This is a genomic window from Streptomyces sp. NPDC107546, from assembly GCF_055639175.1.
The window spans coordinates 226,173-340,011 of the sequence record NZ_JBVKBA010000006.1 but is presented as its reverse complement, the minus strand read 5'-3'; the positions used below and the strand labels follow the sequence as shown (position 1 = coordinate 340,011).

Annotated in this window: 97 protein-coding genes and 3 pseudogenes (1 of these 100 running past the window's edge); 61 read left to right on the top strand and 39 right to left on the bottom strand. The window is 71.9% G+C overall.

Annotated features, from left to right (window positions below; all coding sequences use genetic code 11):
* The first annotated feature begins 359 nt into the window (after positions 1 to 359).
* From ACZ7L1_RS11980 to ACZ7L1_RS11915, 14 genes are all read left to right on the top strand, one after another.
* Positions 360 to 761: a MarR family winged helix-turn-helix transcriptional regulator gene (locus ACZ7L1_RS11980; protein ID WP_471436356.1), complete on the top strand. Its 402-nt coding sequence runs from the start codon at positions 360 to 362 to the stop codon at positions 759 to 761.
* 451 nt (positions 762 to 1,212) lie between these two features.
* Positions 1,213 to 2,691, top strand: coding sequence for an AMP-binding protein (locus ACZ7L1_RS11975; RefSeq protein WP_471436355.1), 1,479 nt, complete (start codon positions 1,213 to 1,215; stop codon positions 2,689 to 2,691).
* The gene (locus ACZ7L1_RS11970; protein WP_471436354.1) at positions 2,688 to 2,945 is read left to right on the top strand and encodes an acyl carrier protein; all 258 of its coding nucleotides are present in this window, start codon (positions 2,688 to 2,690) and stop codon (positions 2,943 to 2,945) included. The genes ACZ7L1_RS11975 and ACZ7L1_RS11970 overlap by 4 nt, the downstream gene beginning before the upstream one ends.
* 55 nt (positions 2,946 to 3,000) lie before the next feature.
* Positions 3,001 to 3,375 (top strand): ectoine synthase, encoded by a 375-nt coding sequence (locus ACZ7L1_RS11965; protein ID WP_471436352.1) that lies wholly within the window; start codon positions 3,001 to 3,003, stop codon positions 3,373 to 3,375.
* 140 nt (positions 3,376 to 3,515) lie between these two features.
* Positions 3,516 to 4,613: an acyl-CoA dehydrogenase family protein gene (locus ACZ7L1_RS11960; RefSeq protein ID WP_471436418.1), complete on the top strand. Its 1,098-nt coding sequence runs from the start codon at positions 3,516 to 3,518 to the stop codon at positions 4,611 to 4,613.
* A gap of 27 nt (positions 4,614 to 4,640) precedes the next feature.
* On the top strand, positions 4,641 to 5,327 hold the full coding sequence (locus ACZ7L1_RS11955) for a transglutaminase-like domain-containing protein (RefSeq protein WP_471436351.1): 687 nt from the start codon (positions 4,641 to 4,643) through the stop codon (positions 5,325 to 5,327).
* Between the two features lie 20 nt (positions 5,328 to 5,347).
* The gene (locus ACZ7L1_RS11950) at positions 5,348 to 6,157 is read left to right on the top strand and encodes a maleate cis-trans isomerase family protein (protein ID WP_389001620.1); all 810 of its coding nucleotides are present in this window, start codon (positions 5,348 to 5,350) and stop codon (positions 6,155 to 6,157) included.
* Complete coding sequence (locus ACZ7L1_RS11945) at positions 6,154 to 6,399, top strand: DUF6253 family protein (RefSeq protein WP_471436349.1); 246 nt, start codon at positions 6,154 to 6,156, stop codon at positions 6,397 to 6,399. Before ACZ7L1_RS11950 ends, ACZ7L1_RS11945 begins: the two co-directional genes overlap by 4 nt.
* 92 nt (positions 6,400 to 6,491) lie before the next feature.
* Positions 6,492 to 7,517 (top strand): FkbO/Hyg5 family chorismatase, encoded by a 1,026-nt coding sequence (locus tag ACZ7L1_RS11940; protein WP_471436347.1) that lies wholly within the window; start codon positions 6,492 to 6,494, stop codon positions 7,515 to 7,517.
* A complete protein-coding gene (locus ACZ7L1_RS11935; protein WP_471436345.1) occupies positions 7,514 to 8,704 on the top strand; it encodes a 3-deoxy-7-phosphoheptulonate synthase in 1,191 nt (396 codons plus the stop codon). Before ACZ7L1_RS11940 ends, ACZ7L1_RS11935 begins: the two co-directional genes overlap by 4 nt.
* Positions 8,705 to 8,787: 83 nt before the next feature.
* Positions 8,788 to 9,774, top strand: coding sequence for an LLM class flavin-dependent oxidoreductase (locus ACZ7L1_RS11930; RefSeq protein WP_471436343.1), 987 nt, complete (start codon positions 8,788 to 8,790; stop codon positions 9,772 to 9,774).
* A complete protein-coding gene (locus tag ACZ7L1_RS11925) occupies positions 9,774 to 11,015 on the top strand; it encodes an MFS transporter (protein WP_471436416.1) in 1,242 nt (413 codons plus the stop codon). Before ACZ7L1_RS11930 ends, ACZ7L1_RS11925 begins: the two co-directional genes overlap by 1 nt.
* A 206-nt stretch (positions 11,016 to 11,221) precedes the next feature.
* On the top strand, positions 11,222 to 11,542 hold the full coding sequence (locus ACZ7L1_RS11920; protein ID WP_471436342.1) for a DMT family transporter: 321 nt from the start codon (positions 11,222 to 11,224) through the stop codon (positions 11,540 to 11,542).
* Positions 11,543 to 11,588: 46 nt separating this feature from the next.
* Positions 11,589 to 12,020, top strand: a complete 432-nt coding sequence (locus ACZ7L1_RS11915; protein WP_471436341.1) for a DMT family transporter — start codon at positions 11,589 to 11,591, stop codon at positions 12,018 to 12,020.
* Between the two features lie 206 nt (positions 12,021 to 12,226).
* Here the strand turns inward: ACZ7L1_RS11915 and ACZ7L1_RS11910 are convergent.
* Positions 12,227 to 12,404 (bottom strand): annotated as a pseudogene (locus ACZ7L1_RS11910) (cytochrome P450); the annotation flags it as partial.
* A 177-nt stretch (positions 12,405 to 12,581) separates the two neighbouring features.
* On the opposite strand from ACZ7L1_RS11910, the gene ACZ7L1_RS11905 reads away from it, so the two are divergent.
* The gene (locus tag ACZ7L1_RS11905) at positions 12,582 to 15,449 is read left to right on the top strand and encodes an FAD-binding and (Fe-S)-binding domain-containing protein (protein WP_471436340.1); all 2,868 of its coding nucleotides are present in this window, start codon (positions 12,582 to 12,584) and stop codon (positions 15,447 to 15,449) included.
* Entirely contained in the window at positions 15,450 to 16,208 is a 759-nt protein-coding gene (locus tag ACZ7L1_RS11900) for a metallophosphoesterase family protein (protein WP_471436338.1), read from the top strand. It abuts the gene before it with no gap.
* A gap of 272 nt (positions 16,209 to 16,480) precedes the next feature.
* Here the strand turns inward: ACZ7L1_RS11900 and ACZ7L1_RS11895 are convergent, their stop codons facing one another.
* From ACZ7L1_RS11895 to ACZ7L1_RS11885, 3 genes are all read right to left on the bottom strand, one after another.
* Positions 16,481 to 16,768 (bottom strand): hypothetical protein, encoded by a 288-nt coding sequence (locus ACZ7L1_RS11895; RefSeq protein ID WP_389000442.1) that lies wholly within the window; start codon positions 16,766 to 16,768, stop codon positions 16,481 to 16,483.
* 131 nt (positions 16,769 to 16,899) lie between these two features.
* Positions 16,900 to 17,355, bottom strand: coding sequence for a thioredoxin domain-containing protein (locus ACZ7L1_RS11890; protein WP_471436337.1), 456 nt, complete (start codon positions 17,353 to 17,355; stop codon positions 16,900 to 16,902).
* A 371-nt stretch (positions 17,356 to 17,726) separates the two neighbouring features.
* Positions 17,727 to 18,683 (bottom strand): EamA family transporter, encoded by a 957-nt coding sequence (locus tag ACZ7L1_RS11885; RefSeq protein ID WP_471436335.1) that lies wholly within the window; start codon positions 18,681 to 18,683, stop codon positions 17,727 to 17,729.
* Positions 18,684 to 19,218: 535 nt separating this feature from the next.
* On the opposite strand from ACZ7L1_RS11885, the gene ACZ7L1_RS11880 reads away from it, so the two are divergent.
* From ACZ7L1_RS11880 to ACZ7L1_RS11845, 8 genes are all read left to right on the top strand, one after another.
* Entirely contained in the window at positions 19,219 to 20,013 is a 795-nt protein-coding gene (locus ACZ7L1_RS11880; RefSeq protein ID WP_471436333.1) for a TIGR03084 family metal-binding protein, read from the top strand.
* Positions 20,014 to 20,018: 5 nt separating this feature from the next.
* Positions 20,019 to 21,710 carry an acyclic terpene utilization AtuA family protein gene (locus tag ACZ7L1_RS11875; protein WP_471436414.1) on the top strand — a complete coding sequence of 564 codons (1,692 nt, stop codon included), beginning with the start codon at positions 20,019 to 20,021 and terminating at the stop codon, positions 21,708 to 21,710.
* Positions 21,707 to 23,305, top strand: coding sequence for an acyl-CoA carboxylase subunit beta (locus ACZ7L1_RS11870; RefSeq protein WP_471436331.1), 1,599 nt, complete (start codon positions 21,707 to 21,709; stop codon positions 23,303 to 23,305). Before ACZ7L1_RS11875 ends, ACZ7L1_RS11870 begins: the two co-directional genes overlap by 4 nt.
* A 50-nt stretch (positions 23,306 to 23,355) precedes the next feature.
* Positions 23,356 to 25,197: an acetyl/propionyl/methylcrotonyl-CoA carboxylase subunit alpha gene (locus ACZ7L1_RS11865; protein WP_471436412.1), complete on the top strand. Its 1,842-nt coding sequence runs from the start codon at positions 23,356 to 23,358 to the stop codon at positions 25,195 to 25,197.
* A gap of 96 nt (positions 25,198 to 25,293) precedes the next feature.
* Positions 25,294 to 26,427 carry an acyl-CoA dehydrogenase family protein gene (locus tag ACZ7L1_RS11860; RefSeq protein ID WP_471436330.1) on the top strand — a complete coding sequence of 378 codons (1,134 nt, stop codon included), beginning with the start codon at positions 25,294 to 25,296 and terminating at the stop codon, positions 26,425 to 26,427.
* 29 nt (positions 26,428 to 26,456) lie between these two features.
* A complete protein-coding gene (locus ACZ7L1_RS11855) occupies positions 26,457 to 28,022 on the top strand; it encodes a 4-coumarate--CoA ligase family protein (RefSeq protein WP_471436328.1) in 1,566 nt (521 codons plus the stop codon).
* Positions 28,019 to 28,756, top strand: a complete 738-nt coding sequence (locus ACZ7L1_RS11850) for an enoyl-CoA hydratase family protein (protein ID WP_471436326.1) — start codon at positions 28,019 to 28,021, stop codon at positions 28,754 to 28,756. Before ACZ7L1_RS11855 ends, ACZ7L1_RS11850 begins: the two co-directional genes overlap by 4 nt.
* Positions 28,744 to 29,349, top strand: coding sequence for a TetR/AcrR family transcriptional regulator (locus ACZ7L1_RS11845; protein ID WP_471436324.1), 606 nt, complete (start codon positions 28,744 to 28,746; stop codon positions 29,347 to 29,349). Before ACZ7L1_RS11850 ends, ACZ7L1_RS11845 begins: the two co-directional genes overlap by 13 nt.
* A gap of 36 nt (positions 29,350 to 29,385) precedes the next feature.
* Here ACZ7L1_RS11845 and ACZ7L1_RS11840 read toward each other — a convergent pair whose 3' ends face one another.
* On the bottom strand, positions 29,386 to 30,486 hold the full coding sequence (locus tag ACZ7L1_RS11840; RefSeq protein ID WP_388571752.1) for a citrate synthase 2: 1,101 nt from the start codon (positions 30,484 to 30,486) through the stop codon (positions 29,386 to 29,388).
* 430 nt (positions 30,487 to 30,916) lie between these two features.
* Here ACZ7L1_RS11840 and pdxH point away from each other — a divergent pair, with 430 nt between their 5' ends.
* Positions 30,917 to 31,555, top strand: a complete 639-nt coding sequence (gene pdxH / locus ACZ7L1_RS11835) for a pyridoxamine 5'-phosphate oxidase (RefSeq protein WP_471436410.1) — start codon at positions 30,917 to 30,919, stop codon at positions 31,553 to 31,555.
* Between the two features lie 248 nt (positions 31,556 to 31,803).
* Here pdxH and iscB read toward each other — a convergent pair.
* The 3 genes and pseudogenes from iscB to ACZ7L1_RS11820 form a co-directional block, all read right to left on the bottom strand.
* A pseudogene (gene iscB, locus ACZ7L1_RS11830) lies at positions 31,804 to 32,523 on the bottom strand (RNA-guided endonuclease IscB); the annotation flags it as partial.
* Positions 32,524 to 32,689: 166 nt separating this feature from the next.
* Entirely contained in the window at positions 32,690 to 33,544 is an 855-nt protein-coding gene (locus ACZ7L1_RS11825) for an alpha/beta fold hydrolase (protein ID WP_471436322.1), read from the bottom strand.
* 766 nt (positions 33,545 to 34,310) lie between these two features.
* Complete coding sequence (locus tag ACZ7L1_RS11820) at positions 34,311 to 35,003, bottom strand: metal-dependent transcriptional regulator (RefSeq protein ID WP_103837795.1); 693 nt, start codon at positions 35,001 to 35,003, stop codon at positions 34,311 to 34,313.
* Between the two features lie 275 nt (positions 35,004 to 35,278).
* On the opposite strand from ACZ7L1_RS11820, the gene ACZ7L1_RS11815 reads away from it, so the two are divergent.
* The gene (locus ACZ7L1_RS11815; protein WP_471436320.1) at positions 35,279 to 36,067 is read left to right on the top strand and encodes an SIS domain-containing protein; all 789 of its coding nucleotides are present in this window, start codon (positions 35,279 to 35,281) and stop codon (positions 36,065 to 36,067) included.
* A 15-nt stretch (positions 36,068 to 36,082) separates the two neighbouring features.
* On the opposite strand, the gene ACZ7L1_RS11810 is transcribed toward ACZ7L1_RS11815, so the two are convergent.
* The 4 genes from ACZ7L1_RS11810 to ACZ7L1_RS11795 all read right to left on the bottom strand — a co-directional run bounded on the left by ACZ7L1_RS11810 (position 36,083) and on the right by ACZ7L1_RS11795 (position 40,968).
* Positions 36,083 to 37,474 (bottom strand): PAS domain-containing protein, encoded by a 1,392-nt coding sequence (locus ACZ7L1_RS11810; protein ID WP_471436319.1) that lies wholly within the window; start codon positions 37,472 to 37,474, stop codon positions 36,083 to 36,085.
* A 287-nt stretch (positions 37,475 to 37,761) separates the two neighbouring features.
* Complete coding sequence (locus ACZ7L1_RS11805; RefSeq protein ID WP_471436317.1) at positions 37,762 to 39,348, bottom strand: transporter; 1,587 nt, start codon at positions 39,346 to 39,348, stop codon at positions 37,762 to 37,764.
* Entirely contained in the window at positions 39,345 to 40,136 is a 792-nt protein-coding gene (locus tag ACZ7L1_RS11800) for an ABC transporter ATP-binding protein (RefSeq protein WP_471436315.1), read from the bottom strand. Before ACZ7L1_RS11800 ends, ACZ7L1_RS11805 begins: the two co-directional genes overlap by 4 nt.
* Positions 40,137 to 40,314: 178 nt before the next feature.
* A complete protein-coding gene (locus ACZ7L1_RS11795; protein ID WP_471436314.1) occupies positions 40,315 to 40,968 on the bottom strand; it encodes a bifunctional DNA primase/polymerase in 654 nt (217 codons plus the stop codon).
* 341 nt (positions 40,969 to 41,309) lie between these two features.
* Here ACZ7L1_RS11795 and ACZ7L1_RS11790 point away from each other — a divergent pair, with 341 nt between their 5' ends.
* Together ACZ7L1_RS11790 and ACZ7L1_RS11785 are read left to right on the top strand one after the other, a co-directional pair.
* A complete protein-coding gene (locus tag ACZ7L1_RS11790; RefSeq protein ID WP_471436312.1) occupies positions 41,310 to 42,692 on the top strand; it encodes a transcriptional regulator in 1,383 nt (460 codons plus the stop codon).
* A gap of 396 nt (positions 42,693 to 43,088) precedes the next feature.
* Positions 43,089 to 44,504 carry a hypothetical protein gene (locus tag ACZ7L1_RS11785; RefSeq protein ID WP_471436310.1) on the top strand — a complete coding sequence of 472 codons (1,416 nt, stop codon included), beginning with the start codon at positions 43,089 to 43,091 and terminating at the stop codon, positions 44,502 to 44,504.
* 52 nt (positions 44,505 to 44,556) lie between these two features.
* Here the strand turns inward: ACZ7L1_RS11785 and ACZ7L1_RS11780 are convergent, their stop codons facing one another.
* On the bottom strand, positions 44,557 to 45,891 hold the full coding sequence (locus ACZ7L1_RS11780; protein WP_471436308.1) for an ABC transporter substrate-binding protein: 1,335 nt from the start codon (positions 45,889 to 45,891) through the stop codon (positions 44,557 to 44,559).
* A gap of 117 nt (positions 45,892 to 46,008) precedes the next feature.
* On the opposite strand from ACZ7L1_RS11780, the gene ACZ7L1_RS11775 reads away from it, so the two are divergent.
* Entirely contained in the window at positions 46,009 to 46,509 is a 501-nt protein-coding gene (locus ACZ7L1_RS11775; RefSeq protein ID WP_471436306.1) for an SCO4402 family protein, read from the top strand.
* 146 nt (positions 46,510 to 46,655) lie between these two features.
* Positions 46,656 to 47,537 carry a formyltetrahydrofolate deformylase gene (gene purU / locus ACZ7L1_RS11770; RefSeq protein ID WP_471436305.1) on the top strand — a complete coding sequence of 294 codons (882 nt, stop codon included), beginning with the start codon at positions 46,656 to 46,658 and terminating at the stop codon, positions 47,535 to 47,537.
* Positions 47,538 to 47,568: 31 nt separating this feature from the next.
* Here the strand turns inward: purU and ACZ7L1_RS11765 are convergent, their stop codons facing one another.
* Positions 47,569 to 48,843 carry a maleylpyruvate isomerase N-terminal domain-containing protein gene (locus ACZ7L1_RS11765; RefSeq protein ID WP_471436304.1) on the bottom strand — a complete coding sequence of 425 codons (1,275 nt, stop codon included), beginning with the start codon at positions 48,841 to 48,843 and terminating at the stop codon, positions 47,569 to 47,571.
* Complete coding sequence (locus ACZ7L1_RS11760) at positions 48,840 to 49,421, bottom strand: sigma-70 family RNA polymerase sigma factor (protein WP_471436303.1); 582 nt, start codon at positions 49,419 to 49,421, stop codon at positions 48,840 to 48,842. The genes ACZ7L1_RS11765 and ACZ7L1_RS11760 overlap by 4 nt, the downstream gene beginning before the upstream one ends.
* 369 nt (positions 49,422 to 49,790) lie before the next feature.
* Here ACZ7L1_RS11760 and ACZ7L1_RS11755 point away from each other — a divergent pair, with 369 nt between their 5' ends.
* Both ACZ7L1_RS11755 and ACZ7L1_RS11750 read left to right on the top strand, forming a co-directional pair.
* Positions 49,791 to 50,171, top strand: coding sequence for an STAS domain-containing protein (locus ACZ7L1_RS11755; protein ID WP_471436301.1), 381 nt, complete (start codon positions 49,791 to 49,793; stop codon positions 50,169 to 50,171).
* A gap of 242 nt (positions 50,172 to 50,413) precedes the next feature.
* Positions 50,414 to 50,926, top strand: coding sequence for an EF-hand domain-containing protein (locus ACZ7L1_RS11750; protein ID WP_471436300.1), 513 nt, complete (start codon positions 50,414 to 50,416; stop codon positions 50,924 to 50,926).
* Here ACZ7L1_RS11750 and ACZ7L1_RS11745 read toward each other — a convergent pair.
* On the bottom strand, positions 50,910 to 52,439 hold the full coding sequence (locus ACZ7L1_RS11745; RefSeq protein WP_471436298.1) for a class I adenylate-forming enzyme family protein: 1,530 nt from the start codon (positions 52,437 to 52,439) through the stop codon (positions 50,910 to 50,912). The genes ACZ7L1_RS11750 and ACZ7L1_RS11745 overlap by 17 nt on opposite strands.
* A gap of 89 nt (positions 52,440 to 52,528) precedes the next feature.
* Here ACZ7L1_RS11745 and ACZ7L1_RS11740 point away from each other — a divergent pair, with 89 nt between their 5' ends.
* The 4 genes and pseudogenes from ACZ7L1_RS11740 (at position 52,529) to ACZ7L1_RS11725 (ending at position 56,726) form a co-directional block, all read left to right on the top strand.
* Positions 52,529 to 53,734, top strand: coding sequence for an amidohydrolase family protein (locus ACZ7L1_RS11740; RefSeq protein WP_471436296.1), 1,206 nt, complete (start codon positions 52,529 to 52,531; stop codon positions 53,732 to 53,734).
* Positions 53,734 to 54,867 carry an acyl-CoA dehydrogenase gene (locus ACZ7L1_RS11735; protein ID WP_471436294.1) on the top strand — a complete coding sequence of 378 codons (1,134 nt, stop codon included), beginning with the start codon at positions 53,734 to 53,736 and terminating at the stop codon, positions 54,865 to 54,867. Before ACZ7L1_RS11740 ends, ACZ7L1_RS11735 begins: the two co-directional genes overlap by 1 nt.
* 7 nt (positions 54,868 to 54,874) lie before the next feature.
* Positions 54,875 to 55,747 (top strand): annotated as a pseudogene (locus tag ACZ7L1_RS11730) (acyl-CoA dehydrogenase family protein); the annotation flags it as partial.
* 490 nt (positions 55,748 to 56,237) lie between these two features.
* Entirely contained in the window at positions 56,238 to 56,726 is a 489-nt protein-coding gene (locus ACZ7L1_RS11725; protein WP_471436293.1) for an ATP-binding protein, read from the top strand.
* Positions 56,727 to 57,136: 410 nt separating this feature from the next.
* On the opposite strand, the gene ACZ7L1_RS11720 is transcribed toward ACZ7L1_RS11725, so the two are convergent.
* The gene (locus ACZ7L1_RS11720; protein ID WP_471436291.1) at positions 57,137 to 58,063 is read right to left on the bottom strand and encodes a cyclase family protein; all 927 of its coding nucleotides are present in this window, start codon (positions 58,061 to 58,063) and stop codon (positions 57,137 to 57,139) included.
* Positions 58,064 to 58,173: 110 nt separating this feature from the next.
* Here ACZ7L1_RS11720 and ACZ7L1_RS11715 point away from each other — a divergent pair, with 110 nt between their 5' ends.
* The 3 genes from ACZ7L1_RS11715 (at position 58,174) to ACZ7L1_RS11705 (ending at position 61,545) form a co-directional block, all read left to right on the top strand.
* Positions 58,174 to 59,073, top strand: a complete 900-nt coding sequence (locus ACZ7L1_RS11715) for an SDR family oxidoreductase (protein ID WP_471436289.1) — start codon at positions 58,174 to 58,176, stop codon at positions 59,071 to 59,073.
* Between the two features lie 257 nt (positions 59,074 to 59,330).
* Complete coding sequence (locus ACZ7L1_RS11710) at positions 59,331 to 60,485, top strand: acyl-CoA dehydrogenase family protein (protein WP_471436288.1); 1,155 nt, start codon at positions 59,331 to 59,333, stop codon at positions 60,483 to 60,485.
* A 10-nt stretch (positions 60,486 to 60,495) separates the two neighbouring features.
* Positions 60,496 to 61,545: a Zn-dependent alcohol dehydrogenase gene (locus ACZ7L1_RS11705; RefSeq protein ID WP_471436286.1), complete on the top strand. Its 1,050-nt coding sequence runs from the start codon at positions 60,496 to 60,498 to the stop codon at positions 61,543 to 61,545.
* Between the two features lie 156 nt (positions 61,546 to 61,701).
* On the opposite strand, the gene ACZ7L1_RS11700 is transcribed toward ACZ7L1_RS11705, so the two are convergent.
* On the bottom strand, positions 61,702 to 62,712 hold the full coding sequence (locus tag ACZ7L1_RS11700) for a GlxA family transcriptional regulator (RefSeq protein WP_471436284.1): 1,011 nt from the start codon (positions 62,710 to 62,712) through the stop codon (positions 61,702 to 61,704).
* A gap of 71 nt (positions 62,713 to 62,783) precedes the next feature.
* On the opposite strand from ACZ7L1_RS11700, the gene ACZ7L1_RS11695 reads away from it, so the two are divergent.
* Positions 62,784 to 64,088: an MFS transporter gene (locus tag ACZ7L1_RS11695; protein ID WP_471436283.1), complete on the top strand. Its 1,305-nt coding sequence runs from the start codon at positions 62,784 to 62,786 to the stop codon at positions 64,086 to 64,088.
* A 30-nt stretch (positions 64,089 to 64,118) separates the two neighbouring features.
* On the opposite strand, the gene ACZ7L1_RS11690 is transcribed toward ACZ7L1_RS11695, so the two are convergent.
* The 4 genes from ACZ7L1_RS11690 to ACZ7L1_RS11675 form a co-directional block, all read right to left on the bottom strand.
* Positions 64,119 to 64,724, bottom strand: a complete 606-nt coding sequence (locus ACZ7L1_RS11690; RefSeq protein WP_471436281.1) for a flavin reductase family protein — start codon at positions 64,722 to 64,724, stop codon at positions 64,119 to 64,121.
* Between the two features lie 65 nt (positions 64,725 to 64,789).
* Positions 64,790 to 65,674 carry an enoyl-CoA hydratase/isomerase family protein gene (locus ACZ7L1_RS11685; RefSeq protein ID WP_471436280.1) on the bottom strand — a complete coding sequence of 295 codons (885 nt, stop codon included), beginning with the start codon at positions 65,672 to 65,674 and terminating at the stop codon, positions 64,790 to 64,792.
* 46 nt (positions 65,675 to 65,720) lie between these two features.
* Positions 65,721 to 67,946, bottom strand: a complete 2,226-nt coding sequence (locus ACZ7L1_RS11680; protein WP_471436278.1) for an acetate--CoA ligase family protein — start codon at positions 67,944 to 67,946, stop codon at positions 65,721 to 65,723.
* 255 nt (positions 67,947 to 68,201) lie between these two features.
* Entirely contained in the window at positions 68,202 to 69,401 is a 1,200-nt protein-coding gene (locus ACZ7L1_RS11675) for a flavin-containing monooxygenase (protein ID WP_471436277.1), read from the bottom strand.
* A 208-nt stretch (positions 69,402 to 69,609) separates the two neighbouring features.
* Between ACZ7L1_RS11675 and ACZ7L1_RS11670 the strand changes: the two genes are divergently transcribed.
* The 4 genes from ACZ7L1_RS11670 to ACZ7L1_RS11655 are packed head-to-tail and all read left to right on the top strand — an operon-like array spanning position 69,610 to position 72,016.
* Complete coding sequence (locus ACZ7L1_RS11670) at positions 69,610 to 70,062, top strand: DoxX family protein (RefSeq protein WP_471436275.1); 453 nt, start codon at positions 69,610 to 69,612, stop codon at positions 70,060 to 70,062.
* The gene (locus ACZ7L1_RS11665) at positions 70,059 to 70,457 is read left to right on the top strand and encodes a Zn-ribbon domain-containing OB-fold protein (RefSeq protein WP_471436273.1); all 399 of its coding nucleotides are present in this window, start codon (positions 70,059 to 70,061) and stop codon (positions 70,455 to 70,457) included. The genes ACZ7L1_RS11670 and ACZ7L1_RS11665 overlap by 4 nt, the downstream gene beginning before the upstream one ends.
* 32 nt (positions 70,458 to 70,489) lie before the next feature.
* The gene (locus ACZ7L1_RS11660; protein WP_471436271.1) at positions 70,490 to 71,104 is read left to right on the top strand and encodes a GNAT family N-acetyltransferase; all 615 of its coding nucleotides are present in this window, start codon (positions 70,490 to 70,492) and stop codon (positions 71,102 to 71,104) included.
* Positions 71,105 to 71,143: 39 nt separating this feature from the next.
* A complete protein-coding gene (locus ACZ7L1_RS11655; protein ID WP_471436269.1) occupies positions 71,144 to 72,016 on the top strand; it encodes a GNAT family N-acetyltransferase in 873 nt (290 codons plus the stop codon).
* 7 nt (positions 72,017 to 72,023) lie between these two features.
* Here ACZ7L1_RS11655 and ACZ7L1_RS11650 read toward each other — a convergent pair whose 3' ends face one another.
* The gene (locus tag ACZ7L1_RS11650) at positions 72,024 to 72,689 is read right to left on the bottom strand and encodes a pyridoxine/pyridoxamine 5'-phosphate oxidase (protein ID WP_471436267.1); all 666 of its coding nucleotides are present in this window, start codon (positions 72,687 to 72,689) and stop codon (positions 72,024 to 72,026) included.
* A gap of 113 nt (positions 72,690 to 72,802) precedes the next feature.
* Positions 72,803 to 73,978, bottom strand: coding sequence for a thiolase C-terminal domain-containing protein (locus ACZ7L1_RS11645; protein WP_471436265.1), 1,176 nt, complete (start codon positions 73,976 to 73,978; stop codon positions 72,803 to 72,805).
* A gap of 102 nt (positions 73,979 to 74,080) precedes the next feature.
* Here ACZ7L1_RS11645 and ACZ7L1_RS11640 point away from each other — a divergent pair, with 102 nt between their 5' ends.
* Together ACZ7L1_RS11640 and ACZ7L1_RS11635 are read left to right on the top strand one after the other, a co-directional pair.
* On the top strand, positions 74,081 to 75,298 hold the full coding sequence (locus ACZ7L1_RS11640) for an acyl-CoA dehydrogenase family protein (protein ID WP_471436263.1): 1,218 nt from the start codon (positions 74,081 to 74,083) through the stop codon (positions 75,296 to 75,298).
* On the top strand, positions 75,295 to 75,768 hold the full coding sequence (locus tag ACZ7L1_RS11635) for a nitroreductase/quinone reductase family protein (RefSeq protein ID WP_471436261.1): 474 nt from the start codon (positions 75,295 to 75,297) through the stop codon (positions 75,766 to 75,768). Before ACZ7L1_RS11640 ends, ACZ7L1_RS11635 begins: the two co-directional genes overlap by 4 nt.
* A gap of 127 nt (positions 75,769 to 75,895) precedes the next feature.
* Here the strand turns inward: ACZ7L1_RS11635 and ACZ7L1_RS11630 are convergent, their stop codons facing one another.
* Positions 75,896 to 76,531: a TetR family transcriptional regulator gene (locus ACZ7L1_RS11630; protein ID WP_471436408.1), complete on the bottom strand. Its 636-nt coding sequence runs from the start codon at positions 76,529 to 76,531 to the stop codon at positions 75,896 to 75,898.
* Between the two features lie 155 nt (positions 76,532 to 76,686).
* On the opposite strand from ACZ7L1_RS11630, the gene kbpA reads away from it, so the two are divergent.
* Entirely contained in the window at positions 76,687 to 77,424 is a 738-nt protein-coding gene (kbpA, locus tag ACZ7L1_RS11625; RefSeq protein ID WP_471436259.1) for an AfsK-binding protein KbpA, read from the top strand.
* Positions 77,425 to 77,665: 241 nt separating this feature from the next.
* Positions 77,666 to 80,011 carry an outer membrane protein assembly factor BamB family protein gene (locus ACZ7L1_RS11620; protein ID WP_471436258.1) on the top strand — a complete coding sequence of 782 codons (2,346 nt, stop codon included), beginning with the start codon at positions 77,666 to 77,668 and terminating at the stop codon, positions 80,009 to 80,011.
* 137 nt (positions 80,012 to 80,148) lie between these two features.
* Here ACZ7L1_RS11620 and ACZ7L1_RS11615 read toward each other — a convergent pair whose 3' ends face one another.
* From ACZ7L1_RS11615 to ACZ7L1_RS11605, 3 genes are read right to left on the bottom strand one after another with little or no spacing between them, the layout of a single operon-like run.
* Entirely contained in the window at positions 80,149 to 80,928 is a 780-nt protein-coding gene (locus ACZ7L1_RS11615) for an enoyl-CoA hydratase/isomerase family protein (protein WP_471436256.1), read from the bottom strand.
* Positions 80,925 to 81,365, bottom strand: a complete 441-nt coding sequence (locus ACZ7L1_RS11610; RefSeq protein WP_471436254.1) for a Zn-ribbon domain-containing OB-fold protein — start codon at positions 81,363 to 81,365, stop codon at positions 80,925 to 80,927. Before ACZ7L1_RS11610 ends, ACZ7L1_RS11615 begins: the two co-directional genes overlap by 4 nt.
* 36 nt (positions 81,366 to 81,401) lie before the next feature.
* Positions 81,402 to 82,550 carry a lipid-transfer protein gene (locus tag ACZ7L1_RS11605; RefSeq protein ID WP_471436252.1) on the bottom strand — a complete coding sequence of 383 codons (1,149 nt, stop codon included), beginning with the start codon at positions 82,548 to 82,550 and terminating at the stop codon, positions 81,402 to 81,404.
* A 107-nt stretch (positions 82,551 to 82,657) separates the two neighbouring features.
* On the opposite strand from ACZ7L1_RS11605, the gene ACZ7L1_RS11600 reads away from it, so the two are divergent.
* Together ACZ7L1_RS11600 and ACZ7L1_RS11595 are read left to right on the top strand one after the other, a co-directional pair.
* Entirely contained in the window at positions 82,658 to 84,280 is a 1,623-nt protein-coding gene (locus ACZ7L1_RS11600) for a FadD3 family acyl-CoA ligase (RefSeq protein WP_471436251.1), read from the top strand.
* 72 nt (positions 84,281 to 84,352) lie between these two features.
* Positions 84,353 to 85,390 carry a questin oxidase family protein gene (locus ACZ7L1_RS11595; protein WP_471436249.1) on the top strand — a complete coding sequence of 346 codons (1,038 nt, stop codon included), beginning with the start codon at positions 84,353 to 84,355 and terminating at the stop codon, positions 85,388 to 85,390.
* Positions 85,391 to 85,550: 160 nt separating this feature from the next.
* On the opposite strand, the gene ACZ7L1_RS11590 is transcribed toward ACZ7L1_RS11595, so the two are convergent.
* Positions 85,551 to 85,715 (bottom strand): hypothetical protein, encoded by a 165-nt coding sequence (locus ACZ7L1_RS11590; protein WP_471436247.1) that lies wholly within the window; start codon positions 85,713 to 85,715, stop codon positions 85,551 to 85,553.
* Positions 85,716 to 85,926: 211 nt separating this feature from the next.
* Complete coding sequence (gene afsR, locus ACZ7L1_RS11585) at positions 85,927 to 88,869, bottom strand: SARP-family global regulator AfsR (protein WP_471436246.1); 2,943 nt, start codon at positions 88,867 to 88,869, stop codon at positions 85,927 to 85,929.
* A 253-nt stretch (positions 88,870 to 89,122) separates the two neighbouring features.
* Between afsR and ACZ7L1_RS11580 the strand changes: the two genes are divergently transcribed.
* The 6 genes from ACZ7L1_RS11580 to ACZ7L1_RS11555 all read left to right on the top strand — a co-directional run bounded on the left by ACZ7L1_RS11580 (position 89,123) and on the right by ACZ7L1_RS11555 (position 96,535).
* On the top strand, positions 89,123 to 90,367 hold the full coding sequence (locus tag ACZ7L1_RS11580) for an amidohydrolase family protein (protein WP_471436244.1): 1,245 nt from the start codon (positions 89,123 to 89,125) through the stop codon (positions 90,365 to 90,367).
* Between the two features lie 50 nt (positions 90,368 to 90,417).
* The gene (locus ACZ7L1_RS11575; RefSeq protein WP_471436406.1) at positions 90,418 to 91,323 is read left to right on the top strand and encodes a TIGR03619 family F420-dependent LLM class oxidoreductase; all 906 of its coding nucleotides are present in this window, start codon (positions 90,418 to 90,420) and stop codon (positions 91,321 to 91,323) included.
* A 12-nt stretch (positions 91,324 to 91,335) separates the two neighbouring features.
* Positions 91,336 to 92,112, top strand: coding sequence for an SDR family NAD(P)-dependent oxidoreductase (locus tag ACZ7L1_RS11570; RefSeq protein ID WP_471436243.1), 777 nt, complete (start codon positions 91,336 to 91,338; stop codon positions 92,110 to 92,112).
* A gap of 113 nt (positions 92,113 to 92,225) precedes the next feature.
* Positions 92,226 to 93,344: an LLM class flavin-dependent oxidoreductase gene (locus ACZ7L1_RS11565; RefSeq protein WP_471436241.1), complete on the top strand. Its 1,119-nt coding sequence runs from the start codon at positions 92,226 to 92,228 to the stop codon at positions 93,342 to 93,344.
* 12 nt (positions 93,345 to 93,356) lie between these two features.
* The gene (locus tag ACZ7L1_RS11560; RefSeq protein ID WP_471436239.1) at positions 93,357 to 95,087 is read left to right on the top strand and encodes an N-acyl-D-amino-acid deacylase family protein; all 1,731 of its coding nucleotides are present in this window, start codon (positions 93,357 to 93,359) and stop codon (positions 95,085 to 95,087) included.
* Positions 95,084 to 96,535 (top strand): aldehyde dehydrogenase family protein, encoded by a 1,452-nt coding sequence (locus tag ACZ7L1_RS11555; RefSeq protein ID WP_471436238.1) that lies wholly within the window; start codon positions 95,084 to 95,086, stop codon positions 96,533 to 96,535. Before ACZ7L1_RS11560 ends, ACZ7L1_RS11555 begins: the two co-directional genes overlap by 4 nt.
* 6 nt (positions 96,536 to 96,541) lie before the next feature.
* Here the strand turns inward: ACZ7L1_RS11555 and ACZ7L1_RS11550 are convergent, their stop codons facing one another.
* A complete protein-coding gene (locus ACZ7L1_RS11550) occupies positions 96,542 to 96,685 on the bottom strand; it encodes a hypothetical protein (RefSeq protein ID WP_471436237.1) in 144 nt (47 codons plus the stop codon).
* A gap of 7 nt (positions 96,686 to 96,692) precedes the next feature.
* Positions 96,693 to 98,231, bottom strand: coding sequence for a CehA/McbA family metallohydrolase (locus ACZ7L1_RS11545; RefSeq protein WP_471436235.1), 1,539 nt, complete (start codon positions 98,229 to 98,231; stop codon positions 96,693 to 96,695).
* A 224-nt stretch (positions 98,232 to 98,455) separates the two neighbouring features.
* Between ACZ7L1_RS11545 and ACZ7L1_RS11540 the strand changes: the two genes are divergently transcribed.
* A complete protein-coding gene (locus tag ACZ7L1_RS11540; RefSeq protein WP_471436233.1) occupies positions 98,456 to 101,044 on the top strand; it encodes a bifunctional FO biosynthesis protein CofGH in 2,589 nt (862 codons plus the stop codon).
* 43 nt (positions 101,045 to 101,087) lie between these two features.
* Here ACZ7L1_RS11540 and ACZ7L1_RS11535 read toward each other — a convergent pair whose 3' ends face one another.
* Complete coding sequence (locus ACZ7L1_RS11535; RefSeq protein WP_471436231.1) at positions 101,088 to 101,600, bottom strand: DUF2165 domain-containing protein; 513 nt, start codon at positions 101,598 to 101,600, stop codon at positions 101,088 to 101,090.
* A gap of 160 nt (positions 101,601 to 101,760) precedes the next feature.
* Here ACZ7L1_RS11535 and ACZ7L1_RS11530 point away from each other — a divergent pair, with 160 nt between their 5' ends.
* Positions 101,761 to 102,876 (top strand): ADP-ribosylglycohydrolase family protein, encoded by a 1,116-nt coding sequence (locus ACZ7L1_RS11530; protein WP_471436230.1) that lies wholly within the window; start codon positions 101,761 to 101,763, stop codon positions 102,874 to 102,876.
* 68 nt (positions 102,877 to 102,944) lie between these two features.
* On the opposite strand, the gene ACZ7L1_RS11525 is transcribed toward ACZ7L1_RS11530, so the two are convergent.
* Both ACZ7L1_RS11525 and ACZ7L1_RS11520 read right to left on the bottom strand, forming a co-directional pair.
* The gene (locus ACZ7L1_RS11525; protein WP_471436228.1) at positions 102,945 to 104,495 is read right to left on the bottom strand and encodes a sodium:solute symporter family protein; all 1,551 of its coding nucleotides are present in this window, start codon (positions 104,493 to 104,495) and stop codon (positions 102,945 to 102,947) included.
* 190 nt (positions 104,496 to 104,685) lie between these two features.
* A complete protein-coding gene (locus ACZ7L1_RS11520; protein WP_471436226.1) occupies positions 104,686 to 105,471 on the bottom strand; it encodes an SDR family oxidoreductase in 786 nt (261 codons plus the stop codon).
* An 89-nt stretch (positions 105,472 to 105,560) separates the two neighbouring features.
* On the opposite strand from ACZ7L1_RS11520, the gene ACZ7L1_RS11515 reads away from it, so the two are divergent.
* Complete coding sequence (locus ACZ7L1_RS11515) at positions 105,561 to 106,418, top strand: hypothetical protein (RefSeq protein WP_471436224.1); 858 nt, start codon at positions 105,561 to 105,563, stop codon at positions 106,416 to 106,418.
* 108 nt (positions 106,419 to 106,526) lie between these two features.
* Here ACZ7L1_RS11515 and ACZ7L1_RS11510 read toward each other — a convergent pair whose 3' ends face one another.
* The 3 genes from ACZ7L1_RS11510 to ACZ7L1_RS11500 all read right to left on the bottom strand — a co-directional run bounded on the left by ACZ7L1_RS11510 (position 106,527) and on the right by ACZ7L1_RS11500 (position 108,894).
* Entirely contained in the window at positions 106,527 to 106,715 is a 189-nt protein-coding gene (locus tag ACZ7L1_RS11510; protein ID WP_200420833.1) for a DUF397 domain-containing protein, read from the bottom strand.
* A gap of 225 nt (positions 106,716 to 106,940) precedes the next feature.
* Complete coding sequence (locus tag ACZ7L1_RS11505; protein WP_389000238.1) at positions 106,941 to 107,798, bottom strand: helix-turn-helix domain-containing protein; 858 nt, start codon at positions 107,796 to 107,798, stop codon at positions 106,941 to 106,943.
* A 361-nt stretch (positions 107,799 to 108,159) separates the two neighbouring features.
* Positions 108,160 to 108,894 carry a GOLPH3/VPS74 family protein gene (locus ACZ7L1_RS11500; RefSeq protein WP_471436223.1) on the bottom strand — a complete coding sequence of 245 codons (735 nt, stop codon included), beginning with the start codon at positions 108,892 to 108,894 and terminating at the stop codon, positions 108,160 to 108,162.
* Positions 108,895 to 109,122: 228 nt separating this feature from the next.
* On the opposite strand from ACZ7L1_RS11500, the gene ACZ7L1_RS11495 reads away from it, so the two are divergent.
* Complete coding sequence (locus ACZ7L1_RS11495; RefSeq protein WP_471436221.1) at positions 109,123 to 111,525, top strand: D-alanyl-D-alanine carboxypeptidase; 2,403 nt, start codon at positions 109,123 to 109,125, stop codon at positions 111,523 to 111,525.
* A gap of 190 nt (positions 111,526 to 111,715) precedes the next feature.
* A complete protein-coding gene (locus tag ACZ7L1_RS11490; protein WP_471436220.1) occupies positions 111,716 to 113,689 on the top strand; it encodes an MFS transporter in 1,974 nt (657 codons plus the stop codon).
* Between the two features lie 116 nt (positions 113,690 to 113,805).
* Here ACZ7L1_RS11490 and ACZ7L1_RS11485 read toward each other — a convergent pair whose 3' ends face one another.
* A protein-coding gene (locus ACZ7L1_RS11485; RefSeq protein WP_471436218.1) for a glutathione peroxidase crosses the window boundary here: on the bottom strand, positions 113,806 to 113,839 show its end. It continues 479 nt past the right edge of the window; only the last 34 of its 513 coding nucleotides appear in the window; the start codon falls outside the window, past its right edge; the stop codon is at positions 113,806 to 113,808.

Sequence of the window (113,839 nt, the reverse complement as noted above, 5' to 3'; positions counted from 1 at the left end):
GCCGCCGGTGATCGAGGCGAAGGAGAGCAGCCGGGCCGAGGCGATCCTCTGGGCGCAGCTCTCCGCGGTGCGGGTGCTCAGCGCGGACATGATCTCCAAGAGCGAGGGCCACGGCAGCCGGGCGGCCTCGGCGGAGGGAACCGCCTGCGGGGTTCTGCGCGTTGTCCGGCACAGGTGCGCCCCTATCTGCTTGCTTGTGCGTGCAAGTAATCCCTCCGTGAGGCGACCCCTTGAGGGATCGAAGGGATGGAGCAGAAGATTGCATGAACATGTATGTTGTTGTCAACGCCGCTTGGGAGGAGCCAGTACCCCAGATGACAGCCATCCCTCACGCGCCCACTGCGTCCTCTGACCAAGCCATGTGGAACAGGGTGCTCACCCTGTTTGCGCATGTCGAGCGCCAGCTGACCCAGGTGCTGCAGCGCAAGCACGGCATCGGCCTGTCCGAATTTCGCGCCCTGGAATGCCTGGCCCAGGCCGCCGACGGCGAGCTGCGCATGCAGGATCTGGCGGACAAGGTCGGTCTCGGCCAGAGTTCGGTGACGCGCCTGGTCGGCCGCCTGAGCACGGCCGGATTCGCCTTCCGGGACCTGTGTCCCGACGACAAGCGCGGGGTGTACGCGGTGATCACCGACGAGGGCCGGCAGCGCTATGCCGCCGCCCGCGGCACCTACGGCGAGGTGCTGAGCGCGGCACTGAACACCGCGGGAGCCGTCCCCGAGCTCGCCCGCATCGTCCAGGCGCTGCGCAGCGGCGTCTGACCTGCGCTTCGTCGGCTTCCGCCGACACTCCCTCCTGTGTGGCCCTATCGAGAGCCGCCCGGTTCCCCGGGGCGGCTCTCGGCGTTTCCGGGCGCCGGGGCGGCAGCCGACGGCGAACGCTCTCTTTCTGAGGTGGAGTGACCCGTGACGCCTTTGATGCTTCGGTAGCGCGTTGTTAATCCCTTTGAAATGAATATTTCATGAAGCAAGGGCGATACACGGTCCGACGTGACTTCTGTCACGCCGGTCGCGGCAGATACATGCTTGACTCTGCATGCATTGTCGCTACGGTGAATGATCGAACGACCACGGGGGACGTGGCCGGAGCCGGCTCGGCCTGATGTGCGCCGGGCTTCGGGCGCGGCATTTCGGCGCGCCTCATGCGCCGTCACCCCCCCTTTGCAGCGGAGATCACTGTTCCCGTCGAAGCCGGGACGAACGAGGGGGAACCATGCCATCCTTATGCCTCTGCGACGCATTGGCGGCGCATGCGCGGCACCGGCCCGAGGCCGTGGCCCTGGTGTGGCGCGGGCGGCGTACGACGTATCGCCGGCTCGTCGACCTCGCCGGGGAGCTGGCCGCCGCGCTGGACCGCCTGGGCCTCGACCCCAGCCGCCCGCTGTGCGTACCCGCACACAAGACGCCGGAGACCATCGCCCTGCTCATCGGGGCCTTCCGGGCCGGCTACGCCGTCCTCACCCCTTCGCCCGGGCTGGGCGCCGCGGTCCTGGAAACGCTCACCGTGCAGGCCCGGTGCTCCGCGGTCCTCACCGTGGACGACCAGGGTGCGCTCCACCACGACGACGTCCCGCAGGACGAGGCGGCCGCCCGCGGATTCGACGCCGTCGACCCCACCGCCGCCCGCCTGCTGCTCACCACCTCCGGATCCACCGGAACGCCCAAGATCGTGCCCATCGCGGCCGACGGCTTCGACCGGTTCGCCGCATGGGCCACCGAACGCTTCCACCTCACCGAGCGGGACACGCTGCTCAGTTACGCCCCGCTCAACTTCGACCTCTCGCTGCTCGACGTCTGGACCGGGCTCCGGCTCGGCGCCGCCGTCGTGCTCGTCGAGCAGGACTCCAGCACCGACGCCCGCCACCTGCGGGACCTGGTCGCGGAGCACGAGGTCACCTTCGTGCAGGGCGTCCCCATGCTGTACCGGCTGCTCACCCAGGACGACGCCCGGCACCCGCACGTCCGTACCGTGATCTTCACCGGAGACGCGATGCCGCCTCCGCTGCTGGCCCGGCTGGGCGCGGCCTTCCCCGGTGCCCGCTTCCACAACGTCTTCGGCTGCACCGAGACCAACGACAGCTTCCTCCACGACGTCGACCCCGCCGCAGCGGAGGAGAAGACCCCGATCGGCCGTCCGCTGCCGGGCGTGCGGGCCCTGCTGCTCGACGACGAGGGGAAGGTCCTCGACGGGCCCGGCAAGGGTGAACTCTTCGTGTCGACCCCGTTCCAGACCGCGGGCTACCTGCAACGCGAGCGCAACGAAGGCGTGTTCGTCCCGGCGCCCGACGGCGGACCCGAGGTGTTCTACCGCACCGGCGACGTCGTCTCCCGGGACTCCGAGGGCCTGCACTGGCTCGACGGGCGGACTGACTTCCAGGTCAAGGTCCGCGGTGTGCGCACCAACGTCCAGGAGGTCGAGAACGTCCTGGCCGCCCATCCGGACGTCGCCGAGGCCGCCGTGGTGGCCCTCCCCGACCCGGAGGCCGGCTACCGGCTGCACGCCCAGGTGACCCGGCGGCCCGGCACCACGCTCACCTCCCTGCGTCTGCGCACCCACAGCGCCGCGCACCTGCCCCGGCACGCCATCCCCTCCTCGGTCCAGGTGGGCGACACACCCCTGCCGCGCACCGCGACCGGAAAACCCGACCGCAACCTCATCAAGGCGCTGCGCCAGAAGGGAAACCACGCATGAGCACGCTGACGGACGAGATCCGTGGCTATGTCGTCACCGAATTCCTCGACGGAGAGGACACCTCCGACCTGACCACCGAATTCGACCTGATCGACAGCGGAGTCGTCGACAGTCTCGGACTGGTCAGGATCGTCTCGCACCTCTCCAGTGCCTACGCGATTCCCGTCGACGACATCCCGCTGAAGCCGGAGCACTTCCGCAGCATCGGCGCCATTGTCGCCTTCGTCGAGAACGCGAACCGGGCTGCCGCCTGATCTCCCGGGAGAACCCCGGAGAAGCGAAACCCACACATCGAGAAGGAGTCTTGTCATGATCGTTCGGAGCATCAGTGACGTCGTCCCCGTGGAGTGGGGCAACGGTACCAGCCACCGTCTGCTGACCGAGGCCGACGGCATGGGCTTCACCGTGTGCGAGACCCTGGTCCGCAAGGGCACCTCGAGTGCACTGCAGTACCGCCGGCACCTGGAGGCCTGCTACTGCACCGGTGGTTCCGGCGAAGTCATAACCAAGGACGGGACGCGCTTCAAGATAACGGAGGGCACCATCTACGCCCTCAACGAGCACGACGCGCACCACCTCGTGGCTTCCGACTACGAGGACCTGCGGCTGATATCCATCTTCAATCCGGCCCTGCGCGGCGACGAGAAGCACACGCTGTCCCCCGACGGCTTCTCCCAGTACTGAGTCACGTGTTTCCGGGGCCCGCTCGCCGACGGGCCCCGGCCCCTCAGCTCACCACGTACCGGAAGGCCGGCACAGCCATGACATCCGCATTCGCGCAGTCCGCTCCACAGACCCCCCACCCCGCCCCCGATCCCTATGAAATGGCCGCCCCCTGGGCAGAGGAACTCAACCGTGACGTCGAGGAGTTCGACGCCCGCGGCGAATTCCCTTGGGAGAAGTGGAAGACCATCCGTCGCTCGGGCATCCTGGCGGTCCCCTTCGAGACGCGTTACGGCGGCAGCGGCGGCACCCTGACCGAGACGATGCGCGCCCTGGAGGGACTCGGCCACACCTGCCGGGACGCAGGCCTCGGCTTCTCCACCTCCACCCAGATCGTCAGCGTCGGCGTACCCCTCCAGGCGTTCGCCGGCGAGGAGCTCAAGTCCCGTTTCCTGCCACGGATCATCTCCGGCGAGTTGATCACGGCACATGCCATCACCGAGCCGGAACACGGCTCGGACGCCATGAACATCACCACCACCGCGCGACGTGACGGCGACGACTACGTCATCGACGGCGGCAAGATGTTCATCACCAACGCGCCGATCGCCGACCTGTTCCTCCTGTACGTGCGTACCGGCGACCCCGGCCCCTTCGGCCTGAGCGTCTTTCTTGTCGAGCGGGACATCCCCGGCCTCAGGGTCGGTGAACCGCTGGCCAAGATGGGACTGCGCACCTCCCCGCTGAGCGAGGTGACCTTCGAGGGCCTGCGGGTGCCCGCCACCCGTCGCATCGGCCAGGAGGGCGCCGGCTTCCTGATCCTCGACCACGTGATGAAGAGGGAGATCCTGTTCTCCTTCTCCCTCACGCTCGGAGAGATGACCCACCGCCTGGAGCGGGTGATCCGCCACGCCCGGACACGCCGCCAGTTCGACCAGCCGATCGGCCGGTTCCAGGGCGTCTCACACCGGATCGCCGACATGAAGATCGCGGTGGAGACCTCACGCAAGTGGCTCACCGACACCGGCGCCAAGGTCGAGGCCGGCCAGGACGCGGCGATCGACATCGCCGCGACCAAGACCGTGGTCAGCGAGGCCAACAAGAACACCGCTCTGGACGCGGTGCAGATCTTCGGCGGCCAGGGCTATCTGACCGGCACCGGCATCGAACGCGACGTGCGCAACGCCGTCGGCGGAACCATCTACTCCGGCACCAGCGAGATCCAGCGCAACCGCATCGCCGCCCTGCTGGGCCTGTGAGCGGGCAGCGCTGACGAAAGGGTGACCATGAACGCCATCACGAGTGCCGAGCACGCCCGGCTCACCGCGCCCACCGCATTCCTGGACCACGAGACGGACGCCGTCCAGGCCTTCGTCGACCACGCGGTCGCCGACCGGGCCGCCGACAAGCGCCGGCTCGCCGTCGAGCTGTACTACGCGGTCCGCGACGACGTCTTCTACGAGGTGTACGGGGCCGATCTGTCCCCGGAGGGACTGCGGGCCAGCCACATCGCGACCACGAAGAAGGGCTTCTGCCTGCACAAGTCCGTGCTGTACGCGGCGGCCTGCCGGGCCGTGGGCATCCCCGCCCGTCTGCACTACGGCGACGTGCGCAACCACCTCGCCTCCGACCGGCTGCGCGCCCACATCGGCGGAGACGTCTTCTTCCACGGCCTCAACACCGTCTACCTGGACGACAGATGGGTGAAGGCCACCCCGGTCTTCAACAAGATCCTTTGCCGTCTGTACGGGATGACGCCGCTGGAGTTCGACGGCACCGCCGACAGCGTGCACCACCCCTTCGACGACCAGGGCGAGAAGAACATGGAGTTCGTCGCCGATCACGGCGACTTCGACGACGTGCCGTACGAGTTCGTCATGTCCCAGATGCGCCGCAAGCACCCCCGCTTCCTGGACGGCAGCGGTACCGGCACGGTCCGCGGCGGCTCGCTGGCCGCCGAGGCGACGGCCTGACCCCGGAAGGAGTGACCAACATGAGCAACGTCCAGGCCGAGAAGGACGGCTGGGAGGCCCGGGCCCGGGTCGGCGTGGTCGTACCGCACGCGGACGTCGGCCCGGAGTCGGAGTTCCAGGCCATCGCCCCCGACGACGTCTTCGTCCACGGCTCACGCGTGCACTTCGCGGCGATGCGCCCCGGCGGCGAGATGGACCCGAAGATCCCGCACGACCCCGTGCGCGCCTTCGTGGAGCCGCCGCTCATCGACGACGCGGTGGAACTGCTCGCGGCGTCCCCGCTCGACGTGATCGCGCTCGGCTTCACCAGCTCCGCCTATGTGCTCGGCGCGAGCGGTGAGAAAGAGCTGTTCGACCGGCTGGCGCGCCGTACCCGGGGGATCCCGCTCACCGGCACCACCGCGGCCGCCGTCACCGGCTTCACCGCGCTCGGTGCCCGCAAGGTGGCGATCGTCAACCCGCCGTGGTTCGACGACCGGCTCTCCGGGCTCGGCGCCGACTACTTCACCGAGCAGGGCTTCACGGTCGTCCACCACGGCCCGTGCGGCCTGCCCAGCAACCAGAAGCTGATCACGCCCGAGGCCCTGTCCGACTGGATCCGCACCACCGTCGCCCGCCACCGGCCCGACGCCGTCCTGGTCGCCGGCAACGGCATCCGCGCGGTCGGCGTCATCAACGCCCTGGAGAAGGAGCTGGACTTCGCCGTCCTGACCGCCAACCAGGTGCTGTTCTGGCACGCCCTGCACCTGGCCGGCGCGGGTGAGGCCGCAGCCCGGATCACCGGCTACGGGCGGCTGTTCGACACGGCACCCGGGAGCGGTGCGTCATGAGCCTGCTGGCGGCCGACGGCCACATCGCCCTGTTCGGCACCCCCGAGGGAGACACCTACGGCCTGCCGCTGGTCTGCTGGCGCGACGACGGCGCCACCGTCCACGGCCTGGTCCTGTACCGCGGCGCGCTGCGCCAGGCCGAGCTCGTACCGGGCTTCCGCCGCTACGCGCACGGCAGCGAGACCGCCCCCTCGTTCGCGCCCGAGGAACCGCGGCCGCGTTACGCCGGCGCGGCCGGCTGAACCACCCGGGCCCGTGCGGCACCCCTCGCACGGGCCCGTCACCGGCGGCCTCCGGGCCGCCCGGCCCCCCCACGCACGGAAAGGCATGAGCCATGTCCCAGCACCCCGGTTTACAGGCCTACTTCGCCCTCCTCGACGGCACCCCCCAGCCGGTCCTCGGCCGCCACGTCCTCGCCACGGTGGCCTTCGGCGAGCACTCCGGCCTCGCCCTCACCCCCCAGGGCCACCCCGAGCTGGCCATCCCCATGTCCGCGCCCGGCTTCGACGCCTTCCGCGAGGTGTGGACCACCACCGCCGAACCGGTCTTCGGCACCCGCGACGGCCTGGCCTTCGCCCACGACGGCGAACACCTCTTCGTCTCCGGCACCATCGACCCGCTGCCGGTCTACGCGCCCACCGTCCGCGCCACCTACGAGGCCGCCTTCGCACTCGTCTCCGACCTCGGCTACCCGCACATCTTCCGGATGTGGAACTTCGTCGGCGACATCATCGGCACCAACGCCGAGGGCATGGAGATCTACCGGGACTTCGTGGCAGGCCGTGCCGAGGCCTTCGCCTCCTACGGCGACGGCACCGGCCACATGCCGGCCGCCACTGGCATCGGCACCCGCGGCGAGGGCATCTCCTTCACTCTGATCGCCTGCCGCGACGGCCGCCCCCGGCACGTGGAGAACCAGCGGCAGACGCCCGCCTACCACTACCCCGAGCAGTACGGACCGAAGCCGCCGAGCTTCGCCCGCGCCACCCTGCTGGAACCGGCCGACGCATCCACGGGCGGCACGCTGTTCGTCTCCGGCACCGCGAGCATCCTCGGCCACGAGACCGTGCACCGCGGCGACGTCGCCCGGCAGACCGAGGTGGTCCTCGAGAACATCGCCGAGCTGATCAGCGGCCCCAACCTGGCCGCGGCCGGCCTGCAAAGCGGCCACGAGCTGAAGGACCTGCGCCTGGTGAAGGTGTACGTCCGCCACGAGGAGGACCTCGCGGTGGTGCGCGCCCGCTGCCGGGAGGCGCTCGGCCCCGACGCGGAGACCGTGTACCTGAACGTGGCCGTGTGCCGCGACGACCTGCTCGTGGAGATCGAAGGCCTGGTCCCCGGACCGGAGTGGACCCGATGAGCGAGTCTCCCTCGCTGTCCGCGCCGGAGACCACCACCCCCGCGGTGTGGGACCTGCTCCCCGCCGAACAACAGCCCCACTGGGGCGCCCACCCCGACCTGCCCCGGGTGCGCGCGGAGCTGCGCGGCGCGCCCGCGCTCACGACGGCGCGGGACGTGCGGACCCTGCGCGGGCAGCTCGCCGAGGTGGCGCTGGGCCGGGCCGGGCTGTTGCAGACCGGCGACTGCGCCGAGGACATCCGTGAGTGCGCCCCGCACCACACCGAGCGCAAGGCCGGACTGCTCGCCGACCTCGCCGACCGGATCGCCGCGCGCACCGGCCGGCCGGTGGTCCGCATCGGCCGGATGGGCGGCCAGTTCGCCAAGCCGCGCAGCCGTCCCACGGAGCGGACCGACGGCATGGACCTGCCCGTCTTCCGCGGGCACCTGGTCAACTCCCACGAGCCGACCGCGCCCGCCCGCCGCCACGACCCGGTCCGGATGCTGCGGGCCTACGAGGCGAGCGAGCGCGTCATCGGCGCCCTCGACCTGCTGCGCACGGACTCCACCGGGCCGTGGGCGAGCCATGAGGCGCTCGTGCTGGACTACGAGGGCGCGTTGGTGCGCCGGGACGTGGCGACCGGTATGCCGTACCTGGCCTCCACGCACTTCCCGTGGATCGGCGAGCGCACCCGTCAGCTCGGCCTGGCGCACGTGGAACTGCTCGCCGCGTTGGCCAACCCCGTCGGCTGCAAGATCGGCCCCTCCGCCACGCCCGACGAGGTGGTGCGGCTGTGCGGGGTCCTCGATCCGCACCGGCTGCCCGGCCGGCTCACCCTGATCCTGCGCATGGGCGCACAGGCCGCGGCCACCGCCACCGGACCGATCGCCGAGGCGGTGCGCCGCTCGGGTCACCCCGTGGTGTGGCTCAGCGACCCGCTGCACGGCAACACCGTGACGGCCACGGCCGGGATCAAGACCCGTCACCTCGATGACGCCGTCGCCGAGGCCGTGACCGTCCGGCGGGAGCTGCACCGGCACGGACAGCGTCTCGGCGGGCTCCACCTGGAGACCACCCCGGACGACGTCACCGAGTGCGTCGGCGGCCCCGTCGCCGAACACCTGCTGTCCGAGCGCTACCTGACCCTGTGCGACCCGCGCCTCAACCCGCGCCAGGCACACGAGCTGATCGACGCCGTCTTCGCCTGACCCGGGCCCGTGCGACCGGGCCGAGACCCCACCCAGCAGCGGCGCCGAGCACCGGCCCTGCGGACCGCCCGAGAGGAACTCCCATGCCCAAGCCCCCCTCCGACCTGCGTATCGGCGTCGTCCTGCCCGGACGCGAATCCGTCGTCGACCGCGGCGACTACCCGAGCCACCTCGGCGAACTCGCCGCGAAGATCGAGGCGTCGGGTTACGACTCCATCTGGGCGGGCGAGTCCCCGCTGGCCCGCTCCCGGATGAACCCGCTGCTGGCCCTGACCGCCGCGGCCACCACCACCGAGCGGGTCGGCCTCGGTACCGCCGTCCTGCTGCCGCTGCGCCCGCCGGTGCACCTGGCCCACGAACTGGCCTGCCTGGACCGGATCTCCGGCGGCCGCCTGATCGCCGGCCTGGGCTCCGGCTTCTCCTCGCCCGCCACCCAGGCCGAGTTCGCGGCGTACGGCGTCCCGTTCCAGGAGCGGGTGGGCCGGATGCGGGAGACCATCGAGATCTGCCGGGCACTGTGGGCCGCCGAGGGCGGCCCCGTGTCGTACGAGGGCACCTACCACCGCCTCGACGACGTGGCGCTGCTGCCCGTGCCCGGCCGGCCGGGCGGGCCGCCGGTGTGGATGGCCCACTCCGGCGAGAAGATGCTGGAGCGCACGGGGCGGATCTACGACGGCTGGATGCCCACCAGCACCACCGCCGCGAACTACGAGAAGGGCTGGCTGCGGGTGCGGGAGGCCGCCGGGACCGCAGGGCGTCCCGAGAGCGACGTCACCGCCGCCGTCTACCTGTCTGTCGCCGTCGACGACAGCCGGGAGAAGGCCGAGCAGACCCTTGAGGCCTACTTCCGCGCCTACTACCGGCTCGACCTGCCCACCATGCGCACCACCCAGGGGATCTTCGGCGGCACCGCCGAACAGGTCGCCGAATGGCTCGACGGCTACATCGAGGCCGGTGCCCGCCACCTCGTGCTTCGGTTGCCCACCGCCAACCTCGAAGAGCCCCGTTACCGGGCGGCCCTGGAGCGCACCGCAGAGGAACTGCTGCCCCTGCTGCGCTCCGCCGCGTGATGGGAACCACCCGTACGCCACGGGCGGGTCGGCATGTCGCGTCGCCGACCGGGACGAGCCGGGCGGGCCAGGGGGACATCTGGCGCGCTGCCTGGCCGCTGACCGCGGTGTTCATGCTGTCGAACGCGCCGACCCCGCTGTTCGTGCTGTGGCAGCACCGGATCGGTTTCGCCACGGGCACCCTGACCGTGGTCTTCGCGATGTACATCGGCGGACTGCTGCTCGCCCTGCCGGTCGCGGGCGCCCTTTCGGACCGCTGCGGCCGGCGGACCGTGCTGCTGCCGAGCGTGCTGTGCGCGCTGCTCGCGTGTCTGTTCTACGCGACCGCGACGAGCGTCGCCGCGCTGCTGGCCGCCCGGTTGCTGACCGGTCTCGCGGTGGGCGGCACGGTGGCCGCGGGCATGGCGGCGGTGGTGGACGTCGGCGGACCCGAGCGGCGTCGGCAGGCCTCGCTCGCCGGGTCGGTGGCCATGGGCACGGGCCTGGCCACCGGCCCGCTGCTGGCGGGCTGTGTGGCCCAGACGCTGCCGGCGCCCACGGTGACGGTGTTCGACGTCGAGGCCGTGCTGCTGCTGTCGGCGCTCCTGGTGGTACGCCACGCGCCGAACGTCCGCCGCCCCGCCACGGGGCCGTGGCTGCGCCTGCCGTCCGTGCCGCGCCGCAACAGGCGCGATCTCCTGCTGGGGCTGGCCGCGTACATGCCGGGCATGACCGGGACGTCGTTCCTGCTCGCGCTCGGCCCGTCCCTGCTGGCGGCCCTGCTCGGGACCGAGAACCGGATCGTGGCGGGCGGCACGGCGTTCGTGATGTTCGGTACGTCGACCGCGGTGCAGTTCGTGGTGAGCGGATGGCCGACACGCTGGCTGCTGGCCACCGCCACCGTGGCGACCGCCGCGGGCATGGCGCTGGTCGTGTCGGCCGTGCACGGCCGGTCGATCGGTCTGCTGCTCGCGGCCGCCGTCCTCGCCGGCGCCGGGCAGGGGATGGGGCAGCTGGGCGGCTTCTCCCTGCTGGGTGCCCGGGTCGACGCGGCCCGGCTGGCCGAGTCGAACGCGGCGCTGAGCTCCTGGGGATATCTGTTCGCCGGGCTCCTGCCGGTCGGCTCGGGCTACCTCGGTGACGCGGTCGGCATCGGCTTCAGCGCGACCCTGCTCGGTGTGGTGGTGGCCGTGGCGGCGGGGGCAGGGGGCGTGTACATCACCTGGGCCGGGCGCACGCGGCGCTCTCCCGAGCGGCATTGACAGCTAGATACATGTTCATGCAAGCTTTGTCTGTCTGCTCGAGAGCCTGGTGACGTGGCTCTATAAGCGCGCCGAGTATGCACGTACAAGCAAATGTCATGGGGAAGTGTGGCCTGGCCGCTGTTGCCGCCGCCGTCCGGGCCACCGTCGCTCCACGGCGAGCCGGTCCCGAAACACGCTGCCCCTCACCGAACGAAAGGACTGCCATGCAGTGGCTCTACCTCGCCATCGCGGACATCTTCGAGATCGTCGTCGCCATCGCAGCCGGCAAGGCCGAAGGCTTCAAGAACCGCCGGTGGACCGCCATCACCCTGGTCAGCGGCGCGCTCGGGACCTACTTCCTCAGCAGGGCACTGCTGACCTTCAACGTCGGCGTGGGCTACGCCATCTGGACGTCCATCGCCGGTGTCGGCATCACCGTGCTCGGAGTGCTGCTCTTCGGTCAGCGCCTGAACTGGCGCAAGGCCCTCGGCATCGTCGTCATCATCGCGGGGGTCGTCGGCCTCCAGCTCAGCGGTGCCGCCTAGGAATCCCGCCCACGCCTGATCCGTCTCCCCGAAAGGACCCGGGTACATGTCCCACACCGACCGCTCCTCGGCCAACTCCTGGCTCATGCTCCTCCTCGCCGGAGGATTCGAAGTCGGCTACGCGCTCTCCGTCGGCGGCAGCCACGGCTTCACCCGTCTGACGTGGTCACTGGTCGCCGTCGTGTTCTTCCTCCTGACGCTCTGGGCGCTGAGCGTCGCACTGCGCACCATCGACGTCGGTATCGGCTACGCCGTCTGGGCGGGCATCGGGGCAGCCGGCGCGGCGCTGCTCGGCCCGGTCTTCTTCGACGAGACCCTCACCACGGTCCAGGCCCTGTGGCTGGGCGTCATCATCGTCGGAGTGGTCTGGCTCAAGCTCGCCGACAGGCCGGAGAACACTCAGGAGTCCACCGCCCAGGCCCAGGACACGCAGGGGCTCGTCGCCGGCTCGAGGGAAGCCCAGGGCGCACAGCACTGAAGCGGGACCGCGTGCGTCGGCCTTCCGTCGGTCTGCCCCTGCGCGCCCTCCAGGGCGCCTGCTTCCGGGCTCCGGCTCCTCGCCTGCCGGGCGGGCTGAGAATTCAGCCCGCCCGGCGTTCGCGGGCGAGGCCGTAAGGCCGACAGCGGGGGTCCTGGGGGCGCAGCCCCCAGGGACGGGAAGGGCGGGGGCGAGGAACCCCTGCCTCAGCCCTCGAGCCGTACCGGCAGCTCGAACAGGTCGTTCTGCGTCACCACCGGCTTGTTGCGCAGCTCGCTCGCCGGGACCGCCAGGTTCCAGGTCCGGGAAACGGGCGTACAGCGCCGGAAGCGCCACCCCCGCCTTCAGACGGGACAGCGCCGCCCCGGGGCACACGTGCGGACCGGTCACTACAGGTGAGTCACAGATGGGTCTGTGATCGGAACGAGACGGTTTCGATTCGGAATCCGGTCATGTGATCGCTGCGTGGCCAACCTGGGGCCGCAGTCGCCATGGCCCTGCGAGACGGCTCCGGTATGCCCCGGGACGGTCACTGTCAGTGGCGGCAGGCATGCTGGTGGCATGACGGATCGTGGGGTGCGAGGGCAGCGGGCGGAGGGCGCCGCCGACGTCGGTGCGCTGCGCCGGGAGCTGCGCGCGGCGGTGCGCGGTGCGGTCGAGTTCGACACGACCGCGCGGGCGCTGCACACCATGGACGCGTCCAACTACCGGCGTGTCCCGCTCGGCGTGGTGGCGCCCCGGGACGCGGACGACGTGGCGGCGGCGCTCGCGGTGTGCCGGGCGCACGACGTGCCGGTCGTCGCCCGCGGCGGCGGCACGTCGATCGGCGGGCAGGCGACGGGCACGGGCGTGGTGCTCGACTTCACCCGCCACATGAACCGGATCGTGTCTCTGGACCCCGAGGCGCGCACGGCGGTGGTGCAGCCGGGCCTGGTCCTGGACCGCCTCCAGGAGGCCGCCGCTCCGCACGGCCTGCGCTTCGGCCCGGACCCCTCCACCCACGCCCGCTGCACGCTGGGCGGAATGATCGGCAACAACGCGTGCGGCTCGCACTCGGTGGCGTGGGGGACGACGGCGGACAACGTACGGGAGCTGTCGGTGCTCACCGCGCGGGGCGAGCCGCTGACCCCGGGCAGGTCCTGGAAGGGTGCCCCCGAAGGTCTGCGGGCGCTGGTGGAGGGCGAGTTGGCGCTTCTGCGCACCGGCTTCCCGACCCTGCCGCGCCGTATCTCCGGTTACGCGCTGGACGCGCTGCTGCCGGAGAGGGGCGCGGACGTGGCCCGCTCCTTCTGCGGCTCCGAGGGCACGCTGGGCGTCCTGACGGAGGCTGTCGTCCGCCTCGTCGAGGCACCCCGCGCGCGTGCGCTCGCCGTGCTGGGGTACGCGGACGAGATGGCGGCGGCCCAGGCGGCGGCCGGGCTGCTGCCGCTCGGCCCGCTGACGGTGGAGGGCATGGCCGCCGATCTCGTACCACCGTCGGCGGGGCTGCCGCGCGGTGGCGCCTGGCTGTTCGTTGAGGCGGGCGGCGGGGACGAGGCGGAGGCACGCGCGCGTGCGGAGGCCATCGTCCGGGCTGCGGACGTCACGGACGCCACGGTCGTCACCGACCCTGCCGGACAGCGCGCGCTGTGGCGGCTGCGGGAGGACGCCGCCGGTACGGCGACCCGTATGCCGGACGGGAGTGAAGCCTGGCCGGGCTGGGAGGACTGCGCGGTGCCCCCCGCCCGGCTCGGCGACTACCTCCGGGACTTCCGCCGCCTCCTGACCGACCACGGCCTGCGCGGCACCCCGTACGGCCACTTCGGGGACGGCTGCATCCACGTCCGTATCGACTTCGACCTGCTGACCGAGGAGGGCGTCGCCCGCTTCCGCCGCTTCTCCGAGGACCTCGCGGACCTGGTTGTCGCCCATGGCGGTTCGCTGTCGGGAGAGCACGGCGACGGGCAGGCGCGCGCGGAGCTGCTGCCGAAGATGTACGGGCCGGACCTGGTCGCCCTCTTCGCCCGCTCCAAGGACGTGTGGGACCCGGACGGCCTGCTCAACCCCGGCATCCTGGTCCGCCCGGCCCGCCTGGACGAGAACCTGAGGTTCGCGGTGCTCCCCCGGGAGCCGGTCGAGGTCGCCTTCGGCTATCCGGCGGACGGCGGCGACTTCTCGGCGGCGGTCCGCCGGTGCGTGGGCGTCGCCAAGTGCCGTACGACGCCGGTGTCCGGCTCTTCGGTGATGTGCCCGTCCTTCCGGGCGACGGGCGCGGAGGAGCACTCCACGCGCGGGCGGGCCCGGCTGCTGCACGAGATGCTGGCGGGCGAGGTGGTGACGGACGGCTGGCGCTCGACGGAGGTCACAGACGCCCTCGACCTGTGCCTGTCCTGCAAGGGCTGCCGCACGGACTGCCCGGTCGGCGTCGACATGGCCACGTACAAGGCGGAGTTCCTGCACCACCACTACGCCGGCCGTCGCCGCCCGGCCGCGCACTACGCGATGGGATGGCTGCCGCTGTGGCTGGGAGCGGTGGCCCGCACCCGCACGGCCTCATTGGTCAACGCCCTGGCCTCGGCCGACCCCTTGGCGGCACTCGCCAAGCGCCTGGCCGGGATCGCACCCGAGCGCCGCCTCCCCCGGCTGTCGCAGGAGACGTTCACCCGATGGTGGAGGCGCACGACGGGCAGGCGCCCCCGGGCGACCGGTCCCCTGATGGCCCTCTGGCCGGACACCTTCACGGAACACCTGTCGCCGTCCGTGGGCCGCGCGGCGGTCCGCGTCCTGGAAGCGGCCGGCCTCAGGGTCGCCCTGCCGCCGGGCCGCCGTGGCCGGGTCTGCTGCGGCCTGACGTACGTCTCCACGGGCCAACTGGACCGCGCCCGCAAGGTCATGCGCCGCACCCTGGACCTGATGGACCCGGTCCTGGCGGCGGGCGCCCCGGTGGTCGTCCTCGAGCCGAGCTGCGCCGCCGCGCTGCGCACGGACCTCCCCGAGCTGCTGCACGACGACTCACGCGCACAGCGCCTCGCCGCCGCGGTGGTGACGTTCGCGGAGGCCCTGGAGAAGCACGCCCCCGACTGGGCACCGCCCCGCCTCGACCGCCCGGCGGCCGGCCAGACCCACTGCCACCAGCACGCCGTCCTGGGCGACACGGCCGACCGCCGGTTGCGCACGGCGGCGGGCCTGACCGGCGAACTCACCGGCGGCTGCTGCGGCCTCGCGGGCAACTTCGGCTTCGAGAAGGGCCACTACGAGATCTCGACCGCCTGCGCGGAGGACCAACTCCTCCCGTCGGTGCGCTCGGCACCCGAGGACGCGGTGATCCTGGCGGACGGCTACTCCTGCCGTACCCAGCTTCAGCAGCTTGCGGGTGTCAGGGCACGGCACCTGGCGGAGGTGCTGGCGGAGGGGCTGGAGGAGGCCATCGACAAGGAAGGGGACGAGTAAGTGAGCGACGTACTGGACCGGGTGGCGGTCCTCTCCGACATCCACGGCGTACTGCCCGCCCTGGAAGCGGTACTCGCGGAGCCGGAGGTCGCCGCCGCCGACCGCGTCGTGGTGACGGGCGACATCACGGCGGGCCCGCAGCCCGCCGAGGTCCTGGACCTGCTGATGCGCGAGGGCGAGCGGGTGGTGTGGGTCGCGGGGAACGCGGACCGGGAGCTGGTTGAGTACCGCCGCGGCGAGCGGACGGAAATTCCCGACCCGATCGGCCCGTACGCGGCGTCGCGCCTCCGCGACGAACAGGTCGACTTCCTCTCCGCTCTGCCGCTGACGGTGACACTCCCGGTACGCGGCCTCGGCGACGTCCTGTTCTGCCACGCGACGCCGAGGAACGACGAGGAGGTCGTGCTCGTCGACTCGCCCCTCACCCGCTGGGCGGAGCTATGGGAGAAGCTGCCGGAAACGATCGGCACGGTGGTGTGCGGCCACACCCACATGCCGTACGTCCGCCTCGCCCACGGCCGCCAGGTGGTCAACCCCGGCAGCGTCGGCATGCCCTACGGCCGCCCCGGCGCCCACTGGTGCCTGCTCGGACCCGGAGTGGACCTGCGCAGAACGCACTTCGACATCCCGTCCGCCATCACCCGCCTGACCCGGGAGTCGGCCTACGAGGACATCGCCGAGTGGGCGGACTACTTCCTCAACGCCCGGGCGGGCGACGCGGAGGTGCTGGAGGTGTTCGGACGGATGGAGGGGCGGTGATGGGCCCCGTGCGCGGGGGTGCCGACGGAGGTGGTGCACCCGCGGAACTGCGACACATCCGGGAAATGTGTCGCAGAGCTGGTGCACACCAAGGCGGTGGGGGCGGCCGGGTGGGTGCCGGACATGGGCATCAGGAGCCCGTCCGGGCCCTGCACGCCCACGCCGCCGCTCGAACGGTCGTCCGGCAGTCCCTGCACCGGCCGGGTTCTGCTGCGAGGCGAGCCGCCGCGCTCCGCGACAGGGGCGGCGGTTCACCCATCTCCCGGCAATCCCTAATCGGCGAGGACGAGTTGTGCCCCGAGCCAGAGAAGCGCGCAGTGCAGCGGGACGCAGGCAGACCATCCTCGTGCCTGCCGCGGGCCGTAGCGGACCACTTGGACCCACCCGACGATCGTCAGCAGAGCTGCAAGGCCCCACAGCATCCACGCCACCACGAGCCACGGTGTCGAAAGATCTGTGAAGACCCGCATCAGGGCGACCGGAATCAAAACGATCAGGGGCATGCCCCAGGTTCCCTCAGTGACCTTGGGTTCGACGTCCTGGCCCTGGTCGTTTTCCATCGTCAGTCCCTTCGAGTGTCAATTCCCTTCGGGTCAAAAGCGCCGACACGGCGCCGAGATCCACAGGCGTCGTGGCAACGCGGTGAAGCCCGTCCGGGCCGCCCGTACAGGCGGCCGGACGGGCAGGCGACTCAGTGGTTGAAGTGCCACCAGATGTCGTAGAGCGACAGACCGGGCGAGATCGCCTTGATGGCGTACTTGATGTACCACGGCCGGTCGTCGACCCACCGCTTGAAGTCGTCGTACTTGCCCGCCACAGCCCTGGCGAAGCCGCCGATCCTCTTGAGGGCGCGCATGATCTGGCCCCAGTTGGGGGCCTTCAATCCGACCATGCCATCGCCCGGCTTGGTCTCGGCCGCCTGCTTGAAGGCGGCCAGTTCCTCACTGCTGAAGTTCGCCATGAAGGCCTGGACCTCGGGGTCCTTGCTGTCCAGCAGGGCCTTCAGCGACTCCGCTGCCCCGACCTCCTGGGCGGACGCGGCTGCGGCCTTCGGCAACTCCTGGGCAGTGGCCATCGGAGCTGCGGCGGCAAGGCCGATGGCGGCCAGCACGCTCACGGCGGCAACGCGCATACGTATGGGTTTCACGTAGACTTCCCCTTGCAGTACCAAGGGGGAAGAGGGCGTGCGGGGACGCCGGTAGGCGTCCAAACTTAACGGCTCCCCCAAATGCTTCTCTTCCCCCGCATTTGCACCCGATCAGCAGTTGGTCAGACGCTGATCGGTCGAAAGTGCACTTTAGCAGCGAAGATCACTTCGGACATGGGCGTACCGCGTGGTCATGATCACGCACCGCTGAGGGAACCTGTCCGCTGAAAATCCGTCCCTGTTCGCGGCGGACTCGCGACGTTCTGTTCTGCCGCGCGGAACCGAGGAGTCCCGAGGAAACCACGTCGGCCGCGACCACGGCCGAGGCGCTGCGAGCGTTCCGACGGCGGGAGTGGGAACCGCCCCGGCACCTACGCCTCCGGCTGTGCCACCTTCACCTTGCCCCGCCCCACCTGCGTCCGCACCGCCCCCATGCTCGCCGCGATGACCAGCGCGATTGCGACCGTCTGGGTCGCGGTCAGGGACTGGCCGAGGATCAGGAAGCCCGCCGTCGCCGCGAGGGCCGGTTCCAGGCTCATCAGGATCGCGAAGGTGGAGGCGGGCAGGCGGCGCAGGGCGAGGAGTTCCAGGGTGTAGGGCAGGACCGAGGAGAGCATCGCCACGGCCGCGCCGAGTCCGATCGTCACCGGTACCAGCAGCCTCGTGCCGGACTCGGCGATGCCCAGCGGCACGAACAGCACCGCCGCGACCGCCATCGCAAGCGCCAGGCCGTCGGCCTGCGGGAAGCGTCGTCCGGTACGGGCACTGAAGACTATGTACGCCGCCCACATGGCGCCCGCCGACAGTGCGAAGGCGACGCCCGCCGGGTCCAGGTCGCCGAAGCCTCCGCCGCCCAGCAGGAACACGCCGGCCAGGGCGAGGGCCGCCCAGACCACGTTCACCGCGCGGCGTGAGGCGAGGACGGAGAGGGCGAGGGGGCCGAGGACCTCCAGGGTGACGGCGGGGCCGAGCGGGATGCGGGCGACGGCCTGGTAGAAGAGGCCGTTCATCGCGGCCATCGTGATGCCGAAGACGACGACCGTGCCCCAGTCGGCGCGCGAGTGCCCGCGCAGCCGGGGCCGGCAGACCAGGAGCAGCACGATCGCGGCCACCACCAGGCGCAGGGTGACGACCCCGAGCGCACCGGCCCGCGGCATGAGGCTCACCGCGAGCGCGCCACCGAACTGGACCGAGACGCCTCCGGTGAGCACCAGGCCGACGGGCCCGAGGGAACCCCGCAGCCGAGGACCGCCGGGCGCCACGGGAGCGGTCGAGGCGGGAGTCGGCGCCGAAGAGACGGCGGAGGCTGCGGTGCTGGGCGTGTTCACGGGGCCTTCCAGGTGCTGGGCGGAGGTCGTGCAGCTTGGTGTACCTGGAAGTCCAGGGTAATGGACTTCGTCATGTGTGTGAAGCCGTTATGCGCCTGTACCCCCGGTCGCGGAGCGGAGTCAGCCCCCGTGCCAGGGCCGCTCGTCACCGGAAGAGCGGGCGGCCGTCCGGGAGTTGGTGCGGTACGGCTCCGGGAGCCTGGCCGGGGAACCCGTACGGGTCGGGCGTCGGCCGGCCGGCCTGCTGCCCCGCCGGGGCCCCGGCCGCGTACTCCGCCGGAACCGGAACCGCTGCGGGCACCGGCGCCGGCTCCGGGAACAGCGGCACCGCAATACGGCAAGGAACTGCAAACGGGGGCTGTGAAAACCTTGGGAATTGCTGGCAGCCGGTCGCGGAACCTGAGTGTCGCTTGTCCCCGGCGTCCCTGTCTGTGAGCCCCCTGAGCGTGAGCGATCCATGCAAGCACGCTTGCTTGTTTCTCCGCCCGCTGCCATGCTCCCCACGCACACCGTCGTGCCCCGAGGGGAGCGCATCGTGTCCGACGCATCGTCCGTGATCGACGACCTGGGCCGGGAGAGCGAGGAACTCGACCGACTGGTGGCCGAGTCGGGGGAAGGCGGCTGGGCGCTGGACACCCCCGCCGAGGGCTGGACCATCGCCCACCAGATCGCGCACCTCGCATGGACCGACCGCGCCGCCCTGCTGGCCGTCACGGACCCGGAGGCCTTCGCGACGGAGGTCGAGAAGGCCCTCGCGTCGCCCGGCGCCTGGGTCGACGAGGCCGCACGCGAGGAAGCCGGGCGCCCGCCCGCCGAACTGCTCGCCCGGTGGCGCGAGGGCCGCGCCGCGCTCGACCGGGCCCTGCGCCAGGCACCGCCCGGCGCCCGTTTCCCCTGGTACGGGCCGCCCATGTCGACCGCCTCGATGGCCACCGCCCGCCTGATGGAGACCTGGGCCCACGGCCTGGACGTGGCGGACGCGCTCGGTGTGGCACCCGCGCCCACGGCCCGGCTCCGGCACGTCGCCCGGCTCGGATTCCGCACCCGCGACTTCTCCTACGCGGTCCAGGGACTGCCCGCGCCCGCCGACCCGTTCCGCGTCGAACTCCTCGCGCCGTCCGGCGACCTGTGGACGTACGGCCCCGAAGACGCCCCACAGCGCGTCACCGGACCCGCCCTCGACTTCTGCCTCCTGGTCACCCAGCGCGCCCACCGCGCCGACCTCGCACTGCGCGCCGAGGGCCCGGACGCCGACCACTGGCTCGACATCGCACAGGCCTTCGCGGGCCCACCGGGCAGCGGACGCCCGCCGAAGGGAGCCGCCCGGTGACGACCCTGCGTCCCCTGCGCATAGGCAACGCCTCCGGCTTCTACGGCGACCGTTTCGACGCCCTGCGCGAGATGCTCACCGGCGGCCCCCTCGACGTCGTCACCGGCGACTACCTCGCCGAGCTGACCATGCTGATCCTCGGCCGTGACCGCCTGAAGAACCCCGGCGGCGGCTACGCGCGCACGTTCCTCGGCCAGTTGGAGGAGTGCCTCGGCCTCGCCCACGAGCGGGGCGTGCGGATCGTGGCCAACGCGGGTGGGCTCGACCCGGCCGGACTCGCCGACGCGGTACGTGAGTTGGCGGGACGCCTCGGCATCGCCGTCCGGGTGGCGCACGTCGAGGGCGACGACCTCACCGCGTCCAACCCCGGCGCCCTCACCGCCCACGCCTATCTCGGCGGGCACGGGATCGCCGCGTGTCTGCGCGAGGGCGCCGACGTCGTGGTCACCGGGCGCGTGACGGACGCGGCGCTGGTCACCGGACCGGCCGTCGCCCACTTCGGGTGGGGGCCCGAGGAGTACGACCGGCTGGCGGGAGCGGTGGTCGCCGGGCACGTCCTGGAGTGCGGGGCACAGGCCACCGGCGGCAACTACGCCTTCTTCGCCGAGCATCCCCCCGAGCGGCTGCACCGGCCCGGCTTCCCGCTCGCCGAACTCCACGAGGACGGCAGCAGCGTCATCACCAAGCACGACGGCACCGGCGGCGTCGTGGACGTCGGCACGGTCACCGCACAGCTGCTGTACGAGACGGCCGGCGCCCGGTACGCGGGCCCCGACGTCACCGCTCGGCTGGACACCGTCCGGCTCACCCAGGAGGGGCCGGACCGGGTGCGGATCGAGGGCGTGCGCGGGGAGGCACCACCGCCCACCCTGAAGGTCGGCCTCAGCAGGCTCGGCGGCTTCCGCAACGAGGTCGCCTTCGTGCTGACCGGGCTCGACATCGAGGCCAAGGCCGCGCTCGTGAGGGCCCAGATGGAGGCGGCCCTGGACGCGGCCGAGTCGCGCCCGAGAGAGGTGCGCTGGGAGCTGGCCCGCACCGATCGCCCGGACGCGCCCACCGAGGAGACCGCGAGTGCCCTGCTGCGGCTCGTGGTGCGGGACTCCGCCGAGGACGCCGTGGGTCGTGCGCTCACCGGCGCCGCCGTCGAACTGGCGCTCGCCAGCTACCCCGGCTTCCATGTGGTCGCCCCACCGGGGAAGGGGCAGCCGTATGGGGTCTTCGAGGCGGCCACCCTCGACCGCGGTGCCGTAGCCCATGTGGCGGTCCTCCACGACGGCCGTCGCATCCCCGTGCCGCCGGCCAGCCACACCCGCGCACTCGACGACGTACCGGAACCGCCCCTGCCCGAGGCACTGCCCCCGGGACCCACCCGTCGCGCGCCCCTCGGTCTCGTCGCCGGCGCCCGCAGCGGCGACAAGGGCGGCGACGCCAACGTCGGCGTCTGGGTCCGCACCGACGAAGCCTGGCGGTGGCTCGCCCACACCCTCACCGTCGACCGCTTCCGCGCACTGCTCCCGGAGACGGCCGGCCTGACCGTCCAACGCCATGTCCTGCCCGATCTGCGCGCCCTGAACTTCGTCGTCGAGGGCGTCCTCGGCGAGGGCGTCGCCGCGCGGCACCGCTTCGACCCGCAGGCCAAGGGCCTCGGCGAATGGCTGCGCGCCCGCCACCTGGAGATACCGGAGGCCCTGCTGTGACCGTCCTGTCGTCGGCGCTGGACCCCCGCAGCCCCGACCACCTCGCCCACCGCGACGCCATGCTCGCCAAGCTCGCCGAGCTGGACGCCGAGCACGCCAAGGCGCTCGCGGGCGGCGGTGAGAAGTACGTCGCCCGCCACCGCGCACGCGGCAAGCTGCTCGCCCGCGAACGCATCGAACTCCTCCTCGACCCCGACACACCCTTCCTGGAGCTGTCCCCGCTGGCCGCCTGGGGCAGCGACTACACGGTCGGCGCCTCCCTCGTCGCCGGCATCGGGGTGGTGGAGGGCGTCGAGTGCCTGATCACCGCCAACGACCCCACCGTGCGGGGCGGCGCCAGCAACCCGTGGAGCCTGAAGAAGGCCCTGCGGGCCAACGACATCGCGCTCGCCAACCGGCTGCCGTGCATCAGCCTCGTGGAGTCGGGGGGCGCCGACCTGCCGTCCCAGAAGGAGATCTTCATCCCCGGGGGCGCCATCTTCCGGGACCTGACCCGCCTGTCCGCCGCCGGCATCCCGACCCTCGCGGTCGTCTTCGGCAACTCCACGGCCGGGGGCGCGTACATCCCCGGCATGTCCGACCACGTGATCATGGTCAAGGAGCGCGCCAAGGTGTTCCTCGGCGGGCCGCCGCTGGTGAAGATGGCCACCGGCGAGGAGAGCGACGACGAGTCCCTGGGCGGCGCCGAGATGCACGCGCGCGTGTCGGGCCTCGCCGACTACTACGCGGTCGACGAGCAGGACGCGATCCGGCAGGCCCGTCGCGTGATCACCCGCCTGAACCACCGCAAGGCGTACGCCGACCCGGGACCGGCGCAGCCGCCCAAGTACGACGCGGAGGAACTCCTCGGGATCGTGCCCGGCGACCTGAAGGTGCCCTTCGACCCGCGCGAGGTCATCGCCCGCATCGTCGACGGCTCCGACTTCGACGAGTTCAAACCGCTGTACGGGACCAGTCTGTGCACCGGGTGGGCCGCCCTGCACGGCTACCCGGTCGGCATCCTGGCGAACGCCCAGGGGGTGCTGTTCAGCGCGGAGTCCCAGAAGGCGGCCCAGTTCATCCAGCTCGCCAACCAGCGCGACATCCCGCTCCTCTTCCTGCACAACACCACCGGCTACATGGTCGGCAAGGAGTACGAGCAGGGCGGCATCATCAAGCACGGCGCGATGATGATCAATGCCGTCAGCAATTCGACGGTGCCGCACCTGTCGGTGCTGATGGGCGCCTCGTACGGGGCCGGGCACTACGGCATGTGCGGACGGGCCTACGACCCGCGCTTCCTGTTCGCCTGGCCCAGCGCCAAGTCGGCGGTCATGGGCCCCCAGCAGCTCGCGGGCGTCCTGTCGATCGTCGCCCGGCAGTCGGCGGCGGCCAAGGGGCAGCCGTACGACGAGGACGCCGACGCCGCCCTGCGCGCCATGGTGGAGCAGCAGATCGAGTCCGAGTCCCTGCCGATGTTCCTTTCCGGGCGGCTGTACGACGACGGCGTCATCGACCCGCGCGACACCCGAACCGTCCTCGGCCTGTGCCTGTCCGCGATCCACACCGCGCCCTACCAGGGCGCGCGTGGCGGGTTCGGCGTCTTCCGGATGTGAGGCCCCCTATGCCCCCTATGCCCCCTACGCCCCCGATGCTTTCGATGCCCGTGATTACTTCCGTTCTGGTGGCGAACCGCGGCGAGATCGCCTGCCGTATCGCCCGCACCTGCCGTGACCTGGGCATCCGCACGGTCGCCGTGCACTCGGACGCCGACGAGGACGCCCTCCACGCGCGCGTGGCCGACGCGGCCGTACGCCTCCCCGGCGCGGCACCCGCCGACACCTATCTGCGCGGCGACCTGATCGTCAAGGCCGCCCTCGCGTCCGGCGCCGACGCCGTGCACCCCGGCTACGGCTTCCTCTCCGAGAACGCCGACTTCGCTCGTGCCGTGCGCGACGCCGGCCTGGTGTGGATCGGGCCGCCCCCGGAGGCGATCGAGGCGATGGCGTCCAAGACGCGCGCTAAGAAACTGATGGGCCTGGAGCCGCTCACCTCCGTGACGGATGCCGACCTCCCGGTCCTGGTGAAGGCGGCGGCGGGCGGCGGCGGACGCGGCATGCGGATCGTACGGCGACTGGCCGACCTGGACGCCGAACTGACGGCCGCCCGTGCCGAGGCACGCGGCGCCTTCGGTGACGACGAGGTGTTCATCGAGCCGTACGTCGAGGGCGGACGCCACGTCGAGGTGCAGATCCTCGCCGACACCCATGGCACGGTGTGGGCGCTCGGCACCCGGGACTGCTCCCTCCAGCGCCGCCACCAGAAGGTGATCGAGGAGGCCCCCGCACCCGGACTGACCCCCGAACTCGACGAATCCCTGCGCTCGATGGCCGTACGGGCCGCCCGAGCCGTCGACTACGTGGGCGCGGGCACGGTCGAGTTCCTGGTCGCGGGGGACAAGGCGCACTTCCTGGAGATGAACACCCGCCTCCAGGTGGAACACCCGGTCACCGAGGCGGTGTTCGGGATCGACCTGGTGGCCCTGCAGATCCGGGTGGCGGAGGGCGCGGCACTGGACGACGAGCCGCCACGCGCGCGGGGGCACGCGATCGAGGCCCGCCTCTACGCCGAGGATCCCTCCCGGGACTGGGCCCCGCAGACCGGCACCCTGCACCGACTCGCCGTACCGGGCGTACGCCTCGACACGGGATACACGGACGGTGACACCATCGGCGTCCACTACGACCCCATGCTCGCCAAGGCCGTCGCCCACGCCCCCACCCGGGCGGAGGCGATCCGGAAGCTGGCGGGGGCCCTGGAGCGCGCCGAGATCCACGGCCCGGTGACGAACCGCGACCTTCTGGTCCGCTCCCTGCGCCACGAGGAGTTCACGGCGACCCGGATGGACACCGGCTTCTACGACCGCCACCTCGCCGTCCTCACCGAGTCCGGCCCCGACCCGTACGCCCCCCTGGCCGCCGCCCTCGCGGACGCCCACGGCCGCTCACGGTTCGGCGGCTGGCGGAACCTGCCGTCGCAGCCGCAGACCAAGCGGTACCTCATGGCGGGCGAGGAGCACGAGGTCCACTACCGGCACACGCGCGGGGGTCCGGAGGCCGATGGGGTGCGCGTGGTGCACGCGGACACGCACCTGGTGATCCTCGAAGTGGACGGCGTACGACGGAAGTTCCCGGTGGCCCGCTACGGCGACGACGTGTACGCCGGCTCGACGGCCCTGACGGCCCTGCCCCGCTTCCGCGAACCCACGGCCGACCACGCCCCGGGTTCCCTGCTGGCCCCGATGCCCGGGACGGTCGTACGGGTCGCGGAGGGGCTGACGGCCGGGGCGACGGTACAGGCCGGGCAGCCCCTGCTCTGGCTGGAGGCGATGAAGATGGAACACAAGATCACGGCCCCGGCCACGGGAACGGTCACGGCCCTGCACGCCGGCCCCGGCCAACAGGTGGAGGTCGGGGCACTGCTGGCAGTGGTTCAAACCGCCGAGTAAGGGAGCGCCCCTTCAGGGGCGCGGGGCTGTATCGATATGCGGCTACCGCCGCATGAGCGCGATCAACCACGACGAACCCGCACCCGGGAGACGACAATGAGCCCCGTCATCGAATCCGAAGAACAAAAAGCCCTCCGTACAGCGGTAGCCACCCTCGGCACCCGCCACGGCCGCACCCACAACCCCACAGAACTCTGGTCAGAGGCAGCCAAGCTCGGCTACCTCGGCGTCAACCTCCCCGAGGAGTACGGAGGCGGAGGCGGCGGCATCATAGAACTGTCCATCGTCCTCGAAGAGCTCGGCGCAGCCGGCTGTCCCCTGCTCATGCTGGTCGTCTCACCGGCCATCTGCGGCACGGTGATATCCCGCTTCGGCACCGAGGAACAGAAACAGACCTGGCTCCCCGCAATCGCCGAAGGCACCGGCATAATGGCCTTCGGCATCACCGAACCCGACGCCGGCTCCAACTCCCACCGCATCACCACCACCGCACGCCGCGACGGCGACGACTGGATCCTGAACGGCCGCAAGGTGTTCATCTCCGGCGTCGACATCGCGGACGCGACCCTCATCGTCGGTCGCACCGAGGACGCGCGCACCGGCAAGCTCAAGCCCTGCCTGTTCATCGTCCCCCGCGACACACCCGGCTTCGAGCGGCGGCAGATCGACATGGAACTCACCGGCCGGGAGAAGCAGTTCGAGCTGACCCTGGACGACGTACGACTGCCCGCCGACGCCCTCGTCGGCGACGAGGACGCCGGGCTCCTCCAGCTCTTCGCCGGTCTCAACCCCGAACGCATCATGACGGCGGCCTTCGCGATCGGCCTCGGTCGCTACGCCGTCTCCCGTGCCGTGCAGTACGCGCGCGACCGTACCGTCTGGCAGCAGCCCATCGGCGCCCACCAGGCGATCGCGCACCCCCTGGCGCAGGCGCACATCGACCTCGAACTGGCCCGCCTGATGATGCAGAAGGCCGCCTTCCTCTACGACTCCGGGGACGACACGGCCGCCGGTGAGGCCGCCAACATGGCCAAGTACGCGGCCGGGGAGGCCTGTGTGAAGGCCGTCGACCAGGCCGTGCACACCCTCGGCGGCAACGGCCTCACCCGGGAGTTCGGGCTCGCCTCCCTCATCACGGTCGCGCGCGTGTCTCGTATCGCACCGGTGAGCCGGGAGATGATTCTCAACTACGTCTCCCACCAGTCCCTGGGCCTGCCCAAGTCGTACTGACAACCGGCGCGCCGGCGCGAGGAGGAACAGTGTTCCGCAGCGAGTACGCAGACGTCCCGCCCGTCGAACTCCCCATCCACGACGCCGTGCTGGGGCCGGCCGCCGAGTTCGGCGAGCTGCCCGCCCTGATCGACGGCACGGACGGCACCACCCTCACGTACGAACAACTGGACCGTTTCCACCGGCGGATCGCGGCCGCGCTCGCCGAGGCGGGTGTGCGCAAGGGCGACGTGCTCGCGCTGCACAGCCCGAACACGATCGCCTTCCCCCTCGCCTTCTACGCGGCCACGCGCGCCGGTGCCTGCGTCACCACCGTGCACCCGCAGGCCACTGCCGAGGAGTTCGCCAAGCAGATACGGGACTCCGCGGCCCGCTGGATCATCACCGTCTCACCGCTCCTTCAGACGGCCCGCCGCGCCGCCGAACTCTCGGGCGGCGTCCAGGAGATCCTCGTCTGCGACAGCGCGCCCGGCCACCGGTCGCTGATCGACATGCTGGCCTCCGCCGCGCCGGAGCCCCACGTCGTCATCGACCCGGTGCGGGACATCGCCACGCTCCCGTACTCCTCCGGGACGACCGGCATCCCCAAAGGCGTCATGCTCACCCACCGTCAGATCGCCACCAACCTCGCCCAGATCCGGCCCCTCATCGGCACGGGACCCGGCGAGCGCATCCTCGCCGTACTGCCCTTCTTCCACATCTACGGCATGACGGCCCTCATGAACGCACCCCTGCGGCAGGGCGCCACCGTCGTCGTACTGCCCCGCTTCGACCTGGACACCTTCCTCGCGGCCATCCAGAACCACCGCATCACCGGCCTGTACGTGGCCCCGCCGATCGTGCTCGCCCTCGCCAAGCACCCGGTCGTCGCCCAGTACGACCTGTCGTCCTTGAAGTACATCATCAGCGCCGCGGCACCCCTGGACGCCGAGCTCGCCGTGGCCTGCGCCCAGCGCCTCGGCCTGCCGCCCATAGGCCAGGGATACGGCATGACGGAACTGTCCCCGTGCACCCACGTCGTCCCCCTCGACGCCCACGACGCGCCCCCCGGCACCGTCGGCAAACTGGTCGCCGGAACCGAGATGCGCATCCTGTCCCTCGACGACCCCGACAAGGACCTCGGCGTCGGCCAGGCCGGCGAGATCGCCATCCGCGGCCCCCAGGTGATGAAGGGCTACCTGGGACGGCCCGAGGCCACCGACGCGATGATCGACCGCGACGGCTGGCTGCACACCGGAGACGTCGGGTACGTCGACGCCGACGGCTGGCTGTTCGTCGTCGACCGTGTGAAGGAACTCATCAAGTACAAGGGCTTCCAGGTGGCCCCCGCCGAACTCGAAGCCCTCCTCCTCACCCACCCCGGGATCGCCGACGCCGCCGTCATCGGCGTCTACAACGACGACCACAACGAGGTCCCCCACGCCTTCGTCGTCCGCCGGGCGGGCGCCGACGACCTCTCCGAGGGCGAGGTCATGATGTACGTCGCCGAACGCGTCGCCCCCTACAAACGCGTCCGCAACGTCACCTTCATCGACGGCGTGCCCCGCGCCGCCTCCGGGAAGATCCTGCGCCGGCAGCTCAGGGAGCGGATATGACCGACCTCGTCCGCACCGCCCACGACCGCGGCATCACCACCCTCACCCTCGACTCGCCCGCCAACCGCAACGCCCTGTCGGCCGCACTCGTCGGCGGCCTGACCGACGCGCTCACCGCCTGCGGAAAGGACCCCGACGTCCGCGCCGTCGTCCTCACCCACACCGGCAGCACCTTCTGCGCGGGCGCCGACCTGCGCGACCCACCGCCCCCCGACGCCCTGGTCGCACTGCTGCGGCAGATCATCGAGCTCCCCAAACCCGTCGTCGCCCGGGTGACCGGACACGTACGCGCGGGCGGCCTCGGCCTGCTCGGCGCCTGCGACATCGCCGCCGCGTCCACCGCCGCGACCTTCGCCTTCACCGAGGTACGCATCGGGGTCGCCCCCGCCGTGATCTCCCTGCCCCTGCTGCCGCGCACCGACCCCCGCGCCCTCGCCCGCCACTACCTCACCGGCGAGCGCTTCGACGCCCCCGAAGCCGTGCGCACCGGCCTGCTCACCGCCACCGGCGACGACATCGACCAAGTGCTCGAACCCGTGCTCGACGGACTGCGGCGGGCCGCACCCCAGGCCCTGGCGGAGACCAAACGCATCCTCACCGCTACTGTGCTGCAGACCTTCGACCGGGACGCGGCCGACCTGACCGCGCTCTCGGCCCGGCTGTTCTCCTCCCCGCAGGCCCGCGAGGGAATGACGGCCTTCCTGGAGCGACGGGACCCCTCATGGGTGGTGTGAACACAGTCGAACGCGAGCGCGTGCCCAAGCAGGACCGCAGCCGGGCCACCCGGCAACGGCTCCTCCAGGCCGCCGTGGCCTGCCTCGCCGACCACGGCTGGGCCGGCTCCACCGTCCTGGTCGTCGCCGAACGCGCCGGCGTCTCGAGGGGCGCCGCCCAGCACCACTTCCCGACCCGGGAGGACCTGTTCACGGCGGCCGTCGAGTACGTCGCCGAGGAGCGCTCCACCGCACTGAGGGCCCTGTTCCCGCACGGGGCGGCCGACCGGCGCGCGGTGGTCGCGGCCCTCGTCGACCTCTACACCGGGCCGCTGTTCCGCGCCGCCCTGCACCTGTGGGTCGCCGCCTCCAACGAGGAGCAGCTGCGCCCCCGCGTGACCGAACTGGAGGCCCGCGTCGGGCGCGAGACCCACCGCATCGCCGTCGACCTGCTCCGCGCCGACGAGAGGAGTCCGGGCGTCCGCGAAACGGTCCAGGGCCTGCTGGACATGGCCCGCGGCCTGGGCCTCGCCAACCTCCTCACCGACGACGCCGCCCGCCGCGAACGAGTGGTGACGCAGTGGGCGGCACTGCTGGAGGAGGCGCTGGGCTGAGGACAGCCCAGCGCTCCCTTGCCGTCAGTGCGGTCGTCAGTGCGCGATGTCCGCGTACCCCTCGATCTCCTGCGGACTGCGCGGCCCGGGACCCACATAGCGGGCCGACGGACGCACCAGGCGGCCCGTGCGCTTCTGCTCCAGGATGTGCGCCGACCAGCCGGCCGTACGGGCACACGTGAACATCGACGTGAACATGTGCGCCGGTACCTCGGCGAAGTCCAGCACGATCGCCGCCCAGAACTCCACGTTCGTGGCGAGCACCCGGTCGGGACGGCGATTGTGCAGCTCCTCCAGAGCCGCCTTCTCCAACGCCTCCGCGATCTCGAAGCGCGGCGCGCCCAGCTCACGGGCGGTGCGCCGCAGCACGCGCGCCCTCGGGTCCTCCGCCCGGTACACCCGGTGGCCGAAGCCCATCAGCCGCTCACCCCGGTCCAGGGCGCCCTTCACATACGCCTCCGCGTCACCGGTGCGCTCGATCTCCTCGATCATGCCGAGCACTCGGGAGGGCGCACCGCCGTGCAGCGGCCCCGACATGGCACCCACGGCACCCGACAGCGCTGCGGCCACGTCCGCGCCCGTGGAGGCGATCACGCGCGCGGTGAAGGTGGAGGCGTTCATCCCGTGCTCGGCTGCCGACGTCCAGTAGGCGTCGACGGCCGCGACGTGCTTCGGGTCCGGCTCGCCCCGCCAGCGGATCATGAACCGCTCCACGATGGACTGCGCCTTGTCGATGTCCCGCTGCGGCACCATCGGCAGCCCCTGGCCGCGCGCCGACTGGGCGACGTACGACAGCGCCATGACCGCGGCCCGGGCCAGGTCGTCGCGGGCCTGCTCCACGTCGATGTCCAGCAGCGGTTTCAGGCCCCACACCGGGGCGAGCATGGCCAGCGCGGACTGCACGTCCACCCGGATGTCACCGGAGTGCACCGGGATCGGGAACGGCTCGGCGGGCGGCAGCCCGGGGTTGAAGGCGCCGTCCACGAGCAGCCCCCACACGTTCCCGAACGAGACATGGCCGACCAGGTCCTCGATGTCGACGCCGCGGTACCGCAGGGCACCGCCCTCCTTGTCCGGCTCGGCGATCTCCGTCTCGAACGCGACGACTCCCTCGAGCCCGGGTACGAAATCGGACATCAGGCGGCTCCTCGTGATGTGTACGGCGGGAAGGGGTGCGCCGCCCCGGCTCCACGGTCTGTAGCGGTCGTTCTCGAAAACTCGCGGTCCGAAACGGTCACCCCGGTTGATGCCCCGATCGGTCGGCGGTCACCCAACCCGAACGGCATCTGCACGATATCCCCGAGTGCCACCTTTGGGGAGACCAAGCGGCACTCAGTGCCACACAGTGATGAACCGCACTCCCACCGTGCCCACTGTTCACAAGCCGCCGAGGGCCCCCGGGCCCGTACGGCAAGATGACGGCGTGACCGACCGCTACCCGGACGAACCCGCAGCCCAGCACCCCGTTCACCCCGCCGCCAAATCCACGACGGACCCGGTTATCGAACCCATCGTCGAACACGCGGCCGAAGGCCCCGCCGAGGACCTGTCCGCCAACCCCGCAGAGATGCGAGCCCACTACCGCGCCGAAGGCCTCGACGAGTCCACGCTCGCCCCCCACCCCATGGACCAGTTCGCCCGCTGGTTCAAACAGGCAGCCCAAGCCGCCATCGCCGGAATGATCTACGAACCGAACGCGATGATCGTCTCCACCGCCGACGCCGAAGGGCGCCCCAGCTCCCGCACCGTCCTGATGAAGCAGTACGACGAACAGGGCTTCGTCTTCTACACCAACTACGACTCCCGCAAGGCCCAGGACCTCGCCACCAACCCCTACGTCTCCCTGCTCTTCCCCTGGCACCCCATGGCCCGCCAGGTGATCGTCACCGGCACCGCCCGCCGCACCGGCCGCGACGAAACCGCCGCCTACTTCCGCACCCGCCCCCACGGCTCCCAGCTCGGCGCCTGGGCCAGCACCCAGTCCTCGATCATCTACTCCCGCGCCGAACTCGACGCCACCTACCAGGAACTCACCACCCGCTATCCCGGGGGCACCCAGGTCCCGGTCCCCCCGCACTGGGGCGGCTTCCGCATCGCACCCTCGACGGTCGAGTTCTGGCAGGGTCGCGAAAACCGCCTCCACGACCGCCTCCGCTACGTCGCGGAACCGGACGGCACCTGGCGGGTGGAACGCCTCAGCCCCTGACCCCCGGCGCCCGAAAACGCAGACGACCCGCGAGCTCAGGTCCTCCGCCAGAAGACGAAAGAGCCGGCCGGACGTACCGGCGAGCCCGCGGGCCGGGTGACTGCGTTGGATTGGCCGGCTGCGCGTATCTCACACGCGCTGGTCCGGCGCCGAACTGAGTACGACGGCGAGCCGCTAGCCCGCAGTCACCTCACGCGTCCGGTTGTCATACATCTGCCGAACCACCTCCCTTCCGTGTACCTCACACCCTAAGAAGCGGTTGGAACGCAATCAATCGGTTTTTCGAGATATTGACGGCGCGGCTTCTGGCCGGATGCCGTAGCCGTACCCGTCGCCGCGCTGCAGGAGCCGCAGGTTCCAGTGGGAGACGTTGATCCGCCCGGCCGGCGTGGTGAGGCTGTGCTGCCCTCGGGCGCGTCGCCGTTCTCGTGGTCGAGGCGTCCGACGCACAGCGCGTCCAGGGTGTGCGTCTTGGGCAGGGCCGTGGCGGCTCGGTTCCCCTTCGTACGGTGGCCCGACCGGGGGTGAACCGGCCTGCCGAGTGCGGTGAGCGCCTCGGTGAGCCGGCAGAGGGTCGTATTCATGGCAGCGGCGTCGCGAAGCGGTGGTCTGGCCCGGGCGAGGATCTGCGCCAGTCGGTCGGGCCTGTGGGTCAGGAAGACGTCGACGGGCAGGTTGCCTTTGGCCTTGTCGCAGGGCACGCAGGCCAGGACGAGGTTCGAGATGCGGTCCGAGCCTCCTCGGCTTCGGGGCCGGACATGGTCGATGTTCAGGGGCACGCCCGTGGCACCGCAGTAGGCGCAGGCGCAGCGCCACATCTCGTGGAGGTAGGCGCGCGCGTCGGTCCCGGCGAGCGTGCCCTGCTGGTATTGGGTCCCCGTGAGTTGTCGGCCCACGCTCATGGAGTGGGTGTCGAAGGCGGCGTGCTCGACATGGATCTCGGTGACCGGTGCGTCCCGGCACAGGCGGCTTGCCCAGGAAACGGTGGTGTCGACGCGGTGGCGTAGTGACGGGGGGAGCCATCCGGTCGTGTCCGCCTCGGCTGGACTCTCGTTGAGGTCGGCCTGCGGCTGGCCGCCGGGCCCAAGACGGCCGCCGCTGTCCTCTGACCCTGTTGTCGAACTCCCGCGCCGCTCACGGAGACAGCACGTCGGCCAGGAACGGCTCGATCGCGGCTCGCCATGCCTCCGGCTGGGCGTGGTGGAGGAAGTGGTCGGCGTCGGGGACCTCCGCGTACTGGCCGTGGGGGAGGACGCGGACCATCTCCTGGGCCTCCGCGCGGCCCAGTTCGCCGTCCAGGCCGCGGACGACCAGGGTGGGGCAGCGCACCTGTGCCAGTTCCTCCCAGTGTGCGTCGTACACCCAGCTCTCGCGGGACCTCAGCATGTGCTCGGGTTCGAAGACGGGGCGCCAGCCGTCCGGGGACTCGGTCATCACCTCGACGTAGAACTCGCCGCGGGCGGGGTTCGGCCGCTCGACCCAGGGGTCGTCCTCACCGAACCACTTGCGTACGTCGGCGAGTGTGGCGAAGGGGAGGGGCCAGGACTTGAACCAGTTCTCCCATTCGCGCTGGGAGGCGGCGCCGAGTGCGGAGGCCCGCATGTCGCAGATGACCAGGGCGCGTACCAGGTCGGGGCGTTTGGCGGCGAGCTGCCAGGCGGTCAGGGCGCCCATCGCGTGGCCGACGAGGACGGCCGGGGCGAGGCCGAGTTGTTCGAGGGCGGCTTCGGCGTCGTCGATGTAGGCCTCACGGGTGTAGCCGTCGGCGGGCTTGTCGCTCTGGCCGTGGCCGCGCTGGTCGAGGGCGACGGCGCGGTGCCGTTCGGCGAGCAGGCGGGCGGTGGGCGCCCAGTGCGAGGCGCGGCCCATGAGCCCGTGCAGTAACAGCACGCCCGGCGTCTGCTCGCCGTCGCCGGTCTTGGGCGGGTCGGCGAACTCCCATGCGGCGAGGCGTACGCCGCCCGCTCCGGTCACGTCGATGCGACGCATCGTCCTGGCACCCCCCTGCTCGGCCGGGACCGCTCGCTTCCGCGTCGGGCGGTCGGTCCGCGCGCTTGTCGTACGGGTCGTACTTTCGCTGTCGTGCTGCTTCTGCTGGTGTCGGCGGTCACTGCCGGCGCCGGTGTCGCCGCCGGGCGGTGGTGCCTGTGCTCACTGTGTGAAGGACGCGTCATTGGTACAGCGCCCGGCCCGGCGAGATCGTCACCGCCCCACGCTATCGAATGGCTATTCGAAAGCGCCGTTTTCAGCGGCAATACCCCACCTTCGAGTGACCTCCCCCGAGGATTGGCCGCCGTCTGCGCGGGGAGATCTTCTGCGGGAGGCGGACCGCTCGGGGAAAACCGGTCCGAGGGGGCGACCCTGAGAGCTCGGGGCTCCGGGTCGAAACAGGGGAGGACAGGCCCCGGCGCCGATAGGTGCCGGGGCCCTCCCCAGGTCCGGGGTCGCGTCCGGGGCACATCCTCCCTCCCTTTCCCGGCCGTTGACATCGCTGTCATCTCCGGCCAAGAGCCCTCAGGTCATATGCCTCATGCGACAGCCTCGCATGCGAACGGTCCGAGCGCTGCGATTCCGCTCACTGAATCTTGATTGCAGTACGATCGCGGAATCATCACAACAGCCCCAGGAATCGCAGGAGTTGTGAGGCCGGGCGGGATGAGGAGGAGCGTAGGGGGACGGAGAGGGCCAAGAGGGGCGGAGAGGGTCAAGAAGGACGGAGAGGGTCAAGAGGTCATGCCGGGCCCCGGCGCCTGTGTCAGGGCTTGGCCACGAAGACGTGGGACGCGATGTCCGCCTGGAGCTCCGCCGCCTCGCCGCCGCTGCCGACCAGGACACCGCCCGCCGACTCCGTCACGCTGACCACCGAGCCGGGCTGCACGCCCGCCCGCCGCAGCGTGTACATCAGCTGCGCGTCCGTCTGGATGGGCTCGCCGATACGGCGTACGACGACCGTCTTGCCGTCCGTGCCCGGGTCCAGGTCGGCCAGCGAGACCATGCCCTCGTCCAGGAAGGGGTCCGCCATCTCCTTCTCGCCGAGCTCCTCCAGGCCCGGGATCGGGTTTCCGTACGGCGACTCGGTGGGGTGGCGCAGCAGCTCCAGGACGCGGCGCTCGACCGCCTCGCTCATCACGTGCTCCCAGCGACACGCCTCGGCGTGCACCTGCTCCCACTCCAGCCCGATCACGTCGACCAGGAGGCACTCGGCGAGGCGGTGCTTGCGCATGACGCGGGTGGCCAGGCGGCGGCCCTCGTCCGTGAGCTCCAGGTGACGGTCGGCGGCGACCGACACCAGGCCGTCGCGCTCCATTCGCGCCACCGTCTGGCTGACGGTCGGGCCGCTCTGGTCCAGTCGCTCGGCGATACGGGCGCGCATGGGGACCACGCCTTCCTCCTCGAGCTCGAGGATGGTGCGGAGATACATCTCCGTCGTGTCGATCAGTCCGGACATACGTGCCCCTCGAAGAGATCTGCCGGAGGCTCGACTGCTCACCGGCGTGTGCGCTGGCCCTGGATTCAATTCTGACTCATCCCACCGACAACCGGGGCGCGGCGAGGGGAGCAGGCGGCTACGGGGCGCGTCGGCACGGCACCAGGAGCGCCTTCGGGCGCCGGTTCCAAGGCCCCGGCCGCGCACCTCGGCGCCTGGCGGGCCGTATTGACATCCCACTGGTCCAGACCGCAACGTGATCCGCGACACGGGCCGACTTCGAAGGGGCGTGGCCGATGAGCGCAGGGTCGAGGGGTGGGGAGCCGCAGGGCGGGAGCACACCGGCGGAGCGGTTCTTCGACGCGGCGGTCGGGCTGCTGCGGCGCGTGCGGGACGAGGACGCGGAGGAGATCGCGGCGGCCGGCACGCTGATCGCGGACACCGTGGCCGCGGGCGGCCGGCTGTTCGCCTTCGGTGCCGGGCACTCCTCGCTGGCCGCTCAGGACCTGGTCTACCGCGCCGGCGGGCTGGCCCTGATGAACCTGCTCGCGGTGCCGGGAGTCGTCGGCGTGGACGTCATGCCGGCGACGCTGGGCTCCGCGCTGGAGCGGGTCGACGGCCTGGCGAGCGCGGTCCTCGACACGAGCCCCCTCCGCTCCGGCGACCTCCTGGTGATCATCTCCCTGTCCGGCCGCAACGCGCTGCCCGTGGAGATGGCGATGAACGCCCGCGCGCTCGGCATCAAGGTCATCGGCGTGACGTCGGTGGCGTACGCGGCGGAGACGAAGTCCCGGCACGCCTCCGGCACGTACCTGAAGGTCCACTGCGACCTCGTCCTGGACTCGAAGATCGCGGTGGGGGACGCGGAACTCACCCTGGACACCATCCCGGCGCCCTTCGCACCCGCGTCCACCGTCGTCACCACGGCCCTGCTGCAGGCGGTCATGGCCACGGCGGCCGGGGTCCTCGCGGAGCGCGGCATCGAACCGCCCCTGCTGCGGTCGGGGAACGTCGACGGCGGCCATGAGTGGAACGCCCGGGTTCTGGCGGAGTACGCCGACCGGATCTTCTACCGCCAGGCGTAACCGCGCCCCACGGCCCTACTGCGCGGCCCGCCCCTTCACCACGTCGGACAGGTCCAGCGCCGCGGCGATCCGTACCGCCACGTCCTCCGCGTACACGGCGTCCACCCGCTCGAACCGGCTGCGCCCGGCCCCCCGCAGAAACGTCACCACTCCCAGCGTCCGCCCCCGGCTGCGCAGCACCGCGCACAGTGCGTGCACCGCGTCCGCGGGCCACTGCCGGGCCAGCGCCCACGCGCGCGCCTGCGCCGGGTCGGCGGCGCCCGCGTCGGCCCGTACGGACCCGGAACGCTCCACGCACTGCAGGGCGGGGTGGCCGTCGTCGTACCGCGCCGGCAGTCCCGCCTTCCCGGTGAGCACGCTCGGGCCGGGAGCACCGGACGGCGTCTCGGCGGCCCGCACCAGCCGTACCGGCCCCGCCCCGTCCGTCGTCCAGCCGCCCGCGACCCGGTCGATCAGGGCGTGGTCGGCGAATCCGGCGAGGGCGAAGTCCAGATGGATCGTGGGCGCCTCGCCGGGGTCCTCGCACTCGGCGGCCGCCCGCGCGGCTCGGTGCAGCTGGTTGGAGCGGAAGCGCAGCAGGGCCGCCTCCTGCTCGCTCTGCTTGCTCTCGGTGACGTCCTGGAACAGCCACCCGACCCCGAGCGGGACCGGCTCCTCCGCCAGCGGCGAGGCCAGCCGCAGGAACCCGCTCCGCCAGCACCGCCGCTTCTCGCCGTCCGCGGTCCGCACGCTCACCCAGATCTCGGCGGGCGCCGGCGGCGCCCCCTCGGCGAGCACGTGGGTCAGCGCGCTCTCCAACTCCTCGACGCCCTGTGCGAGCAGGTCCCCGAGGGGCCGTCCCAGCACGGCCGTGCGCCCGATGCCGAGCGCCCGGGCCGCGTGGGCGTTGACGACGGCGGGCCGCAGGTCCGCGTCGACCAGCACGACACCCCAGCTCGCGTCCTCGAACAGGGCCTCGCTGAGCGCGATCGACCGCTCCAGATCGATCTGGGCGTGCACCTCGCTGAACGCGCAGTACACCCCGGCGGGTTTCCCGTCGGGGCCGCGCACCGCCGCGGACTGGGTCCGTACGAGCACCCGCCCACCGTCCTTGGTGAGCAGCGCGAACTCGTGCACCTGTCGCCCGGGGGCCTGCATCGCGGACATCAGCCACGCCTCGACCTCGGCCGCGTCGGCGCTGCGCACGGCCCACCCGGCGAAGCCGCGCCGCCCCACCGCCTCGGCCGCCGACCAGCCGAGAATCCGCTCGGCCTCCCGGTTCCAGTGGGTCACGACCCCGTCCGCGTCGAAGGCGCACAAGGCCGCGTCCATCCCGTCGAGGAGCGCGGCCAGAAGATCCGAACCATCCCGCTCCGGCTCGTCCGGACCCAGCTCGTCCGTGGTCCCCCTCCGCCGGGAAGCACTCACCCGAACCCCCCTGCAGCCTGCGTGTCCGCCCATACGGCACGCTCGTCCGCTCTCTCGCCCACATTCAACTCGACCGTGACCCAGCCCACATCTCCTTCACAGAAGATTGGGGGAAATCCTTGCGCCGTGGGTCGCCGTTCTTTCGGCCCCGGAACCAGTGCCGCGGCAGGCGACGTTCGCCCGTCAAGGAGCGGCGTCCGGTGCGTGCTCTGGGGGTACCCTCCGCTCGAAGAGCTTGGGGGAGCGTGCCGGGCGTCGCGACGGGGCGAACGTTGCCTGTCGGGGCACTAGCCCTTGCTGACCGCCGCCAGGATCTCCGGCAGCCGGCGGGCCGTGCGGGGGGCCGCGAGGCGAAGGCCGAGGACGGTGATCAGGGCGCCGTAGGCGGCGCCCGCGGGCAGCAGGAGCCAGGTCCAGTCGTCGCCGTTCGCGGTGACGTTGAGCCAGATCGTCGCCGCGATCACGGGCGCGGAGAGCAGAGCGGCGGAGACCATGCCGCCGACGACGGAGATCCAGGCGAGCCCCGCCTGCCCGGGGACCACGTTCTTGTAGCCCTCCTGCGGTATCGAGTACGGGAAGCGGGCCGAGGACCAGGCGCCGGTGGCCAGCATCGCGCCGAGCAGCGCCAGGGACAGTCCGAGCACCTCGGGCAGCCTGTGCCAGGCGCCCAGCAGGGCGGTGGTGGTGACGGTGACGAGGGTGGCGTACGGCAGGGTGATCAGCAGCAGGGCCAGCGCCCGGCCGCGCAGTTCGGCGTGGGCGTCGCGGGTGGAGGAGATCGTCATGGCGACCATCCAGAAGGCGGAGGTGTCCTGCCCGAACTGGTTGTACATCTGGATGCCGAGCATGCCGGCCGCGAAGCAGGCGAAGTAGACGGAGCCGGTGCCCTGGAGGGCGTTGAAGACGGGCACGATCAGCCCGATGGCCAGCGACGTCACCCACGCCGCCTTCGTCTTGGGGTCGCGCCACACATAGCGCAGACTGCGCTCGGCCACCGTGCCGGTGCGGCCCGCGGGCAGCAACCGGGACAGGCCCCTGGAGGCCCGCTCCCGGGGCCCCGGTTCGGCGGCCTGGAGTGTGGAGGAGTCCGGTGCGGTCATCAGCTTCGTGAGGTTGCGCGACCACACGGCCAGCAGGCCCGCCAACGCGACGGCGCTCAGCGCGAGTTGAGCGGCTCCGACGCCGTACGATCCCCTGCTCACGGAGTCCACCGCGCCGATCGCGGAGGCGGGCGGGACCCAGCGCACGACGTCGCCCACCGGCCCCAGCCGCGACAGCCCGGCCGAGCCAAGCTCGCGGGCGCCGAAGTTGACGAGCTGCGCGCCGACGGCGACGACCAGCCCGCTCAGTACGGCGAGGTCGCGGCCCTTGCGGCTGGTCAGCAGCCGGATGTTGGCGGCGGCGACGGCCCGCGCGAGGGTGACGCAGACCAGCAGCGTGAGCACGACGGCGACGACTGCGGTGCCGTACGCCGCCGCCCCGTGCGCCACGGAGATCACCGAGCCGACGGCCATGCAGAGCGTGAACAGCGGCCCGATGCCGACCAGGGACGCCACCAGCAGCGCCCGGACGAGGGGGCCGGGGCGCAGCGGCAGCATCACCAGGCGGGTGGGGTCGAGCGTCTCGTCCCCGCTGGGGAAGAACAGCGGCATCACGGCCCAGCCGAGCGCGACCACCTCGATGCCGAGCACGGCGACGGAGGCGGCGTGCGCGTTGCCGCGCAGCAGGATGAGGCCGAGCAACTGGGTGGCGGCGAACAGCAGGACCAGGACGAGGGACGTGATGTACGCGGCGCGTCGCCCGGCCGAGCGCCGCAGCCCGTTCCGCAGCAGGGACAGCTTCAGCCGTACGACGACGGCCGTCAGGCCGGTCACCGGGCGCCGCCGCCGAGCCAGTCGAGGTCGGCGCCGGCGGTGCGGCCGTGCGCGCCGACCAGTTCCAGGAACGCCTGCTGGAGGGTGGGCGCGTCGCCGCGTACGTCGGCCAGCGGGCCGTGCGCGCGGATGCGGCCCGCGGCCATGACGGCCACCCAGTCGCACAGCGACTCGACCAGCTCCATGACGTGGGAGGAGAACACGACGGTGGCGCCGGAGGCGGTGTACCGCTCGAGGACGCCGCGGATGGTCTGCGCGGAGACCGGGTCGACGCCCTCGAACGGCTCGTCGAGGAAGAGGACTTCGGGGTTGTGCAGCAGCGCGGCGGCGAGGCCGATCTTCTTGCGCATCCCGGTGGAGTAGTCGACGACGAGCTTGTGCTGGGCCCCGGCCAGGTCGAGGACGTCGAGGAGCTGGGTGGCCCGCTTGTCGACCTCGGCGCCGGGCAGTCCGCGCAACCGGCCGGTGTAGGCGAGGAGTTCCCGCCCGGACAGCCGCTCGAAGAGCCGCAGCCCTTCGGGCAGCACCCCGATACGGGCCTTCACCTCGGCGGGGTCGCGCCACACGTCGTGCCCGACGACCTCCACGGTGCCGCGGTCGGGCCGCAGCAGCCCGGTGACCATGGACAGCGTGGTGGTCTTCCCGGCCCCGTTGGGCCCGACCAGCCCGATGAACCGCCCGGCGGGCAACTCGAGATCGACCCCGGCGACGGCGACGTGTTCCCCGAACCGCTTCCACAGGTCATGCACGCGTACCGCGGCAGGAGCGGTCACTGTTCCCTCGTTCATGTGAGAACCCTACGGCGCGGGGGCGCTCCCGAAAGGGGCGCGGGACAGCGCCTGTATGCGGCTCCGCCGCGATGGGGGTCCCCCTGTTCGAGCGAAGCCGAGAACTTGGGGGAGCGAGCGACCACAAGCACCCGCAGCCGCCAACGGCGAGAAACCAGGCAGCCGAGAAGTCGAACGGCTAGCGATCCCTGCCGCACGCATAGGCCAACGGCGACAACAACTCCTCCGCATCCGGCAGCCACCGGTTCGCCGACGTGGGCCGCCGCGCCCACTGCACGGCCCCCCGTGATCCGAACCGGGTGGGCGGCGCGGCCACATACGCGCCCTCGCCGAGCGTGACCAGGTCGAGTGAGGCGGGCTGCCAGCCCAGTTTGCGCAGGAGGTCCGGCACCTTCGCGGACGCGCCCGGCAGCACGAAGAACTGCATGCGCCGCGCCGGTGTCAGCGTCACCGGACCGAGCGTCAGCTCCATGCGCTCCATGCGCGCGAGGGCGAGGAAGCCGGCGGTCTCCGGGACGTCGATCGCATCGAACGTGCGCCCGGTGGGCAGCAGGATCGACGCGGTCGGCCGCTCGGACCACAGACCGCGCGCGACGGTGGCACTGCCGGTCGCCTGCGTCGCCCAGTCGTCGCGTGCCGGGTGCGCTCCGGGCACGGGACATGCGGACTGACCGCAGGAGCAGCGGTGCATCCCGTCGACGGCATCCAGCCAGGTGCCGGGGAAGACGTCCCAGTGACGTTCCTCGACGTAACGGACGGCGGCATCCAGGAGCGATTCGCCGCGCTGCTTCGGGATGTGGGCAGCTTCAGGGCCCGCGATGGTCTCTTCCACGATGAACTCAACTCTAGCGATCACCGGGGGTTACGCCCCGCCCACTCGGGGGCGTCTCCGGGTGGACCGATGCTTTTTGAGCACGTCCTTTTCATCCCACATGCGCCGGGGAGGAGCACCGTTTCCCCGGGTGGGGCGCACGGATGCACGGGTGGGGGCGCGCACGGGGAACCGCAGCGGGGGTGGGGTAACCAGGTGGGGGGTGCGGGACCAGCCTTTACCCCGGCAATCTTCGCATGTCTCGCATCAGAGGAATGTCCGTTGGGCATCGATCTTCAAGGCCGGATCTTTTCGGTGCACCGGCCACTCGGCGAACCGAGCCAGGAAGTAGGGGGTACGCCATGGCCGCCAGGCCTCTTGTCGCGCGGCAGCCGAACGAACGACTGCAGGCGCTCATTCAGGAAGCGGGCTGCTCGAACGCGGGGCTCGCCCGCCGGGTCAACATGTGCGGCGCGGAGCACGGCCTCGACCTGCGCTACGACAAGACGTCCGTGGCCCGTTGGCTGCGTGGGCAGCAGCCGCGGGGCCGGGCCCCGGCGATCATCGCGGAGGCGCTCGGCCGCAAACTGGGGCGCACGGTCACGATCGACGAGATCGGCATGGCCAACGGCAAGAACCTCGCGTCGGGCGTGGGTCTGCAGTTCTCGCCCACGGTGCTCGGTGCGATCGAGCAGGTCTGCGAGCTGTGGCGCAGCGACGTCGGGCGCCGGGACTTCCTGTCCGGGTCCTCCGTCGCGGCCTCCGCGCTCGTCGAGCCGAGCCGCGACTGGCTGATCTCCGGGCCGGACCCGCAGGTCGCGCGGTCGGCCGGGCCGCGGGTGGGACCGTCGGACGTGGACGCGGTGCGGGCCATGACGCAGGCCCTGGTCGAACTGGACCACCAGTACGGCAGCGGGCATGTGCGGCCGGTCGTCGTGCACTACCTCAACAGCGTCGTCTCCGGACTGCTGGCGGGGTCGTACCGGGACGCGGTGGGACGCGAACTGTTCGGGGCGGTCGCGCGGTTGACCGAGCTGGCGGGGTACATGGCGGTCGACACCGGACAGCCGGGGCTCGCGCAGCGGTACTACATCCAGGCGTTGCGGCTCGCGCAGGCGGCCGGTGACCGGGGGTACGGCGGTTATGTGCTCGCCGCGTCGATGAGCCACCTCGCGGCGCAGCTCGGAAACCCGCGCGAGATCGCGCAGTTGGCGCGGGCGGCGCAGGAGGGAGCGCGGGGGCGCGTGACCCCGCGCGCGGAGGCGATGTTCTGCGCGGCGGAGGCGCGCGGGCATGCGCTGATGGGCGATGTGCGCGCCACGCAGATCGCGTCCGGGCGTGCGGTAACGGCACTCGAGTCGGCCGACGCTGCGTCCGGGGACGACCCGGCGTGGATCGCGCACTTCGACGAGGCGTACCTGGCGGATGAGCTGGCCCACTGTCACCGGGACCTGGGGCAGGCGGAGGCGGCGGCCCGGCGGGCGGAGGAGGCGCTCGCCGGGCATCCCGAGTCCCGGGCCCGGCGGCGGGCGATCGGGCTGGTGCTCCTCGCCACCGCGCAGGTGCAGCAGCGGGAGGTGGAGCAGGCGTGCAGCACCGGGTTGAAGGCCGTGGAACTGCTCGGCACGCTGCGGTCCAGTCGAGGGGCGGAGTATCTCGAGGACCTGCAGCAGCGGTTGGAGCCGTACCGGGAGGAGGCCGTGGTGCGGGAGTTCGGGGCGCGGTTGGATCTGGCAGCCGCGTAGTGCCTCCGGCGGTTGCGTGACGTATCCGGTGGTCGTGTGACGTATCCGGTGGTCGTGTGACGTATCCGGCGGTCGTGTGGCGTGCCCGGGGCCGGGGTGCCTTCCGGGGTCGGGGTGCCTTCCGGGGTCGGGGTGCCGTCGCGGGGATTCGCCCCGGGCCCCGGGAGTATCGCCGTGGGGGTGACGGATGTCTCGTTGGTGCGGGTTGTCCGTGGCTGGTCGCTCCCCCAAGTTCTCGGCTTCGCTCGAGCTGGGGGCCCCATCGCGGCGGAAGCCGCATATCGGCACAGCCCCGCGCCCCCACGGGGCGCTCCCCCTGTCCGACGTAGCACCGGTCATGGGGACCCGGTAGCGTGAGCCGACGATTCCGAAGGTCCCCCATTCGTAGGAGTCCCGGTGACGCAGAGTGGACAGGGCGAGGAGCCCTCGGCGCGGCCCGCGCGCGAAGGCATCGTGCTGCCCTCCGACGGCGGCGCGCCCCTGCTGCCGGGCCAGACGGGTGGAGTGAACGGTTCCATACCCCCCGCGCCCGCGCCCGGCCCCGCAGGTGGTCAGGCGTGGGGGCAGCCCTGGGGGCCGGAGCAGGCCGGCCAGAACCAGCACCAGAACCAGAACCAGCAGTGGGGCGCGCAGCCGTCCTGGGAGGGCTCGGACCCGCGCTCGGCCTGGGGGCAGCAGCCGCCGGCCGGCTCGGGACAGCCGCTGCCCCCGCAGCAGAGCGCCGGTGCCGGGCCCCTGCCGGCGGCGGGCTCCGCCGACGAAGGCGCCACGCAGTACCTGCCGCCCGTCGCCGCCGCCCCGAACGAGGGTGCGACGCAGTACATACCCCCGGTGGCCGCCTCTCCCGACGAGGGGGCCACCCAGTACATCCCGCCGGTGGGCCCGGGCGCGCTGCCCCCGGAGATGCCTGCCGACCAGGCCACCCAGGTCCTCGGACGCACCGCCGGTCCGCTGCCGCCCGCTGCCGACCCCGACGCCCAGGCCACGCAGTACCTTCCGCCCGTGCCCGGCCAGCCGTACGCCGTGCGGCCCGGGGGGCCGGGGCAGGCGCCGCCGGCCGAGTTCGACAACCTCTTCCGAGGCGGCGCGGGCGGCTTCGCCGAACCCACCCAGCACCTGCCGCGGTTCGACGGCGCGGACGCCCCCGGCGCACCTGTGGGCCGGGCGGCCGGCGAGCGCGGTGGCCGTACCCGCTCGCGCATCCCACTCATCGCGGCCGTCGGCGTCGGCATAGTCGTCCTCGGGATCGGGGCCGGCGCCCTGCTCGGCGGCGGCAGCGACGGCAAGAGCGACGACAGCAAGTCCGTCGCCGCGACCGGGGCCGCCCCGGACGCCTCGGGATCGGGCGCCGCCGACGCGGCCCGGGCGCAGGCCGTCGCCCTGGACAAGCTCCTCGCCGACAGCGGCAACAGTCGCGACGCGGTGATCAGAGCGGTCGCGAACGTCAAGGCGTGCCAGAACCTCGACCAGTCGGCCGCCGACCTTCGGGATGCGGCCAAGCAGCGCAACGACCTGGTCAGCCGGCTGTCCGGACTCCAGGTCGACAAGCTCGCCGACCACGCCGCGCTGACCGTCGCGCTCACCAGCGCCTGGAAGGCGTCCGCGTCCGCCGACACCCACTACGCGGCCTGGGCCGACCAGGTCTCGGACAAGAAGGGCTGCAAGAAGGGCCAGGCGCGCGTCACCGGCCAGGCCGCGGCGGGCAACCGGGACAGCGGCACGGCCAGCGCCCAGAAGGCGAAGGCGGCGCGGCTGTGGAACGTCATCGCGCAGAAGTACGGCCTGACCGAGCGCCAGCCGACCCAGCTGTGAGCACGGCGGTGCGCGCCGCCCGGCGAACGGGGCGGGCGCGCACCGGCACGCCTCACTCGCTGTCCGTGCTCTCCAGCGTCTTCGAGACGTTCTCGAAGCCCTTGCGTGCCGCCACCAGCCGCCCGTCGCGCACGAGCTGGAAGGTCACGTCGGAGTTGATCAGGCGGGGGAAGTCGACGACCGCGGTCAGGTCCTGGAAGCGCCAGCGCAGAGTCGGGGTGAGGCCGCCGGTGTCGACCTTCAGGCCGTTGTCGAGGGCCATGCGGATCGTGCGGGCCGACACCTCGCCGTCGCCGAGCGACGCGACGACCTTCTTCAGGACCGTGTACGCGATCCACGTGGTCTGCACGCCCGCGTCCGCCGGATCGATCCGGTCGTCGTCGAAGGCCTGCTCCTTGATCACTTCCTTCATCTCGTTCCAGCGCGGGTCCGACGCCTCCGGGTACCAGCCGGTGACGTACGCGTCCTCGTAGGGACCGGAGCCGCCGCCGGAGGAGTCGATCACCGACTGGTCGACGCTGCCGAGCACGGACGCGGTGCGCACCGGCCGGTAGTCGGCGCTCAGACGGCGGAAGGAGTCCATGAAGGTCCCGGTGCGTTCGTCGAGCGCCGGGACCACGCACCCCTTCTCCCGGGGATCCGCGGTCGCCTCCTTCAGCGCCTGCCGTGCCTGGTCGTCGAGGGCGGTGGCGTCCTCGGCGGCGCGCACGTCGGCCACCGGGGCGTGGTGCGCCGCCTTCAGTCCGGCGTCGAGCAGCAGGGGAAGCTCGTCGCCGGCGACCGTGTCGGGGCGCACCAGTGCGACGCGGCCGCAGGTCCGGCCCAGCTCCTCGCCGAGGCCGGCCAGCAGCGCGGGCTGGCCGCCGTTGACGGGATAGGACAGCACGCTCTTGAACTCGTCGTCGGTCAGGCCGTAGCCGCCGATGTAGGGGATGCCCGCCGACTCCAGCGGGGAGAGGGAGGAACTGGCGTACTGACTGTAGGAGCCGACGACCGCGACGGCGTTCTCCTTCACGGCGCGCCGGGCGCACTTGGCGGCGTCCACGTAGTCGTTGTGGTCGTTGCAGGTCAGGACCTTGAGCTTGCGGCCGCCCAGGCCGCCGTGGGCGTTGACCCAGCGAGCGTAGGCCTGCGCCATCGCCGGCATGCCCGGCTTGTTGGTCGCCGAGGTCTGGTCGGGTGCCCAGGTCATGACGGTCACGTGGTCGTCCCCGGAACCCCCCGTGGTACCGGGGACGACCCCGCAGGCGACCGCTATCGACGCAACTGCCACCAGCGCGCCCGCGGACAGCAGGACGGTCCTGACGCGGGGAGTCGCTTTTTCAGGGACGGGGCCCGGAACGCGGGGGCCGGTGGGGGAGGAGCTGGTGCGTCGCCTGCCGGTCATGGACACGCACGATTCCCTCACACTGCTAACCGCCCTGTCATCAGCGGTCAACGGAAGGTGACGCCGAGGTGAATTGCGGGGTCCGATGATCCGTATTTCACAGGGAACGTACGATCGATGACCGTGCAAGCTCCGGAGAACTCTTCCCGTCGCGGTCGTCGCTCGTCCACCATGGGCCGCATGCCACTCAATGACATGCCGTGGTGGCGCTGGCGCAGCAATGTGCGCTCCGCGCTGCACATGCTCTCCGATCCCGTCTTCCAGCGGGATGTCTGGCTGGCCGGTGTCGAGGGGTACGGCGACGTGACCGACGCCGTGTACCGCCTGGTCGAGGACACCTGGCTGGACAACTGGTCGGCCGAGAAGTACGTCGGCACGATCTTCCGGGACTCGCAGGAGGCGGCCCTCGTCGACACCGCTGTCCTGCGGGTGCTGCGGATCATGCACCAGGTCGGGCCGGACGCACCGGTGGACGCCTACCTCAACCACCAGGCGTGGCCGGAGGCGGTGCGGGCGGCACGGGACGCCCACGTCCGGCTCTCCGTGGCCGACGGGGAGGACCCGGACGTGCCGCCGCGCACGCTCGAGGTGCTGCGGATCCTGACGAGGAGCGCGTAGGCCCTGTCGTCCGGCGCGGTCCCCGTCGTCGGGTCCCCGTCGTCCGGCGTGGGCCCCGGGGGTCCGGTGTGGCCCTGTCTCCGCCGACCGTCCGGGTTGCGGGACGGCGGTCCACGCCGGTCCGCGGACATGAGACCCTGGCGTGCATGAACGAGCAGTCCACCCGAGCCTCGGTCCCGGCCGACCAGTACGTCCTCACCCTTTCCTGCCCGGACAAGCAGGGCATCGTGCACGCCGTGTCGAGCTACCTGTTCATGACCGGCTGCAACATCGTCGACAGCCAGCAGTTCGGCGACCAGGACACGGGACTGTTCTTCATGCGGGTCCACTTCTCCGCCGAGGCCCCGGTGACCGTGGACAAGCTGCGCGCGAGCTTCGCGGCGATCGGTGACTCCTTCCATATGGAGTGGCAGATCCACCGGGCCGACGACAAGATGCGCGTCATCCTCATGGTCAGCAAGTTCGGCCACTGCCTGAACGACCTGCTCTTCCGCGCCCGGATCGGCGCGCTGCCCATCGAGATCGCGGCCGTGGTCTCCAACCACACCGACTTCGCAGAGCTGGTGGGCTCGTACAACATTCCCTTCCACCACATCCCGGTGACGAGGGACACCAAGTCGGAGTCCGAGGCGCGGCTGCTGGATCTGGTGCGCGAGCTGGACGTCGAGCTGGTGGTCCTGGCCCGCTATATGCAGGTGCTCTCGGACGACCTGTGCAAGCAGCTCAGCGGTAGGATCATCAACATCCACCACTCCTTCCTGCCGAGCTTCAAGGGCGCCAAGCCCTACCACCAGGCCCACGCGCGCGGTGTGAAGCTGATCGGCGCGACCGCGCACTACGTGACGGCCGACCTCGACGAGGGCCCGATCATCGAGCAGGAGGTCGAGCGGGTCGGCCACGACGTCACCCCGGACCAGCTGGTGGCGACGGGGCGGGACGTGGAGTGCCAGGCGCTGGCACGTGCGGTGAAGTGGCACGCGGAGCGCCGCATCCTGCTGAACGGCCGCCGGACGGTGGTCTTCGCCTAGCGCTGTGTCCGGAGGCGCCCCAAGCCCCCCGCTACATCCGGCTCAGGGACGCCGCCGCGAAGAGCACGTCCCTGATCGCCTCCCGGTCGCCGACCTGCCCCGCGGCCGCATCCTGTGGTGGCACATGGCCGGCGGCCAGGCGGCAGAACTCCACCCCGTCGAGCGCGACGTGCGCCACCTCGTGCTCGGCGGAGGCCACCGCACCGGGGGAGTCGAGCGGAATCAGCCACTCGCCGCCGCCCAGGCCCTCGATCTCCAGGCGCAGGCTGCGCCCGGGCTCTCCCGCCGGGACCAGGTGCCGGCCACCGCGCGGGGGCGCGGCGAGGCCGGCGCGCCGCCGGGCGGCCAGGGTCAGCGGCAGTATCCGTACCGCCAGGTCGAACATCTGGTGGAGATGGCGCGGGGCCGGCGGGTCGTAGGGGTAGTCGATGGCGTTCGCGATGTCCTCCGCGTGCACCCAGCACTCGAAGGCCCGATCCAGCATCGCGTCGTGCAGCGACAGCCCGAAGGCGCCGTACGACACCGGGACCGCCCCGCTGGTGTCGTCGGTGAGGGAGACCGCCCGGACCAGATGGTGGGTCTGGTCGCGCCACGGGACGCGGATGGAGCGGGTCGGCGGGAAGTGGGAGGCGCGCCAGTACGCCTCCGTGCGTCCCTCGGGGCTGCCGTCGTCCCCGGCGGTGTCCCCCAGGGGATCCTCCAGACCGAGCGCCACCGCGACCAGGCCGTCGACGGAGAGCAGATGGGCGATGACCCCGGCCACGGTGGTGCGGCGGCTCGCCGGTGCCCTCCCGTCGAACCACCGCAGCCTGACCGGGGTGTGCCACTCGGCGTCGCCGATGTCCTGCAGCAGGGCGTCCAGGCGCGCGGCCTCCGCGTCGTAGGGGGCCGCCCACCCCGGCACCGGGATGCGCGGCGGGCGCCGGTCGAGGCAACTCGCCAGGACGCGGGTACGCAGGGCGGGGTCGAGATCCAGACTCTCGGGCCGCTGCAACAGCCCGACGGCCCTCCGTAGGCGCCGCGCCTCCTCCGCGCACGGGCCGCAGCCACCGAGGTGCGCCTCCACGGCGGCGGTCTCCTCCGCGGAACAGGCGGCCAGCGCCCAGGCCCCGAGCAGCGACTTCAGCACCCGGTGCTCGAGCGGGACCGCCTCGGCCCCGGGCGCCGCGCCCCCGCCGGCCAGCGGCCCCCGGGCCACTTCGGACACCTCCCGCTCGCCGGCGCCCCCGGGTGCGCCCCGCCCGTCGTTCCCCTCGCCGCCCCCCTCGAACTCTTCCCGTCCCAGGGAACGCTCCGCCCCGCTCACCACACACCCCCCGTTTCCGGAGGCGTGCCCGAGGGCCGCGTCTCGTGGGCGGTGGCGAGGAGCTGGAGGCCGAGGCGGAGCCGGCGGCGGGCCTCGTCCTCCGTGATGCCGAGGTCGGCGGCGGTCTGGCGGTAGTCCCGGCGCTGGAAGTAGGCCCGTTCCAGGGCGGTGCGCAGCGGTACCGGCATCGAGGTGACGATGTAGTCCGCGCGGGCCGCCACCGAGGCCTGGCGCACCCTGCGCTCCAGGTCCTCCGCCGTGCCCCGGCCGTCCCGTGCCAGTGCGGCGGTCTCGGTGGCGCGCAGCCGCTGGACGGCGAGCCGGTGGGTCAGTGTGGCGACCCAGGTCCGCAGCGGCTCCTGCCTGGGGTCGTAGGACTCGGGGTTCTCCCAGACGTGCGCGAACACCTCGCGTGTGACGGCGTCCGCCTCCTCCTCGTCCCCGAGCACCCGGTGGGCGAGGCCGTGCACCAGGGAGGCGAACCGGTCGTAGCACTCTCCGAGCGCGGCGGCCTCACCCCTGGCGAGCCGCTGCTGCATCCTGCGGTCCCACCGGGGCGGTGCGTCCTTCTTCGCCATGCGGCCCCCTCGTCCCCGGACGTGCCCTGCGCCCTGTTCCGTTCAGCGTGCGCCCCCCACACCTTCGAATGTAGTCGGCACATCGGACAACGCACGCCCCTTTGTGGCAATGTGCGCCCCTCGGCGAGCCGCGGATGGTAGAGGCGGTCCCGCGCGGGGCCGTGCCGGAGGCGGGCGCCTACCCAGCCGACTACGGATCAGGCCTGAACGAACAAGACCATTACCGATTGAATTGGCTCATCTACTACCCAGTTTCGATCGAGAGTTCGGTGTTTCATAGAAGGGCGTTCGGGCAGCTGCGCTCCAAGGAAGCGAAGGGACCGCTTCCGTTTCATGGACGGCGCGGGCAGGCCCGGGCAGGCGGGAGGCATGACGGTGACGCTCACGGTGACCGGCGATGAGCACGGCGAGTGGACCGTGCTCCAAGTGGCGGGCGAACTGGACCTGATGACGTCACCGGCGCTGCGCCAGCGGGTGCACGACGTGGTGGCGGACGGCCGCCACTGCCTCGTACTCGACCTCTCCCAAGTGGTCTTCTGCGACTCCAGCGGCGTCGGTGTGCTCGTCGCCGCACGCAGACTGATCCGCTCCTGCCGGGGCCGGCTCCGCATCGTCCTGCCCGGGCACGGCGCGCCCGAGGGCACACACGTCAACCGCGTCCTCGCCGCCCTCGGCGTCCGCCGCCTCTTCGACGTGCACCCGGACCTGGGCTCGGCCACCGACGACAGCTCGCGGCCCCTGTCGGCCTGAGCGCACGCCAACCGCGCGACCCGACCCCACTCCACCGGCCGACCCGGCCCACGGCACCCGCACCCCCGGTGTGAGCGCCGGCACACCCCGGTCAACGGAACGTCGCAGGACAGCCACACTGTTGTCCCGGAATTCCTGCGGTCTTGGTACAACCGCCGTTTTCCGGCTCCCCGCGCGCCCCCTGCGTCGTACGCTCCCTGCGAGAAACACCCCCGATGTGACGTAAGGCGGCCCGAAACACCATGGTCAGCACCGAGTACGAGCGCAGGATCGCCGCCCGGTTCGCCGGTTTCGACCAGGACGGCAACGGCTACATCGACCGCGCGGACTTCAGCGCGGCGGCCAAGGCGGTCCTCACCGAGTTCGGCACCGCGGCCAGGTCCGAGCAGGGGCAGGCCCTGTACGCCGGGGCTGAGGCTTTCTGGCAGGGCATGGCCGGGATAGCGGACCGGGACGGCGACCAGCGCATCACCCGCGAGGAGTTCGTGGGCGGCGCGGTGAAGCGGCTGCGGGACAACCCCGAGCGGTTCGCGGAGATCGCCCGTCCGTTCCTGCACGCGGCGCTCGCCGTGGCGGACGGCGACCGCGACGGCGCCGCCACGGTCGCGGAGACGGCCCGCGCCCTGAAGGCCCTCGGCGCACCGGAGGACGTGGCCCGGGCGGCGGCCGCGACACTCGACGCGGACGGAGACGGCAAGGTCGGCGAGAACGAGATCGTGTCCGCGTTCGCCCGCTACTTCACGGTCCCGGAGTAGTCCCCGAAGCCTCAGAGCCCCAATAGCGCTCCCGCAGCTTGTACTTGAGCACCTTCCGCAGGGTCTCCCCCCGCGGAAGGGCCTCCACCACCTCCAGCTGCTCCGGCAGCTTGTGCACGGACAGCCCCGCCGCCCGCAGGTACGAGGTGACCGCCGGGAGCGTCAGCTCCTCGGCGCCCGGCGGCTGTTCGACCACCGCGCACACGCGCTCCCCGCGCACCTCGTCCGGAAGCCCGATCACCGCCACGTCCCGCACCGCGGGGTGCGTGTGCAGCAGGTCCTCGATCTCCCTGGCGGAGATGTTCTCCCCCTTGCGGATGATGACGTCCTTGCGGCGCCCGGTCAGCACCAGATGACCGCTGCCGGTCAGGTGGCCGAGGTCGCCGGTGCGCAGGAACCCGTCCTCGTCGAAGGCCTCCGCCGTCTGCGCCGGATCCAGATACCCCTGGCAGACGGCCTCTCCCCGCAGCCGTACCTCCCCGTCGACGATGCGGATCTCCATCCCCTCGGGCGGCCGCCCCTCCGTCGTCGCCAGGTTCCCGGGAGTGTCCTCGGGGTCCCCCATGGTGATCATCGGGACCTCGGTCATGCCGTACCCGTGGGTCAGCTGGACGCCCATCTCACGGACCACGGAGTGGTACAACTCCGGCGGCTTGGGGGCGCCGCCGCCCGCGAGGAGCCGGAGCGAGCGGATCAGCTTCCGGCCCGGCTGTCTGCGCTGCTCGGCCAGGAACATCGAGTAGAACGCCGTCGAGCCGCCCGCCACCGTCACCCCGTGCCGCCGGTACTCCGCCAGCGCCCGAGGGAGCGCGAAGTGCTCGAACATCACGGCCGGGAAGCCGTACAGCAGGAGCATCACCGTGTAGTCGGGGCCCGCTATGTGGGCGTACGGAAAGGCCATGGAGCCGATGTCGTCCGGGGTCAGCCGCAGGGCGTGGGCCAGGCAGGAGCCGCCCGCGATCAGGGAGCGGTCGGTGTGCAGGACTCCCTTGGGGGCGGAGGTGGTGCCCGAGGTCCAGTAGATCCAGCGGACCGAGGTGCCGTCGGCGGGCGGGGCGGGGAGCGTCGACGGGTCGCCGTCCGGCAGGTCGTCGTACGCCTCGAAGACGCCTTTCGCGCCCAGTCGGCGGGCCATTTCCGTGTGGTCATGGCCGCGCCGGACGCCCGGCACCGCGAAGAACTCCGCCTTGGACTCGCGCAGCGCGAAGCCGACCTCACGGTCCCGGTAGTAGGGGATCACCGGGGACTGGACGGCGCCCAGGCGGGCCAGCGCGAAGGACAGCAGGGCGGTCTCGATGCGGGTGGGCAGCTGCCAGGCGACCACCGTGCCGGGGCGTACGCCCATGCCGTACAGGCCGGCCGCCACGCGCTCGGCGCGGGTGCGCAGGTCACCGAAGGTGAGAACCCGGTCCTCCTGGAGCAGGACCGGACGGCCGGGGGTGAGGGCGGCGCGGCGCTCGACCAGTTCCCACAGCGTGCGGGCGGAACTCAGGACGTACGGGGTCTCGTTCACGGCCGGCCCCTCTGCTTGGCTGACGATCCGTCAGGTGACATGCTATCTGACGAGTCATCAGATGAGAGCCGGTCCGGCGGAGGGGAACCATGGCGAGTGAACTGCCCCGCATCATCAGCGTCGACGACCACGTGATCGAACCCGCGCACCTCTTCGAGACCTGGCTGCCGGTCAAGTACCGGGACCGGGGCCCGCAACCGCTGACCGCCGGGATCGGCGAACTGGCCTACGTCGGCGGGAAGTACCAGATCACCATGGACCCGGAGGGGCCGCCGACGGACTGGTGGATCTACGAGGACCTGAAGTTCCCCTACAAACGGAACATCGCCGCCGTCGGCTTCGACCGGGACGAGATGACCCTGGAGGGGATCACCAGGGAACAGATGCGGCGCGGGTGCTGGGACCCCGAGGCCCGCCTGGAGGACATGGACCTCAACCACGTCGAGGCCAGCCTCTGCTTCCCGACCTTCCCGCGCTTTTGCGGTCAGACCTTCGCCGAGGCGCACGACAAGGAGGTCGCCCTGGCCTGTGTGCGCGCCTACAACGACTGGATGGTCGAGGAGTGGTGCGGTGACAGCGGTGGCCGGCTCATCCCGCTGTGCCTGATCCCCCTGTGGGACATCGACCTCGCGGTCGCCGAGATCCGGCGCAACGCCGACCGGGGGGTGCGGGCCGTCACCTTCTCCGAGATCCCCACCCACCTCGGTCTGCCCTCCATCCACTCCGGCTACTGGGACCCGTTCTTCGCCGTCTGCCAGGAGACCGGGACGGTGGTCAACATGCACATCGGCAGCAGCTCGCAGATGCCCGCCGCCTCGCCCGACGCGCCTCCTGCCGTCCAGGCCTCGCTCAGCTTCAACAACGCGATGGCCTCGATGATGGACTACCTGTTCAGCGGGGTCCTGGTGAGGTTCCCGCGCCTCAAGCTCGCCTACTCCGAAGGGCAGATGGGCTGGATCCCGTACGCCCTGGAACGCGCCGACGACGTCTGGGAGGAGCACCGCGCCTGGGGCGGTGTCCGCGACCTGATCCCCGAGCCGCCGTCGACGTACTACCACCGGCAGATCTTCTGCTGCTTCTTCCGCGACAAGCACGGTGTCGCGTCGCTCGACGTGGTCGGCCGTGACAACGCCACCTTCGAGACCGACTACCCGCACGTCGACTCGACCTTCCCGCACACCAGGGAGGTCGCCCTCGACCATGTGAAGGGCCTGGACGACGAGACGGTGTACAAGCTGATGCGGGGCAACGCGATCCGCATGCTGGACCTGGACCTCGACAAGCAGCCCGCCTGATGGACCTGTCCTGCACCCCGGAGGAAGAGGAGTTCCGGGCCCGGCTGCGGGAGTGGCTCGCCAAGGTGCTCCCCACGCTGCCGCCGAAACCGTCCCCGGACGACTGGCCCGGGCGGCGCGCCTACGACCTCGGGTGGCAGCGCATGCTCCACGACGCCGGGTACGCCGACGTCCACTGGGCCGCCTCCCCGACCGTACGGCTGATCTTCCTGGAGGAGACCGAGAAGGCGGGCGCGCCCTACGTGGGGGCCAACTTCGTCGGGCTGCTGCACGCCGGGCCCACCATCGCCGCCGAGGGCGCTCCCGGGCAGCGGGAGCGCTGGCTGCCGCCGATCCTGCGCGGGGACGAGGTGTGGTGCCAGGGGTTCAGCGAGCCGGACGCCGGGTCGGACCTCGCCGCGCTGCGCACGCGCGCGTGGCGGGACGGCGACGACTACGTGGTGAGCGGATCCAAGATCTGGACCTCCCACGCGGTGGTCGCCGACTGGTGCGAACTGCTGGTGCGCACCGACCACGACGCGCCGAAGCACAGGGGCATCACCTGGCTGGCGATGGCCATGGACGCACCGGGCGTCACCGTACGGCCGCTGCGGACGCTCGCCGGGTCCGAGGAGTTCGCGGAGGTGTTCCTCGACGAGGTGCGCGTGCCGGTCGCCAACCGGGTCGGCGCGGAGAACGACGGCTGGCGCGTGACCATGGTGACGCTGTCCTTCGAACGCGGCACCGCGTTCGTGGGGGAGGTGGTGGCCTGCCGCCGCGTACTCGGCGAACTCGCCCGCCAGGCACAGGCGAACGGCCGCTGGGACGACCCCTCCCTGCGGCGGAGGCTCGGCCGGCTGAACGCCGAGTTTCGCGCCCTGTGGCGGCTCACGCAGTGGAACGTGAGCGAGGCGGAGCAGACGGGCGGGGTGCCGGGCGTGGGGGGCTCGATCTTCAAGCTGAGGTATTCGCACGCGCGTCAGGAGCTGTACGACGCGGCGGCCGAGGTCCTGGGCCCCGAGTCCCTGGACCTCGGCCGCCCATGGGTCCTGGACCGGCTGTCGTCCCTGTCGTACACGATCGCGGCCGGCACCTCGCAGATCCAGCGGAACATCGTGGCCGAACGGATCCTCGGCCTGCCGAAGGGACGGTGACGCGACCGTGCGCTTCCAGCCGACCGACGACCAGCGGGCGTTGCGGGCAGGCGTGCGCGGCCTGCTCCAAGGCCGCTTCGGTCGGGGCGCGCTGCGGGCCGCCGTTGACCGGCCCGGTGCGCTCGACCGCGGGCTGTGGCGGGAACTGGGCGAGGCGGGCTTCTTCGCGCTGCGACTGCCGGAGGCGGACGGCGGGGTCGGACTGGGCCTGCCGGAGGCGGCTGTGGCCTTCGAGGAGGCCGGCCGGGCGCTGCTGCCCGGCCCGCTGGTGGCCACCCACCTCGCGGCGGGCGGGGTGCCGGGCGCGGCGACCGGGCGGACGGTGGTTACGGCGGTGTACGGCGGGCTCGTGGAGTGGCTGGGGGAGGCGGACGTCATCCGGGGCGACGCGACCGGCGCCGTACCGCTGGCGTCGGTGGACCCGCTGACGCCCCTGCACCGGGTCGCCCGGGCCGCCGAGGACGGGCCCCCGGACCCCGTCGCCGTCCTCCTCACCGCCGCCGAACAGCTCGGCGGCGCCGCGCGGACCTGCGAGCTGGCGGTGCGGCACGCGCGGACCCGCGAGCAGTTCGGTCAACCGATCGGGGCCTTCCAGGCGGTCAAACACCTGTGCGCTGAGAGCCTGGTGCGGGTGGAGACGGCCCGCGCCGCGGTGTACGCCGCCGCCGTCACCGCCGACCCCCTCGACATCGCCGCGGCCCGTCTGCTCGCCGACGAGGCGGCCGTCCGCTGCGCCCGCGACTGCCTCCAGGTGCACGGCGGCATGGGCTTCACATGGGAGGCGGAGGTGCACCTGTACCTGAAGCGAGCGTGGGTACGGACCCAGCGTATGGGTTCGAGTGCGGAGAGTGAGGAAAAACTCGCCGGGGAACTGCTCTCAGAGGTGAGCCAGAAGGTCCTGAGCAGGGATTATTCGCTGCGTCCGGACCTGGATGTCGCGGATTGTGGCAGTCCGGAATCACGGAGCGTTGATACCGGGTTGTGTCCTACGCGTGACTTGTCACGGGGTGGAGTCGCGGGAGGGCTCCGGTACCTTGTGTGGGATGCGAGCGGTTCTGAGCCCGATCCACCACGGTGCGGCCCCTGAGGCAGCGCCGGATCCGGCGATGTGTGTCGTTCGTGAGGCAGGGCGGCTCGTCGGGCCTGCCTGTTCGACTCGCCGTGGCAAGCGTCGCACAGTATGGCGTACGCGTACTCCTTCGCGCTGGAATATGCCCGAAGCGCTTGTTGGGGTGACTGTACGTCAACCATGCTGTCGTGCAAGGGAATCACGGTCCGTGATCCTGGTTCCTGCCATGCAGACGATGACCACGATCGTGGCCCTTGCCAGGCGCGAGGCGATGTGTCCGCCGGTTCGGATGGTGTGAGCGGTGCAGGTGCTTCAAGTGCAGCTGGAGATCCGGCCCGACCCCGCGGAAGTGGGTCGGGCACGGCGGTGGGCGCGCTCGCGTCTTACCGGGTCGGGCATAGCGGCGGACGAACCGCTGGCCGAGACGCTGATCCTGCTCGTCTCGGAACTGGTCACCAACGCCGTGGTGCACACCGGTTGTCCCGCCGTGCTGCGCCTGCTGCTGACCGGCGCCTGTGACGGCCCCTCCGACGCTTCCGCGGGGACCGTCCGTCTGGAGGTCGCCGACCGCAGCGCCCGCCCGCCGCAGCCCCGGCACGCGGGGGGCGAGGAGACCGGGGGCCGTGGCCTTGAGCTGGTCGACGGGCTCGCCGACCGCTGGGGCTGGGACGCCGAGGGCGCGGGCAAGCGCATCTGGTGTGAGGTGGACCGCTGTACCGCGCCGGCCGAGGAGGGGGCGACGGCGTGCGGCGCGGAGGCGGCATCTCGCTTCGTGTACGGCGTGGTGTGACGGGACCCTACGGCGAGGCGTGAGCGGACGACCGGACCGGGCATCCACCCGGGGCGCCGGTGCATGCGCCTGGGCACGGGCGGCTCGGTGGTCGTACGGGCATGGCTGCCTGGAGTGGATCGTGGACGAGTGCGCCGGGGTTTGCTTCCGTACGCGCCGTCACAAGAACGGCATACGTGAGGAATTGCCGAGGGCCTGTTGACGCCGTGTGTCTGTTTGATCACGCTTGTGTTCGGCGATCCGTCGTGAGGGGACGCCGAGGACTCGGGTGACGGGAGCCCTCGACGAGTGCGGATCGTGCTTCGGCGCCGGCTCCTGCGGGGTCGGGCGGCCCGGGGGGACCGTCCGGGGGCGGGCGGAGATGCCGAACCGGCCGGCGGCGCGCCGCCGGCCGGTTCGGCATCTGCGGCTCACAGGACGGCCACCGGCGCCACGGGGCTTCCGGTGCCGCCGACGAACGGTTCGGGTGTCGCGGACAGCAGGAAGGCGTGGCGTCCCTCTTCTCCACAGGCTGTGGACAACTCCTCGAGGTTCCAGTTCTGCCCCTGTGGCATCCCCATCTCCACGAGATGGAGGGCGTGCACGGGCAGCCACAGATCCTCGATCTCGGGGGGAAAGACCTCGAAGGTGAGCGTGTCGTTCGCGACCGCCGCCACGTCACGCGCGTGGAACCACTCCGGGGTCCGCACCGACAGCCCCGGCGACGGATACCCGTAGGCCTGTTTGTCGCCCGAGAGATAGGTGCGGATCTGCCCGGTCCGTACGAGGACGATGTCACCCGCCCGCACCCGCGTACCGGCGAACTCCTCGGCCGCCTCCAGGTCCTCCGGCGTGACGGCGTGCGAACCCTCGAGCCGCTTCCGGCCGAGCGCCCGGGGGATGTCGAGGAGCACCCCCCGGGAGACGAGGTGCCGCGGCTTGTCGATCCCGCTGAACGCGGCGCCGCCGTGCGGTGTCACCGTGCCGGCCGGACGGCCGTTGTAGAGCTTCCCGGAGTGCGAGACGTGCGGGAGCGCGTCCCAGTGCGTGGCCGCCTGCAGGCCCATGGTCACGGCGTCGTCGCTGCACGCCACCGTGCCCGGGCCGAAGATCTCCTGGTTGATCTGCACCATCACGTGCAGCGGATTGACCCGCCCCGGAATGACGCCGGTCTGCACTCCGTCCTGCCGGAGCGGAAGGGCGAGCGGTACGCGCCGCCCACTGTGCACGCAGGCGGCGGCCTCGCGCACCACCTGGTCGGTGACGAGGTTCAGCGTCCCGATCTCGTCCTCCGCGCCCCAGCGCCCCCAGTTGTTCACGCGTTTCGCGATCTCGTGGAACTCGGCGGGCAGTGACATCGGCCCTCCCGGGGGCTTGTCCCGGAGTATCTGACGACCCGTAAAATCCGACTGCGGGATAACCTAACGGATCGTCAGAAACTTCGGAAGGGGAAGGGGAGGGGCTGAGCATGGCGAACTTCCTGGCGGGCAGGGTCGTCGCGGTGACGGGCGGGGGCCGGGGCATCGGACGGGCGGTGGCGCTGGCCGCGGCGACGGAGGGGGCGCGGGTCGTCGTCAACGACCACGGGGTCTTGGTGGACGGCGCCTCGCCCACGAGCGAGGTCGCCGACGCCGTGGTCAAGGAGATCGAGGCGGCGGGCGGGGAGGCCGTCGCGGTCGCCGACGACATCTCGACCATGGCGGGCGGGCAGCGGGTGGTGGACCAGGCGCTCTCGGCGTACGGCCGCCTGGACGGGGTGGTGTGCGTGGCGGGCGTCCTGCGCGAACGGATGCTGTTCAACATGACCGAGCAGGAGTGGGACCCGGTGCTCGCCACGCACCTCAAGGGCACGTTCACGGTGTTCCGCGCGGCGTCGGCGGTGATGCGGAAGCAGCGCTCGGGGACGCTGATCGGCTTCACGAGCGGCAACCACCAGGGCTCGGTGTCGCAGGCCAACTACAGCGCGGCGAAGGGCGGCATCATCTCGCTGGTGCGCAGCGCGGCCCTGGGTCTGCACAAGTACGGGGTGACGGCGAACGCGGTGGCCCCCGTGGCCCGTACCCGCATGTCGGCGAAGGTCCCCATGGAACTGAAGGAGATCGGCGACCCCGAGGACGTGGCGGCGCTGGTGGTCTACCTCCTGTCCGACCGCGCGAAGGAGGAGGGCATCACGGGCCAGGTGTACACGATCGCGGGCCCGAAACTGGCGGTCTGGGCACAGCCGAGGGAACTGAGGGCGGCGTACGCGGAGGGCGCGTGGACCCCGGAGAGGATCGCGGACTTCCTGCCCGGAACGGTGGGGGCGGACCCGATGCCACTGCTGGAGCAGGTGGCGGCGATGGAGAGGGCGGCGAAGCGCGGCCGCTGAGCTTGGCGGCGGCGCTCGCGCCGGGCCGCTCGCGCCGGGCCGCTCGCGCCGGGCCGCTCGCGCCGGCTTGCGCGGAGCGCGGTAGGGCTCGGGGCTGCGGGTGTGTGGGCGGCTGCGGGTCCGACGTGGCTGGTCGCGCAGTTCCCCGCGCTCCTGATGGCGGGCGCAGCCTCCAGGACGGGGCGGGTAGGCGGTGGGGGCGAAGACCCTGCGAACCGCCACAACGCATCGCCGACCCACAACACAAGGCGGAGACCATGGACTTCAGCCCCGACCCGCAAGACGAGACCTTCCGCGCGCAGGCCCGCACCTGGCTGCGCGCCCACCTCGGCACCCCCCACACCCGCCGTTCCTGGGAACGCGCCCTCGGCCGAGCCGGCTGGATCGGCCTGTCCTGGACCGAGGACGGCTACGGCAACCGCCGCGCCACCCTCGCCCAACAGGTCGTCTGGGCGGAGGAGTACGCCCGCTCCCAGGCACCACCCCGCTCCGGTCACATAGGGGAGAACCTCCTCGCCCCCACCCTTCTCGTCCACGGCACCCCGGCCCAGAGGTCCCGCTTCCTGCGACCCGTAGCCCGGGGCGAGGAGCTGTGGTGCCAGGGCTACAGCGAACCCGGCGCCGGCTCCGACCTGGCGGGCCTGCGCACCACCGCCGTACGTGACACCCCCACCTCCTACCGGGTCACCGGGCAGAAGATCTGGACCTCCCTCGCCCACGAGGCGGACTGGTGCTTCGTCCTCGCCCGCACCGACCCCACCTCCCACCGCCACCAGGGCCTGACCTTCCTCCTCCTCCCGATGGACCAGCCCGGCCGTATCGAGGTCCGCCCCATCCGCCAGCTCACCGGAACCAGCGAGTTCAACGAGGTGTTCTTCGACGGCGCGACGGCCCGCGCCGAACACGTCGTCGGCGGCGAGGGCAACGGCTGGCGCGTGGCGATGAGCCTGCTCGGCTTCGAACGCGGCGTCTCCACCCTGGCCCAGCAGATCGGCTTCGCGAACGAACTGGCCGAGGTCGTCCGCACGGCCGTGGCCACCGGCGCGGCGGACGACCCCGTGGTGCGCGACCGCCTCGTCACCCAGTGGGCCGAACTGCGCACCATGCGCTGGAACGCCCTGCGCACCCTGGGCGACACGACGGACCCGGCCGCCCCCAGCGTGGCCAAACTGCTGTGGGCCCGCTGGCACCGGCGCCTGGGCGAACTCGCGATGCAGGTCAGGGGCGCGGCAGGCGCGGCGGGCCCGGCCGACTGGTCGCCCACGGCGCCGTACGAGCTGGACCCGCTGCAGCACCTGTTCCTGTTCAGCCGGGCCGACACCATCTACGGCGGCTCCGACGAGATCCAGCGCACGATCATCGCCGAGCGCGTGCTCGGCCTGCCGAAGGAACCCAGGGGAACCAAGGGCTGAGGGAGTTGCGATGCGAGGCGTGCTCTACGACGGCGCCCGGACCCAGGTCGTGGCCGATCTGGAGGTCCGGGACCCGGGACCCGGCGAGGTCCGAGTGGCGATCCGTGCGGCGGGGCTGTGCCACAGCGACTTGTCCGTGGTCGACGGGACCATCCCCTTCCCCGTTCCCGTGGTGCTCGGCCATGAGGGCGCCGGTGTGGTGGAGGCGGTCGGCGCGGGCGTCACCCATGTCGCGCCCGGCGACCACGTGGCGCTGTCCACCCTGGCGAACTGCGGGACGTGCGCGGACTGCGACCGCGGCCGACCGACGATGTGCCGGCAGGCGATCGGCCGCCCCGGCCGCCCGTTCACGCGGGCCGGCGGGCCGGTGCACCAGTTCGCCTCCACCTCGGCCTTCGCCGAACGCACGGTCGTCAGGGCCGTCCAGGCGGTCCGCGTCCCCAGGGACATCCCGCTGCCGTCGGCGGCCCTGATCGGCTGCGGAGTCCTCACCGGTGTGGGCGCCGTGCTGAACCGCGCCCGGGTGGACCAGGGCGACACGGTCCTCGTCATCGGAACGGGTGGAATCGGCCTCAACGTCCTCCAGGGCGCGCGGATCGCGGGCGCGTCGCGGATCGCGGCGGTGGACGCCAACCCGGCGAAGGAGGCGGTGGCCCGCCGGTTCGGCGCCACCGACTTCCTGACCTCGACGGACGGTGTCAAGGACGTCCTTCCCTCCGGAGTCGACCATGCGTTCGAGTGCGTGGGGCGGGTGGAGCTGATCCGCGCGGCCATCGACGCCCTGGACCGTCACGGCCAGGCGGTGCTTCTCGGCGTCCCGCCTGCGACGGCCGAGGCGTCGTTCCTGGTCTCGTCGATGTACCTGGACAAGGCCGTCCTGGGCTGCCGCTACGGCTCCTCCCGTCCCCAGCGGGACATCGCGCGCTACGCCCGGATGTACCGCGAGGGGCGCCTGCTGCTGGACGAGTTGGTGACGGCGACGTACCCGGTGGAGGACTACGAGAAGGCGGCGGCGGACGCGCACGCGGGGCGGGTCGCGAGGGCGGTACTGACCTTCTGACCCGGTCCGCCGCCCGGTGAGCCCAGTGCCCCGGCAGGCGACGTCTTGCCCGTCAAGGAGCGGCGTCGGGTGCGTGCTCTGGGGGTACTCCCTGCTCGAAGAGCTGGGGGGAGCGTGCCGGGCGTCGCGACGGGGCGAACGTTGCCTGTCGGGGCACTAGGGGGTGACGGCCGGGTGGGCGGCCCCCGTGCGGAAGGTGCGCCGATATGTGGTGGGCGTGATGCCGAGGGCCGCCTGGAGGTGTTGGCGCATCGACTGGGCGGTGCCGAAACCGGCGTTCCGCGCCACCTGGTCCATCGACAGGTCGGTGGACTCCAGCAGATGGCGGGCCCGTTCGACGCGCTGCTGGGTGAGCCACTGGCCCGGGCTCATGCCGACCTCCTCGCGGAAACGGCGTGTGAAGGTGCGTACGGACATGGCTTCCTGCTCCGCCATGTCGCGCAGCTGGATCGGTTCGTGGAGGCGGCCGAGCGCCCAGGCGCGGGCGGCGGTGGTGGTCGCCAGCTGCGGCTCGGGCACCGGGCGGTGGATGTACTGCGCCTGGCCGCCGTCGCGGTGCGGCGGGACGACCGTGCGACGCGCCACCTCGTTGGCGACGGCGCTGCCGTGGTCGCGGCGCACCATGTGCAGGCACAGGTCGATCCCGGCCGCGACGCCCGCGGAGGTCAGGATGTCGCCGTCGTCGATGAACAGGACGTCCGGATCGACCTCGATCCGCGGGAAGAGCCGCTGGAAGTGCTCGGCCTCGGCCCAGTGCGTGGTGGCGGGGCGCCCGTCGAGAAGGCCGGCGGCGGCGAGCACGTAGACGCCGGTGCAGATGGAGGCGAGCCGGGTGCCCGGCCGGATCTGGGCGAGGGCGGCGGCCAGCTCGTCGGTCAGCACGCCCTCGTCGAACACCGGGCCGAGCTCGTAGGACGCCGGGACGATCACGGTGTCGGCGGTGGCCAGGGCCTCCGGGCCGTTCTCGACGTGGATGGAGAAGTCGGCGTCCGTCTCGACCGGGCCCGGTGGCCGGACGGAGCAGGTGACGACCTCGTACAGATGCCGGCCCTCGGCGTCCTTGGGGCGCCCGAAGATCCGGTGCGGGATGCCCAGTTCGAAGGGCAGCAGCCCGTCGAGGGCGAGGACGAGGACGCGGTGCGGCCGGAACGTGGACTCACGGGTCATGGCCCGATCCTAGCGAATAGTGTCCCTCGGGCCACTCGATCGGAAGGAGTCCAGGCCCGAAGATCTATGACGTGACCCAGACAACCGCAACCGCACCCACTGTCGAGGAACCACAACCGGCCCGGACGACCCGCATCCACCGCGCCTGGTTCGTCGCCGCCGTCACCTTCGTGACGATCATCGGCGCCGCGGCCTTCCGTTCGCTGCCGGGCCTGCTGATCGACCCGCTGCACCAGGAGTTCCACTGGTCGCGCGGCACGATCGGCGCGGCGGTCTCGATCAACCTCGCGCTGTACGGCCTGACCGCCCCGTTCGCCGCCGCCCTGATGGACCGCTTCGGCATCCGCAGGGTGGTCGCCGTGGCCCTCGTGGTGATCGCACTCGGCTCGGGCGCGACCGTGTGGATGACGGCGCCCTGGCAGCTCCTGCTGTGCTGGGGTCTGCTGGTGGGCCTGGGCTCGGGTTCGATGGCGCTGGCCTTCGCGGCGACGGTCACCAACCGCTGGTTCACCACGCGGCGCGGTCTGGTGAGCGGGATCCTCACCGCGGGCTCGGCCTCCGGGCAGCTGATCTTCCTGCCCCTGTTGTCCTGGATGGTGGAGCGCCACGGCTGGCGCCCGGCGGCGGTGACGGTGGCCCTCGCCGCCCTCGCGGTCGTCCCCTTCGTCTGGCTGCTGCTGCGCGACCACCCGGCGGACACGGGCCTGAAGCCGTACGGTGCCGAGAAGTTCGTACCGAAGCCGGAACCCGCGCGGGGCGCCGCCCGCCGCGCCGTCACCGTGCTGTTCTCGGCGGTGCGCACGGGGCCGTTCTGGCTGCTGGCCGGCACCTTCGCGATCTGCGGCGCCTCCACCAACGGCCTGATCCAGACCCACTTCGTCCCGGCCGCCCACGACCACGGCATGCCCATCACGGCGGCGGCATCGCTGCTCGCGGTCATCGGTGTCTTCGACGTGGTGGGCACGATCGCCTCGGGCTGGTTCACGGACCGCTTCGAGCCGCGCCGCCTGCTCGCGGTGTACTACGCGCTGCGCGGCACCTCGCTGCTGTTCCTGCCCATGTTGCTGGCCCCCTCCGTGCATCCGCCGATGATCTTCTTCATCGTCTTCTACGGCCTGGACTGGGTCGCCACGGTTCCGCCCACGCTGGCGCTGTGCCGGGAGCAGTACGGCGAGGACAGCGCCATCGTCTTCGGCTGGGTCCTGGCCTCCCACCAGGTCGGCGCGGCCCTGGTCGCCTTCCTCGGCGGCGTGGCACGGGACACCTTCGGCTCCTACGACGTGGTCTGGTACGCGGCGGGGGCGCTGTGCGCGGCGGCGGCCCTGATGGCCCTGGTGATCCGGCGCCGCCCGGCGGGAGCACCGGCACTGGCGTGACCCGGCCGGCTGATCGTCCGGGGCATCGCCCTAGAGGAACCGCCCCCTGTGGAAGAGCAGCGGCGTGTGGTCCCCGTCTCCGGTCCCCAGGGCCTCCACCCGGCCCACCACGATGAGATGGTCGCCACCGGTGTGCACGGCGTGGATCGCGCAGTCGATCCACGCCGTGGCGCCGATGAGGCGCGGGGCGCCGGAGAAGGGCGCCGCCTCGTGCCGGACCCCGGCGAACTTGTCCCCGCCGCTCACCGCGAAGCCTCGGCACAGCTCGCCCTGGTCGGCGGCGAGCACGTTCACGCAGAACGCCCCGGCGCGGGCGATCCGCGGCCAGGTGCTCGAGGCCCGGCCGACCATGAACACGACCAGTGGCGGTTCCAGGGAGAGCGACGAGAACGACTGGCAGGCGAAGCCGGCGGGGCTCACCTCACCGTCCGCCGCCGGCGCAGTGACAACGGTGACACCGGTGGCGAAGTTTCCCAGAACACACCGGAATTCAGCCGAGTCGACGGGCGCCCGCTCATCCTCCCGCACGGCCCGCAACTCCGGTCGCGGCAGCGCTTCGACGGGTCCCGCGACCGTGCGCGCCCCGATGGACCTGAGGTAACGGACGGCGGTGGCGGCCATCCCTGCGTGTCCCATCACACCACCCATTGAAACTGACGCTTCATCAGAAGTGAAGTCGCGGGTGAGGGTCCGCACGGTCCTCAGCGGCCGTGGTAGCGGGGCTCCCGCCGTTCCGCGAAGCTCGCCACGCCCTCCCGGGCGTCCGCCGTCGTCATGTTGATCTCCTGGGCCGTGGCCTCGGCCGTGAAGGCGGCGGCGCGGTCGGCGTCCAGGGAGGCGTTGACCAGTTGCTTGGTGAGGGCCAGGGCGCGGGTGGGGCCCGCGGCCAGGCGGGCGGCCCACTCGCGGGCGGTCTTCTGCAGGGCGTGTCCCGGTACGACGCGGTTGACCAGGCCGAGGCGTTCCGCGTCCGTGGCCGGCAGGGCGTCGCCGAAGAACATCAGCTCCTTGGCGCGTTGCGGGCCGACCAGCCGGGGCAGCAGATACGCCCCGCCGCCGTCCGGGACCAGGCCGCGGCGCACGAACACCTCGATGAACCTCGCCGACTCGGCCGCGATGACCAGGTCGCAGGCGAGCGCGAGGTGGGCGCCGAGTCCGGCGGCGGTTCCGTTCACCGCGGCGATCACCGGCTTCTCGCAGTCGAGGACCGCGGCGATCAGCCGCTGGGCGCCCCGGCGGATGGTCCGCGTGACGTCGCCGGCGATCCGCTCACCGGGCCCCGCCCTGCCGCGCAGGTCCGCGCCGGCGCAGAAACCGCGTCCGGCGCCCGTGAGGACCACGGCGCGCACATCGGGGTCGGCGGAGGCGTCCTGAAGTTTCCGGATGAGGAGTTCGCGCAGGTCAGGGGTGATGGCGTTGAGAGAGTCGGGGCGGTTGAGGGTGAGCTGCGCGACGTGATTGTCAGTGGTGTGCAGTACCAATGACGCGACGGGATCCGCGGGGCCTGAAGAGCCTGCGGGAATCACGGAGTCCACGGCGGCGTGCACGGCCTCCACGCCGTGCACGGAGTCTTCGGGGGAGGACATGATGCTGTTCCGTTTCCTGGGTCGGCTGTTTCGGCTGGTCCGGGCCTCAGCGGCACGCCGCCAGCGCGTCCAGCGCCACGGCTCCCTGCCCCCTGGGCAGCACCATCAGCGGATTGATGTCCAGCTCCGCGATCCGGTCCCCGAGTTCGAGCGCCATGCGCTGGACACGGAGCACCACCTCGACGAGCGCGTCGAGGTCGGCCGGGGGGCGCCCGCGCACCCCGTCCAGCAGGGCCCGCCCGCGCAGTTCGCAGAGCATGTCCCGCGCCTGCTCCTCGCCGAAGGGCGGCACGCGCACGGCCGCGTCCCGCTCCACCTCGACCAGCACACCGCCGAGCCCGACGGTGACCGTGGGCCCGAAGAGCCGGTCGTGCGAGACGCCGACGATCATCTCGACACCCCGCTCGACCATCTGGCACACCAGGACTCCGTCGAGCTTGATCCCCTCGTAGCGCGCGATGTCGGTCAGCTCCCGGTAGGCGTCCCGGACCTGGCTTGCGGAGGTCAGCCCGATCTTCACCAGCCCCAGCTCTGTCTTGTGGGCGACCTGGGCGCCGGACGCCTTCATCACCACCGGGTAGCCCACGAGCCCCGCCGCGCGCACCGCCGCCGCCGCGCTGGTCACCAACTGTTCGCGCGGTACGCGGATGCCGTACGCCCGCAGCAGCTGCTTCGCCGCGTGCTCGCTCAGCTGCTGCCCGGGGCGCATCAGGGCCTGCGCCTTGCGGAAGGAGGGCGAGGGGGTGCGGGGCGCCTCGTCGAAGGGGGAGCGGTAGCCGCGCACGAAGCGCTGGTGGTCGAGGTGGGCGCGGACGGCCGAGACGCAGTTCGCGACCGTGCGGAAGGTGGCCACGCGCGAGGAGCCGAGCAGCGTCTCGCGGTAGGCGGCCTCGGTGCCGACCGGCGACCCCCACACCACGCAGACCAGTTTGTCCGTGTGCTCCGCCGCGTCCACCAGGTCCCGCACCAGCTTGTCGCTCAGCGGAGGGAAGGGCCCGGTGATCGGGCAGATGAGCACGCCCACCTCCGGGTCGTCCAGGAGCGCGTCGATGATCTTCCGCCCGCGCTCGTCGCCCACCGGGTGACCGCCGCTGTCGACGGGGTTGGCGACGCTCAGGTACTCGGGGATCCACTGGTGCAGCTCGGCCTGCTTGGCCTCGGACAGCACCGGCAGCCGCAGCCCCGCCCCGGCCGCCAGGTCCGCGACGTGCGCGCCCGTGCCGCCCGAGATCGAATAGACGACGACGCCGTCGGCGCGCGGGGCGCGGGCCCGGGCCAACAGGGTGGCGGTGTCCTGGAGTTCGTCCAGCCCGTCGACGCGGATCACCCCGTACTGCCGCATAGCCGCGTCGATCACGTCGTCCGCGCCGGTCAGCTTGCCGGTGTGTGAGGCGGCGGTGCGGGCGCCGGCCTCGGTGCGGCCGACCTTGACCGCGACGACCGGCACACCGCGCCGGGCGGCCCGGTCGGCGGCCAGCAGGAAGGCGCGGCCGTCCTTCAGACCCTCGATGTAGCAGGCGATGGCGCCGACCTCGGGCCGCTCGGCGAAGTAGGAGAGGAAGTCGGCGGTCTCCAGGTCGGCCTCGTTGCCGGTGGGGGCCCAGTGGGAGAGCCGTATGCCGAGTTCCTGCAGGGCGAAGACGGGACGCCCCTGGTGCCCGGACTGGGTGATGAGCGCGATGGCCTGCCCGTCCAGGTCGTCCCGGAACCGCTCGAAGGCATTGAGGTTGGTGTTCGGCCCGAGCAGCCGTACCCCGGCCCGCTGGGCGGCGGAGGCGAGCACCGTTTGCGCGGCGGCTCCCTCCTGGCCGGTCTCGGCGAACCCGGAGGCGAAGACGACGGCGAACTTCACCTTGGCCGCGCCCAGTTCCTCCAGCACGGGAAGCGGGTCGGAGACCAGGAGCACGGCGAGGTCGACCTGTTCGGGCAGGTCCGCGACGGAAGGAGAGCAGGGCATGCCGAAGACGGACTGACGGGTGGGGTGCACGGGGTGCAGCCGGGCGCCGACCCGCTCGGCCCAGGCGAGCAGCTGCCGGGTGACGCCGGTGTGCGGGCGCCCCTCGGCGTCGGAGGCGCCGACGACGGCGACGGACTCGGGCCGGAAGAACCGGTCCAGGTCGGGCACGTCGGCATGCAGCGGCCGTCCGCTGACATCGAGGTCACCGGTGTCGGCGGCCCGGCCCCGCACCACGGGCGAAGGCGGCTGCCCGCAGGCGGCGACACGGGCCCGGCGGGAGTCGGTGGTCAGGGTGCCATGGGTTGATCCAAGCATCGCTCCGCCCGCTTCCGTGTGACGGCTCAGTAACTGACGCTCTGTCAGATTACTGAACTGGCGCGCGGTCAGGAAGAGACGGGGCGCACGCGGTCGCGGGAGGGCGTCCGGCGACACCGGTGGCGGGGTCGGCGGCCGTCGTGCCGGACCCACCGGGTCGGTCGCCTGTGGCCGGCGGCCGGGTCGGCGGCCGTCGTGCCGACCCCTTTCGGTCGCCGGGTCGGCGGCCGTCGAGCCGGACCCGTCCGGCCGGTGTCAGCCTGCGGTGCGTGTCCGCTCCACCTGGCGGGCGACGGCCTTGGCGATCTTCTCTGCGTCGATGGCCAGTTCGCGGAGCATCCCGCTGATCGGATTGGTGAACCCGGTGAAGTACAGGCCGGGGGCGGTGCCCGGGGTGCGGGCGCCGTGGACGACCGGTCTGCCGCGGGCGTCGAGCACGCCGAGGTGCCCGACGAGGTCCTCCAGGGCGCGGACGTACCCGGTCGCGGCGATCACGGCGTCCGGCTCGATCCGGCTGCCGTCGGCGAGGACGACCTTGCCGCCCTCGAAGCCCTCGACGGCCGCCACCACCTCCACCCGCCGCTTGCGCACGGCGTCGATGAGCCCGACGTCCTGCACCGGGATCGAGCCGTCCTTGACCCTGCTGTACAGCCCGGTGCCGGGCCGGGGCAGCCCGTACGCCGACAGGTCCGGCACGCTCAGTCTCGCCACCGGCCGGGCCAGCCGGTCGACGAGCCCCACCGGCAGCCGCCGTACGAGCACGCCCGTGTACTGGGTGGCCCACCCGGCGGTCGAGCGCCGCAGGATGTGGGGCGCCGTCCGCACCGACAGCCGCACGCGCGAGGCGCCGCCCTCCACCAGGTCGACGGCGATCTCGGCGCCGGTGTTGCCCACGCCGACGACGAGGATGTCGCGGCCGGCGTACGGCTTGGCGTTGCGGTACTCGCCGGCGTGCAGGAGCTCGCCGGTGAAGGCGTCGCGGCCGGGCCAGTCGGGCACGCGCGGGGTGTGGTTGTAGCCGGTGGCGACGACGACCGCGCTGCCGGTCAGCTCACGGCCGCCGGTGGCGTGCAGCAGCCAGCCGGTGCCGTCGGGGGCGGGATCGATGCGGGAGACCTCGACGCCGGTGACGATCTCCAGCTGGTGGTGCTCGGCGTACTTCTCGAGGTAGCGCACCACGTCGCCGCGTGACACCCACCGCCCGAAGGACCGCGGCATCGGCAGCCCGGGCAGGGCGGACAGGCGCCGCGTGGTGTGCAGGTGCAGCCGGTCGTAGTGGCGCCGCCAGGATGCTCCGACCCGGTCGGACTTCTCCAGTACGACGGCCCGTACCCCCCGGGCGCGCAACGCGTACGCGGCGGCGAGCCCGCCCGGGCCGCCGCCGACGACGTACACCGGTCGGTCCTCGTGGGCGGGCACCACGGCACGCGGTGAAGCGGAAGACGAGTCGGCCATGAGCGGGAGCGTAACCACGCGCGGCGTTGATGGGTCTCGGTCAAGACCGGAATCGGTTGCGAATCGATCACGGCTGTAGGGGGAGTGGGTGGGACCGGTGGCGCAGGAGGGCCGGTTGTGGCGGTGCGGTGGGGTCGCGCTCTTGCGCGTGTGTCACGCATGAGCTGAACTGACGTACCGTCAGATGTGGTCGGCGGCAGGAGAGCCCATGGACACGATCTGGCTCACCGGCGGGGAATGGCTCGCCGTGCTGCGTATCGGGCTCGGGCTGTGGTGGCTGGAGAGCTGGCGGCACAAGGACAAGAAGGCGTGGTTCGAGCGGGGGACCGGGATCGCGTGGGCGGCGGACATCGCCGCCGAGCACCGCTGGACGGCGGTGCGCAGCGGCTTCGACGCGGTGGTCGCGCCCAGGCCGAAGACGGTCGCGTACGTGGTGGCGTACGCGGAACTCGCCCTCGGACTCGGGCTGATCACCGGCTTCCTCACACCGGTCACCCTGGCCGGCGGGCTCGTGCTCAACGTCCTCTACTTCGTCCTCATGATCCACGACTGGGCCGAGCAGGGGCAGAACTCGATGATGGCGCTGATCTCCGTGGTGGCGCTGTTCGGGATGTCGTGGCAGACGTGGTCGGTGGACGGCGCGCTGGGGCTGTTCCGGTGAGCGGGCGTTTCGACGTCCCCGACGTGGACGCCTTCACGCGCCCCTACTGGGACGCGGCGGCGCGGGGACGGCTGCTGGTCCGCCGCTGCGCGGCCTGCGGGCGCGCCCACCACTACCCGCGCGAGTTCTGCCCGTCCTGCTGGAGCGACGACGTGACCTGGGAGCCGGTGAGCGGCCGGGCGACCCTCTACACCTGGTCCGTCGTCCACCGCAACGACCTGCCGCCCTTCGACGGGCGCGCACCGTACGTCGCCGCCGTGGTCGACCTCGCGGAGGGGCCGCGCATGATGACCGAGGTGGTGGGGTGCGCACCGTCCGGGCTGAGGATCGGCATGGCGCTGGAGGTGGCCTTCCGGGAGGGCGTGCCCGTCTTCCGGCCGTGGGAAAACCGGTGATCGCATCCGGTCCCGATTGATTGAATGGCCCGATGGCCGACATACGCGAGAGGACCCTCAGCCACCCCGTTCCCGAACTTGAGGGACACGGTCTGCGGTTGAGTTTCTGGGACCCGGAGTCCGACGCCCACCTCGACGCATGGTTCCGGGGGCTGACCGACCCGGATTTCACGCGGTGGAACACGCCGCTGAAGATCGTGCGGGACATGGCCGACGCACGCGAGTCGCTGCGGTCGAAGGCGGCGGACACGGCGAACGGGACCAACGTGTCGTTCCGGATCACCGACGCGGCGAGCGGGAGGACGCTGGGACACCTCGGCGTCAACGAGATCGACCGCGTCCTGCGCCTCGCCCGCGTCGGCTACTGGGTCCTGCCCGAGGCCCGCGGGCACGGGGTCGCCGGTCGCGCGCTCGCGCTCGCCGCCCGCTGGGCCCTCACCGACCTCGGCCTGCACCGCCTGGAACTGGGCCACGCCCTCGGCCACGAGGCGTCCTGCCGTATCGCCGAGCGGTGCGGCTTCCGGTACGAGGGGACACTGCGCGACGCGATGTTCGAAGCGGGACGGCACGACGCGTTCCGGGACGTGCACCTGCACGCCAGGATCGCGAGCGACCCGGAGCCGACGGTTCCCCATCAGGAGGCGTAAATCGCATGCGCGGCACGGTGGTTCACGAGATCGTGGCGTATGGCCTCAGACGCGTACGACTGGCAGTTCACCGATGACCTCGAGGAGTTCCTCGACCGGGCCGGGGCGTTCCTGTGGTCCGAGCCCGCGCTGCACACCGTCCAGCTGACGGTCACCGACAGGCTCCGGACGGAGGGGCGGACCGTCTTCGGTGAGGAGCCGCCGTACTACGGCCGGCTCGTCGACGGCGACGGCACCGTACGGGCCACCGTCTTCCAGACGCCGCCCTACCCGCTCAACCTGACGCCGCTCACCGACGAGGCCGCCGACGGGCTGGCGGCACGGCTGGTGCAGGACGGGCGGGCGATCCCGTCCGTCATGGGACCGGCGGAGGCCACCGCCGTGTTCGTCGCCGTCTGGGAGCGCCGCACCGGGGCCCCCGCCCGCCTCGCGCAGCGCCAACGGCTCTACCGCCTCGGCACCCTCACCCCGCCCGATCCCGCGCCGCCCGGTCGCGCCCGAGTCGCCGGGGCGGACGACCACGAGCTGGTTGCCCGGTGGTACGCCGGGTTCTCGGCGGACGTCGGCGAGAATCCCGGGCCCAACCCGGACCGCTGGGCCCGGAGCCGGCTCGCGGAGGGCGGGGTCACACTGTGGGAGACCCCCGACGGTACGCCCCGCGCCATGGCGAGCGTGACACCCGAGGTCGCCGGGCAGGTCCGCGTCGCCACCGTCTACACCCCCGCCCCGTTGCGCGGCCGCGGCTACGCCGGGGCCGCCACCGCGGCGGTCAGCCGGGCCGCGCTCGACGCGGGCGCCAAGGAGGTCCTGCTCTTCACCGACCTGGCGAACCCCACGAGCAACGGCCTCTACCAGCGCCTCGGGTACCGGCCGGTGACGGATTTCGCCCGCTACGAGTTCGGGGACGTCTGACGCTTCCTCACGGCCACAGCAGTTCCGTCGTCCAGCCGGCCTCCGTCCGGCGGTAGCGGAGGCGTACGTGCCGGCGCCTGGCGTCCCCCTGGAAGAACTCCACCTCCTCGGGCCGGAGGCGGTACAGCGTCCAGGACGGGACCGGGGCGCCCGGCTCACGCTGCGCCTGCTCCCAGGCCTGCTCCGACGCCCGTGCCAACTCCTCGGTGGAGCCCAGCACTTCACTCTGGCGGCCGGTGAGTGCCGCCGCCAGCGCACCGGTCGAGCGGGCGTGCAGATCCGCCTGCCCCTCCTGCGACGGCGCGGCCGTGACCGGGCCGCGCACCCGGATCTGGCGGCCCTGCACGGGCCAGTAGAAGCCGAGGGCGGCATACGGCCGGGCCGCCAGCTGCCGCCCCTTGCGGCTGCCCGCGTGTGTCGCGAACGACCAGCCGTCCGCGTCCGCGCCGTGCAGCATCACGATCCGCACGTCGGGCGTGCCGTCCGCGTCCGCCGTCGCCAGCGACACGGTGTGCGGCTCGGTCTGCCCCGCCGCCACCGCCTGCGCGAACCACTCCGTGAACAGCGCGAGCGGCTCCCCGGGCGCCGCCGCCGGGTCGAAGGCGGGCAGCTCGGTGGTCTCCGGGTCCCACACCCGCAGGGACCTGAGCAGCTTGTGAAGATCCGTTGCCATGCCCCCGAGTATCCGTCACCCCGGAACGCCGTCCTCGCCGCCCCCGGCCGCCCTCACCCCCGTCGCCCTCACCCCCGTCGCCCTCACCCCCGCCGCCCTCACCCCCGCCGCCCTCACCCCCGTCCCAGCACCACCGTCCCCGACGAACAGAACCAGCCCCCCGTCCCCGACGCCACCGCCAGTTCCGGCAGCCGCCCGCCCCTCTTGCGGACCTGCCGTGCCCCGGCCTCGCCCCGCAGCTGCCGTACCGCCTCCACCAGCAGGAACAGCCCCCGCATCCCCGGGTGCTGGGCGGACAGCCCGCCCCCGTCCGTGTTCACCGGCAGCTCCCCGCCCTCCACCAGCAGCCGCCCCTTCTCCACGAACGCCCCGCCCTCGCCCTTCCCGCAGAAGCCGAGGTCCTCCAGTGTCACCAGCGTCATGTAGGTGAAGGCGTCGTAGATCTCCGCGAAGTCGACTTCCTGCGGGCGCACTCCGGCCCGCTCGAAGGCGAGGCGGCCGCTCACCGCCGCCGGGGACACCGTGAAGTCCGGCCACTCGGACATGGTCGTGTGCGAGACGTGCTCCCCGGCCCCCAGCACCCACACCGGCCGCGTCCGGCAGTCCCGTACCAGTTCCTCGGCCACCAGCAGGACCGCCGCCCCGCCGTCGGAGCGTATGCAGCAGTGCAGCCTGGTGAAGGGGTCCGCGATCATCGGCCCCGCCAGGACGTCCCCGACCGTGATCGGGTCCCGGAACATGGCTTCCGGGTTGCCCGCCGCGTTGGCCCGGGCCTGCACCGCCACCTCGGCCAGCTGCTCGATCGTCGTGCCGTGGGCGTGCATGTGGCGGCGGGCCGCCATCGCGTACTTGGCGATCAGCGTGTGGCCGTACGGCACCTCGAACTGCAGTGGGCCGCGGGCGCCGAAGGACAGGGTGCCCGTGCGGCGGCCCGCCCTGATGTCCGCACGGGCCGTGGAACCGTAGACCAGCAGCACCGCCCGGGCGTGGCCCGCCGCGATCGCGTCCGCCGCGTGGGCCGCCATGACCTCCCAGGTGGAGCCGCCGACGGAGGTGGAATCGACCCAGGTGGGCCGCAGGCCGAGGTACTCGGCCATCTCCGCCGGCGCCAGTGCGCCGAGCCCGGCGGAGGCGAAGCCGTCGATCACCGCCCGGTCCAGGCCCGCGTCGGTGAGGGCGCGGCGGGCGGCCTGTGCGTGCAGGGCGTACGGGGTCGCGTCGTCGACCCGCCCGCAGTCGGAGAGCGCCACTCCGACGACCGCGGTGCGCTGGCCGGACCTGGCAGTCATGGATCTGACGGTACATCAGATATGCGGTGTCGGAGCCTGTGCGTGCGAAGACCGGTCGCCGTAATATGACGAACCATCAGAGCGGGAAAGGGGCGATCGGGCATGGACACACGCTTCACCGCCGAACAGGACGAGATCCGCCGTACGGTGCGCGAGGTGCTGGCCAGGCGCTGCGGGCCAGAGGACGTGCGCGCCGCCGCAGGGACCGCCGCCGGGCACGACCCCGCCCTGTGGGCCACCCTCGGTGGACAGCTCGGTCTGCCCGGGCTGGCGCTCCCCGAGGCCTACGGCGGCGCGGGCTGCAGCACCACCGAACTCGGCCTCGCCTGCGAGGAGGTGGGGCGGACCCTCGCTCCCTCCCCGCTGCTCGCCACCGCGGTCCTCGCCGCGCCCCTGCTGCTCGCCCTCGGCACCGACGCCCAGCGCGGCGCACTGCTGCCCCGGATCGCCGCCGGGGAGCTGACCGCCACCCTCGCCGTCCCGGGCACCGCCCTCGCCACCGCCCTCGCCCTCACCGGGGACAACCGGGGCGACTGGGCGGGCGGCGGACGGGCCGGTGGCATCCAGGCGCGGCGGGCGGCCGGCACCTGGCGGCTGTACGGGGAGGCGGCGCAGGTTCTCGACGGGCACAGCGCAGGGCTGCTGGTCGTGGCCGGGCACGCCGGGGGGTTCGCGCGGTCGCGGACGCTGCTGTTCCTCGTACGGGACGGTGCCGTCCGTACCCGGCAGACCGCCCTCGACGGGACGCGGCCCTGCGCCCGGGTCCAACTCCGCGAGACCGAGGCGGAACTGCTCGGTGAGGACGGTGCCGACGTGCCGGGGGCGCTCGCCGCGGTCGGGGACCGTGCCGCCGCCGTGCTCGCCTGCGAGGCCGTGGGCGCCGCCGACCGGGTGCTGGAGCGGACCGTGGAGTACGTCGGTCGGCGGGAGCAGTTCGGGCGGCCCATCGGGTCCTTCCAGGCCGTGAAGCACCGGCTGGCCGACGTGTACGTGCGGGTGCGCGCGGCGCGCTCGGCGGCGTACTACGCGGCCTGGGCCGGTGCGAAGGAATCAGCAGGCGCCTCCTTGGAAGGGCGGTGGCGGGAGACGGGTGGGCAGGTCGGCGGGCTATCGCTCGCCGAGGCCCTTCAGGCGCTGCGGACCGCCGCTGCCGAGGGCATCCAGTTGCACGGCGGCATCGGGTTCACCTGGGAGCACGCGGCGCATCTCTACTTCAAACGGGCCACCGGCGACGAGCTGCTGTTCGGGCCCGTGCACCGGTTGCGGGCGCACGCGGCGGACGCGGCGGGGCTCTTCGAGCGCGGGGAGGTGGCGGTGTGACGGCCCTCGGTGTCCGGATCGTGCAGAAGGTGTCCGCCACGCGGGCCTTCGGCAGGGTCGCACCGCACGTCGTGCCCGTCCTGGACCGCGCGGTGTACCGGCTGACCGGTGGAAAAGTACTGCTCAGCGCGCAGATGCTGCCGGGTGTGATCCTCACGTCCACCGGCGCGAGAAGCGGTCTCGCGCGTCGTACGCCGCTCGCGTGCATGCCGGAGGAGGGCGGCAGCTGGCTCCTGATCGGCTCCAACTTCGGGCGGCCCGGCCATCCGGCCTGGACCCACAACCTCCTCGCCCACCCCGAGGCGGAGATCAGCATCAAGGGCGAGGACATCCCGGTCACGGCCCACCTGCTGCGGGGGCGGGAGCGGGAGGCCGCGTGGAAGGCGGTACTGGCGTTCTGGCCGCCGTACGCCACGTACCAGGAGCGGGTGGAGCGGGAGATCCGGCTGTTCCGGGTCGTACCGCGGTGACCGCGCTCCTGGACACGGGGCAGTGGCACGGTGGGCCGGTCGGCGCGACAGGCGGCGGCCCACTCGGGTGAACCGCCGCCTGGGTGACAGGACTTGGCGCCGTCGCGGCACAGTGCCGTGGCCGGGACTACTTCGTCGGCTTCCTGCCGGTGACGCCCAGATACACCAACAGCGCGAGGTTCGGCTTCAGTTCCGCCTGCTTGACGCCCCAGGACGTGAAGCCCTTCTGGTGCGAGGACACGGACGCGAGCATCGCCACGAGCGCGCCCGCCACGGCCGCCGGGTTCACGTCCTTGTCGACCCTGCCCTTGGACTGGAGGTCGGCGATCGAGTCCGCGAGGGAGTTGTTCACCGAGTTCAGGATCTTCATGCGGATCTTGTAGAAGCGCTTGTCGCCCTCGGCCGCGCCGAGGTCCACGACGCGCAGGATGGCGTCGTGTTTGCGCCAGAACTCCAGGAACCCCTCCACGAGTTCCTGCGCGGTCTGCCAGCCGGCCTTCCCGGCCCAGGAGCGGCCTTCCAGCAGCTGGGTCAACCCGGCGCCCTCCGCGGCCATTCGGTCCGCGATCTCCAGGACGGCGCCCTCGACGTCCGGGAAGTACTGGTAGAAGGTCGCCGGTGACGTCCCCGCCTTCCGGGCGACATCAATGACTTTGACGTCGCGGTAAGGCGAGGAGCTGAGCATCTCGCTGAGGCAGTCGAGCAGCTTCTGCCGCGTCGCCTGCCCGCGTCGACCGGCCACGCGGCCGTCGACGGTACGCACTTGTCCTGTCATGCCGTCAGCTTACCGAGGGGTGATCGAAGCGCGATTCGGCCGACTGCAAATGGGGAGTACAGGGGCCTGCACCCGCTTCGGAGGCGGTGAAAAGGGAGTACGCCCGCGAGCGCTCCACGGGTCGTGCACGTTAGCTTGGCAGCATGGCCGAAAATCCGCCATCGTCTTCGCACGACCGCCCCTTCCCCGAGGGCGTCCCGTGCTGGATCGACGCGCAGTTGCCCGACGTCGAGGCGGGCAAGCGGTTCTACGGTGAGCTCTTCGGGTGGAGCTTCGAGGAGGCGCCCGGCTCCGCCGTGTGGGCCCACCTCGGCGGCGAACCGGTGGCCGCGCTGACCCGCAAGGTCGACGGGCGGATGCCCACCGTCTGGACGGTGTACTTCGCCACCCCCGACGCCACCGCGCTCGCCCGGCGGATCCTGGCGGCCGGCGGCCAGGTCGTCGCCCTGCCCGAGCCCGTGGACGGCCTCGGCACCGCGGCGCTGGCCGCCGACCCCGAGGGCGCCGTGTTCGGGCTCTGGCAGCCAGGGGCGCACGCGGGCTTCGGCAAGCGGCACGAGCCCGGCTCCTTCACCTGGGCCGAGCTGTACACGCGGGACACCGCCGCCGCGAACACCTTCTACACGGGCCTCTTCCACGACGCCCTGTTCGGCCCCGGCGCCGTCCCCGACTTCGGGCGGGCCCCGCTCGAGGACGTCTTCCCCGCGGAGATGCCCCCGCACTTCCTCGTCCACTTCGGCGTCCGGGACGGCGCGGCGGTGCTCGACGCGGTGGCCAGGCTGGGCGGGCGCGTACAGGTACCGGCGTTCGACACCTCGTACGGACGGGTGGCGGTGGTCAGCGACGACCAGGGGGCCTCCTTCGCGCTGCTCCAGCGCTGACGCGGCCCCGCAGACCCCTTGTCCGCAGGCCTCTGTTCCACCATGCGGGCGCCCGCTTCCCGTACCCTCGTGCGCCATGCTTTTGTCCTGAGACACCCCGTTCCGCCCTCGGGTTAGCTTCCACACGCCCGGACAGGAAGAATCGGGGTGCGTGCCGCCATGGCGGTGCGGTGGTGAGACGCTGCACGGGGTCGCGTGCACAAGGCGCATGACGCGACCCGTACGGGGAGGTGGCAGGCAAGTGGTGGATCAGCTGACGCAGCACGATCCGCGGCGGATCGGGCCGTTCGAGGTGCTGGGACGGCTGGGTGCCGGCGGCATGGGGCTGGTCTATCTCGCGCGCTCGGCGTCCGGTCGGCGCGTGGCGATCAAGACGGTGCGCACGGAACTGGCCGAGGACCAGCTGTTCCGGGTGCGCTTCACCCGCGAGGTCGAGGCCGCCCGGGCGGTCTCCGGCTTCTACACGGCGGCCGTGGTCGACGCCGACCCGCGCGCGGCCGTGCCCTGGCTCGCCACCGCCTATGTGCCCGCGCCCTCCCTCGAGGAGATAGTGACCGAGTGCGGCCCGCTGCCGGCCCAGGCGGTGCGCTGGCTCGCGGCAGGCGTGGCCGAGGCCCTGCAGTCCATCCACGGGGCGGGCCTGGTCCACCGGGACCTGAAGCCGTCGAACGTCCTCGTCGTGGAGGACGGCCCCCGGGTGATCGACTTCGGGATCGCCTCCGGTGTATCGAACACCCGTCTGACCATGACCAACGTGGCCGTCGGCACGCCCGCCTACATGTCCCCCGAACAGGCCAAGGACTCACGCAGCGTCACCGGCGCCAGCGACGTCTTCTCGCTCGGGTCGATGCTCGTCTTCGCGGCCACCGGGCACCCGCCCTTCCACGGCGCGAACCCCGTCGAGACCGTCTTCATGCTGCTGCGCGAAGGCCCGGACCTGTCCGGACTGCCGGACGAGCTGCGCCCGCTCATCGAGTCCTGCATGCAGATGGACCCCACCGCCCGCCCCAACCCCGCCGACCTCCAGGCGCAGCTCGCCCCGCACCTGTTCGGCTCCGGCTCCGACGACAGCGGTACGGCGTCGGCGTGGCTGCCCGAGAAGGCGGTCACCCTGATCGAGGGCCGCCGCGGCGGGCGCCCCGCCACCAAGCCCTCCACCTCCACCTCCGGCAACCGCAGCGGCGGCGGCGCGCGCCCCGCGGTGCCGCCCCCGCCCTCCCGCGACCCGGTGCCGGTGCCGGTCGGCGCGCCCGACTCCGGGCCGGTGCGGCTCGCGGGCGCCTCCGTGCCGATCGGCCCCGGGCCGCGGGTCGCCGACGCCCGGGCCGCCGCGCTGCAGGCGCCGCCGCCGCACGCCGCGCTCGCCGCGTCCTGGTCCCGCCCGGGGGCCGGGGTCAACGGCGCGCCCGGGGCCGTGCCCGCGGTCCCCGCGCCGCCCGTGCCCCCGGATGCCGCCCCCGGCTGGCGCCCGTGGCGCTTCCGCATGTCGAACGACGTGTGGGGCACTCCCGCGGTCGCCGACGACCTGGTCTACGTCACCTCCTTCGAGGTGCACGCCCTGGACGTGGCGACCGGCCGCCGCCGCTTCAAGACCCGCGACGTCGCCTGGTCGATGTCGGTCGCGGACGGCCGTGTCCACGCCTCCGACGGGCCCACCCTGTTCGCCCTGGACGCCCGCGAGGGCACCGATCTGTGGCGGCTGCAGATGGACGGCTGGGTGTACTCCCTCAAGGCCGACCGCGGCACGGTCGTCACCGCCACCCGCGGCGGCGGCGTCCAGGCGTGGGAGGCGTCCGGCGGCCGGAAGCTGTGGGAGCTCACCGGCGCGCAGAGCGAGTTCGAGACCCCGGAGGCGGGCCCCGCGCTCCACGACGGCACGGCGTACGTGTGGCAGGACGCCCGGCTGCGCGCCCTGGACGCCCGCAGCGGAGAGGAGCGCTGGTCGTACCCCATCGGCGACGCGGCCTCCTGCGGCGGGGTTCCCGTACGCCTCACCCACGCGACCGACGGCTGTGTGTACGTCTGCGCCGGCACCCGGGTCCTGGCCCTGGAGGTGGCGAGCGGCATGCTTCGCTGGCACTTCGAGGCGCCGGCGGTCTTCCTGAGCCCGCCCGCCTTCGCACCGGGCCCGGCGGTGACGGGCGGCGGCGTCTACCTCGCGGACTACCTCGGCACGGTGTACGCCCTCGACGCGGCGGACGGCCGCGACCGCTGGCGCATCGCCACCGAGTCCCGGGCGGCGATCGACCCGGTGCTGGTGGCCGGCGGGCACGTCCACGTGGGCAGCGGCAAGGGTCTGTACACCCTCGACGCGGTCACCGGCACCCCCAAGTGGCGCTTCCAGGCGGGCGGCGACATCGTGGGTTCCCCGGCGGTCGCGGAGGGCCGCATCCACTTCGGCTCCACGGACCACCTGCTGTACACGCTGAAGGCCGACGACGGCCGCCTGCGCTGGAAGCTGGCCACCGGCGGCGAGATTACCGGCGCCCCGGTGGTGAAGGACGGCGTGGTGTACGCGTGCAGCAAGGACCGCTGCGTGTACGCACTGGACGCCGAGAAGGGCACGGGGACGTCCCGCACCACCTGAGCCACCGGGCGGGGGAGACGGCCGTCGCACCGGACCGGACGGAAGGGGCTCGGGGCGGCGGCCGTCACCCCTGACGCTACGCGCTGTGGTCGGGACGTGCCATACCGTGGCGGCCCGGAGGGGGACCGGGCGATGCCTCACCGCAATCGGAACCCATCCCTCCGCCGCGCCGCGAACAACTCCGCCTGCCGCTCCGCCGACAGGTTCCCGAGTGCGATCAGCGCCGGTGCCTGCGCCAGGGCCTGCGCCCGTGCCGCCTCCTTCGCCGCCCACAGCGCCCGTACGGTGCCCTGCACGCCCTCGGGCGGACAGGAGGCGACGACGGCGGCACAGCGCACCGCGGCCTCCAGCGCGCCGCCGGGCGCGGTGAGTTCGGACACGAGCCCGATCTCGTACGCCCGCCGCGCCGAGATCCGCTCGGCGGTCCCCATCAGTGCCATTCGGGCGGCCTCCCCGTACGGCATCCGGTGCGCCATGTACACCGCCTCGTACGCGCTGACCATCCCGTAGGTGGTGTGCGGGTCGAAGAACGAAGCCGTCTCGTCCGCGACGACGAACTCGCTCTCGCCGAGGAGATAGAACGCCCCGCCGCAGGCCATGCCGCGCACCGCGGCGATCACCGGCTTCCACAGGTCGTTCGCCTTCGGGCCGATCCTCAGCAGCGGATCGTCCAGCATGTACGGCGAGCCCGGCTGCGGCACGTCCGCGTCCCGGTCGAGCCCGGTGCAGAAGGCCCGCTCCCCGGCACCGGTGAGGACGACGGCCCGTACGGAGTCGTCGAACCTGAACGCGCGCCAGCAGGCGGCCAGTTCACCGGCCGTCGCGAGGTCCACGGCGTTGAGCCTCCCGGGCCGGTCAAGGGTGACGACCGCGACCCCGGTGTCCTTGTCCGCGTTGATCCGCAGCCCTTGACTCACGACCGCTCCAGCACCCACCGGGGCAACCCGTCCCCGTCGAAGACGACCTGCACTCTCGCACCGATCCGGACCCGCTCGGGCGGCACGGAGTTCAGGGGCGCGCGGGGTCCGGTGACGAGGTTCCCGACCAGGCGGATGCGCGGCGCCTCGGCCAGCTCGACCAGGATCACGTTGTACGGGGCCTGTGCGGCGTACGCCGGGAGCAGCGGCGGATGCGGGACGACGTACGACCAGATCCTCCCCTTCCCGCTCATCCGCCGCCACCGGCTCGCGAAGGACCGGCAGTGCGGGCAGCAGGGCCGCGGCGGGAAGCGCGGCTCGCCGCAGTCGGAGCAGGCCTGGACGCGCAGTTCGCCGCGGGCGGCGTACTCCCAGAAGGGGGCGCCGTCGTCGTCGGGGACGGGGGACAGGAGTGCGGGGAGGGTCTCGGGAGGCACGGCGCGGCTCCTTCAGTTCCTGAGCTGGTTCCTGAGCTAGTTCCTCAGCAGAAGGGCGGAGGTCGGGACACCCTCGCCGGCGGTGACGAGACAGGTGGCGGCGCCCGGAACCTGGGCGGTGCTGGTCCCGCGCAGCTGCTTCACGCCCTCGTTGATCAGGTTGAACCCGTGGACGTACGCCTCGGACAGTCCGCCGCCCCCCGTGTTGACGGGCAGCCGTCCACCGGTCTCCAGCGCACCGCCCTCGGTGAACGCCCCGCCCTCTCCCCGGCCGCAGAAGCCGTACCCCTCCAGGGAGAGGAGGATCAGCGGCGTGAACGCGTCGTAGATCTGGGCGACGTCGACGTCGTCGGGGGCGAAGTCGGCGTGTTTCCACAGGTGCCTGGCGGCGGTCCAGGCGGGGCCGGTGAGCGGGTCGTCGTTCCAGTAGTTGACCATGCCGTGGTGCTGGGCGGGCAGCCCCTGGGCGGCGGCGTGGACGTAGACGGGCCGCTGCCGGCAGTCACGGGCACGCTCGCGGGAGACGACCACGCAGGCCAACGCCCCGTCCGTCTCCAGGCAGTTGTCGAAGAGGCAGAGCGGCTCGCTGATCCAGCGGGAGCTCATGTACATGTCCCTGGTCAGTGGCCGCTCGTACATCATGGCGGCGGGATTCTGGTTGGCCCGGTTCCGGCAGGCGAGGGCGACGTTGAAGAGGTGGTCCCTGGTTGCCCCGTACTGGTGCATGTACCGGCGCGCGAGCATCCCGATCTCGTCGACGGGCCTGAGGAGCCCGAAGGGCCGGGTCCACTGGGCGGGAGTGGGAAGCTGCACCGCCGTGTTCTTCCACGGCCGGGGCCCGCTGCCGCGCTTGCGGGACCGCCAGGCGACACCGACGGTGGCCTGCCCGGTGGCGACGGCGGCGGCGAGATGGGCGACCGTCGCGCAGGAGCCGCCGCCCCCGTACCCGACCTTGCTGAAGAAGGTGAGATCCCCGAGCCCGAGGGCCTTCGCGACCTCCACCTCATCGGTCTCCTCCATGGTGTACGAGGCGAGCGCGTCGACCTCACCGGGCGCGATCCCGGCGTCGTCGAGGGCGGCGAGGACGGCACGGCAGGCCAGGGCCTTCTCGGACTCCGGGAGCCGCTTGGCGAAGTCGGTCTGTCCGATGCCGACGACGGCGGCCGCGTCCTTGAACCCCGCCATGGGTGCACCTCCGCGGAATTACGGCGGCTGACAGTGCGTCAGGTTACAGGTAATCTGACGGTTAGTCAGCTAGGACGATCGGCCGTGCGTACCGTGGGGAGGACGCCGTGCGCGGTGACCTGGAGTGGGGCAGCATTCCGGAGCTGGTGCGAAGCGCGGCCCGTCGCTACGGCGACACGGAGGCGGTCGTCGAGGGCCGTACCCGGACCTCGTACGCCGAACTCGGCGCCCGCGTCGAACGCGCGACGGCGGCCTGCGTCGCGAACGGCATCGGCGTCGGCGACCGCGTCGGGATCTGGGCGCCGAACACGCTCGACTGGGTCGTGTCGGCGCTGGGCGCGGTGTCGGCGGGCGCGGTCCTGGTACCGCTCAACACCCGCTTCAAGGGCTCGGAGGCGGCCCACGTCCTGCACCGGAGCCGGGCCAAACTGCTCTTCGTGACCGGCGCGTTCCTCGGGACGTCGTATGTGGCGGCGCTGCGGAGGGCAGCGGGGGAGGGGCCCGGGGACGGTCCGCTGCCAGGGCTGCCGCACCTGGACCAGGTGGTGGTCCTCGCGGACGACGCCCCGGCGGCCTTCCGCACCTGGAAGGAGTTCCTCGCGAGCGGGGAGGGGATGGGCGAGCCGGAGGCACGGCGCAGGTCATCTGCCGTGACGGGCGACCGACCCTCGGACATCGTGTTCACCTCGGGCACGACGGGCCGCCCCAAGGGCGCGGTGATCACGCACGCGCAGACCCTGAGGGCCTACGAGACGTGGGCGGACCTGACGGGTCTGCGGCAGGGCGACCGCTACCTGATCGTCAACCCCTTCTTCCACACGTTCGGCTACAAGGCCGGGGTGCTGGCCTGCCTGATGCGGGGCGCCACGATGATCCCGCAGCCGGTGTTCACCGTGGACACGGCACTGGCGAACACGGCGGCGGAGCGGGTGACCGTCCTGCCGGGCCCGCCCACCCTCCACCAGGCGCTGCTGGACCACCCGTCACGGGCCTCCTACGACCTCTCCGCACTGCGCCTGGTGGTGACGGGAGCGGCGGTGGTGCCGCTGCGCCTGGTGGAACGGCTACGGGACGAACTCGGCGTCGAGACGGTCCTGACGGCGTACGGCCTGTCGGAGGCGAGCGGTTTCGTGACGATGTGCCGCAGGAGTGATCCACCGGAGGTGGTCGCGACGACGTCGGGTCGCCCGATCCCGGGAGTCGAGGTACGGGTGGTGGGCGCGAAGGGAGAACCGCTCGGCGCGGGAGTTCCGGGGGAGATCCTGGTCCGGGGCTTCAACGTCATGCAGGGCTACTTCGAGGACGGGACGGCCACGGCGGAAACCCTGACCCCGGACGGCTGGCTCCGCACGGGAGACGTCGGAGCACTGGACCCAGCGGGCAACCTCCGCATCACGGACCGCGTCAAGGACATGTTCATCGTGGGCGGCTTCAACGCGTACCCGGCGGAGATAGAGCAACTGCTGGCCCTGCACCCGGATGTGGCGGAGGCGGCGGTGATCGGCGTCCCGGACGCGCGGCTGGGGGAGGTGGGGAAGGCGTACGTGGTACGACGCCCGGGAGCGGTGGTGACGTCCGACGACCTGATCGCGTGGTCCCGCCGCGCGATGGCGAACTACAAGGTCCCGAGAGAGGTGGAGTTCGTCGAGGCCCTTCCGAGAAACGTGAGCGGGAAGGTGGTGAAGGGGGAGTTGCGCGGGCGCACGCGACAGGGCCTCGGCGCGACGTAGGCCCGATGGAGGGTGGAATCTCGATCCGCGGCCTGATGATGAAAGGCCGACCCCGGCCTACCGTCAGGTCCCATGACCATCGACGGCACACTCGACGAGGCGTACGAACGGCTGCACCGGACGGGACCGGAGTTCGAGGGCTGGCTGAGCAATCACGGCCCCATGGCAGTGGAAGCCATGGTCAGACGGGGCCATGCCTGCCAGGTCCACCGCTGGTTGGACCTCTACTCACGCCGGCTGGACGATCTGCCGCGCGGCACCTGGCCCATCACGGCCGACGACTGGCGCACGGCACTCGGGGATCCGCGTCGCCTCGGTGACTGGCTCGCGTTCTTCGACCACGAGTTGAGGGAACAACCCTGGCGTACGGTCCTGGCGACATGGTGGCCAAGGCTGCTGCCGGGCATCGCGGCCGGCGCCACCCACGGCGTGATCCGCACCGGCCACGCGGTCCACGCCCTGCTGGACCACGAGGACGAGCCGCGCCTGGCCGAACTGGGCCAAGCCCTCGGCTACTGGGCGGCACGCTGGCAACGGGTCCCGCTCGCCACCCCCTCTGGAACCGCCGACCCGGCATCCGCTCTCGCCGCTGTCCCGCGGGTCCCCGACCAGACCGCGGGCATCAACCACCGGCTCGACCAGCTCACGGACCTGCCCGACTGGCCCACCGCACTGGCCGCACTGCGACCCGCCACCGAGGCCGACGAGGCCCGGGCCCGCCTGGCCGACCTGACGACCGCCGCGGTCGTGCACTACCTCGCCAACGCCCACGGTTCGCCCGTCATGCTGGTCCACGCGGCGACCGCCCCCATGGCCGTCCTGCGCACCCTGCCGGCACTGCCGCGCCCCCAGTGGGCGACGAGCCTGCACGCGGCCTGGGCAGCGAGCGCCGCCGTGACCGCGGCCTACACCCCCGCCGCACCCGCACCCCGGCACAGCCTCCCCACGGCCCCCGAGTCGGCGGAAGAAGTCTTCGCCCTGGCCGTCCACCACGGTGACGAACACGTCGTCAAACTCGCCGACACCTGCCTCGAGGTCCACCAACGCACGGGGGAGCCGGATGCGTTGACGGCGGTGATCCGCGCAGCCGGGCTGATCGAGGAGCTGTGAGGGCTGGAGCGGGCCGGGCTGCTCGGGGGGCTCCCGCGGTGAACGCATCCCGCTCCTGCGGTGAACGCATCCCGGCAGGGATCGTCTTGAGCCGGATGACACTTCGGCCGCGACGGCTCCCCCTCCGCGCCGTCGCGGCCGATCCCCGTGCGGAGAAGGTCTAGCTGGGGTCCGACGTGATGTGCGTGTTGTCCGGGGTGGCTTCGCCGTCGTCGACATCGGTGATGTGCGTGTTGAGCGGCTGAACCTCGGTGCCGGCCTCGGCGTCGGTGATGTGCGTGTTGTCCGGCTTGACGACCGGCTCGCCCTTGGTGGTGTCGCTCATGCTGGTGCCTCCCCTTGGTTGTTGCTGTCGGACTGTCGTCGGCCCGTCCGGCCACTCCCCCGAGGGTGGCCGGACGGGCCACTCAAGTCGCCCACCCTAGACTGCGAGTCAGGCGACCTCACCGGCGGTCCGTCTGCCCCCGACACGACGGATCGACAAACAAGAGAGTGCCTGGCGGCGATAAACGAACGATGAACGTCCGTGTCGTGCGTTACGCGGCCGCCGCGGGAGCCAACAGCGCCTGCACTTCGGCGGTCTCTGGGGAGTTCAGCCCCTCGTAGATTTCGAGGGCCTCTCGCCAGCAGACCTGGGCCCGTCCGGACTGCCCTAGTCCGGTCAGCGCTTTGCCGAGGACCGTGAGCACGTTTCCCCGGCGCCATTCCCCGCCGATGCCCCTGAGCATGGCGAGGGCCATCTCGGCGTTGGCGGCGGCCTGCGCGGGGCGCTGGGCCAGGAGATCCACCTCGGCGAGACGGAACAGGGTCATGCCCTCCCACAGCCGCTGGCGGCTTGCCCGGAAGACCTGGAGGGCTTGCATGAGGCGGTCGGAGGCATCGGACTGTTGGCCGTTCTTGCTCAAGGCCAGGCCAAGCGCGTAATGGCCGTTCGCGGCCTTGAGCGTGTGTCCGAGCTCCTCGTACATCTCAGTGCCCTGCCGAGCGAGGCTGATGGCGCTGTCGGCACGGTCTGTCGCCAGGTGCAAGCGGGAGAGGTTGCACAGGGCGGTCGCCGTGCCCGGCAGGTCACCGCAGGCGCGAAAGTCCTTGATGGCCCGCTCGAGGTAGTCCTCGGCGTCACCGTAGCGGCTCTGGTAAAAGGCGAAGGCCCCGAGGATGTTTGCCGCCCAGCAGCAGGGCAGCGGATCGCCTGCGGCCTCGGACAACCTCAGGGCCTCCCGTGCCTCCTGATCCGCCTGGTCGAAGTAGCCGGACCAGTGGCGGGCGTTGGCCAGAACGAGGTTCGCCCGACCCTCCGAACGGCCGTCCGACGCCGCACGCGCCGCATCACGCAGGGCAGTGGCCGCCGCCTCGTACTCCTTGAAGTTCGCCCCGGACTCCGCCAGATCCACCGCTGCCCACAACAGGTCGACCGCGCGCCTGAGCCGGGCGCCGTCGGACGACTGGCGGACACACGCGAGCAGCGAGACGGCTTCCGAGTAGAGCCAGTCCTGGGCCGCACGCCGGTCCGGAAAGACCAGGCCGGTGGTCCGGGTCTTCTCCAGGTGATCCACCAGCCGATCCCCCGGCCGCTCGATCGCGTACACCCCCGCCGCCGTGGCCAGATAGAAGTCCAGCAACCGCGACATCGCCGCATCCCGCTCGCTCGGCGGATGTTCGTCCCGTTCCGCGCACGCACGCGCGTAGAGTCGGACCAGGTCGTGGTAGCGGTAGCGGCCGGGTGCCGCCGACTCCAGCAGAGAGGTGTCGACGAGGGACTCCAGCAGGTCCTCCGTCTCCTCCAGCGGGAGGGCCAGGACCGCCGAGGCGGCCGCGAGCGAGATGTCCGGGCCGTCCGCCAGCCCCAGCAGCCGGAACGCCCGCGCCTGCGCCGGCTCCAGCTGGCCGTAGCCCAGCTCGAACGTCGCCTTCACCGCCAGGTCGCCGGCCTGGAGTTCGTCCAGGCGGCGTCGCTCGTCCGCCAGCTTCGCCGCCAGGACCGAGACCGTCCAGGTGCGGCGCGCCGCCAGGCGGGACGCGGCGATGCGGATCGCCAGCGGCAGGAAGCCGCACGCCGCCACCACGTCCAGGGCGGCCTCGCGCTCGGACGCCACCCGCTCCTCGCCCACGATCTTCGTGAACAGCGACAACGCCTCGTCCGGCGACATCACGTCCAGGTCCACCAGGTGCGCGCCCGCCAGGTCGACCATGCGGACCCGGGAGGTGACCAGGGCCGCGCAGCCCTCGGTGCCGGGCAGCAGTGGGCGTACCTGGGCGGCGTCGCGCGCGTTGTCCAGCAGGACCAGCACCCGGCGGCCGTCCAGCACCGAGCGGTACAGGGCCGAGCGCTCCTCCAGCGAGTCCGGGATCGCCGAGTCCGCGGTGCCCAGGGCGCGCAGGAAGGAGCCGAGCACCGTCTCCGGTTCCGCGGCCCGCGGGCCCGCGCCCTGCAGGTCCACGTAGAGCTGGCCGTCCGGGAAGGTCGACCGGGCCCGGTGGGCGACGTGCACTGCCAGCGTCGTCTTGCCCACGCCTCCGATGCCCGCCAGCGCCGACACCGCCATCACCCGGCCCTCCGCCGACGCCAGCACCTCGCTCAGTTCGGCGACGAAGGCGGCGCGGCCGGTGAAGTCCGGAACGGTGGCCGGGAGCTGCGCCGGGCGTACCGGGACGGCCGAGGGCTCGGGTGCCGGTGCCGACGGTTCTGCCAGGGTCGGGTCCGCCTGGAGGATGCGCTGCTGGAGTTCCTTCAGGCCCGGGCGGGGGTCCACCCCGAGTTCGTCGGCCAGCAGGCGGCGCGTGTCCGCGTAGACCGCCAGGGCCTCGGCCTGGCGGCCGGAGCGGTACAGCGCCAGCATCAGCAGTTCCCGCAGGCGCTCGCGCAGGGGGTGCGCCGCCGTCAGGGCCGTGAGTTCGGAGACCGCCTCCGCGTGGCAGCCCTGTTCCAGGTCCATGTCGAGGCGGGATTCGAGGAGCTGCAGGCGCCATTCCTCCAGACGGGCCCGCTGCGCCTCCGCGTACGGGCCGGGCACTCCTGCGAGCGGCTCCCCGTCCCACAGCGCGAGCGCCTCGTTCAGGATGTGCCGGGCATGGCACAGGTCCCCGGAGTTCTTCGCCTTCTCCGCCTCCGCGGCCAGCTCCTGGGCCGCGGCCAGGTCCAGGGAGCGGGGCTCGCCCAGCCGCACTGCGTAGCCGCCCGACTCGCTGAGCAGGACACCCGGTGAGAGCACCTTGCGCAGACGGGAGGCGTAGGTGCGGAGCGCCGCCAGGGCCCGCGGAGGCGGGTCGTCGCCCCACAGCGCGTCGATCAGTTCGGACGCCGTCGCCGTCCGGCCCTCGCGCATCAGCAACGCGGCCAGCAGGGCGCGCTGTTGCGGCGAGCCGGTGGCCAGCAGCTCCTCCCCGCGCCAGGCGCGCACCGGTCCGAGCACACCGAAGCGCAGTGTCACCGAATCCTCGGGACCCCGCTGCTCAGGTACTCGCGGCACACCGTCCATCGTTGCCCCCTGGCCCCCTGCCGAACCGTCCACAATCAAGAGGCCAGTTTGCCTTGTTCATGGCGGATGCGTCAGCCGTGGGAGACGGCGATCACAGGCCACCGTGCGGTGCGTCACAAGGTTCCCACACGCTCTCCCCATATCCCGGGCGCCGCGGCCTCCCGTATCAGGAGCGCCCTGTCTTCCTCTGGCACGAGCGTCCTTCCGTCCGCAGTAGCTGACGGCCCGTCAGTTCGGCGCTACCTTGACCGGCATGGAGACCTCAGCGACCGGCAGCGCCTTCCCGGAGATCATCTCCGTCGACGACCACACCGTGGAGCCCCCGAACGTCTGGCAGGACCGGCTCCCGGCGAAGTACCGGGGCATCGGTCCGCGCATCGTCCGCGCGCCCCTGAAGGAGATGACGTTCCTGGGCGGCAGGTTCGCTCCGGTCATGGGCGCCCCCGGCGACGAGGGCCCGCTCGGCGACTGGTGGGTGTACGAGGACCTGCACCGGCCCCTCACCCGCCTCGACACCGCCGTCGGCTACAGCAGGGACGAGATCAGGCTCGAGGTGATCACCTACGAGCAGATGCGCCCGGGCTCGTACGACGTTCCGCAGCGCCTCGCCGACATGGACGTCAACCACGTCCGGTCCGCCGTCTGCTTCCCCACCTTCCCGCGCTTTTGCGGACAGACCTTCACCGAGGCCAAGGACCGCGAGCTCGGACTGCTGTCCATCAGGGCGTACAACGACTGGATGGTGGAGGAGTGGTGCGGGCCCGAGGCGCGCGGACGCCTCATACCCCTCACCCTCATCCCCCTCTGGGACGCCGGACTCGCCGCCGCCGAGGTGCGCCGAAACGCCGAACGCGGCGTCCGCGCCGTCGCGTTCTCCGAGATCCCGCCCCGCCTCGGCCTGCCCTCCGTCCACACCGACGACTGGGACCCCTTCCTCGCCGCCTGTGACGAGACCGGGACGGTCATCGCGATGCACATCGGCTCGAGCAGCAGGATGCCGTCCACGTCCGCCGACGCCCCGCCCGCCGTCGGCTCCACGATCACCTTCGCGAACTGCTGCTTCTCCATGGTCGACTGGCTGATGAGCGGCAAGTTCGAGCGGTTCCCGAACCTGAAGGTGATGTATGCGGAGGGGCAGATCGGCTGGATCCCGTACATCCTCGAACGCGCGGACGTCGTCTGGGAGGAGAACCGCGGCTGGGGCGGCGTCGCCGACAAGGTGCACCGCCCACCGTCCGAGCTGTTCGCCGAGCACGTCCACGGCTGCTTCTTCGACGACGCCTTCGGGCTGCGGAACCTGGACGCCATCGGCGTCGGCAACGTCCTGTACGAGACCGACTACCCGCACTCCGACTCCACCTGGCCCAAGTCCCGGGAGGTCGGCGAGGCGCAGATGGGGCACCTGGAGCCGGACGTCGTCGAGCGGATCGTGCGGCGCAACGCCATCGAGCTGCTGGGGCTGACGCAGGACGGTCTGTGGCCGGGCGGCAGGCGTTGAGCGGGGACCCCGGGGACGGGCACCTCCGGGACGGGCGCCTGCGGTACGGGATGCAGCTCCCCGTCCAGTCGCAGTCCACGCTCTACGCCGAGCCCTGGGAAGCCGGGGCCGGTCCGGGGGACCTGGTCGCGGTCGCCCGGGCCGCCGACGCCGCCGGGTTCGACTACGTCGCCTGCTGCGACCACGTCGCCATCCCGCGCCGGCTGGCCGCCGCCATGGGCACCGTCTGGTACGACCCGGTGGCCACGCTCGCGCACCTCGCCGCCGTCACCGGGCGCGTGCGGCTGCTCAGCCATGTCGCGGTCGTCGGGCTGCGGCATCCGCTCGTCACCGCCAAGCAGTACGCGACCCTCGACCACCTTTCCGGCGGACGGCTCGTCCTCGGGGTGGGGGCCGGGCATGTGCGGGAGGAGTTCGAGGCGCTGGGGGTGGACTTCGGGCGGCGCGGGCCCCTGCTCGACGAGGCGATCGACGCGTTGCGGGAAGCCCTCGGGCCCGAGGAGTTCCCCGTCCACCACGGGAAGGCGTACGACTTCGAAGGGCTCGGGCAGCGGCCCCGGCCCGCCCAGCCGCGCATCCCCTTCTGGGTGGGCGGCTCCTCGCCCGCCGCCGTCCGCCGGGCCGCGCTCAAGGGGGACGGCTGGCTGCCGCAGGGGGACCCGCGCCACCGGCTGCCCGCGCGGATCGCCCGGATCGGGCAGCTCCGCGAACAGGCGGGCCTGGACGGCCCCTTCACCCTCGGTGCCATCACCGAGCCCCTCTACGTCGGTCAGGCCCACTGGGACGTCGGGTCGCGCACGCTCGGCGGCGCCCCGGAGGTGATCGCGGAGTCCTTGCGGGCGTACCGGCCGATGGGCGTGGACCAGATCCAGGTGCGGTTCCGCAGCCGGAGCCGCGCCGAGCTCACCGATCAGATCGCGGCGTTCGGGGCCGAGGTCGCGCCCCGCCTGGACTGAGGAGAAAGCCGCATGGGCAAGCTGGACGGGCGCGTCGTCATCGTCACCGGGGCGGCGCGCGGGCAGGGCGAGCAGGAGGCGCGGCTGTTCGCGGCGGAGGGCGCCCGGGTCGTCCTCGCCGACGTGCTCGACGACCAGGGGGAGGCGCTCGCCAAGGAGCTGGGGCAGTCGTACGTCCACCTGGACGTGGCCCGCGAGGCCGACTGGGCCACCGCCGTGGCCGCCGCGAAAGGGGCGTACGGGCATATCGACGGGCTCGTCAACAACGCGGGAATCCTGCGGTTCAACGCGCTTCTCGACACACCCCTGGACGAGTTCATGAGCGTCGTCCAGGTCAACCAGGTCGGCTGCTTCCTCGGCATCCGGGCCGTCGCTCCCGAGATCGCGGCGGCCGGCGGCGGCACCATCGTCAACACCGCCTCCTACACCGCGATGACCGGGATGGCGGCCGTGGGGACGTACGCGGCGACCAAGCACGCCGTCCTCGGCCTCACCCGGGTCGCCGCGATCGAGCTGGCGCCGCGGGGGATACGGGTGAACGCCGTGTGCCCGGGGGCCATCGACACCCCTATGTCCAATCCGTCCCGGCTGGACCCGGAGGCGGACCCGCAGGAGACGTCCCGCGCCCTGGACGAGCTGTACCGCCGGCTCGTACCGCTGGGCCGCGTCGGCAGGCCCGATGAGGTGGCGCGGCTCGCGCTCTTCCTGACCTCGGGGGACTCCTCGTACATCACCGGGCAGCCGTTCGTGATCGACGGCGGGTGGCTGGCCGGGGTCTCGATCGCCTGAGCAACGATCTGACTAACCGTCAGCTGTTGACGGTCCGACGGGTCGGTGCGACAGTCGGCGGCAAGCCAAGCTGACGACACGTCAGATAGATACTCGTGGGGACGGTGACCTCCGTGGAATTCGGGCTCTTCGTACAGGGATACGTGGGCAAGCGGGCCGAGACCGACCCGCTCGCGGAGCACAAGGCGCTGATGGAGGAGACCGAGTACGTCATCCAAGCCGACGAATCCGGATTCAAGTACGCCTGGGCGTCCGAGCACCACTTCCTGGAGGAGTACTCGCACCTCTCGGCCAACGACGTCTTCCTCGGCTACCTCGCCCACGCCACCGAGCGCATCCACCTCGGCTCCGGGATCTTCAACCCGCTCGCCCCGGTCAACCACCCGGTGAAGGTCGCCGAGAAGGTCGCCATGCTCGACCACCTCAGCGAGGGCCGCTTCGAGTTCGGCAGCGGACGCGGCGCCGGCTCCCACGAGATCCTCGGCTTCCTGCCCGGCATCACCGACATGAACTTCACCAAGGAGATCTGGGAGGAGACCATCGCCGAGTTCCCGAAGATGTGGCTCCAGGACGAGTACGAGGGCTTCCAGGGCACGCACTGGTCGCTGCCGCCCCGCAAGGTGCTGCCCAAGCCGTACGGGAAGTCGCACCCCGCGATGTGGTACGCCGCCGGGTCCCCGTCCTCGTACGCCATGGCTGCGAAGAAGGGCCTCGGGGTGCTCGGCTTCAGCGTGCAGAAGGTCTCCGACATGGAGTGGGTGCTGGAGCAGTACAAGACCGCGGTCGTGGACGCCGAGCCCGTCGGGGACTTCGTCAACGACAACGTGATGGTGACGAGCACCGCGATCTGCGCGCCCACGCACGAGGAGGCGATCCGCATCGCGGTCGACGGCGGACTGCACTACCTGCCGTCCCTCGTCTTCCGCTACCACGACACCTTCCCCCGCCCCGAGGGCTTCCCCGTGTGGCCGAAGACGCTCCCCGAGTACACCGAGGAATTCCTCGAACTGCTCATCGAGGAGGAGTTGCTCATCTGCGGGGACCCGGACGAGGTGCTGCGGCAGTGCAAGAGGTGGGAGCAGGCGGGCGCCGACCAGCTCAGCTTCGGGCTGCCGGTCGGGATGCCGAAGGAGGAGACGCTCCAGACGATACGGCTGATCGGGGAGCACGTGATCCCGAAGATCGACACGGACCCGGTCCACCGGACCAGCCGTTTCCGTCAGGCTGCCTGAGGGGTGCGGCGGATGCTCGATCACGTCATCAAGGGTGCGACCGTCGTGGACGGGACGGGCGCCCCCGCGTACACCGCGGACGTCGGCATCCGCGACGGCCGCATCGCCACCGTCGGCACGGTCACCGAGGATGCCCGCACCAGCGAAGACGCGCACGGCCTCGTCCTCGCCCCCGGCTTCGTCGACCCGCACACCCACTACGACGCCCAGCTGTTCTGGGACCCGTACGCGACCCCGTCCCTGAACCACGGTGTCACCACGGTCGCGGCCGGCAACTGCGGTTTCACCCTCGCCCCGCTGAACCCGGCGCGCCCCGAGGACGCCGACTACACCCGGCGCATGATGTCGAAGGTGGAGGGCATGTCCCTGGTCGCCCTGGAGGAGGGGGCGCCCTGGAGCTGGCACTCCTTCGGGGAGTACCTGGACGCCCTCGAAGGGCGGATCGCGGTCAACGCCGGTTTCATGGCGGGGCACTGCGCGCTGCGGCGGTACGTGATGGGCCCGGACGCGGTCGGCGGGCAGCCGACGGACGAGCATTTGGACGCCATGCTGCGGCTGTTCCACGAGGCCATGGACGCGGGCGCCTGGGGGCTGTCCACCACGCAGTCCTCCACCCACTCCGACGGTGCCGGGAAGCCGGTCGCCTCCCGGCACGCACGGCCGGCGGAGCTTCTGGCACTCGCCCAGGCGGTCGGCGAGCACCAGGGAACCCAGATCGAGGCGATCGTCGCGGGCTGCCTGGACCAGTTCAGCGACCCGGAGATCGACCTCCTGGTGGAGATGAGCGCGACGGCCGGACGGCCCCTGAACTGGAACGTCCTCACCATCGACGCGGCCGTCCCCGAACGCGTCCCGCGCCAGCTGTCCGCGAGCGAGCGGGCCCGGAAGGCCGGCGGCCGGGTGGTGGCCCTCACCATGCCCATCCTCACGCCGATGAACATGTCCCTCGGCACCTTCTGCGCCCTCAACCTGATCCCCGGCTGGGGGCCGATCCTCGGCCTGTCCGTGCCCGAGCGGATCGCCAGGCTGCGCGACCCCGAGGTCCGGGACGGGATGCTGCGCCGCGCCCGCTCCAAGGAGGCCGGCGTCTTCCGCCGTCTCACCGACTTCGGGCGCTACGTCATCGGCGACACCTACAGCCCGCGCAACGAGGGCCTGACCGGGCGCGTCGTCAAGGACATCGCGGCCGAGCGCGGCCAGGACCCCTTCGCGTGCCTGGTCGAGATCTGCGCGAACGACGGGCTGCGCACGGTCCTGTGGCCCATGCCCACCGACAACGACCCCGGCTCCTGGGCGCTGAGGGCCGAGACCTGGCGGCACGAGGACGTCCTGCTCGGCGGCTCCGACGCGGGCGCGCACCTGGACCGGATGTGCGGGGCGCCGTACACCACCCGGTTCCTCGGGGACTGTCTGCGCGGCCGGAAGCTGGTGCCGCTGGAGCAGGCCGTGAAGATGCTGACGGACGACCCCGCGCAGCTGTTCGGGCTGCGGGAGCGCGGCCGGGTGCGGGAGGGCTTCCATGCCGACCTGGTCCTCTTCGACCCGGAGCGGATCGCCGCCGGGCAGGCCACACTGGTGCACGACCTGCCGGGGGACAGCCCGCGGCTGGACTCGCGGGCGATCGGGATACGGGCCGTGCGGGTCAACGGCGTCGAGGCGATCCGGGACGACGTGGTGACCGGGGCCGTACCGGGGAAGGTGCTGCGCTCGGGGCGGGACACCAGGACGGTGAGCACCACGTGACCGAGCGGCAGCGGCTGTTCGTCGGCGGCGCCTGGGTGGAGCCGGACGACGGCCACTACCAGGTGACCGACCCGGCGACCGAGGGGATCGTCGGGTGGGCGCCGCAGGCCTCGCGGGACCAGGCGCGGGCGGCCTGCGCCGCGGCCCGCGAGGCGTTCGGGCCGTGGTCGCGGACGCCGCCCGAGGAGCGGGCGGCGGTGCTGGCGCGGGCGGCCGACCTCATCCAGGGCCGCCTGGGGCCGTACGCCGAGCTGGCGCAGGCGGAGAGCGGCGCGACGACCGGGACGGCGCGCGGGATGCAGGTCGGGGTCGCGGTGGCGCGTTTTCGGCGGTACGCGCGGGTGGAGCCCGTGGAGCAGCCGCTGCCGCCGCAGATCCACGAGGCGGGGCCGTTCGGCCCGGCGACCGTCATGGGCGCCCTGGCCGTACGCCGGCCGGTCGGCGTGGTCGCCTGCGTCACCTCGTACAACAACCCGTGGGCGAACCCGGCCGGCAAGGTCGCGCCCGCGCTCGCGATGGGCAACACGGTGGTCGTGAAGCCGGCCCCGCAGGACCCGCTGTCGGTGTACCGCATGGCGGAGGCACTTCAGGAGGCGGGCGCGCCGCCGGGCGTGGTGAACGTGGTCAGCGGCGCGCGCCCGGAGGTGGGCGAGGCGGTCGTGGACTGCCCGGACGTCGACATGGTGAGCTTCACCGGCTCCACGGCCGTGGGGCAGCGCATCGCCGAGGCGTGCGGCCGGTCCATGAAGCGGCAGCTGATGGAGCTGGGTGGCAAGGGCGCGGCGCTCGTCTTCGACGACGCGGACCTGGACGCGGCGGTGGCCGGAATCGGCACCACGTTCTCCTTCTACAGCGGCCAGATCTGCACGGCACCGACGCGGGTGCTCGCGGAACGGGGCGTGTACGACCGGCTGGTCGACCGACTGGCGGCGTACGCCCGCCACTTGAAGGTCGGTGATCCGCGCGAGCGGGACACCGTGGTGGGCCCGCTGATCTCGGCGGCGCACAGGGACCGTGTGGAGCGTTACGTCGAACTGGGCCGCAAGGAGGGCGCGCGGCTGGTCACGGGCGGCGAACGGCCTCCGCACGACCGCGGCTTCTACGTCGCGCCCGTTCTCCTCGCGGACTGCACGCCGGACATGCGGGTGGTCCGGGAGGAGATCTTCGGCCCGGTGGTCGTGGTGGTGCCCTTCGAGGGGGAGGAGGAGGGCGTCGACCTGGCCAACGCCTCCGACTACGGCCTGATCGACTACGTCTGGTCGGGCGACGTGGCCCGCGCCTTCCGCGTGGCGCGCCGGCTGCGCGCGGGCGGCGTCGGTGTGAACACCGTCGGCCGCAACATGGAGGCGCCGTTCGGCGGCTTCAAGAAGAGCGGGGTGGGCCGCGACGTGGGCTCCTACGCCCTGCACGCGTACAGCGAGCTGCAGGCGATCGTGTGGCCGGGGTGAGGGCGGTCACAGGTCGAACAGGGCGCGGAGCCCGATCTCGACCGCCTCCATGACACGCTCGTCCACCGGCCCGGGGTCCTCGGTGAAGCGGGGCTCGGACAGTGTGCCGAACTCGCCGAGCACGATGGTGCCCGCTGACGGGGTGCTCACCGGGATGTCATGAGCGGCCCAGGAAGATCGGGTTGGTGAACGCGGCCAGCGCCCCCGGCACCGGGCCCGCCGCCGCCTCGTGCCGCAGCTCGGCCCGCACGTAGGCCGCGTAGGCCGGTGTCGTACGCCATTCGGCCGTGCCCGAGCCGGACACCGGCAGCGGGTCGCTCGTGAACAGCACGCCCTGGTCGGTGACGAAGCGGACCGTGCACCGCGGTGCGCCCCGCACCTCCAGGCGGACCGTGACCGGGGTGTCGCGGTCCACCCGCAGCCGCTCGCCGATGCCCGCGTGCTCGCCGCGGCCGCCCGAGGCGGTGAAGGTCAGGGAGACGTTCTTCGACTCGGCGACGTACGAGCGGCCCGCGCGGAGGCCCTCCTGGACGGCCTCGCGGGTCAGGTCGTCGGCGAGGACCACCGTCTGCGGGCTGCCCACCGTGTCCGGGTCGCGGTGCGCGTCGCTGTTGCCCATCGCGGGCAGCCACCGGCCGTGGCCCTCCCGGACCGACGCCACGAGCGTGTTGTCCCACTCCGCGAGCGTCACCTCGTCGTCCGGGGTGTAGGGGCCGTTCCACACCTCCACCGCGTCCGCCTCGCCGAAGCCGAACTTCCAGCCGCAGCCGACGCAGGTGGCGTGCGGATGGGCCGGGACGACCAGGCCGCCCGCGCGGCGGATCTGCTGGGCGAAGCGGGCCCAGCGGTTGTCGCGGGCCCGGTAGCGCCAGTCGATGAACGTGCCCGGGTCGGTGCCCAACGCCACCACGTGGCCGTTGCGGGTCGTCACCTCCTCGCCCGTCATGATCAGCAGGTCGTCGCCCGCCTGGTCGGCCCAGTGGGCGTGCGAGGAGTGCGTGTTGTGGTCGGAGCTGTTGATGAAGTCCAGGCCGGCCGCCCGGGCCAGCGCCGCGATCTCGGCGGGTGTGCGGCGGCCGTCGGAGTACCAGGAGTGCAGATGGCAGTCCCCGCGGTACCAGGCGCGGCCCCGGCCCTTCGCCCGGGACGGCGGGTACACGGGCTTCGGAGTCTCGCTCTGCGCGCCGTAGGTGAGCGTGACGGTGACCTCGTACGTCAGGCCCTGCGGCGCTACCGTGTACGGGCCCAGCGCGATGTGCCAGGTGCCGGGGCGGATGCGCCCCGGGATGTAGCCGGGGGTCGCTTCGTCCGCGCGGACGAAGAACTCGCCGCGCGCGCCGCCGGACCAGCCGCGGAAGCCCTTGCCGCCCAACTCGGTGCCGCGCTCGTCGAAGATGCCGATGTCCAGGGCGTTGCCCTGGGTGCCGGCCGGGACGGACGGCCTGTCGTAGGTGTAGGCGACCCTGATCTCACGGACGCCCTCGGGGACGTCGACGGGCAGGTACACGAAGTCGGGGCAGCCGGTGGGCAGCGTGCCGCGCACCGTCCTCGTCTCCTGGTTGTCGGCCGCCTCGGCGGCGGGGCCCTCGGAGAAGCTCACGGTTCCCAACGTAAGCGCGGCGGCCGCACCCGTCACGAACAGTGCGCGTCTTCCCATGCCGTTGCCGTTGCCGTTGCCGTGGTCGTCCTCGCACATGCTGCTGCTCCCGACGTGTCCGATGACAGGGGTGGTGCAGGGATGGCGCAGCACCACTGTGGTGTTCGCCCGTGAACTGCGGTGCACGGGAAGCCGATCGGCAGCCAGGTGGCGGCGTAACAGTGGATGGCCACGACAACCGGTGACGCCCTGTGAGCGAAGAACCGCCCTCCGACGCACGTACGCCCTGTATGACCTGATCACCGCATACGTATGCTCGAGGGATGACGACTTCCGCGACCTCCGGAACCGGCCCCACCGAGAACTCCATGCGTCGCGCCCTCAAACGCGCCCGAGACGGTGTCGCGCTCGACGTCGCCGAAGCCGCGGTGCTGCTCCAGGCCCGCGGCGCGGATCTCCAGGACCTGGCCGCGTCCGCCGCCCGGGTGCGCGACGCGGGCCTCGAGGCCGCCGGCCGTCCCGGCGTCATCACCTACTCGAAGAGCGTCTTCATCCCCCTGACCCGCCTGTGCCGCGACAAGTGCCACTACTGCACCTTCGCCACCGTGCCGGGCAAGCTGCGCCGCGCCGGGCACGGGATGTTCATGTCCCCGGACGAGGTCCTCGACATCGCCCGCAAGGGCGCGGCCCTGGGTTGCAAGGAAGCCCTGATCACCCTCGGCGACAAGCCGGAGGACCGCTGGCCCGAGGCGCGCGAGTGGCTGGACGCGCACGGCTACGACGACACGATCGCCTACGTACGGGCCATCTCGATCCGGATCCTGGAGGAGACGGGTCTGCTGCCGCACCTCAACCCCGGTGTGATGTCCTGGACCGACTTCCAGCGGCTCAAGCCCGTCGCCCCGTCGATGGGCATGATGCTGGAGACGACGGCGAGGCGGCTGTGGTCGGAGCCGGGCGGCCCGCACCACGGCTCCCCCGACAAGGAACCGGCCCTCCGCCTGCGGGTGCTGGAGGACGCCGGCCGCTCCTCCGTCCCGTTCACCTCCGGCCTCCTCATCGGCATCGGCGAGACGTACGAGGAGCGCGCCGAGTCGCTGTTCGCGCTGCGGAAGGTGTCCCGCGCCTACCACGGCATCCAGGAGCTGATCATCCAGAACTTCCGCGCCAAGCCGGACACGGCGATGCGCGGGATGCCGGACGCCGAACTGGACGAGCTGGTCGCCGCGGTGGCCGTGGCCCGGCACATCATGGGCCCCGCCGCCTGTCTGCAGGCACCGCCGAACCTGGTCGACGGGGAGTACGAGCGGCTCATCGGCGCCGGCATCGACGACTGGGGCGGGGTGTCGCCGCTGACCATCGACCATGTGAACCCCGAGCGGCCCTGGCCGCAGATCGAGCGGCTGCGGGAGCGTTCCGCGGCGGCGGGCTTCGCGCTGCGCGAACGTCTGTGCGTATACCCGGAGTTCGTCCGGCGCGGGGAGCCCTGGCTGGACCCGCGCCTGCGCCCCCACGTGGCGGCGCTGGCGGACCCGGAGACGGGCCTGGCGCGTGAGGACGCCGTGGTCGAGGGGCACCCCTGGCAGGAGCCCGAGGAGGTGTTCGTCGCGGCCGGACGCACGGACCTGCACCGCACGATCGACAGCGACGGCCGTACGGGCGACCGGCGGGACGACTTCGACGAGGTGTACGGCGACTGGGAGGCGCTGCGGGAGGCGGCGGCGCCCGGTATGACACCGCAGCGCATCGACGCCGACGTACGGGCGGCGCTGCGCACGGCCGCCGACGACCCGACGCGGCTCACCGACGACGAGGCGCTGGCGCTGTTGCACGCGGACGGCCCGGCGCTGGACGCGCTCACCCGCATCGCGGACGACGTGCGCAAGTCGGCGGTCGGCGACGACGTGACGTACATCGTCACCCGGAACATCAACTTCACGAACGTCTGCTACACCGGCTGCCGTTTCTGCGCGTTCGCGCAGCGCCGCACGGACGCGGACGCCTACACGCTCTCCTTGGAGCAGGTCGCGGACCGCGCCCAGCAGGCCTGGGACGTGGGCGCGGTCGAGGTGTGCATGCAGGGCGGCATCCACCCGGACCTGCCCGGGACGGCGTACTTCGAGATCGCCAAGGCGGTGAAGTCCCGCGTCCCCGGCATGCATGTGCACGCCTTCTCCCCGATGGAGGTGGTCAACGGGGCGACGCGCACCGGCATGTCGATCCGCGAGTGGCTGACGGCGGCGAAGGAGGCGGGCCTCGACACGATCCCCGGCACGGCGGCGGAGATCCTGGACGACGAGGTCCGCTGGGTCCTGACGAAGGGCAAGCTGCCGACGGCGACCTGGATCGAGGTGGTCACGACGGCGCACGAACTGGGCATCCGCTCCTCGTCGACGATGATGTACGGCCACGTCGACCAGCCCCGCCACTGGCTGGGCCATCTGCGCACCCTCGCCGGCATCCAGCAGCGGACGGGCGGCTTCACCGAGTTCGTCACCCTGCCCTTCATCCACACCAACGCTCCGGTGTACCTGGCCGGCATCTCCCGTCCCGGCCCGACGATGCGGGACAACCGCGCGGTCACGGCGATGGCACGTCTGTTGCTCCACCCGCACATTCCCAACATCCAGACAAGCTGGGTCAAACTGGGTACAGAGGGTGCGGCGGAGATGCTCCGTTCCGGCGCGAACGACCTGGGCGGCACCCTGATGGAGGAGACGATCTCCCGTATGGCGGGGTCCTCCTACGGCTCGTACAAGTCGATCAGGGATCTGGTGGCGGTCGCGGAGGCGGCGGGCCGCCCGGCCAGGCCGCGCACCACGGTCTACGACGAGGTCCCGGAGGAGCGGCAGCGGGCGGCGGCGGCATCGGACGGGCATCTGCCGGAGTTGCTGCCGGTGCTGGAGAACTGAGCGCCCCGGCACGTCACGTGCCGGGGGCCCCGCCGACGACCGCTCAGCCTTCGTCCCGAGTCGCCCCCGGCAGGTGCGTCACCAGCAGCACCACCCCGGTCAGGACGATGACCCGGACGGCCGCGTCCAGGCCGTTCCAGGTCTTGGACTGCCACATCGCGAACCACTCGCCGCCTATCGCGACGAACCCGGCGCCGAAGAGCAGCAGGAGCATCAGCAGGCCGATGTCCGAGAACCACCGGGCGCGCGGGTGGTGGTGGGCCCACAGGTAGGTCGCGGCGATCAGGACCAGGGCGGCGGCCGTCTCCCAGACGATGATCGCCAGGTACGCGGCGTCCTCCCAGGCGTGCGAGGTGATGGCGCGCCACATCAGGTCGTCGTCCTTGAAGGTGGTGTCCATCGCGAGGACGTGCCGGACGAACTGCTGGTTGGTGCCGAAGTCGGTCATGTTCCCGAACGCGACGAGCGCGATGTAGAGGGCGACCGTGCCGGTGAGGAGGGTCGCGGCGAGGGGGAGCGCGGACCGGGTGTGGGGGCTTCTCGTTGTTTCGGCCATGATCCAACTATGGAGACGGCTTTCGGCCGCTCACAGGGGATTTTCGGGCGGTCACGGAAGTGTGGTGTGCATGACGTTCCGCAGCCCTGAGCCGGGCGCTCCCGCTCGATTACAGTGCTGCGCGTCTGAGGTGCGTGTGGTGCCGTGAGGAGGCCCTGGGGTGGGTGCGACAGCCGGTGCGGTCTGGGGGCGCACCGAGCAGCAGGACTTCCGCAGTCGGGTGCGCGGCACGCTGCTCGGTGTGGCCGTCGCCGACGCCCTGGGGGCGCCGGTCGACGGGCTCACCCTGGAGGAGATCCGGCAGGCCCACGGGCCGCAGGGGCTGACGGACCTGGCGTTCGGGCACGGCCGGCGTGGCGCGATCACGCACCACACGCAGCTCACCCTGTTCTCCGTGGACGGGCTCATCCGCGCCCAGGTCCGCCGGGACACGGGCGCCTGGCATCCGCCGACCGATCTGCACCGGGCGTATCTGCGCTGGTCGGCCACCCAGCGGGACTGGGGACCCGACGAGCGGCGCAAGGAGGACGGCTGGCTGGCCCGCGAGGAGTGGCTGTACGCCCGGCGCTCGCCGGCCCGGGCCTGTCTGCTCGGCCTCGGCGACGACACGATGGGCACGCTGGACGCGCCGAAGAATCCGGGCGACCAGGGACCCGAAGCCGCGGTGCGCTCCGCGCCGTTCGGGCTGCTCGTCGGGTGGGAACCGCCTCTCGTGCTGCAACTGGCGATCGAGTGTGCGGCGCAGACGCACGGGCACCCCACGGCGTACCTTGCGGCGGGCGCGTACGCCGTGATCCTGCACGCGCTGGCACGCGGGGAGAGTCCCGACGCGGGCGTGCAGCGGGCCCTGGCGCTGCTCGCCCCGCGGCCGGGGCAGCAGCAGGTGGCGGACGCCTTGCAGCACGCGCTGGGCGCGGTACGGCAGGGCATGCCGACGCCCGACCGGATCGAGGAGCTGGCCGGGGACGGTACGGCGGCCGGGGCGCTGGCGGTCGCCGTCTACTGCACGGTGGTGGGGGAGGACGTCCGGCACGCGCTGTGCCTCGCCGTGAACCAGGGGGGTCCCTCAGGGGCCGCGGGGGCCCTGACCGGTGGCCTGCTGGGGGCGCTGCACGGCGAGACGGCCCTCCCGCCGGCCTGGCTGGCCGAGCTGGAGGGCCGTCCCACGATGCTGGTCCTGGCGGACGACTTCGCGATGGAGATGACGCAGGGCGCCGCGCTGCACAGCCCGACGGGGTCCGCGCCGGGGTGGCTGGAGCGCTACCCCCGGGCCTAGGGCGCTGTCGCCCTGGCCGCCGCCCAGGGGCTCCGCCCCCGGAGTCCCGTCGGGCGGCGTCCTGGTGTTCAGACCCCGGACGGGCTGGCAGTACCCGGAGTCGGCACCGTCACCGTCGCCCCGTCGTCGTCGGTGTTGATCTTCTCGATGATCGCGTCCCGCTCGGGTGTGTCCTCCGGCTTCACCAGGCCGAGCAGGATGTACAGCACCAGCGAGATCACCATCGGCACCGCCACCTGGTACTCCAGCTTCACGTCCGTGCGCTGGGAGAAGTCCAGGTTGTAGTTGACGAAGAAGAAGGCCAGCAGCCCCGCGCCCCAGCTGACGAGCGCCGCCGTCGGGCCCGACTTACGGAACGGGCGCAGCAGGCCGAGGATGAACGGGATCGCGATCGGGCCCATCAGGCCGGCCACCCATTTGATGACGACCGTGATGATGTCCTTGAAGGTGGGCGAGTTGACCTGCGTCGCCACCGCCATCGACAGACCGAGGAACGCGACCGTCGTGACACGGCCCGCGATCAGGCCCGTCCGCGTGTTCCACGAGCGCGCCGCCTTCGACAGCACCGGCACCACGTCCCGCGTGAACACGGCCGCGATCGCGTTCGCGTCGGAGGAGCACATGGCCATCGTGTGCGAGAAGAAGCCCACGACGACCAGGCCCAGCAGTCCGTGCGGCAGCAGCTGTTCGGTCATCAGGCCGTACGCGTCCGAACCGTCCGGCTTCTTCGCGGTGACCAGGAGCGGGGAGAGCCACATCGGGATGAAGAGGACGGCGGGCCAGACGAACCACAGGCCCGCCGACAGCAGGGCGGACCTGGTCGCCTGCTTCGCGCTGCCCGTCGCCATGTAGCGCTGGGCCTGGTTCCACATGCCGCCGTTGTACTCGAACAGCTTGATGAACAGGTAGGAGATGAAGAAGACCGTCATGTAGGGGCCCGCGAACCCGTGCCCGTGACCGTCCAGCTTCGGCGAGTCCAGCGCCTTGGACAGACCGCCCTGCTCGGAGATCTTGTGCAGCGCGATGACGAGCATGGCCAGACCCGCCAGCAACTGGATCACGAACTGGCCCAGTTCGGTCAGCGCGTCCGCCCACAGACCGCCGATCGTGCAGTACACCGCCGTGATGCCACCGGTGATGATGATGCCCTGGGTGATCGTGACCCCGGTGAAGACGCTCAGCAGCGTGGCGATCGCCGCCCACTTCGCGCCCACGTCCACGATCTTCAGCAGGATGCCGGACCAGGCCAGCGCCTGCTGCGTGGGCACGTTGTAGCGGTCCTTCAGATACTCCAGCGGCGAGGCCACGCGCAGCCGTGAGCGCAGCCGGTTCAGACGCGGCGCGAACAGCTTGGCGCCGATCAGCACGCCGACGGCGATGGGCAGGGCCCAGGTGACGTAGGAGGTGATGCCGTAGGTGTAGGCGATGCCGGCGTATCCGGTGAACATCACCGCGCTGTAGCCGGACATGTGGTGCGAGATGCCGGACAGCCACCACGGCATCCTGCCGCCCGCGGTGAAGAAGTCGCTGACGTCGTCCACGCGTTTGTGGGACCAGACGCCGATCGCGGTCATCACGCCGAAGTACGCGACCAGGACGGCCCAGTCGAATCCGTTCATGTGCCCCTCCCTCCCTGCCGAACTGCCCGCTCATGGTGGGTTCCGGCGCATGAGCACGACAACCGGCATACTCGTCAAGGGAAGGTAAAATCGTTCTGTTGGTTGAGAGTCGTTCATGTACATGGCTGTCGAAGGCTATTTCCGGCCGGGTGCGTACATGTCCGTTCAGGGTGCTGCCCGAAGCCGCGGGTCATCGCATCAGCTCACCCGCGTTCACCAGCAGGGACTGGCCCGTGATCGCGCGCGCCCGGTCGGAGGCCAGGAACACCGCGGCGTCCGCCACGTCGCCGTCCGTGGCCAGGTCGGGCAGCGCCATGCGGTCGGTGAGGCGCCTTCTCACCTCCGCCTCCGGTACGCCCTCGGCGCGGGCGGTGAAGCGCACGTACGCCTCGACGGGCGGACCCCACATCCAACCGGGCAGGACCGTGTTGACCCGGATCCGGTGCGGGCCGAGCTCCCGTGCCAGCGAGTACATCGCGCTGGTCAGTGCTCCCTTCGACGCCGCGTACGCCGCCTGCCGCACCTGGGAGGGCGCGGCCACCGACGACTGTGTGCCGATGAAGACGACCGAGCCGCCGCCCGTCCTCAGGCTCGGCAGGCACGCCCGCGTCATCCGCAGCGTCCCGAGCAGGTTCACGTCGATGACCGACTGCCAGGTGGCGAAATCCGCGTCCTCAAGGCCGCCGAAGTGGCTGTCCCAGGCGGCGACGTGGACCACCGCGTCGATCCTCCCGAACCGCTCCACCGCCAGCGCCGCGAGTGCCTCGCACTGCGCCTCGTCGGTGATGTCGGCCGCCCGGTACGCCGTGTGCGCGCCGTCCGGATCGAGCGCGGCGGCGGCCTTGGCGAGGTGCGCCTGGGTACGCGCCCCGAGCACGGCGTTGCCGCCGTCGCGCACGACGGCCGCGGCGACCTGGTGACCGAGCCCGGCACCGACCCCCGACACGACGACGGTCCTGCCCTGGAGCAGCGACATCGGGCGCCTCCCGGTCTATGGCGGATTACCTGACGGGGCGTCAGAGTATGGGCGACCGGGCGAGGACGGAAGGGGAAAGGGGAAGGGGTATGGGCGAGCACGGTGAGGGCGGCGAGGGCACGCGCAGCGAGGTGTACGCCGAGCTGGCCGCGGTGGGGCCCTACGGCGTCCGCCCGGGCCATGCGCTGATCACCATGGTGGAACCGCACCCGGGGCACGAGTACGCGTACAACCGCTGGTACGAGGACGACCACTACTACGCCGGCGCCATGGCCATGCCGTGGATGTTCGCCGGCCGCCGCTGGGTCGCCACCCGCGACCTTCAACTCCTGCGCCGGCCCGAGAAGTCGGCCATCGCGCAGCCGGTGACGGCGGGCTGCTATCTGTCGACGTACTGGATCACGGACGGCCGCTACGACGACCATATGCGCTGGACGGTCGCCATCAACAAGCGTCTCAACCGTGACGCACGCGTCTACCAGGACCGCACCCACGTCTTCACGGCCTTCCAGGACCATGAGGCGACGGTGTACCGGGACGGCGCGGCCGGACCGCGCGACGTTCACGCACTGGACCACCCGTACGCGGGCCTGGTCCTGCAGGTGGTCGACGCGGACGGTCCCGAGCGGCGCGCCGGCCTGCTGATGTGGTTGCGCGCCCGGCATCTGCCGCGGCGCCTTGCGGGCTCCCCGGCGGCCATGGTGACCGTCTTCCGCCCGACCCCGCTGCCGGGCGACCGAATGACCTATGTCAAGCAGGTGGAGGGCGTGGACACGCGCCTGACCCTGCTGTGGTTCCTGGAGGAGGATCCCCGGGAGTGCTGGGAGGAACACTTCACGGGACTGGACGGGGCGGTCACGGAAAGGGGGCTGGGCAGGGTGGAGTTGGTGGCCCCGTTCATTCCCACGGTGCCGGGGACGGACCGGTACGTGGACCGGCTCCGCTGAATCCTCTGAACGGAGGCGAGCCGAGCCGCCAAGAAAAGCAGCCCCCTCGGCCGGGACGGCGGGCCAGTCGAGAGGGCTCTGTCGTGGGCGTGGTGGGGCCGCTCGGCACTACTTGATCGACGCCACGAACGTGTTCCAGGCGTCGGCGGGAAAGGCCAGGACGGGCCCCTCGGTGACCTTCGAGTCGCGCACGAACAGCGCCGACGGAAGGGGCGACTTGACCTCGACGCAGGCGCCGTTTCCGGCCGAGTACGACGACTTGGTCCACGTTGCCGTGGCCCCCTGAAGAACAGCCATGTTCACTCCGGTAGCGAGTTGCTGAGTTGCTGTGACCGCGCCGCGGGCCCCTCACGGATTCCGCAATGCGAATCGCGCCAACTTGTTGACTGGTGGCGTGATCGACGCTACTCGGCAACATCCCTGTCCGGACGAGCCGTTCACTCGACCGGGTGGCATATTCCAGTGGAGTTCACGCCCGGATTATCCACGGGTGTAAGATCCGCCACTCGCTGGACCGGCAGCTCAGGAGGCGTAGCTCTTGGCCGCGTCCTCGATGAACTTGCGGGACTGCTCCACGTTGAGGGCCTGCGCCCGCAGGTGCTCGTACATCACGGCGTACTTCTGCACGTCCTGCGCCTTCTCCAGGTACAGGTCGCTGGTGACGCCCTCGAGGTACACCACACTGGAGTCGGCCGCGTCGGCGAACTCCAGGATCGCGTACTGGCCGTTGAGGCCGGGATGCGCCCCCACCTCGAACGGCAGCACCTGCACGGTGACGTGCGGCAGCCGGGACATCTCCACGAGGTGCTCCAACTGCTCCCGCATGACGAGGTTGTTGCCCACGCGCCGGCTCAGCGCCGCCTCGTCGAGCACCACCCACAGGCGAAGCGGGTTGTTCTCCGCGGAGATACGTTCCTGGCGGCGCATCCGTACCTGGACGCGCTTCTCGATGTCGGCCGGCGAGGTCTCGGGCAGCGCGCCCTGGATGAGCGCCTCGGCGTACGAACGGGTCTGCAGCAGGCCGGTGATGATCTGCGGCTCGTAGACGCGCAGCGACTCCGCGTCGGTCTCCAGGCCGATGTAGACGCTGTAGGGAATGTCCCCGAACGCGTGCCACCAGCCCTGCTGGCGGGAGTCACGGGCCATCTCCATCAGCGATTCGACGACACGCTGGTCCTCGACCTCGTAGACTCCGCACAGGTCCCGGACGTCACGCGGGCTGATGCTGCGGCGGCCGTTCTCGAGGCGGCTGATCTTCGACTGTGACACCAGCAGCCGCTCGGCCACCTCTTCGGCGGTCATGCCCTTCAGTTCCCGGAGCCGGCGCAGCTCCTGGCCCAGCCGACGTCGCCGGACGGTGGGATTGACATTCGACGCCACGGACGTGCACCTCCGGCTGCGTGCCTCTACTTTGCGTATCTGCTGCTGAGCAGATTGCCACCAAGGTGCTTCCTACCGCTGGGAAACCACAGATATGCGCCGATCGCGCGCCACTTGGGTGGCTCTTGCCCCGAAGCGGGCCCGTTACGGCACGGGTGCGTACGCATGCGGCCGCGCGGGGCGGTGAGGCCGTGTCGTCACGAAGGACGTACGGTCTTACCACCCCGCGCGGCCGGGCGGCTCCCGAACGGGTCTCGGGACTGCTCGCGGGTGCCTCATCGTGCGGTCCCGCTGTCCTGCCGTACCGATTTTGCCGGTTCGGCAGGGGCGTGCCGGTGCTGCTGAGCCGTGGGGCCCCGGCTCAGTGGGCCACGACGCGCGCCATGGATCCGTGGCGTGGCTGCATCGGAACACCGCGGGCGGGTTCCGCCGCGGACCTGGCGCCGGCGGCCGGGTTGCGTCGCGGCTGTGCGCCCACGCCGTTCTGGACGTCCATCACGGCGTGCGCCACGAGGCCGCCCATGGGGTCGTGCCTGATCAGATCCCGCAGCCGGGAACGGGACGAGCGGCCCTCGTTGCCCGGATACAGGTGCTTGCCGAGACCGACCGCGTGGGCCAGTGCGGCGAGCGCCGCGGTCCGCGGGTCCGGCGGAACGCCGGTACGGATCGCGGAATCCAGCCGGGACCTGATCTCCCGGCTGATGGCCGTGTCCGTCGCCTGGTAGCGAGTCGTCGGCAGCACTCCGCACATCTGGCCCGGCACGGCGTGGACCATGCCGCACCGCTCCAGATGCGAGAGATAGATCTGGCGGAGCCCGAGACGCGGCCCGCCGATCCAGTGGACGGCCCGCACGGGAGCGCCGCGCCTGCGCAGCAACTCCAATGCGCTGTCCAAAGTTGGATCTCCAGTCGGCCGTGGTACCACCACGGCGATACGATCCCCGTCTGGGGCTATCCGTCCGGCCAGCGCCAGCTCCACTAGCTGTGCTCCGGCCAGACCGAGGTCGAGCGACTGCGGCTGTGCAGTGGTACCCGTGGTCGGGTCCAGTGCCAGCAGCAGAAGCTCCTCCGGAAGTGTTCTGCGGCTCCTGCCCATCCATGCCTCCCCGCGTGGATGAGAGACAGGGTGACCCCTCTCACATTGGTCTGTCGAGGGTGCGTGACCGGAATGTAGTGGAACCAGTAGGTATGTCGTTCTCGTCTAGCGCAGGGGTCAATCCCTCACACAGGACACTGGTACATGGTTCGGGCAGCGGTGTCCGGGCGGCGGTTCACGGTTGGGCAAGGCGCGTACGCGGGTGCGCGGCGCACGGAGGAGGCATCGGTGGCGGGCGAGTCCCCCGACAGGTCGAGGCAGCAGGGGTCGTCGGCGGAGACGACGTCGGGGAGCGGGGCTCCGGTTCCGGGACCGGCCAAGGCCGGACGTGACCCGAGGCTCTCGCTGACCGGCGAGAAGGTGCGGGTCGACCAGGCCACGACGGTGCTCTCGACCAAGTCGCTGCGTGGCGGCTCCGCCGGTACGGCTGTTGAGGCGGCCGAGGAGGCCGAGGAGGCCGAGGAGGCCGAGGAGGCCGAGGAGGGCACGAGTCCCGCGGGCGCGGCGGACTCGGGTGTTGGTGGGGCCGACAGCGAGGCGCGGGAGCGTGCGGCGCTGGCTTCTTGGGTGCGGAGCGCCGAGGAGGACGAGGCCGAGGGGAAGGCTGAGGCGGAGTCCGAGGAGGGGTCGCCGGAGGAGCCGGAGGGCGGGGCCGAGGAGAGCGCCGAGGTGGAGCCCGAGGACGAATCGCCGGAGGAGCCGGAGGTGCCGGAGGTGCCGGCGGGCGGGTCTTCCGACGCCGACGCCTCCGAAGCGGAGCCGGAGGCCGAGGACACCGCCGAAGAGGGCGACGCCGACGACACCGACGGCGACGACACCGACGGCGCCGAGCCTGCGACCTCCGAAGCCGAGAACGAGCCCGAAGACTCCCCCAAGTCCGAAGAAAAGCAGCCGAAGCAGGAAAATAAGCAAGACGACGAAAACGCGGAAGAAAAGGGCAAAGGGGAAGGAGAGGTGGAGTCGGCAGGAGCGGATGGCTCCGACTCCGATTCCGACTCCGATGACGGGAAGGGCCCCGAACGCCCCGTAGACCAGCCCACCGCCGTCTTCAAGGCGGTACGGCCGCCCGCCGTAGACCAGCCCACCACCATGCTCAAGGTGGGCGACGCGAAGCCCGCTGCCAAGTCCGGCCCCTCCTGGGTGGACAAGTCGGCCAAGTCAGACAAGTCCGAATCCGAAGCCGAACGCACCAGCAAGTTCGTCCCGTTGAAGTCGCTGGACGAGCCCGCGCCCAAGCAGCCGACGTCCACGGAGCCCAAGCCCGCCGCGGGTCCCGCCGACGCGACCGCCGCCATGCCCCAGGTCGGCCCCGAGCGCACCGCCCAGCAGCCGATCCCGCCCAAGCCGCCGCTGGATCTGCTCGCGGAGCTGACGAACACCCCGCCGCCCCCGGAGACCCCGGTCCGCACCGTCCTGCGGCGCATCAAGATCTGGTCGCCGCTGGTCGTTCTGCTGGTGATCATCTTTGCGATCGTGCAGGCTGTCCGCCCGCTGCCGACCCCGACCCTCGCACTGACGGCCGACGAAACGTACACCTTCAAGGGCGGGAAGCTCGACCTGCCCTGGCCGGGCCAGGGCCAGTCGGCCATAGAGGTCGAGGGGGTGGGCGTGATCGGGGCCGAGGGCCGGCAGAGCCCGAAGCCGATAGCGAGCGTCGCCAAGATCATGACGGCGTACGTCACGCTCCAGACGCACCCGCTCACGGGCAACCAGGGCGGTCCGACCATTACCGCCGACCAACAGGCCGAGGATGACTCGAAGAAGGAGGACGAGTCGACGGCGGCCATGAAGAAGGGCCAGAAGTTCACCGAGCGGCAGATGCTGCAGATGCTGATGATTCCGTCGGGGAACAACGTCGCGCGGCTGCTGGCCCGCTGGGACTCCGACAACCAGACCTTCGTCGGCAAGATGAACGCCGCCGCGAAGAAGCTGGGCATGACCCACACGACGTACACGGACCCGAGCGGCCTGGACAAGACGACCGTGAGCACGGCCGTCGACCAGCTGAAGCTGGCGAAGGCGGTCATGCAGAACGAGGTGTTCCGCAGCATCGTCGCGATGGCCAAGGCCGACATCCCCGGCCTGGACAAGCCGATATACAACAACAACGACCTGCTGGTGAGGCAGGTCGGGGTGATCGGCCTGAAGACGGGGTCGTCGACCCCGGCCGGCGGCAACCTGGTGTGGGCGGCGACGAAGGTGGTCGACGGCAGGACGCGGACGATCTACGGCGCCGTCCTCAACCAGGACGCCCGCACCGGCCGCGTCTGGGACAGCCTGCAACTCGCGCTGACCAACAGCCAGAAACTGATCGACACCGTCCAGCAGAGCCTGACCACGGCCACCGTGGTGAAGAAGGGCGAGGTCGTCGGGTACGTGGACGACCAGCTCGGCGGGAAGACGCCGGTGGTCGCCACCGAGAACCTGACGGCGGTCGGCTGGCCGGGCCTGAGGACGAAGCTGTCGATCGGTGCCGACGGCACGGCGGTTCCGCACGAGGCGAAGGCCGGGAAGGTCGTCGGCAGGCTCACCGTCGGCGATGGCTCCAGTCACGCGGTGACGGTCCCGGTGGCTCTCCAGAAGGACCTGGCCGAGCCGGGCTTCACGGACAAACTGACCCGCCTCGGCTGAACCGGGCGCACCCGGCACACAGCGGCACCACCGGCACCCCGTCGCGGAGCCCCACCCCGGGGCCCCTCGGCGGGGTGCGTGCTAGCGTCACGAATCGGGACAGGTCGCCGGTCGCGGAGACGCGGCCGTGAAGCGGGAGCGAACGGGACGCGGCCGAGAACGGAAGACAGGACACGGGGAGTGCCTTCAGGTGGCCACAGCGGAGCCGACACACGCCGACGACGCCGACCGGCGACGTCACCCGGACGGGTCACCCCCCGGACCGCGAATACCGCTGCGTGCGCCCACCCCTGAGTCCCCGGGCGGGCCGGCCCCCCAGGCCCCGGCCCCGGCGGTTCCCGCGGCCCCGGCCACCGGCTCCGAACCCTCCGCCCAGGACGCTGCGAAGGCCACGCGCCTGAGCGCCGTGGCCGCCCGGCTGCGCTCCTCACGCGCGGCCGACCTGGCCCGTCGCCATCCCGGCCTCGCCGTCACGGCCTTCGCCGGAGTGCTGCACCTCATCTGGTTCTTCACCTTCGCGAACAGTGGCGGGGACCTCGCCGCACAGGACGCGTGGGCGGAGTTCGTCGGCCGGCACCCCGACTCGGCGTACAACCTCGCCTGGTACGGGGGCATGCACCCGGTGTCGTACAGCGTCGTGTCGCCGTATCTGATGTCGGTCCTCGGCGTCCGTACGACGATGATGATCGCCGGGACGGCCTCGGCCGGCCTGCTGACGCTGATCCTCATCCGCAGCCGTGCCGTCCGCGAGCCGTGGTGGCCGGCCCTCGCCGGGGTGTTCGGACTCCTCTGCAACGCCATCTCGGGCCGCGTCACATTCGGCCTCGGCACGGTGTTCGCGCTGGGCGCGACCGCGGCCGTGTTCTGCTGGCCGTACCGCTGGCGTCACAAACGCTGGGCCAAGGCGCTGTCCGCGGCGTCGCTGGCCGCGCTGGCCACGATGTCGTCCCCGGTGGCGGGCCTGTTCGTGGGCCTGGTCGCGGTGGCGCTGTTCCTGCAGAAGCGCCGACCCGGTGCGTGGGCGCTGGGCCTGGCCCCCGCGGCCGTCGTGGCCCTGTCCGCGTGGCTGTTCCCGTTCTCGGGCACGCAACCGATGACCTGGGCGTCGACGATCCTGCCCTTCCTCTTCGCGGTCCTGATCCGGGTCGTGGTGCCGAAGGAGTGGAGGACGGTACGGATCACGTCGGCGGTGTACGCGCTGTCCGTCCTGCTCGTCTGGTTGATCAGCTCCCAGATCGGTTCCAACATCACGCGCCTGGCGATGCTGTTCGCGGGAGTGGCGCTGGTCGCGGCGCTGCCGTTCACGGTGCCGCGCAGCCGGAAGTGGTACGCCCTCGTGGTGGCGCTCACCGGCTTCGTCGTCTGGATCGGTGTCAAGACGGTGGACGACATCATCCACACCACTCCGGCGGCGTCCTGGGCGCACGAGGTGGCGCCGCTGGTCCACCAGCTCCAGGTGGTCGGCGCGGAGAAGGGCCGCGTGGAGGTGGTCCCGGCGCGCTCGCACCGCGAGGCCTCCGCGCTGGCGCCGTACGTCAACCTGGCCCGCGGCTGGAACCGCCAGGCCGACATGGAACGCAACCCGCTCTTCTACGACGACACGCTGAACTCCGCGAACTACCACGCCTGGCTGCAGCGCTGGGCCGTGCACTACGTGGTGCTGCCGAAGGGCGAGCCGGACGGCGACGGCGGCGAACGCGAACGTGAGCTCGTGCAGCGCGGCATGCCGTACCTGAAGCAGATCTGGGGCGACGCCAACTGGCAACTGTTCGCGGTGACGGACCCGACCCCGCTGGCGGATCCACCGGCGGTGGTCGACCGCGCGGAACAGGGCGAGTTGACGATCCAGGTGAAGCAGGCGGGCCGTGTCCTCATCCGGGTCCCCTACTCCCCGTGGCTGGGCCTGGTCGACACCCAGGGCAAGGGCGTGAAGCCGCCCCAGGAGACGGATGCCTCCAAGCACCGCGCCCGGGGCGCCCCGAAGACGTACGACAACGTCAACGGCTGCCTGATGGAAGCCCCCGAGGACATCTGGGGCGACAAGTGGACAGAACTCCTGGCCCCCCGCCCGGGCACCTACCGCCTGGCGGCGCCGTATCAGCTGCCGCGGGGGACCGCGTGCCCGGAGGAGCTGAGGGGCGACGCCCAGCCGTCCGGCGACTGAGGGGAAGCCCGCCGACCGATGCGCGTGTCTGCGTCACCGGGCGCCGTTCGCCCGGTGACGCAGGACGCTCGTCCCTGCCCCAGGGGCAGGGTCAACCCCGGACTCCGGGCCCCGGCCTACGCGAGCTGCTCCTCGATGGCCGCCACGACC

Bases quoted from the DNA above. Each gene is read 5' to 3' on its own strand.
- ACZ7L1_RS11980 (WP_471436356.1), top strand. From the start codon at position 360: ATGTGGAACAGGGTGCTCACCCTGTTTGCGCATGTCGAGCGCCAGCTG.
- ACZ7L1_RS11975 (WP_471436355.1), top strand. From the start codon at position 1,213: ATGCCATCCTTATGCCTCTGCGACGCATTGGCGGCGCATGCGCGGCAC.
- ACZ7L1_RS11970 (WP_471436354.1), top strand. From the start codon at position 2,688: ATGAGCACGCTGACGGACGAGATCCGTGGCTATGTCGTCACCGAATTC.
- ACZ7L1_RS11965 (WP_471436352.1), top strand. From the start codon at position 3,001: ATGATCGTTCGGAGCATCAGTGACGTCGTCCCCGTGGAGTGGGGCAAC.
- ACZ7L1_RS11960 (WP_471436418.1), top strand. From the start codon at position 3,516: ATGGCCGCCCCCTGGGCAGAGGAACTCAACCGTGACGTCGAGGAGTTC.
- ACZ7L1_RS11955 (WP_471436351.1), top strand. From the start codon at position 4,641: ATGAACGCCATCACGAGTGCCGAGCACGCCCGGCTCACCGCGCCCACC.
- ACZ7L1_RS11950 (WP_389001620.1), top strand. From the start codon at position 5,348: ATGAGCAACGTCCAGGCCGAGAAGGACGGCTGGGAGGCCCGGGCCCGG.
- ACZ7L1_RS11945 (WP_471436349.1), top strand. From the start codon at position 6,154: ATGAGCCTGCTGGCGGCCGACGGCCACATCGCCCTGTTCGGCACCCCC.
- ACZ7L1_RS11940 (WP_471436347.1), top strand. From the start codon at position 6,492: ATGTCCCAGCACCCCGGTTTACAGGCCTACTTCGCCCTCCTCGACGGC.
- ACZ7L1_RS11935 (WP_471436345.1), top strand. From the start codon at position 7,514: ATGAGCGAGTCTCCCTCGCTGTCCGCGCCGGAGACCACCACCCCCGCG.
- ACZ7L1_RS11930 (WP_471436343.1), top strand. From the start codon at position 8,788: ATGCCCAAGCCCCCCTCCGACCTGCGTATCGGCGTCGTCCTGCCCGGA.
- ACZ7L1_RS11925 (WP_471436416.1), top strand. From the start codon at position 9,774: ATGGGAACCACCCGTACGCCACGGGCGGGTCGGCATGTCGCGTCGCCG.
- ACZ7L1_RS11920 (WP_471436342.1), top strand. From the start codon at position 11,222: ATGCAGTGGCTCTACCTCGCCATCGCGGACATCTTCGAGATCGTCGTC.
- ACZ7L1_RS11915 (WP_471436341.1), top strand. From the start codon at position 11,589: ATGTCCCACACCGACCGCTCCTCGGCCAACTCCTGGCTCATGCTCCTC.
- ACZ7L1_RS11905 (WP_471436340.1), top strand. From the start codon at position 12,582: ATGACGGATCGTGGGGTGCGAGGGCAGCGGGCGGAGGGCGCCGCCGAC.
- ACZ7L1_RS11895 (WP_389000442.1), bottom strand. From the start codon at position 16,768: ATGGAAAACGACCAGGGCCAGGACGTCGAACCCAAGGTCACTGAGGGA.
- ACZ7L1_RS11860 (WP_471436330.1), top strand. From the start codon at position 25,294: ATGAGCCCCGTCATCGAATCCGAAGAACAAAAAGCCCTCCGTACAGCG.
- ACZ7L1_RS11850 (WP_471436326.1), top strand. From the start codon at position 28,019: ATGACCGACCTCGTCCGCACCGCCCACGACCGCGGCATCACCACCCTC.
- ACZ7L1_RS11845 (WP_471436324.1), top strand. From the start codon at position 28,744: ATGGGTGGTGTGAACACAGTCGAACGCGAGCGCGTGCCCAAGCAGGAC.
- ACZ7L1_RS11840 (WP_388571752.1), bottom strand. From the start codon at position 30,486: ATGTCCGATTTCGTACCCGGGCTCGAGGGAGTCGTCGCGTTCGAGACG.
- pdxH (WP_471436410.1), top strand. From the start codon at position 30,917: ATGCGAGCCCACTACCGCGCCGAAGGCCTCGACGAGTCCACGCTCGCC.
- ACZ7L1_RS11825 (WP_471436322.1), bottom strand. From the start codon at position 33,544: ATGCGTCGCATCGACGTGACCGGAGCGGGCGGCGTACGCCTCGCCGCA.
- ACZ7L1_RS11820 (WP_103837795.1), bottom strand. From the start codon at position 35,003: ATGTCCGGACTGATCGACACGACGGAGATGTATCTCCGCACCATCCTC.
- ACZ7L1_RS11815 (WP_471436320.1), top strand. From the start codon at position 35,279: ATGAGCGCAGGGTCGAGGGGTGGGGAGCCGCAGGGCGGGAGCACACCG.
- ACZ7L1_RS11800 (WP_471436315.1), bottom strand. From the start codon at position 40,136: ATGAACGAGGGAACAGTGACCGCTCCTGCCGCGGTACGCGTGCATGAC.
- ACZ7L1_RS11790 (WP_471436312.1), top strand. From the start codon at position 41,310: ATGGCCGCCAGGCCTCTTGTCGCGCGGCAGCCGAACGAACGACTGCAG.
- ACZ7L1_RS11780 (WP_471436308.1), bottom strand. From the start codon at position 45,891: ATGACCGGCAGGCGACGCACCAGCTCCTCCCCCACCGGCCCCCGCGTT.
- ACZ7L1_RS11775 (WP_471436306.1), top strand. From the start codon at position 46,009: ATGACCGTGCAAGCTCCGGAGAACTCTTCCCGTCGCGGTCGTCGCTCG.
- purU (WP_471436305.1), top strand. From the start codon at position 46,656: ATGAACGAGCAGTCCACCCGAGCCTCGGTCCCGGCCGACCAGTACGTC.
- ACZ7L1_RS11760 (WP_471436303.1), bottom strand. From the start codon at position 49,421: ATGGCGAAGAAGGACGCACCGCCCCGGTGGGACCGCAGGATGCAGCAG.
- ACZ7L1_RS11755 (WP_471436301.1), top strand. From the start codon at position 49,791: ATGACGGTGACGCTCACGGTGACCGGCGATGAGCACGGCGAGTGGACC.
- ACZ7L1_RS11750 (WP_471436300.1), top strand. From the start codon at position 50,414: ATGGTCAGCACCGAGTACGAGCGCAGGATCGCCGCCCGGTTCGCCGGT.
- ACZ7L1_RS11740 (WP_471436296.1), top strand. From the start codon at position 52,529: ATGGCGAGTGAACTGCCCCGCATCATCAGCGTCGACGACCACGTGATC.
- ACZ7L1_RS11735 (WP_471436294.1), top strand. From the start codon at position 53,734: ATGGACCTGTCCTGCACCCCGGAGGAAGAGGAGTTCCGGGCCCGGCTG.
- ACZ7L1_RS11720 (WP_471436291.1), bottom strand. From the start codon at position 58,063: ATGTCACTGCCCGCCGAGTTCCACGAGATCGCGAAACGCGTGAACAAC.
- ACZ7L1_RS11715 (WP_471436289.1), top strand. From the start codon at position 58,174: ATGGCGAACTTCCTGGCGGGCAGGGTCGTCGCGGTGACGGGCGGGGGC.
- ACZ7L1_RS11710 (WP_471436288.1), top strand. From the start codon at position 59,331: ATGGACTTCAGCCCCGACCCGCAAGACGAGACCTTCCGCGCGCAGGCC.
- ACZ7L1_RS11705 (WP_471436286.1), top strand. From the start codon at position 60,496: ATGCGAGGCGTGCTCTACGACGGCGCCCGGACCCAGGTCGTGGCCGAT.
- ACZ7L1_RS11700 (WP_471436284.1), bottom strand. From the start codon at position 62,712: ATGACCCGTGAGTCCACGTTCCGGCCGCACCGCGTCCTCGTCCTCGCC.
- ACZ7L1_RS11690 (WP_471436281.1), bottom strand. From the start codon at position 64,724: ATGGGACACGCAGGGATGGCCGCCACCGCCGTCCGTTACCTCAGGTCC.
- ACZ7L1_RS11685 (WP_471436280.1), bottom strand. From the start codon at position 65,674: ATGTCCTCCCCCGAAGACTCCGTGCACGGCGTGGAGGCCGTGCACGCC.
- ACZ7L1_RS11680 (WP_471436278.1), bottom strand. From the start codon at position 67,946: ATGCTTGGATCAACCCATGGCACCCTGACCACCGACTCCCGCCGGGCC.
- ACZ7L1_RS11675 (WP_471436277.1), bottom strand. From the start codon at position 69,401: ATGGCCGACTCGTCTTCCGCTTCACCGCGTGCCGTGGTGCCCGCCCAC.
- ACZ7L1_RS11670 (WP_471436275.1), top strand. From the start codon at position 69,610: ATGGACACGATCTGGCTCACCGGCGGGGAATGGCTCGCCGTGCTGCGT.
- ACZ7L1_RS11660 (WP_471436271.1), top strand. From the start codon at position 70,490: ATGGCCGACATACGCGAGAGGACCCTCAGCCACCCCGTTCCCGAACTT.
- ACZ7L1_RS11655 (WP_471436269.1), top strand. From the start codon at position 71,144: ATGGCCTCAGACGCGTACGACTGGCAGTTCACCGATGACCTCGAGGAG.
- ACZ7L1_RS11650 (WP_471436267.1), bottom strand. From the start codon at position 72,689: ATGGCAACGGATCTTCACAAGCTGCTCAGGTCCCTGCGGGTGTGGGAC.
- ACZ7L1_RS11645 (WP_471436265.1), bottom strand. From the start codon at position 73,978: ATGACTGCCAGGTCCGGCCAGCGCACCGCGGTCGTCGGAGTGGCGCTC.
- ACZ7L1_RS11640 (WP_471436263.1), top strand. From the start codon at position 74,081: ATGGACACACGCTTCACCGCCGAACAGGACGAGATCCGCCGTACGGTG.
- kbpA (WP_471436259.1), top strand. From the start codon at position 76,687: ATGGCCGAAAATCCGCCATCGTCTTCGCACGACCGCCCCTTCCCCGAG.
- ACZ7L1_RS11605 (WP_471436252.1), bottom strand. From the start codon at position 82,550: ATGGCGGGGTTCAAGGACGCGGCCGCCGTCGTCGGCATCGGACAGACC.
- ACZ7L1_RS11595 (WP_471436249.1), top strand. From the start codon at position 84,353: ATGACCATCGACGGCACACTCGACGAGGCGTACGAACGGCTGCACCGG.
- ACZ7L1_RS11590 (WP_471436247.1), bottom strand. From the start codon at position 85,715: ATGAGCGACACCACCAAGGGCGAGCCGGTCGTCAAGCCGGACAACACG.
- afsR (WP_471436246.1), bottom strand. From the start codon at position 88,869: ATGGACGGTGTGCCGCGAGTACCTGAGCAGCGGGGTCCCGAGGATTCG.
- ACZ7L1_RS11580 (WP_471436244.1), top strand. From the start codon at position 89,123: ATGGAGACCTCAGCGACCGGCAGCGCCTTCCCGGAGATCATCTCCGTC.
- ACZ7L1_RS11575 (WP_471436406.1), top strand. From the start codon at position 90,418: ATGCAGCTCCCCGTCCAGTCGCAGTCCACGCTCTACGCCGAGCCCTGG.
- ACZ7L1_RS11570 (WP_471436243.1), top strand. From the start codon at position 91,336: ATGGGCAAGCTGGACGGGCGCGTCGTCATCGTCACCGGGGCGGCGCGC.
- ACZ7L1_RS11560 (WP_471436239.1), top strand. From the start codon at position 93,357: ATGCTCGATCACGTCATCAAGGGTGCGACCGTCGTGGACGGGACGGGC.
- ACZ7L1_RS11545 (WP_471436235.1), bottom strand. From the start codon at position 98,231: ATGTGCGAGGACGACCACGGCAACGGCAACGGCAACGGCATGGGAAGA.
- ACZ7L1_RS11540 (WP_471436233.1), top strand. From the start codon at position 98,456: ATGACGACTTCCGCGACCTCCGGAACCGGCCCCACCGAGAACTCCATG.
- ACZ7L1_RS11535 (WP_471436231.1), bottom strand. From the start codon at position 101,600: ATGGCCGAAACAACGAGAAGCCCCCACACCCGGTCCGCGCTCCCCCTC.
- ACZ7L1_RS11525 (WP_471436228.1), bottom strand. From the start codon at position 104,495: ATGAACGGATTCGACTGGGCCGTCCTGGTCGCGTACTTCGGCGTGATG.
- ACZ7L1_RS11520 (WP_471436226.1), bottom strand. From the start codon at position 105,471: ATGTCGCTGCTCCAGGGCAGGACCGTCGTCGTGTCGGGGGTCGGTGCC.
- ACZ7L1_RS11515 (WP_471436224.1), top strand. From the start codon at position 105,561: ATGGGCGAGCACGGTGAGGGCGGCGAGGGCACGCGCAGCGAGGTGTAC.
- ACZ7L1_RS11510 (WP_200420833.1), bottom strand. From the start codon at position 106,715: ATGGCTGTTCTTCAGGGGGCCACGGCAACGTGGACCAAGTCGTCGTAC.
- ACZ7L1_RS11500 (WP_471436223.1), bottom strand. From the start codon at position 108,894: ATGGGCAGGAGCCGCAGAACACTTCCGGAGGAGCTTCTGCTGCTGGCA.